The sequence below is a fragment of the Ruegeria sp. BC3 genome (genome assembly GCF_056539265.1).
Genome location: NZ_JBQFUP010000004.1, coordinates 1 through 110,503, shown reverse-complemented (window position 1 = coordinate 110,503; position 110,503 = coordinate 1). Strand labels below are relative to the sequence as shown.

General features: G+C 57.3%; 111 protein-coding genes, 2 tRNA genes and 1 pseudogene (1 of these 114 cut by a window edge). 63 read left to right on the top strand and 51 right to left on the bottom strand.

Annotated elements, in window-relative coordinates; genetic code table 11:
* The 4 genes in view from mrdA to ACR0MV_RS12430 are tightly spaced (at most 59 nt apart) and all read right to left on the bottom strand, a layout consistent with a single transcriptional unit that may run on beyond the window.
* Positions 1-183: the beginning of a penicillin-binding protein 2 gene (gene mrdA, locus ACR0MV_RS12445; protein ID WP_480702319.1), read on the bottom strand. 1,767 nt of this gene lie to the left of the window's left edge; 183 of the gene's 1,950 nt are visible here — the first part of the coding sequence; it begins with the start codon at positions 181-183; its stop codon lies beyond the left edge, outside the window.
* Complete coding sequence (locus ACR0MV_RS12440; protein WP_170427079.1) at positions 180-716, bottom strand: rod shape-determining protein MreD; 537 nt, start codon at positions 714-716, stop codon at positions 180-182. Before ACR0MV_RS12440 ends, mrdA begins: the two co-directional genes overlap by 4 nt.
* Positions 709-1,611: a rod shape-determining protein MreC gene (mreC, locus tag ACR0MV_RS12435; protein ID WP_170427080.1), complete on the bottom strand. Its 903-nt coding sequence runs from the start codon at positions 1,609-1,611 to the stop codon at positions 709-711. The genes ACR0MV_RS12440 and mreC overlap by 8 nt, the downstream gene beginning before the upstream one ends.
* Before the next feature lie 59 nt (positions 1,612-1,670).
* Positions 1,671-2,717, bottom strand: a complete 1,047-nt coding sequence (locus tag ACR0MV_RS12430; RefSeq protein ID WP_039523195.1) for a rod shape-determining protein — start codon at positions 2,715-2,717, stop codon at positions 1,671-1,673.
* 156 nt (positions 2,718-2,873) lie between these two features.
* Here ACR0MV_RS12430 and ACR0MV_RS12425 point away from each other — a divergent pair, with 156 nt between their 5' ends.
* The 3 genes from ACR0MV_RS12425 (at position 2,874) to ACR0MV_RS12415 (ending at position 5,273) form a co-directional block, all read left to right on the top strand.
* The gene (locus ACR0MV_RS12425; protein ID WP_480702318.1) at positions 2,874-3,665 is read left to right on the top strand and encodes a 23S rRNA (adenine(2030)-N(6))-methyltransferase RlmJ; all 792 of its coding nucleotides are present in this window, start codon (positions 2,874-2,876) and stop codon (positions 3,663-3,665) included.
* A gap of 195 nt (positions 3,666-3,860) precedes the next feature.
* Positions 3,861-4,760: a sterol desaturase family protein gene (locus ACR0MV_RS12420; RefSeq protein WP_480702317.1), complete on the top strand. Its 900-nt coding sequence runs from the start codon at positions 3,861-3,863 to the stop codon at positions 4,758-4,760.
* Positions 4,761-4,778: 18 nt separating this feature from the next.
* Positions 4,779-5,273, top strand: a complete 495-nt coding sequence (locus ACR0MV_RS12415; RefSeq protein WP_480702316.1) for a DUF2141 domain-containing protein — start codon at positions 4,779-4,781, stop codon at positions 5,271-5,273.
* Positions 5,274-5,314: 41 nt separating this feature from the next.
* Here the strand turns inward: ACR0MV_RS12415 and ACR0MV_RS12410 are convergent, their stop codons facing one another.
* Both ACR0MV_RS12410 and ACR0MV_RS12405 read right to left on the bottom strand, forming a co-directional pair.
* Positions 5,315-6,835: an ABC-F family ATP-binding cassette domain-containing protein gene (locus ACR0MV_RS12410; RefSeq protein ID WP_480702315.1), complete on the bottom strand. Its 1,521-nt coding sequence runs from the start codon at positions 6,833-6,835 to the stop codon at positions 5,315-5,317.
* A 274-nt stretch (positions 6,836-7,109) separates the two neighbouring features.
* Complete coding sequence (locus ACR0MV_RS12405) at positions 7,110-8,678, bottom strand: 2-isopropylmalate synthase (protein WP_480702314.1); 1,569 nt, start codon at positions 8,676-8,678, stop codon at positions 7,110-7,112.
* A 286-nt stretch (positions 8,679-8,964) separates the two neighbouring features.
* On the opposite strand from ACR0MV_RS12405, the gene ACR0MV_RS12400 reads away from it, so the two are divergent.
* Positions 8,965-9,630 (top strand): SDR family NAD(P)-dependent oxidoreductase, encoded by a 666-nt coding sequence (locus tag ACR0MV_RS12400; RefSeq protein WP_480702313.1) that lies wholly within the window; start codon positions 8,965-8,967, stop codon positions 9,628-9,630.
* A 4-nt stretch (positions 9,631-9,634) separates the two neighbouring features.
* Here the strand turns inward: ACR0MV_RS12400 and ACR0MV_RS12395 are convergent, their stop codons facing one another.
* Complete coding sequence (locus tag ACR0MV_RS12395; protein ID WP_480702312.1) at positions 9,635-11,092, bottom strand: MORN repeat-containing protein; 1,458 nt, start codon at positions 11,090-11,092, stop codon at positions 9,635-9,637.
* Positions 11,093-11,241: 149 nt separating this feature from the next.
* Here ACR0MV_RS12395 and ACR0MV_RS12390 point away from each other — a divergent pair, with 149 nt between their 5' ends.
* The 3 genes from ACR0MV_RS12390 to ACR0MV_RS12380 all read left to right on the top strand — a co-directional run bounded on the left by ACR0MV_RS12390 (position 11,242) and on the right by ACR0MV_RS12380 (position 14,950).
* Positions 11,242-12,900, top strand: coding sequence for an NAD+ synthase (locus ACR0MV_RS12390; RefSeq protein ID WP_480702310.1), 1,659 nt, complete (start codon positions 11,242-11,244; stop codon positions 12,898-12,900).
* A 334-nt stretch (positions 12,901-13,234) separates the two neighbouring features.
* On the top strand, positions 13,235-13,468 hold the full coding sequence (locus ACR0MV_RS12385) for a hypothetical protein (protein ID WP_480702309.1): 234 nt from the start codon (positions 13,235-13,237) through the stop codon (positions 13,466-13,468).
* 153 nt (positions 13,469-13,621) lie between these two features.
* On the top strand, positions 13,622-14,950 hold the full coding sequence (locus ACR0MV_RS12380; RefSeq protein WP_480702308.1) for an NAD(P)/FAD-dependent oxidoreductase: 1,329 nt from the start codon (positions 13,622-13,624) through the stop codon (positions 14,948-14,950).
* A gap of 4 nt (positions 14,951-14,954) precedes the next feature.
* Here the strand turns inward: ACR0MV_RS12380 and ACR0MV_RS12375 are convergent.
* Positions 14,955-15,059: pseudogene (locus ACR0MV_RS12375) on the bottom strand (MBL fold metallo-hydrolase); the annotation flags it as partial.
* Between the two features lie 159 nt (positions 15,060-15,218).
* Between ACR0MV_RS12375 and ACR0MV_RS12370 the strand changes: the two are divergent.
* The 8 genes from ACR0MV_RS12370 (at position 15,219) to ACR0MV_RS12335 (ending at position 22,998) form a co-directional block, all read left to right on the top strand.
* Positions 15,219-16,505: a site-specific integrase gene (locus ACR0MV_RS12370; protein ID WP_170756989.1), complete on the top strand. Its 1,287-nt coding sequence runs from the start codon at positions 15,219-15,221 to the stop codon at positions 16,503-16,505.
* Positions 16,502-17,020 (top strand): hypothetical protein, encoded by a 519-nt coding sequence (locus ACR0MV_RS12365; RefSeq protein ID WP_170756990.1) that lies wholly within the window; start codon positions 16,502-16,504, stop codon positions 17,018-17,020. Before ACR0MV_RS12370 ends, ACR0MV_RS12365 begins: the two co-directional genes overlap by 4 nt.
* Before the next feature lie 102 nt (positions 17,021-17,122).
* Positions 17,123-17,425 (top strand): helix-turn-helix domain-containing protein, encoded by a 303-nt coding sequence (locus ACR0MV_RS12360; RefSeq protein WP_170756991.1) that lies wholly within the window; start codon positions 17,123-17,125, stop codon positions 17,423-17,425.
* Positions 17,422-17,676 (top strand): hypothetical protein, encoded by a 255-nt coding sequence (locus tag ACR0MV_RS12355; protein ID WP_170756992.1) that lies wholly within the window; start codon positions 17,422-17,424, stop codon positions 17,674-17,676. Before ACR0MV_RS12360 ends, ACR0MV_RS12355 begins: the two co-directional genes overlap by 4 nt.
* Positions 17,666-17,860 (top strand): hypothetical protein, encoded by a 195-nt coding sequence (locus ACR0MV_RS12350; RefSeq protein WP_170756993.1) that lies wholly within the window; start codon positions 17,666-17,668, stop codon positions 17,858-17,860. Before ACR0MV_RS12355 ends, ACR0MV_RS12350 begins: the two co-directional genes overlap by 11 nt.
* A 106-nt stretch (positions 17,861-17,966) precedes the next feature.
* Positions 17,967-18,953: a hypothetical protein gene (locus ACR0MV_RS12345; protein ID WP_170756994.1), complete on the top strand. Its 987-nt coding sequence runs from the start codon at positions 17,967-17,969 to the stop codon at positions 18,951-18,953.
* Positions 18,943-20,556 (top strand): DUF5906 domain-containing protein, encoded by a 1,614-nt coding sequence (locus ACR0MV_RS12340; protein ID WP_170756995.1) that lies wholly within the window; start codon positions 18,943-18,945, stop codon positions 20,554-20,556. The genes ACR0MV_RS12345 and ACR0MV_RS12340 overlap by 11 nt, the downstream gene beginning before the upstream one ends.
* Before the next feature lie 1,158 nt (positions 20,557-21,714).
* Entirely contained in the window at positions 21,715-22,998 is a 1,284-nt protein-coding gene (locus ACR0MV_RS12335) for an adenylate/guanylate cyclase domain-containing protein (RefSeq protein ID WP_170756997.1), read from the top strand.
* A gap of 255 nt (positions 22,999-23,253) precedes the next feature.
* Here the strand turns inward: ACR0MV_RS12335 and ACR0MV_RS12330 are convergent, their stop codons facing one another.
* The gene (locus ACR0MV_RS12330) at positions 23,254-24,588 is read right to left on the bottom strand and encodes an adenylate/guanylate cyclase domain-containing protein (protein WP_171175851.1); all 1,335 of its coding nucleotides are present in this window, start codon (positions 24,586-24,588) and stop codon (positions 23,254-23,256) included.
* A gap of 212 nt (positions 24,589-24,800) precedes the next feature.
* Complete coding sequence (locus tag ACR0MV_RS12325; protein ID WP_170353204.1) at positions 24,801-25,823, bottom strand: AraC family transcriptional regulator; 1,023 nt, start codon at positions 25,821-25,823, stop codon at positions 24,801-24,803.
* A 92-nt stretch (positions 25,824-25,915) separates the two neighbouring features.
* Here ACR0MV_RS12325 and ACR0MV_RS12320 point away from each other — a divergent pair, with 92 nt between their 5' ends.
* Both ACR0MV_RS12320 and ACR0MV_RS12315 read left to right on the top strand, forming a co-directional pair.
* Positions 25,916-27,427: a DUF1214 domain-containing protein gene (locus ACR0MV_RS12320; protein WP_217354419.1), complete on the top strand. Its 1,512-nt coding sequence runs from the start codon at positions 25,916-25,918 to the stop codon at positions 27,425-27,427.
* Between the two features lie 53 nt (positions 27,428-27,480).
* Positions 27,481-29,583 carry a DUF1214 domain-containing protein gene (locus ACR0MV_RS12315; RefSeq protein WP_171121461.1) on the top strand — a complete coding sequence of 701 codons (2,103 nt, stop codon included), beginning with the start codon at positions 27,481-27,483 and terminating at the stop codon, positions 29,581-29,583.
* Between the two features lie 179 nt (positions 29,584-29,762).
* Here ACR0MV_RS12315 and ACR0MV_RS12310 read toward each other — a convergent pair whose 3' ends face one another.
* From ACR0MV_RS12310 to ACR0MV_RS12295, 4 genes are all read right to left on the bottom strand, one after another.
* Entirely contained in the window at positions 29,763-31,472 is a 1,710-nt protein-coding gene (locus ACR0MV_RS12310; RefSeq protein WP_170756999.1) for an adenylate/guanylate cyclase domain-containing protein, read from the bottom strand.
* 498 nt (positions 31,473-31,970) lie between these two features.
* Positions 31,971-32,435, bottom strand: coding sequence for a CoA-binding protein (locus ACR0MV_RS12305; protein ID WP_170754812.1), 465 nt, complete (start codon positions 32,433-32,435; stop codon positions 31,971-31,973).
* 3 nt (positions 32,436-32,438) lie between these two features.
* The gene (locus ACR0MV_RS12300) at positions 32,439-32,804 is read right to left on the bottom strand and encodes a 2Fe-2S iron-sulfur cluster-binding protein (protein ID WP_010437915.1); all 366 of its coding nucleotides are present in this window, start codon (positions 32,802-32,804) and stop codon (positions 32,439-32,441) included.
* On the bottom strand, positions 32,801-34,156 hold the full coding sequence (locus ACR0MV_RS12295; RefSeq protein ID WP_171181688.1) for a selenium-binding family protein: 1,356 nt from the start codon (positions 34,154-34,156) through the stop codon (positions 32,801-32,803). The genes ACR0MV_RS12300 and ACR0MV_RS12295 overlap by 4 nt, the downstream gene beginning before the upstream one ends.
* Before the next feature lie 70 nt (positions 34,157-34,226).
* Here ACR0MV_RS12295 and ACR0MV_RS12290 point away from each other — a divergent pair, with 70 nt between their 5' ends.
* Positions 34,227-34,988, top strand: coding sequence for an IclR family transcriptional regulator (locus ACR0MV_RS12290; protein WP_171181690.1), 762 nt, complete (start codon positions 34,227-34,229; stop codon positions 34,986-34,988).
* A 96-nt stretch (positions 34,989-35,084) separates the two neighbouring features.
* A complete protein-coding gene (locus ACR0MV_RS12285; protein WP_170789612.1) occupies positions 35,085-35,438 on the top strand; it encodes a putative quinol monooxygenase in 354 nt (117 codons plus the stop codon).
* Between the two features lie 162 nt (positions 35,439-35,600).
* Here ACR0MV_RS12285 and ACR0MV_RS12280 read toward each other — a convergent pair whose 3' ends face one another.
* Entirely contained in the window at positions 35,601-36,017 is a 417-nt protein-coding gene (locus tag ACR0MV_RS12280; RefSeq protein WP_170343053.1) for a MerR family transcriptional regulator, read from the bottom strand.
* Positions 36,018-36,090: 73 nt separating this feature from the next.
* Here ACR0MV_RS12280 and ACR0MV_RS12275 point away from each other — a divergent pair, with 73 nt between their 5' ends.
* From ACR0MV_RS12275 to ACR0MV_RS12265, 3 genes are all read left to right on the top strand, one after another.
* Positions 36,091-36,729 (top strand): cation efflux transmembrane domain-containing protein, encoded by a 639-nt coding sequence (locus ACR0MV_RS12275; protein WP_170343051.1) that lies wholly within the window; start codon positions 36,091-36,093, stop codon positions 36,727-36,729.
* Positions 36,730-36,794: 65 nt separating this feature from the next.
* Entirely contained in the window at positions 36,795-37,262 is a 468-nt protein-coding gene (locus ACR0MV_RS12270; RefSeq protein ID WP_170343049.1) for a DUF411 domain-containing protein, read from the top strand.
* Positions 37,263-37,303: 41 nt separating this feature from the next.
* Entirely contained in the window at positions 37,304-37,849 is a 546-nt protein-coding gene (locus ACR0MV_RS12265; protein WP_170650554.1) for a c-type cytochrome, read from the top strand.
* Between the two features lie 782 nt (positions 37,850-38,631).
* Here ACR0MV_RS12265 and ACR0MV_RS12260 read toward each other — a convergent pair.
* Positions 38,632-40,302 (bottom strand): adenylate/guanylate cyclase domain-containing protein, encoded by a 1,671-nt coding sequence (locus tag ACR0MV_RS12260; protein ID WP_170756998.1) that lies wholly within the window; start codon positions 40,300-40,302, stop codon positions 38,632-38,634.
* A 494-nt stretch (positions 40,303-40,796) separates the two neighbouring features.
* On the opposite strand from ACR0MV_RS12260, the gene ACR0MV_RS12255 reads away from it, so the two are divergent.
* Together ACR0MV_RS12255 and ACR0MV_RS12250 are read left to right on the top strand one after the other, a co-directional pair.
* Entirely contained in the window at positions 40,797-42,632 is a 1,836-nt protein-coding gene (locus ACR0MV_RS12255) for an amidohydrolase (RefSeq protein WP_170418661.1), read from the top strand.
* Positions 42,629-43,423, top strand: coding sequence for a DUF3299 domain-containing protein (locus tag ACR0MV_RS12250; protein ID WP_254439355.1), 795 nt, complete (start codon positions 42,629-42,631; stop codon positions 43,421-43,423). Before ACR0MV_RS12255 ends, ACR0MV_RS12250 begins: the two co-directional genes overlap by 4 nt.
* Before the next feature lie 228 nt (positions 43,424-43,651).
* On the opposite strand, the gene speB is transcribed toward ACR0MV_RS12250, so the two are convergent.
* The 3 genes from speB to ACR0MV_RS12235 all read right to left on the bottom strand — a co-directional run bounded on the left by speB (position 43,652) and on the right by ACR0MV_RS12235 (position 46,220).
* A complete protein-coding gene (speB, locus tag ACR0MV_RS12245; protein WP_170418658.1) occupies positions 43,652-44,632 on the bottom strand; it encodes an agmatinase in 981 nt (326 codons plus the stop codon).
* A 190-nt stretch (positions 44,633-44,822) separates the two neighbouring features.
* Entirely contained in the window at positions 44,823-45,185 is a 363-nt protein-coding gene (locus tag ACR0MV_RS12240) for a GNAT family N-acetyltransferase (protein ID WP_367648811.1), read from the bottom strand.
* A gap of 360 nt (positions 45,186-45,545) precedes the next feature.
* Positions 45,546-46,220, bottom strand: coding sequence for an SOS response-associated peptidase (locus tag ACR0MV_RS12235; protein ID WP_480702307.1), 675 nt, complete (start codon positions 46,218-46,220; stop codon positions 45,546-45,548).
* Between the two features lie 262 nt (positions 46,221-46,482).
* Here ACR0MV_RS12235 and ACR0MV_RS12230 point away from each other — a divergent pair, with 262 nt between their 5' ends.
* Both ACR0MV_RS12230 and ACR0MV_RS12225 read left to right on the top strand, forming a co-directional pair.
* Positions 46,483-46,878, top strand: a complete 396-nt coding sequence (locus ACR0MV_RS12230; RefSeq protein ID WP_480577845.1) for a hypothetical protein — start codon at positions 46,483-46,485, stop codon at positions 46,876-46,878.
* Positions 46,879-47,032: 154 nt separating this feature from the next.
* A complete protein-coding gene (locus ACR0MV_RS12225; RefSeq protein WP_170757166.1) occupies positions 47,033-47,410 on the top strand; it encodes a hypothetical protein in 378 nt (125 codons plus the stop codon).
* 90 nt (positions 47,411-47,500) lie between these two features.
* Here ACR0MV_RS12225 and ACR0MV_RS12220 read toward each other — a convergent pair whose 3' ends face one another.
* Complete coding sequence (locus ACR0MV_RS12220; RefSeq protein WP_480702306.1) at positions 47,501-48,433, bottom strand: MBL fold metallo-hydrolase; 933 nt, start codon at positions 48,431-48,433, stop codon at positions 47,501-47,503.
* Between the two features lie 240 nt (positions 48,434-48,673).
* Between ACR0MV_RS12220 and gltX the strand changes: the two genes are divergently transcribed.
* Positions 48,674-49,999, top strand: coding sequence for a glutamate--tRNA ligase (gene gltX / locus ACR0MV_RS12215; RefSeq protein WP_480702305.1), 1,326 nt, complete (start codon positions 48,674-48,676; stop codon positions 49,997-49,999).
* Positions 50,000-50,051: 52 nt separating this feature from the next.
* On the opposite strand, the gene ACR0MV_RS12210 is transcribed toward gltX, so the two are convergent.
* Positions 50,052-50,621 carry a gamma-glutamylcyclotransferase family protein gene (locus tag ACR0MV_RS12210; RefSeq protein WP_480702304.1) on the bottom strand — a complete coding sequence of 190 codons (570 nt, stop codon included), beginning with the start codon at positions 50,619-50,621 and terminating at the stop codon, positions 50,052-50,054.
* Positions 50,622-50,716: 95 nt separating this feature from the next.
* Between ACR0MV_RS12210 and ACR0MV_RS12205 the strand changes: the two genes are divergently transcribed.
* Positions 50,717-51,169, top strand: coding sequence for an RrF2 family transcriptional regulator (locus ACR0MV_RS12205; protein ID WP_480702303.1), 453 nt, complete (start codon positions 50,717-50,719; stop codon positions 51,167-51,169).
* On the opposite strand, the gene ACR0MV_RS12200 is transcribed toward ACR0MV_RS12205, so the two are convergent.
* Positions 51,166-53,694, bottom strand: a complete 2,529-nt coding sequence (locus ACR0MV_RS12200; protein WP_480702302.1) for an ABC transporter permease — start codon at positions 53,692-53,694, stop codon at positions 51,166-51,168. The genes ACR0MV_RS12205 and ACR0MV_RS12200 overlap by 4 nt on opposite strands.
* Positions 53,691-54,386 carry an ABC transporter ATP-binding protein gene (locus ACR0MV_RS12195; protein WP_170427095.1) on the bottom strand — a complete coding sequence of 232 codons (696 nt, stop codon included), beginning with the start codon at positions 54,384-54,386 and terminating at the stop codon, positions 53,691-53,693. Before ACR0MV_RS12195 ends, ACR0MV_RS12200 begins: the two co-directional genes overlap by 4 nt.
* A gap of 51 nt (positions 54,387-54,437) precedes the next feature.
* On the opposite strand from ACR0MV_RS12195, the gene ACR0MV_RS12190 reads away from it, so the two are divergent.
* Positions 54,438-55,079 carry an arylesterase gene (locus ACR0MV_RS12190; protein ID WP_170427096.1) on the top strand — a complete coding sequence of 214 codons (642 nt, stop codon included), beginning with the start codon at positions 54,438-54,440 and terminating at the stop codon, positions 55,077-55,079.
* Between the two features lie 3 nt (positions 55,080-55,082).
* A complete protein-coding gene (locus ACR0MV_RS12185; protein ID WP_170427097.1) occupies positions 55,083-55,697 on the top strand; it encodes an SOS response-associated peptidase in 615 nt (204 codons plus the stop codon).
* 5 nt (positions 55,698-55,702) lie between these two features.
* Here the strand turns inward: ACR0MV_RS12185 and ACR0MV_RS12180 are convergent, their stop codons facing one another.
* The 5 genes from ACR0MV_RS12180 to ettA form a co-directional block, all read right to left on the bottom strand.
* Complete coding sequence (locus ACR0MV_RS12180) at positions 55,703-56,263, bottom strand: L,D-transpeptidase family protein (protein ID WP_170427098.1); 561 nt, start codon at positions 56,261-56,263, stop codon at positions 55,703-55,705.
* 178 nt (positions 56,264-56,441) lie between these two features.
* Complete coding sequence (locus ACR0MV_RS12175) at positions 56,442-56,648, bottom strand: cold-shock protein (RefSeq protein ID WP_480702301.1); 207 nt, start codon at positions 56,646-56,648, stop codon at positions 56,442-56,444.
* 212 nt (positions 56,649-56,860) lie between these two features.
* Entirely contained in the window at positions 56,861-57,358 is a 498-nt protein-coding gene (locus ACR0MV_RS12170; protein WP_480702300.1) for a PIN domain-containing protein, read from the bottom strand.
* Complete coding sequence (locus ACR0MV_RS12165; RefSeq protein ID WP_480702299.1) at positions 57,355-58,086, bottom strand: hypothetical protein; 732 nt, start codon at positions 58,084-58,086, stop codon at positions 57,355-57,357. Before ACR0MV_RS12165 ends, ACR0MV_RS12170 begins: the two co-directional genes overlap by 4 nt.
* A 146-nt stretch (positions 58,087-58,232) precedes the next feature.
* A complete protein-coding gene (gene ettA, locus ACR0MV_RS12160; RefSeq protein ID WP_480702298.1) occupies positions 58,233-59,900 on the bottom strand; it encodes an energy-dependent translational throttle protein EttA in 1,668 nt (555 codons plus the stop codon).
* 225 nt (positions 59,901-60,125) lie between these two features.
* Between ettA and ACR0MV_RS12155 the strand changes: the two genes are divergently transcribed.
* The 3 genes from ACR0MV_RS12155 (at position 60,126) to dacB (ending at position 62,707) form a co-directional block, all read left to right on the top strand.
* Positions 60,126-60,509, top strand: a complete 384-nt coding sequence (locus ACR0MV_RS12155; RefSeq protein ID WP_480702297.1) for an MOSC domain-containing protein — start codon at positions 60,126-60,128, stop codon at positions 60,507-60,509.
* A gap of 32 nt (positions 60,510-60,541) precedes the next feature.
* Positions 60,542-61,162: a nicotinate-nucleotide adenylyltransferase gene (locus tag ACR0MV_RS12150; RefSeq protein WP_480702296.1), complete on the top strand. Its 621-nt coding sequence runs from the start codon at positions 60,542-60,544 to the stop codon at positions 61,160-61,162.
* A gap of 66 nt (positions 61,163-61,228) precedes the next feature.
* Positions 61,229-62,707, top strand: coding sequence for a D-alanyl-D-alanine carboxypeptidase/D-alanyl-D-alanine endopeptidase (gene dacB / locus ACR0MV_RS12145; RefSeq protein WP_480702295.1), 1,479 nt, complete (start codon positions 61,229-61,231; stop codon positions 62,705-62,707).
* A 2-nt stretch (positions 62,708-62,709) separates the two neighbouring features.
* Here the strand turns inward: dacB and ACR0MV_RS12140 are convergent, their stop codons facing one another.
* Both ACR0MV_RS12140 and ACR0MV_RS12135 read right to left on the bottom strand, forming a co-directional pair.
* The gene (locus ACR0MV_RS12140; protein WP_170427104.1) at positions 62,710-63,132 is read right to left on the bottom strand and encodes a tellurite resistance TerB family protein; all 423 of its coding nucleotides are present in this window, start codon (positions 63,130-63,132) and stop codon (positions 62,710-62,712) included.
* 81 nt (positions 63,133-63,213) lie between these two features.
* The gene (locus ACR0MV_RS12135; RefSeq protein ID WP_170427105.1) at positions 63,214-63,681 is read right to left on the bottom strand and encodes an Lrp/AsnC family transcriptional regulator; all 468 of its coding nucleotides are present in this window, start codon (positions 63,679-63,681) and stop codon (positions 63,214-63,216) included.
* Between the two features lie 108 nt (positions 63,682-63,789).
* On the opposite strand from ACR0MV_RS12135, the gene phhA reads away from it, so the two are divergent.
* The 5 genes from phhA (at position 63,790) to ACR0MV_RS12110 (ending at position 69,521) form a co-directional block, all read left to right on the top strand.
* On the top strand, positions 63,790-64,590 hold the full coding sequence (gene phhA, locus ACR0MV_RS12130; protein WP_480702294.1) for a phenylalanine 4-monooxygenase: 801 nt from the start codon (positions 63,790-63,792) through the stop codon (positions 64,588-64,590).
* A gap of 7 nt (positions 64,591-64,597) precedes the next feature.
* Entirely contained in the window at positions 64,598-64,951 is a 354-nt protein-coding gene (locus tag ACR0MV_RS12125) for a 4a-hydroxytetrahydrobiopterin dehydratase (protein ID WP_170466982.1), read from the top strand.
* 121 nt (positions 64,952-65,072) lie between these two features.
* On the top strand, positions 65,073-66,647 hold the full coding sequence (locus tag ACR0MV_RS12120; RefSeq protein ID WP_170466980.1) for a lysine--tRNA ligase: 1,575 nt from the start codon (positions 65,073-65,075) through the stop codon (positions 66,645-66,647).
* Positions 66,648-66,695: 48 nt separating this feature from the next.
* Positions 66,696-67,097 carry a DUF4864 domain-containing protein gene (locus tag ACR0MV_RS12115; protein ID WP_170427109.1) on the top strand — a complete coding sequence of 134 codons (402 nt, stop codon included), beginning with the start codon at positions 66,696-66,698 and terminating at the stop codon, positions 67,095-67,097.
* Between the two features lie 135 nt (positions 67,098-67,232).
* On the top strand, positions 67,233-69,521 hold the full coding sequence (locus ACR0MV_RS12110) for a glycosyl hydrolase family 28-related protein (RefSeq protein WP_170427110.1): 2,289 nt from the start codon (positions 67,233-67,235) through the stop codon (positions 69,519-69,521).
* 23 nt (positions 69,522-69,544) lie between these two features.
* Here the strand turns inward: ACR0MV_RS12110 and ACR0MV_RS12105 are convergent, their stop codons facing one another.
* Complete coding sequence (locus tag ACR0MV_RS12105; RefSeq protein ID WP_480702293.1) at positions 69,545-70,207, bottom strand: hypothetical protein; 663 nt, start codon at positions 70,205-70,207, stop codon at positions 69,545-69,547.
* Between the two features lie 134 nt (positions 70,208-70,341).
* On the opposite strand from ACR0MV_RS12105, the gene ACR0MV_RS12100 reads away from it, so the two are divergent.
* Together ACR0MV_RS12100 and ACR0MV_RS12095 are read left to right on the top strand one after the other, a co-directional pair.
* Positions 70,342-70,668 carry an antibiotic biosynthesis monooxygenase family protein gene (locus ACR0MV_RS12100; RefSeq protein WP_170427112.1) on the top strand — a complete coding sequence of 109 codons (327 nt, stop codon included), beginning with the start codon at positions 70,342-70,344 and terminating at the stop codon, positions 70,666-70,668.
* Between the two features lie 65 nt (positions 70,669-70,733).
* Positions 70,734-71,141 carry a universal stress protein gene (locus ACR0MV_RS12095; RefSeq protein WP_170427113.1) on the top strand — a complete coding sequence of 136 codons (408 nt, stop codon included), beginning with the start codon at positions 70,734-70,736 and terminating at the stop codon, positions 71,139-71,141.
* Here ACR0MV_RS12095 and ACR0MV_RS12090 read toward each other — a convergent pair.
* Positions 71,138-71,629, bottom strand: coding sequence for a HugZ family pyridoxamine 5'-phosphate oxidase (locus ACR0MV_RS12090; RefSeq protein WP_480702292.1), 492 nt, complete (start codon positions 71,627-71,629; stop codon positions 71,138-71,140). The genes ACR0MV_RS12095 and ACR0MV_RS12090 overlap by 4 nt on opposite strands.
* Positions 71,630-71,740: 111 nt before the next feature.
* Between ACR0MV_RS12090 and ACR0MV_RS12085 the strand changes: the two genes are divergently transcribed.
* The 3 genes from ACR0MV_RS12085 to ACR0MV_RS12075 all read left to right on the top strand — a co-directional run bounded on the left by ACR0MV_RS12085 (position 71,741) and on the right by ACR0MV_RS12075 (position 72,974).
* Positions 71,741-72,181 carry an excalibur calcium-binding domain-containing protein gene (locus ACR0MV_RS12085; protein ID WP_254445820.1) on the top strand — a complete coding sequence of 147 codons (441 nt, stop codon included), beginning with the start codon at positions 71,741-71,743 and terminating at the stop codon, positions 72,179-72,181.
* A 98-nt stretch (positions 72,182-72,279) separates the two neighbouring features.
* Positions 72,280-72,570, top strand: coding sequence for an antibiotic biosynthesis monooxygenase family protein (locus ACR0MV_RS12080; protein WP_170427115.1), 291 nt, complete (start codon positions 72,280-72,282; stop codon positions 72,568-72,570).
* A 50-nt stretch (positions 72,571-72,620) separates the two neighbouring features.
* Positions 72,621-72,974 (top strand): MmcQ/YjbR family DNA-binding protein, encoded by a 354-nt coding sequence (locus ACR0MV_RS12075; RefSeq protein ID WP_170427116.1) that lies wholly within the window; start codon positions 72,621-72,623, stop codon positions 72,972-72,974.
* Here the strand turns inward: ACR0MV_RS12075 and ACR0MV_RS12070 are convergent.
* The 4 genes from ACR0MV_RS12070 to ACR0MV_RS12055 all read right to left on the bottom strand — a co-directional run bounded on the left by ACR0MV_RS12070 (position 72,971) and on the right by ACR0MV_RS12055 (position 77,458).
* Entirely contained in the window at positions 72,971-73,678 is a 708-nt protein-coding gene (locus tag ACR0MV_RS12070) for an ORF6N domain-containing protein (protein WP_480702291.1), read from the bottom strand. The genes ACR0MV_RS12075 and ACR0MV_RS12070 overlap by 4 nt on opposite strands.
* 110 nt (positions 73,679-73,788) lie before the next feature.
* Positions 73,789-74,580 (bottom strand): formate/nitrite transporter family protein, encoded by a 792-nt coding sequence (locus ACR0MV_RS12065; RefSeq protein WP_480702290.1) that lies wholly within the window; start codon positions 74,578-74,580, stop codon positions 73,789-73,791.
* 131 nt (positions 74,581-74,711) lie between these two features.
* Complete coding sequence (gene uvrB, locus ACR0MV_RS12060) at positions 74,712-76,898, bottom strand: excinuclease ABC subunit UvrB (protein ID WP_480702289.1); 2,187 nt, start codon at positions 76,896-76,898, stop codon at positions 74,712-74,714.
* Between the two features lie 80 nt (positions 76,899-76,978).
* Positions 76,979-77,458 (bottom strand): SRPBCC family protein, encoded by a 480-nt coding sequence (locus ACR0MV_RS12055; protein ID WP_480702288.1) that lies wholly within the window; start codon positions 77,456-77,458, stop codon positions 76,979-76,981.
* A gap of 155 nt (positions 77,459-77,613) precedes the next feature.
* Between ACR0MV_RS12055 and ACR0MV_RS12050 the strand changes: the two genes are divergently transcribed.
* The 12 genes from ACR0MV_RS12050 to iolB all read left to right on the top strand — a co-directional run bounded on the left by ACR0MV_RS12050 (position 77,614) and on the right by iolB (position 89,415).
* On the top strand, positions 77,614-77,925 hold the full coding sequence (locus ACR0MV_RS12050; protein WP_480702287.1) for an ETC complex I subunit: 312 nt from the start codon (positions 77,614-77,616) through the stop codon (positions 77,923-77,925).
* Entirely contained in the window at positions 77,926-78,402 is a 477-nt protein-coding gene (locus ACR0MV_RS12045) for a GNAT family N-acetyltransferase (RefSeq protein WP_480702286.1), read from the top strand.
* Positions 78,403-78,423: 21 nt separating this feature from the next.
* Positions 78,424-78,500: transfer RNA gene (locus ACR0MV_RS12040), tRNA-Arg, on the top strand.
* 241 nt (positions 78,501-78,741) lie between these two features.
* A complete protein-coding gene (locus tag ACR0MV_RS12035; protein ID WP_170427123.1) occupies positions 78,742-80,160 on the top strand; it encodes a CAP domain-containing protein in 1,419 nt (472 codons plus the stop codon).
* Between the two features lie 250 nt (positions 80,161-80,410).
* Entirely contained in the window at positions 80,411-81,424 is a 1,014-nt protein-coding gene (gene iolG, locus ACR0MV_RS12030; RefSeq protein WP_480702285.1) for an inositol 2-dehydrogenase, read from the top strand.
* A gap of 124 nt (positions 81,425-81,548) precedes the next feature.
* Positions 81,549-82,490, top strand: a complete 942-nt coding sequence (locus tag ACR0MV_RS12025) for a sugar ABC transporter substrate-binding protein (RefSeq protein ID WP_170427125.1) — start codon at positions 81,549-81,551, stop codon at positions 82,488-82,490.
* Between the two features lie 81 nt (positions 82,491-82,571).
* On the top strand, positions 82,572-83,696 hold the full coding sequence (locus ACR0MV_RS12020) for an ABC transporter permease (protein ID WP_170427126.1): 1,125 nt from the start codon (positions 82,572-82,574) through the stop codon (positions 83,694-83,696).
* A 1-nt stretch (position 83,697) separates the two neighbouring features.
* Positions 83,698-84,516 carry an ATP-binding cassette domain-containing protein gene (locus tag ACR0MV_RS12015; protein WP_170466954.1) on the top strand — a complete coding sequence of 273 codons (819 nt, stop codon included), beginning with the start codon at positions 83,698-83,700 and terminating at the stop codon, positions 84,514-84,516.
* 84 nt (positions 84,517-84,600) lie between these two features.
* Entirely contained in the window at positions 84,601-86,433 is a 1,833-nt protein-coding gene (gene iolD, locus ACR0MV_RS12010) for a 3D-(3,5/4)-trihydroxycyclohexane-1,2-dione acylhydrolase (decyclizing) (protein WP_480702284.1), read from the top strand.
* The gene (gene iolE, locus ACR0MV_RS12005; protein ID WP_480702283.1) at positions 86,430-87,329 is read left to right on the top strand and encodes a myo-inosose-2 dehydratase; all 900 of its coding nucleotides are present in this window, start codon (positions 86,430-86,432) and stop codon (positions 87,327-87,329) included. The genes iolD and iolE overlap by 4 nt, the downstream gene beginning before the upstream one ends.
* Positions 87,330-87,379: 50 nt before the next feature.
* The gene (locus tag ACR0MV_RS12000; protein WP_480702282.1) at positions 87,380-88,561 is read left to right on the top strand and encodes a phytanoyl-CoA dioxygenase family protein; all 1,182 of its coding nucleotides are present in this window, start codon (positions 87,380-87,382) and stop codon (positions 88,559-88,561) included.
* A gap of 47 nt (positions 88,562-88,608) precedes the next feature.
* The gene (gene iolB / locus ACR0MV_RS11995) at positions 88,609-89,415 is read left to right on the top strand and encodes a 5-deoxy-glucuronate isomerase (RefSeq protein WP_480702281.1); all 807 of its coding nucleotides are present in this window, start codon (positions 88,609-88,611) and stop codon (positions 89,413-89,415) included.
* Between the two features lie 25 nt (positions 89,416-89,440).
* On the opposite strand, the gene ACR0MV_RS11990 is transcribed toward iolB, so the two are convergent.
* The 3 genes from ACR0MV_RS11990 to iolC are packed head-to-tail and all read right to left on the bottom strand — an operon-like array spanning position 89,441 to position 92,103.
* Positions 89,441-90,280, bottom strand: coding sequence for a class II fructose-bisphosphate aldolase (locus ACR0MV_RS11990; protein WP_480702280.1), 840 nt, complete (start codon positions 90,278-90,280; stop codon positions 89,441-89,443).
* Positions 90,277-91,113 carry a 5-deoxy-glucuronate isomerase gene (locus ACR0MV_RS11985; protein WP_480702279.1) on the bottom strand — a complete coding sequence of 279 codons (837 nt, stop codon included), beginning with the start codon at positions 91,111-91,113 and terminating at the stop codon, positions 90,277-90,279. Before ACR0MV_RS11985 ends, ACR0MV_RS11990 begins: the two co-directional genes overlap by 4 nt.
* Before the next feature lie 9 nt (positions 91,114-91,122).
* The gene (gene iolC / locus ACR0MV_RS11980; RefSeq protein ID WP_480702278.1) at positions 91,123-92,103 is read right to left on the bottom strand and encodes a 5-dehydro-2-deoxygluconokinase; all 981 of its coding nucleotides are present in this window, start codon (positions 92,101-92,103) and stop codon (positions 91,123-91,125) included.
* Between the two features lie 115 nt (positions 92,104-92,218).
* Between iolC and ACR0MV_RS11975 the strand changes: the two genes are divergently transcribed.
* Both ACR0MV_RS11975 and ACR0MV_RS11970 read left to right on the top strand, forming a co-directional pair.
* Positions 92,219-93,322 (top strand): Gfo/Idh/MocA family protein, encoded by a 1,104-nt coding sequence (locus ACR0MV_RS11975; RefSeq protein WP_170427135.1) that lies wholly within the window; start codon positions 92,219-92,221, stop codon positions 93,320-93,322.
* Positions 93,323-93,362: 40 nt separating this feature from the next.
* Positions 93,363-94,496, top strand: a complete 1,134-nt coding sequence (locus ACR0MV_RS11970) for a Gfo/Idh/MocA family protein (protein ID WP_480702277.1) — start codon at positions 93,363-93,365, stop codon at positions 94,494-94,496.
* Here the strand turns inward: ACR0MV_RS11970 and ACR0MV_RS11965 are convergent, their stop codons facing one another.
* Entirely contained in the window at positions 94,497-95,495 is a 999-nt protein-coding gene (locus tag ACR0MV_RS11965) for a LacI family DNA-binding transcriptional regulator (protein ID WP_170427137.1), read from the bottom strand.
* Between the two features lie 137 nt (positions 95,496-95,632).
* A tRNA-Val gene (locus ACR0MV_RS11960) sits at positions 95,633-95,708 on the bottom strand.
* Positions 95,709-95,945: 237 nt separating this feature from the next.
* Here ACR0MV_RS11960 and modA point away from each other — a divergent pair.
* Genes modA through modC form a run of 3 tightly spaced genes read left to right on the top strand, consistent with a single transcriptional unit; the run spans position 95,946 to position 98,462 of the window.
* Positions 95,946-96,671: a molybdate ABC transporter substrate-binding protein gene (modA, locus tag ACR0MV_RS11955; RefSeq protein WP_480702559.1), complete on the top strand. Its 726-nt coding sequence runs from the start codon at positions 95,946-95,948 to the stop codon at positions 96,669-96,671.
* A 4-nt stretch (positions 96,672-96,675) separates the two neighbouring features.
* Positions 96,676-97,368 (top strand): molybdate ABC transporter permease subunit, encoded by a 693-nt coding sequence (modB, locus tag ACR0MV_RS11950; RefSeq protein WP_480702276.1) that lies wholly within the window; start codon positions 96,676-96,678, stop codon positions 97,366-97,368.
* Positions 97,365-98,462 (top strand): molybdenum ABC transporter ATP-binding protein, encoded by a 1,098-nt coding sequence (modC, locus tag ACR0MV_RS11945; RefSeq protein ID WP_480702275.1) that lies wholly within the window; start codon positions 97,365-97,367, stop codon positions 98,460-98,462. The genes modB and modC overlap by 4 nt, the downstream gene beginning before the upstream one ends.
* On the opposite strand, the gene ACR0MV_RS11940 is transcribed toward modC, so the two are convergent.
* Both ACR0MV_RS11940 and ACR0MV_RS11935 read right to left on the bottom strand, forming a co-directional pair.
* Positions 98,459-99,364 carry a Hint domain-containing protein gene (locus tag ACR0MV_RS11940; RefSeq protein WP_480702274.1) on the bottom strand — a complete coding sequence of 302 codons (906 nt, stop codon included), beginning with the start codon at positions 99,362-99,364 and terminating at the stop codon, positions 98,459-98,461. The genes modC and ACR0MV_RS11940 overlap by 4 nt on opposite strands.
* 1 nt (position 99,365) lies before the next feature.
* Complete coding sequence (locus ACR0MV_RS11935; RefSeq protein ID WP_480702273.1) at positions 99,366-99,878, bottom strand: toxin-activating lysine-acyltransferase; 513 nt, start codon at positions 99,876-99,878, stop codon at positions 99,366-99,368.
* A 165-nt stretch (positions 99,879-100,043) separates the two neighbouring features.
* Between ACR0MV_RS11935 and ACR0MV_RS11930 the strand changes: the two genes are divergently transcribed.
* Positions 100,044-100,454 carry a hypothetical protein gene (locus ACR0MV_RS11930; RefSeq protein WP_480702272.1) on the top strand — a complete coding sequence of 137 codons (411 nt, stop codon included), beginning with the start codon at positions 100,044-100,046 and terminating at the stop codon, positions 100,452-100,454.
* 4 nt (positions 100,455-100,458) lie between these two features.
* Here ACR0MV_RS11930 and hemF read toward each other — a convergent pair whose 3' ends face one another.
* From hemF to clpS, 4 genes are read right to left on the bottom strand one after another with little or no spacing between them, the layout of a single operon-like run.
* Entirely contained in the window at positions 100,459-101,343 is an 885-nt protein-coding gene (hemF, locus tag ACR0MV_RS11925) for an oxygen-dependent coproporphyrinogen oxidase (RefSeq protein WP_480702271.1), read from the bottom strand.
* A 5-nt stretch (positions 101,344-101,348) separates the two neighbouring features.
* The gene (locus ACR0MV_RS11920; RefSeq protein ID WP_170427145.1) at positions 101,349-102,149 is read right to left on the bottom strand and encodes an SDR family NAD(P)-dependent oxidoreductase; all 801 of its coding nucleotides are present in this window, start codon (positions 102,147-102,149) and stop codon (positions 101,349-101,351) included.
* A gap of 37 nt (positions 102,150-102,186) precedes the next feature.
* Positions 102,187-103,152 (bottom strand): class I SAM-dependent methyltransferase, encoded by a 966-nt coding sequence (locus ACR0MV_RS11915; RefSeq protein ID WP_480702270.1) that lies wholly within the window; start codon positions 103,150-103,152, stop codon positions 102,187-102,189.
* Positions 103,153-103,183: 31 nt separating this feature from the next.
* The gene (gene clpS / locus ACR0MV_RS11910) at positions 103,184-103,525 is read right to left on the bottom strand and encodes an ATP-dependent Clp protease adapter ClpS (protein ID WP_170466914.1); all 342 of its coding nucleotides are present in this window, start codon (positions 103,523-103,525) and stop codon (positions 103,184-103,186) included.
* Between the two features lie 94 nt (positions 103,526-103,619).
* Between clpS and ACR0MV_RS11905 the strand changes: the two genes are divergently transcribed.
* Positions 103,620-104,321 carry an HAD family hydrolase gene (locus tag ACR0MV_RS11905; protein ID WP_480702269.1) on the top strand — a complete coding sequence of 234 codons (702 nt, stop codon included), beginning with the start codon at positions 103,620-103,622 and terminating at the stop codon, positions 104,319-104,321.
* Between the two features lie 282 nt (positions 104,322-104,603).
* Entirely contained in the window at positions 104,604-105,989 is a 1,386-nt protein-coding gene (locus ACR0MV_RS11900) for a D-alanyl-D-alanine carboxypeptidase family protein (protein WP_170427149.1), read from the top strand.
* A 61-nt stretch (positions 105,990-106,050) separates the two neighbouring features.
* Here ACR0MV_RS11900 and ACR0MV_RS11895 read toward each other — a convergent pair whose 3' ends face one another.
* From ACR0MV_RS11895 to ACR0MV_RS11880, 4 genes are all read right to left on the bottom strand, one after another.
* Complete coding sequence (locus ACR0MV_RS11895; protein WP_480702268.1) at positions 106,051-107,298, bottom strand: hypothetical protein; 1,248 nt, start codon at positions 107,296-107,298, stop codon at positions 106,051-106,053.
* Between the two features lie 144 nt (positions 107,299-107,442).
* A complete protein-coding gene (locus ACR0MV_RS11890) occupies positions 107,443-108,204 on the bottom strand; it encodes a LamB/YcsF family protein (protein WP_480702267.1) in 762 nt (253 codons plus the stop codon).
* A 12-nt stretch (positions 108,205-108,216) separates the two neighbouring features.
* Positions 108,217-109,215, bottom strand: a complete 999-nt coding sequence (locus ACR0MV_RS11885) for a 5-oxoprolinase subunit C family protein (RefSeq protein ID WP_480702266.1) — start codon at positions 109,213-109,215, stop codon at positions 108,217-108,219.
* Positions 109,212-109,967, bottom strand: coding sequence for a 5-oxoprolinase subunit B family protein (locus tag ACR0MV_RS11880; protein WP_480702265.1), 756 nt, complete (start codon positions 109,965-109,967; stop codon positions 109,212-109,214). Before ACR0MV_RS11880 ends, ACR0MV_RS11885 begins: the two co-directional genes overlap by 4 nt.
* Between the last annotated feature and the right edge of the window lie 536 nt (positions 109,968-110,503).

Sequence of the window (110,503 nt, the reverse complement as noted above, 5' to 3'; positions counted from 1 at the left end):
GCGAATGTTGATCCGGTTTTCTTCGGCCAGCAGGCGGTACTCGTCAGCCTGATCCACTTGCATGAAGCGCATTCGGGCCGCCAGACCACCGATGAACGCCGCCTGTAGCCCGCCCAGCACCAAAGCCCGGCGGGGCAGACGCTTATAGGCAAGGCCTTGGCTTTTGGGCTTACGCTGCTTCATGCCCGCACCCCTCCGGTGCCAGAGTCAGACACCGACACGCGCCGGACGCCAAAAACATTTTGGCTGAGAAGAACGAACAGAGGATAGACTGCAATTGTCAGAACCACTTGCACCACCACCGGGCCTAATGCCGCTTGTTGTACGGATAGAATAGCAAGAATGATGCGGTTCAAAAGAAAAACCCCCGTGATCACCACGGCTGCACTTGTCCATTCTGCGACAAATCCCGCGTCTCGCATCCCCGGCGCGGCCGAACGTAAGTAGCCGGTTCCCAACACTACAAGTGCTGCCAACAGCCCCGGGGGGCGCTGCAAAAGCAGATCTGCCATCAACATCACCGCCGCCACAAGCAGGATCGGAACATAGTCAGGTTGGCGCAAAACCCAAACAAATGTCATTGCGATCAGAAAATCAGGAAATGGCCAGCGATCGGGTTGAGTGTCCAGCGGCAGAAGATGCAGGAACATGATCAGAACCGCCAGAAACAGGTACAGCGCCCGCATGATCCAGATGTGCGAGGTCTGCCTATCCATCGCCGGTCTCCGGCGGGGTCAGGGCGGCCTCAGGTCGGCGGGGGCCGACAATGTCTCCGGGGTCGGTGATCACGGGGGCCGAATGAAAACGCAGTACTCTCAGGAATTCGAGCCGTTCGAAATCAGCCGACAGGCGTACGCGCAGGCGGCCTCCGGGGTCTTCGGTGATCTGGCCAATCAGCAGGCCGCCGGGGAACACGCCGCCATCGCCCGAGGTCACGACGCGGTCACCCGGGCGGACAAGCTCGCGGTTCTCGAGGAATTCGACGGATGGGGATTGCGTGTTATCGCCGGTGATCAAGGCAGTCTGGCCGGACGGTTGTATCGTCGCTGGAATCGCGCTGGAGGCGTCGGTCATCAGGATTACACGGGCAGTGTCGGGACCAACGCCCGAGATGCGCCCAACGACGCCGATACCGTCCATAGTGGCCCAGCCATCGCGGATACCGTCGCGCTCGCCTACGTTCAGCAGGACCGACTGCCGGAACGGCGAGCCGCTGTCTGCCATGACTACGCCGGTGATGTAGGTTAGGCGCGGGTCAAGACGGACGTTGTTCAGGTCCAGCAGTCGGGCGTTTTCCAGTTCCAGCTGCAGCGCCGCCTCTTTCCATGCGCGCATGATGCGCAATTCGCTGCGCAGCTCTTGGTTCTGGGCGCTGAGCCGTTGGTAGCTTTGGAAATCGCGCACCAGATTGACCGCAGCGGTGACCGGGACCATGGCCCATTCCATCGAGGGCACAACACGGTCTACGACTTGTGCGCGGAACCGTTCCACGCGTGGGCTGTCGATCCGCCAGATCAGAAAGATGCCAAGCAGGCACAGAACAACGATCCCCAGCAACAAGCGGCGCAAAGGGGTGGTGTATTCATCGCGCTGTGATCGGTCTTTTGCCACAGGTTACCTTCCCGTGCTGCTCGTGCCGAAATTACCCTATGTGCTAAAGGGTGCGCGCCTTAGCTTTCGTAGTCAATCGCGTGGCGCAGTTGTTTTTCGTATTCCAGCGCTTTGCCGGTGCCCAAAGCCACACAATTCAGGCTTTCATCGGCAATCGACACGGCCAGACCGGTCTGTTCGCGCAACGCCAGATCCAAATCGCCCAGCAGAGCACCGCCACCGGTCAGCATCACGCCACGGTCAACGATGTCCGCTGCCAGATCAGGCGGAGTGGTTTCGAGCGCGGTCATCACCGCCTCGCAGATCTGCTGGACAGGTTCGGACAGCGCTTCGGCCACCTGAGCCTGACTGATCTCGATTTCCTTGGGCACACCGTTCAGCAGGTCGCGGCCGCGGATATGCATCGACTGGCCACGGCCGTCGTCAGGCATTCGCGCTGTGCCGATAGTGGTCTTGATGCGTTCGGCGGTGGATTCACCAACCAGCAGGTTTTGCTGACGACGCAGGTACGAGATGATGGCCTCATCCATGCGGTCTCCACCAACGCGGACCGAACGGGCGTAAACGATGTCGCCCAGCGACAGGACGGCAACTTCGGTTGTACCACCGCCGATGTCGACGACCATGTTGCCGGTCGGATCGGTGATCGGCATGCCAGCGCCAATCGCGGCGGCAATCGGTTCGGCAATCAAGCCCGCGCGGCGCGCACCTGCTGACAGAACCGACTGGCGGATCGCTCTCTTTTCGACCGGAGTCGCGCCATGGGGGACGCAGACGATGATTTTGGGTTTCGAAAAGGTCGAACGTTTGTGCACCTTGCGAATGAAGTGCTTGATCATTTCCTCGGCAGTGTCGAAGTCCGCGATCACGCCTTCGCGCATCGGGCGGATGGCTTCGATCGAACCTGGCGTCCGACCCAGCATCAGCTTGGCGTCCTCGCCAACGGCCAGAACCTTTTTGACACCGTCCTTGACATGATAGGCGACAACCGAAGGTTCAGACAGGATCACACCGCGCCCCTTGACATAAACCAGCGTGTTCGCTGTCCCAAGGTCGATGGCCATGTCCGCTGTGAACAGGCCGCCCAGATTGCCAAAGATCCCCATGTTTCCCCTGATCCTGTATGTCGGTTTTTTCTACTGCCCGCGACTCGACGGTTCCGGGACGGATGACTTATAGGGTGCCAACTCGCTCGGTAAAAGGGCTGATTCCACGGCAATCAGCACCTTTCCGCCTTAATGGTTGGGACTTTAGAAGGCAAAATGCTCTCATATCAACATATTTACCACGCAGGTAACCTTGCTGACGTCCACAAGCACGCGATTTTGGCAGAAACGCTGGCGTATATGAGCCAAAAGGACAAACCGCTGAGCTATATTGAAACCCATTCGGGGCGCGGGCTGTATCATCTGGACTCAGATCAGGCTGTTCAGACCGGTGAGGCTGCGGCAGGCATTGAGCGTGCCCAGACCGAAGGCTGGTTCGATGCCGCTCATCCGCTGAGCCGGGCGATCGCGGCAGTGCAGGCTCAGCATGGCCCATCCGCATACCCGGGTTCACCGCTGATCGCGGCGAAGTTGCTGCGCCCGCAAGACAAGATGCACCTGACGGAGCTGCACCCGCAGGAATTCCGCGCCTTGTCGGCGGCTTTGGTGACGACCGACGCTAAAACCTATCGCCAGGACGGATTCGAGTTGGCGCAATCCCTGCTGCCGCCCACGCCCCGGCGCGGAGTGGTGCTGATTGACCCAAGCTACGAAATCAAATCCGACTACGAGCGACTGCCCGGCATAATCGCTTCGCTCAATCGCAAGTGGAATGTGGGCGTGATCGCATTGTGGTACCCGATCCTTGCGAATGGCCGCCAACGCGCGATGCGTGACGCCTTGGCAAAGCGGGATTTTCCGAAAGTGTTGCACCATGAGGTGCATTTTCCTGCCGCGCGGGAAGGGCACGGGATGATCGGGTCCGGCATGTTTGTCGTGAACGCGCCTTACGGCCTTGGTAATGCCGCGGACCGGTTGGATGAGCTGTTTGGCAAGCTGACGGCCTAGGCCTGTGTGGCAGTTACTCACTGTTCACGCGAACAGTCTTTGCTGAGCGGCAATACCGTCTGGCATAAATTCCCTTGTGACAACAATGACCTCGCGTGATGAACGCCTTTTTTCAAGGCGCACACCTTGATTTTTGGGGATCATTTCGCAATTAAGCTGTCACATGTGACAATTAATGGGAATCGGATTACTTCGATGGACTTCCTAAACCGCCATATCAGTGACTTTCACCTAAGTTACTGGGAAACCATGATCGACGACTGGTTCTTCGTCTTTGCTTTGGCCTTTCTGGCCTTTGAACTGATCCGTTACGCCGTCGTCAAAAAATTGAACTGGACGATGGTTGGTGACACGGTCACCAATTTTATCACTCTGGCCTTCTTCTTTGGTATCAGCTTTATCCTGCTGGCCAGCTTTTACATCGGTGCGTATGTCTGGGCCTCGCAATATGCAGTGTTCGATATCCCGACGACGTGGGCCTCGTTCATCATCGTGCTGATCCTGGCTGACCTTGCCTATTATTGGGAGCACCGGATTCTGCACCGGATCAACTTCCTTTGGGCAACGCATTCGGTCCACCATAGCTCGCCTTTCTTCAACATCTCGGTGGCGTATCGACACGGCCCTCTGGATGGGCTTTGGCCGCTGTTCTTTCACCTGCCGCTGGTTCTGCTGGGTTTCAACCCGTTCATGGTGTTGATCGTGGAACTGCTCGTGCAGCTGTATCAAACGGCCCTGCATACTGAAGTGATCAAAAAGCTTTGGCGCCCGATTGAATACATCTTCAACACGCCTTCGCATCACCGTGTCCACCACGGATCGAACCCGAAATATTTGGATAAGAATTATGCCGGTATTCTGATCATCTGGGACCGTATGTTCGGCACGTTCGAGGAAGAGAAGGAAGAGGTGGTTTATGGCCTCGTCAAGCCTATCGACTCGGTCAATCCGTTCGTCGCTTTCCTTCACGGCTTTGCCCGGCTGTTCAGGGATGTCTGGAATATGCCCGGATTCGGTAACAAGCTGGGCGTTTTCTTCGGCCCGCCGGGCTGGCAGCCAAAGCACGCTCGTAAACAACGCAAGCCCGCAGAATAAGCCGAAGGAACGCACAAGATGCCAAGCAACACACAACGCATCGTCGCGGCCATCGTAACGGCGGGGCTGTTCGTCGGAGGCGCCTGGGTCGCCTCGGGGTTCGGGACAAACGTCAGCGAAGCCGCAGCGCCGAATTCTGCAATCGCGCAGAATGGCGGGCTGAGCGTCAACCTGCACGGAGCACGCAGCACAAAGGGCAACGTGATCGTCATGGCCTTTGATCAGGCGACGGCCTTTGACAATATGGACCACACCAAGGCGGCTGGATACCTTGAGGTCCCTGCGTCGGAACAGACAATGCGGTTTGATTTTCCCGATCTGAAAAACGGGTATTACGCCGTCATCGCCTTCCATGACGAGAATGGTGACTACGATCTGAACTATGATGGAGACTACATCCCGACCGAAGGCTACGCGGTGTCAGGGATGAACGATCTCAATGACATGCCGGTCTTCGAGTATTCGCTGATTGAACCAGGCAAGGCGTCAGACGTGACCTTGTTCTACTGGTAATAACTTACCGGATGCCGGCCTTCCCGGCATCCGGCAAAGGTCTATGAACGCGGTTTCATTTCCGCGCTTAAAAACTCTTCGGGGGTGTCGACCTCTTCCAGCCTGCGACCCTTGATCTGCCAGAACCGGTTGCCAACGTTGCGCAGGAAACTTCGGTCGTGACTGACAAGCAGACACGAGACGTCATTGCGGATCAGTTCAGCTTCCAGCGCCTCTTGCCCGTCGATGTCCAGGTGGTTTGTCGGCTCATCCAGTAGGTAGAAATTTGGGTTGTGTAGCCTCAGCATGAGCATCGCCAGCCGTGCTTTTTGCCCGCCTGACAGCTCACCACTTCGAGTGTCCTGCATCCCAAAGGTGATACCGGCCCCCGCCAGCACGGTCCGCGCGCGCTGATCGCCGATGTCGAACTGGCGTGTCACCGTCTCCAGCGGCGTCCTTTCACTGTCCAACTGGTTCAGGTGCTGATCAGAGTAGGCCGGAACCAATGACGCTGCATTTTTGACCGGGCTGTTGCCATCGGTCAGAGCGTTTTGGATCATACGAACCAATTGGGTTTTGCCGGTGCCATTGGCCCCCAACAGAACAACGCGGTCGCCCTTGGTGATCCATTTCTGACCGGTCCTGTACAGCATCGTCCCGTCAGGGGTCTCAACAGTCAGATCCTCCAAAGTGATCAGTGCCTTGGCATGCGTACCGCTGTTGACCAGTCGAATATCCCCGGCCGAACGTTCGCGATGCGCAGGTTTGGCTGCCGATTCCAACTTGTCGGCCCGATCCGCCAGTTGCTTAGTCTTGGTCAGCAAAAGGTCAGAGCCCGAATTGATCCCGACATTTTTCAGCTTGGCCGCCTGACGCCGCAACTGACGTGCCTTGTTGAGGTCGTTGGCATGGCGACGTTCGTCCGACGCGTCAACCTCGGCCAGCGCTTCTCGGGCCGCCGAGTAGGGCAGCTGAAAGACCTGAGAGCTTTCGGGCCGCAGAAACAGGGTCCGGTTGGTCGTGGCATCCAGAAACGCGCGGTCATGCGAGGTGATGACAACCGGCGTATCCTTGGGCATCCCGGCCAGCCAGCTTTCGAGCAGCGCGATGCGATGCAGGTCCAGGTGGTTTGTCGGCTCATCCAGCAACAGCAGGTCCGGCCTTGTGATCCATACAGCGGCCAACAGCGCGGTGCGTTGCCAGCCTCCGCTGAGAGTGCTGAGTTTTTGGTGAAACAGATCGTAGGGAACGCTCAGTTCATCCAGCACGACATCAACCCGCCAGCTTTCGTATTCGGCCTGTTCGGCCGGAAGAGCAGCAAGGACGTGCTCGTGCAATGTCTGTGACAATGCCTCGGGCGGGATGTTCTGGCGGACGTGGCCTACCCGCAGACCGCGGGCATGTGTGATGTCGCCGGTGGTCTGTTCCACCTCACCCGCCAGACAGGCGAGTAACGTGGATTTGCCGCGGCCATTCGCGGCGACAAGACCAATACGGTCAGACTTCGAGATCGTCAGGCTCAGGTCTGAGAATAACGGGTCGCCAAGGGTCATCCCCAGCGCACGGATATTGATGATGGTCATAGGTATCTCGGGTCGTAAAAATAGGGCCGCAGCGCGGCTATGGGCAGACCGTCGATAAAAGTGGTGTTCTCGGGTCAGCCCTGCAAACGGATCTGCAGGGCAAAACGGGGACCATGCTGAAGTCGGCGGATGATACGCATGTTCAGCTTTTGCCCTCCCGTTGTTGAATGTGAACCTTGCGGAAGATTATGCAGGCAAGTCCGTTATGGCAACCCACAGTTCAGCGGGGTGCGGCTTTTAGGGACGGCATGCAGGGTGCCGCCCCCATCCGGTGTCAGGTCAGGTCCTTGTAGCTGATCTCGCGCGCGTCTGCGCCTGGGCCGGTTTTTTCGCGGCGTACCATCAGGCGGTTCAGTGCGTGGATATAGGCCTTGGCCGAAGCCACGACCGTATCGGTATTTGCGGACTGACCGGTTGCGATCATCCCGTCCTCTTCCAAACGCACTGAAACGGTGGCTTGTGCATCCGTGCCCGCAGTTACCGCATGTACCTGATACAGCTGAAGATGCGCCTTGTTGGGAAAGATCGCGCGGATGGCTTTGAAGGTCGCGTCAACCGGACCGTCGCCGTGTTCGGTAGCAATGATATCCTTGCCGTCCACTTCCAGCTCGACGGTCGATTCCGCCTGACCGCCTGTACCGCAGGTCACTTTCATCGACACCAGTTGCAGGTGGTCGTCCTCTTCATCCAACGTCATCAACGCTATGAGGTCGTCGTCGAACACCTCTTTCTTACGGTCGGCCAGATCCTTGAACCGCACGAAGATGTCCTTGAGCTGGTTGTCGCCGACCTCATAGCCCAGCGTTTCCAGCTTATCGCGCAGCGCCGCGCGGCCCGAGTGTTTGCCGAGCGGCAGGGATGTGCCCGAGAGGCCGATATCCTCGGGGCGCATGATCTCGAAGTTTTCGCGGTTCTTCAGCATCCCATCCTGGTGGATGCCGCTTTCGTGGGCAAAAGCGTTCTTGCCGACGATGGCCTTGTTGAACTGTACGTTGAAACCCGACACAGTCGCAACCCGGCGCGAGATATGCATGATCTTGGTGGTATCGATGCCAGTATGCCAGGGCATGATGTCATTGCGGGTGCGCAGCGCCATCACAACCTCTTCCAGCGCCGTATTGCCGGCACGTTCGCCCAGGCCGTTGATCGTGCATTCAATCTGGCGCGCGCCACCGGCGACAGCCGCCAGAGAGTTCGCGGTCGCCATACCAAGGTCGTTATGGCAGTGGGTGGCAAAGATGACGTCATCCGCGCCGGGGACCGTTTCGATCAGGCGTCTGATCAGGTCCGCAGATTCCATCGGAGCGGTATAGCCCACGGTATCCGGGATGTTGATCGTGGTCGCCCCGGCCTTGATCGCAATTTCGATCACCCGGCAAAGGTAGTCCCACTCGGTCCGCGTGGCATCCATCGGCGACCACTGCACGTTTTCGCACAGGTTGCGCGCATGGGTGACCGTTTCATGGATTTTGTCGGCCATCTCGTCCTGCGTCAGGTTCGGAATGGCGCGATGCAACGGAGAGGTGCCGATGAAGGTGTGAATACGGTTCTTCTTGGCGTGTTTCACCGCCTCCCAGCAGCGGTCGATATCTGCAAAGTTGGCGCGGGCCAGCCCGCATATGCGGCTGTTTTTTGACCGTTCGGCGATCTCGGAAACGGCCTTGAAGTCACCTTCGGAAGCGATCGGGAAACCGGCCTCGATAATGTCGACACCCATGTCGTCCAGCAGCTCGGCAATCTCAAGCTTTTCGGCGTGCGTCATGGTTGCGCCGGGGCTTTGCTCGCCGTCGCGCAAGGTGGTGTCAAAGATCAAGACGCGGTCTTGGTCGGTCACATTAGTCATGGGAATCTCTTTCTTGTCTGTCCTAAAGCCTTTTGGCGCGCGGGCGTCCTCCTCTGAGCGGGCGCGCCGGATGGCACGCTCAGAGGCGGATTAGGATCAGTAGGCCACGCAGAGACGCACCGCGAAGGGCGGCGTCGGTAATCAGGATATCTGCGCGGTTGATCATGGGATGAGGTTATACATTGCGCGACGGGAATGAAAAGAACCAATTTTCGCCATCTCTGCACGGCGAATTCTTTTTTGTTCCCGTGTTGATCGGTCGGATCAGGCGGCTAGGTCAGTCAGCATGGAAACGGCACTCATCATCGGCGCGTCAGGTGGCATCGGCAGCGCAATCGCCGCAAGGCTGAAACAGCAGTCAGTAACTGTCACCAGCCTGTCGCGGTCGCATGACGGTTTTGATCTGACCAATCCTGAGGTCGTTGATCAGGCCCTGTCGAACCTGTCCGGCCCGTTTGATCTGATCCTCGTTGCCTCCGGCGCGCTCGAGATTGATGGCGCAACACCCGAAAAAACCATCCGATCGGTGTCAGCGCAGGCGATGATGGATCAGTTTGCGCTGAACGCGGTCGGGCCAGCACTGGTATTGCGGCATGCCGCACGTCTGTTGCCACGCGACCGTCGAGCCGTTTTTGCGGTGCTGTCAGCGCGGGTGGGGTCGATTGGAGACAATCGTCTGGGAGGGTGGATCAGTTACCGGGCAGCAAAGGCGGCGGTAAACCAGATCGTCCACACATCCGCGATCGAGCTGGCCCGAACCCACAAACAGGCAATCTGCGTTGCGTTGCATCCGGGCACGGTGCAGACGGCCTTTACCCAGAAATATGTCGGACGACACCCCGCCGTTCTACCGGATGAGGCCGCCCGGAACCTGCTAGCTGTTACAGAAACACTTAGCCCCGAGGATACGGGCGGGTTTTTCGACTGGGCCGGAAAGCCAGTGCCTTGGTAGGCGATCAGTCGTCCGAAGGCGACGTATCAGGTGCGGCGTCGGTATCGCTTTCTTCAGGCGCACTTACGTTTTCGCGGGGCAGGACGCCATTTTCCCAAACACCGGTCTCTTCCTGACCATTGGCATAGCGCATCGTGCCGGTGCCGTGGCGCTTGTTGTCCAGAAATGTGCCTTCGTAGACATCGCCGGTGGCATAGGTTGCCACGCCTTGACCGCTGATTTTGCCCTCGACCCAACCGCCGGTATAGCTAAAGCCGCGCGGTGTGGTGATGGTGCCCTCGCCATGACGTTGGCCGTCGTTGAATGCACCCTCGTAGACGGTGTCGTCAGGAAAAGTCGCTTTGCCCTGACCCTGACGCGCGCCTTCAACCCAATCGCCCTCGTACCGGTATCCGTTGGCGAAGGTCAGGACGCCTTTTCCGTGGCTGAGGCCGTTTTTGAACTGGCCCTGATACACAACGCCGTTGGGGTAGGTGGCCTTGCCATTCCCCTCGAAGATGCCAGCTTGCCACTCACCGTCATAAACCGTTCCGTCTGGATAGGTTTGGACGCCCTTGCCGTGGGGCAGGTCTGCGCTGAAATCGCCGGTGTAGGTCGCTCCGTCGGGATAGGTCACCTCACCCAGCCCTTCGATCTGGCCGTCTACCCATTCACCGGTGTAATCGAACCCGTCGGTGCCCAGGAAACGCCCTTTGCCGTGGCGCCGGTCGTCGGCATATTCGCCCTCGTAGGTCGCGCCATTGGCGTATGTGGCCTTGCCCGTGCCCTGACGGCGGCCATCAACCAGGTCCCCTTCGTACAGATCGCCATTGGCTTGCAGCAAGCGGCCCTGGCCGGTCATACGGTCCTGAGACCAGGTGCCGGTATAGGTCATGCCATCCGGAACAGTCAGGGTGCCCTGACCATCGCGCAGGCCGTCCTTGATATCACCTTCATAAACACTGCCCTGCGCCGAGGTGATCTTGCCGGTGCCGTGCTTGACGCCATCCACCCAGTCGCCTTCATAGGTGTACCCGCTGGGATCGGTCAGAACGCCTTTGCCGTGATAGCGCGCATCCTTGAAGCCGCCCTCGTACCGGACGCCGTTCGTGTACTTCGCGACCCCGGTTCCGTTGATGGACCCGTCTGCCCATTCCCCTTCATAACTGCCGCCATCGGGATAGATGATCTTGCCCTGACCCTCGGGCTGGCCCTGAGCGAACATCCCTTCGTAGACCGAGCCGTTGACATACCGCGCGATGCCCTTGCCCTGAATCTCGCCCTCGACCCATTCGCCGACATATTCGAACCCGTTGGGCAGGCGGTAAGTGCCTTCGCCATGGCGCAGGCCGTTCAGGAAAGTGCCTTCGTACACGCCGCCGACGTCATCATCCGCAACGATCACCTGCCCGTCCTGGGCAAAGCCGGATGTGGCCAGCAATGCCAACGCCGTTGCGGCAAAAGAAATGCGGAATGCGTTCATGGTTGTTCCTGCTTTGCCCAGGTTTATGACTTGTTCGCGCAAAACTAAGATACCCGTGCGGACAGAGCAACGTGTTTTGCCGCATTTGCCTTTTACTCGCGGTGCGATCTGCTAAATGGCAATAGGACTGACGAGGGCAAGAGGGCAGCATGGCCGACCGTTTCCGCATTACTCTGGCGCAACTGAACCCCACCGTTGGGGACATCCAAGGCAACGCTGCCAAAGCGCGTGCAGCGTGGAAACAGGGGCAAGAGGCCGGCGCCGATCTGGTCGCCTTCCCGGAAATGTTTATCACCGGTTACAACACTCAGGACCTGATCATGAAGCCCGTGTTCCATCGGGCAGCGATGGCGGCGGTTCAGCAACTGGCCGAGGATTGCGCCGATGGACCAGCCATCGCAATTGGCGGGCCATGGGCCGAGGACGACAAGCTGTATAACGCTTATCTGATCCTCAAGGGAGGCCGTATCAGCAGCAAAGTGCTGAAGCATCATCTGCCGAACGAAACCGTGTTTGACGAAGTGCGCTTGTATGACGCCGGTCCGCTGGGCGGGCCCTATTCGGTCGGCAACTCCCGGATCGGCAGCCCGATCTGCGAAGACAGCTGGCACCCGGATGTCGCTGAAACTCTGGAAGAAACAGGCGCCGAGTTTCTGTTGATCCCGAATGGCTCGCCATACTTCCGCAACAAGTACGATGTGCGCCTGAACCACATGGTCGCCCGGGTGGTCGAGACGGGCCTGCCGCTGATCTATCTGAACATGGTGGGCGGGCAGGACGATCAGGTCTTTGATGGTGCCACCTTCGGTCTGAACCCCGGCGGAGAAATGGCGTTCCGCATGCCCGTCTTTGACGAGGCTGTCGCGCATGTAGACCTTGAGCGCGGAAATGACGGCTGGCGCATCGTACCGGCCGATATTGTACCGCAGCCCGACGAGTGGGAGCAGGACTATCGCGCCATGGTTCAATCCCTGCGAGACTATATCGGCAAAACCGGGTTCAAAAAGGCGCTGTTGGGGCTGTCCGGGGGCGTGGACTCGGCGCTGGTCGCAGCCATCGCGGTGGATGCAATCGGTGCGGAAAACGTACGGTGTGTCATGCTGCCCTCGGAATACACCAGCCAAGCCTCTCTGGACGACGCCGAAGCTGTCGCCAAGGCGCTCGGCGTGCATTACGACTATGTGCCGATCTCGGACAGCCGCGCGGCTGTATCTCAGACCCTTGCCCCTCTGTTCGCGGGGCGAGATGAGGATCTGACCGAAGAAAACATACAGTCGCGCCTGCGCGGTCTGCTGTTGATGGCTATGTCGAACAAGTTTGGCGAAATGCTGCTGACCACAGGTAACAAATCCGAGGTCGCAGTCGGGTACGCAACCATCTATGGCGACATGAATGGCGGCTATAATCCAATCAAGGACCTGTACAAAACGCGCGTGTTCGAGACCTGCCGCTGGCGCAATGCCAATCATCGCGACTGGATGATGGGACCAGAGGGTGAGGTGATCCGCCCTTCGGTCATCGACAAACCGCCAAGCGCCGAGCTGCGCGAAGACCAAAAAGACAGCGACAGCCTGCCGGACTATCCTGAACTGGATGCCATTCTGGAAATCTTGGTCGATCAGGAAGGCTCGATCGCCGATTGCGAGGCGGCCGGTTTCGATGCGGATGTGGCCCGCCGGGTCGAGCATCTGATCTACATCAGCGAGTACAAACGGTTTCAGTCCGCCCCGGGAACCCGATTGACCAGCCGCGCCTTCTGGCTGGACCGCAGATACCCGATTGTGAACCGTTGGCGCGATCGCACCTAAGTCGATTCCGCCCGAGTTTTTGGCGTCGCCACATAGTTTCTAAGATTCAGGAATTAACCTGACTGACCCCTTATTGGCTCCGCTGCGGGGACAATGATCGGTTTGATTCGCGCAGCGCTGCCCAATGGTCTTGAAATCACGACATTTTTCTGCCACATTTTAGCTTAATTGCCGCCTCAAGTGGGGCAGATGCGGCGCATTTTAGGTTAGCTCGTTATTTCGTTCGGGCTCTTTATGTGACGCGTCATTAGTTGGGTTTTTGTGTTAACGATTTGGTGTGAAAATGCGTGAGCAATACGACAGGTCTCTCCACTCGCCATTGCCGTGGAAAACCATGGAGTCTGAGGGACACGAACTGGACGAAGGCAAGCTTGATTCAGCAATTGCCGATCTGCTGGGGGCTGAACAGCCGACGAATCAGCCAAAGCCGCAGGAAGAACCTGCATCTGCAGCGGGTCTGCCTGAGCTGCCTTCCCAGGAAAGCATGAACGAAGATATCTCTGCTCAAGAGGCCGGTCTGGCAGCTACATTGCGCCAGAAATGGGCCGAGCTTTGCGGAGCTGCCTGACCTTCTGATCAGGGAAAATGAATGGTGCCAGGGATCAATCTGGCACTATGGACACATCTTTTGAAAATTGTGATCTGCGTGCCCTGCGACGTGTTGCTTAAGGGCGGATACCACGCATTCATTGCGGTCCAAGCAATGAAGTAAGAGCGGCAGATGCCCGGCCCCAAGCCAACCCCCGTAGAACCTGACCTGCATCTGCCCAAAGCCGTGGACGTCGTCGTCATTGGCGGGGGAATCATTGGTGCCTCGACGGCTTTGGAACTATCCGAACGCGGCGCATCGGTTCTGCTATGCGAAAAGGGGCAGATCGCAGGCGAGCAGAGTTCCAGAAATTGGGGTTGGGTGCGATTGGGGCTGCGGGACCCCCGTGAAATTCCGTTGATGGTGGAAGCGCATCGAGTCTGGCAGGACCTCGACCAGCGCATTGGCCGCAAAACCGGATTCACGCGGTCTGGTATTCTTTTCGGCGCATCAGGCGCGCGCGATCAGAACAATCTTGAGCGCTGGATGCGCAATGTCGAGGGCATGCAAACCGGCGCGCAGATGCTTTCGGGCGCCGCGCTGGACGATTTGTTACCAGGTAACCAGACCCGCTTGAAGACGGCATTGCACATGCCGAGGGACGGGCGGGCCGAGCCGCAATGGGCAGCTCCGGCTATAGCCGAAGCGGCGCGCGACAAAGGCGCGTGTGTAATGACCAACTGCGCTGTGCGCAGCGTCGATGTTCAAAACGGTCTTATCGCAGGAGTCTTTACCGAACGCGGCCGGGTCTCTTGCGCTCGTGTCGTGCTGGCGGGGGGCGCATGGTCCCGCTTGTTCGCCGGAAATGCAGGGATAGAGCTGCCGCAACTCAAGGTCCTGAACACAGTTCTGCGCACGTCGCCTGTGCAAGGACCGGAAACCGCTCTGTGGTCGGACGATTTTGCTATCCGAAAAAGGGCCGATGGCGGCTATACGATTGCATCCGGACATGAAAACACGGTCGACATTGTGCCGGATAGTTTCCGGCTTGCGCGGCAGTTTCTGCCCGCGTTTCGACAGGAATGGAGGTCTTTGCGGTTCCGCCTATCCAAGCGCTGGTCGATTGAGGCCGGGCAGGACCGGTCATGGCTGCCGACTGACGTCACGCCCTTCGAACATTGCCGCGTTTTGGACCCAGAACCATCCGCCAAAGCGCTAAGACGGGCTTGGGCCCACGCGCGAAAGGGTTTCCCGGCGCTGGATCAGGCCGAGATCGTGCAAAGCTGGGCTGGAATGATCGATGTCACACCGGACGCGGTCCCAGTCATTTCGGCGGTCGATGAGATTTCGGGGATGTTCATTGCAACCGGATTCTCGGGCCACGGCTTTGGTATCGGACCCGGGGCGGGGCGATTGATGGCCGATCTGGTGTGCGAGACCGCGCCGTGTGTCGATCCGACCGCCTTTCGCCTGTCCAGATTCTCGGACGGGTCGAAAGTGCGGCCGGACGCGGGTTACTGAGGCGTCAGCCCATCATCTGATAGCTGACCGGGACAAAGCGGAAACCATCGCCACGGGTCTCGACATACCCGGCTGCCGGGAACGGCATGTGATAGCCGATCATATGCACCACACCTCGTAAGCCCCTGCACCCAAAGTCGAAAAAGCCAACAATCAAAAGGTTCTAACAAGCCCATAACTTCCGCAGGCCGCGCGTTGATTTCCGCTAATGTCCGCATATATTGTCCGCATAGTGTCCGCACCTGAATGATGTACCGAGGATGACGCCATGACGATTAACAAGAAAACCTTTGCCGCCGCCGTGCGGAAACGTGAGGCTGGTGCGCCCACACCCATCATATTGAGAGACGCGCAGGTGGAGGGCCTTGCGCTGGCTGTGAACAAGCGCAGCGAGGCGTGGCGCTTTCAGTATAAGCCGCGCGGCACCCGCCCAGACGGCAAACGCTACCCCACCCGCACCCTCACCCTCGGCAACCATGCGGAACTGACCCTTGAGGAGGCCAGAGCCGCCGCCGTAACCGCCAAGGCTGCGGTGCGTGGTGGTGCGGACCCAGTTGAGGACCAACGCCGCGAGACCGCCCAGCGCGTGGCCGAACGACAGGCACAAAAGACGTGCCGCGCACTAATAGAACCGTTTATGGCCGATTTCGCCGAGCGCCGTTCCAAGGCCCGCAAGGGTCGAAAACTGGACGAGGCTTACGTGGGTTCAATCCGGCGCGGTGCCGAGCATGTCCTGAGCGCGCTGGGCGTGATGGACCTTACACCCGACTGCATCACCATCAAGCCGCTGCGCGCCCTATTCAGAAACCGTGTCGGGACGAACTGGAATATTCGCTACCTCGCCATCAAACGGTTCCTCGACTACGCCGTGGCCGAGGAGATGATCGACGGCAACATCGCCCTGATGGTGGAGCGTCCTGCCACGGGTGCGTCCCGCGCGCGTGTCCTGAGCGCCGAGGAACTGCACACGCTCTGGCACGAGGCTGAGAACCTCGACCCGGTGCGCCGTGACTTCCTGCGCTTCATGATCTGCGTCCCGTGCCGTATCAGCGAGGGGCTGGCCCTGACATGGGACCAGATGGACGCGGACCTGACCGAATGGACCCAGCCTGACACCTCGACCAAGAACGGGGTGGAACACCGCTTTGCGTTGCCACCACAGGCGTGCGAAATCCTCGAACGTCGCCGGGAGGCCAACCCCAAGGGGCCGGTGTTCCCAAACCGGTCGGGGCGCGTGTTTGCTAGCCAGTCGAACCTGAACCGCATCATCCACGAGGGAACGCCGAGCGTCACCGACTGGACCATTCATGACCTGCGCCGCACATTCGCCAGCCTGTTGGGCGAGAGTGGGGCCAGCTTCCCTGAGAGTGTTGTGGATGCGGTTCTGAACCACATGCAGAGCGGCACACGCGGCGGGGTTCTGGGCGTCTATCAGCGCGCGGAACGGCGCAGGGAACAAGCCGCCGTCATGATGGCCTGGGGTCGCCTCCTTGCCAGCATCATAGACCCACAGGCCGAGCGAAAGACGGTTGTCGGGCTGGGGGGCTGGTCATGACCAAGCCGAAACCCAACGCCCAGCGCGTCGACATCGCCGCCGAAATCATGAGCCGCCTGAAAGTGAGCCGCGAGGAAGCCGAACGGCTGGCGGCGCTGCCACCGGGTGAGGTGAGTGCGCTGGACTTCGCTGCGCTGCGTCTGCTGAACCTCGACGGGTCTGACCCCCGAGAGGATTACATCGAAGCGAATGCGGCCTATACGTTTGCGCGCAGCGCCCATGAGGAGGCGGCACCCATCGTCAGGCAGCGGATGCGCTCCACAGGGGCGCTAAAAAACAAACGTGAGGCCGCAGACAAGATAGAAAAAGCTTTCGCCATCGTTGACCAAACGTTCGACACGTTGAGTAGGGCTGACGCCACCAACAAGGCAGCGAGTGAGACGAATCTATCGGAACGCCAACGCGAACGTTTGGGGCATTATTATGACGCCCTCGCGCTGGGCGCATCGCCGGATGCAGCCCGAGCGGGTAGCGAAAAAGGTAAGTGGCGGGCATTTAAGCAGTCCCTCAAGTAGATTTCTTCGACGGGCCTAAGGCCTGTCGAAGTCAGCTGTATCTTTCTGCGAATATGTCCTTTTTATGGGGTGTCACCAATGTCTTGAACAAGGTGACACCCTATGCCCAAACGAACGTGGAGCGAGACCCGCAACAAGGTTCCTAGCCGGGACGCCTCCTATTCCTTTCATCCCATGGCGGACTGTACAGTGGTTGAGGCTGCGGCCCTGACCCGCTGTAATCCGTCCACGATTTACCGCCTCATCAATCGGGGCGAACTGCTGGCCTACAGCCGCAACGGCCTCACCCTGATAGAGGGCGAGAGCATCGTTGCGTTCAAAGAGCGGAACAGGATTCAACCGGGCGACATTCCCGAGAACAATGAGCCCAACGCCACACCGAAATCGAAAGGGGTGGCTGCATGAGCGCTTATATCCTGCCCCTCCCCGACCCATGCCCTGAGCGCGTATCCCGTAAGCGCGGGGCCAAACTGCTGGCCATGGCTGGGTTTGAAACCTCGCCCCGTTCCCTCGAGCGGTGGGACTTGCCTGTAATCCACCTGAATGGCCGAGCCACATACGACACACGCGCCCTGTTCGCCGAGGCCCAGCGCCGCGTTGATGTCGAGGGTGCGCGCTCACTCAACACGTTTGGGAGGGATGACCATGCCGCGTGATCTTGATCTCGCCGAACACATCAAGGCCGCGAACATGCTCAAGTGCGCGCTTGTCGTCCACAGCGATAGCGAGGCCGCAGGGCTGCGTGAAGTCGCGCGCCGCCTCAAACTGCCCATGCCTCGGCTCACCATCCGACCGCTCAAAGATGCGAAGGGGGTGCCACCGTGTCGCACGAACGAATAAGCGCCGCCCAAAAGGACGACGCCCACTCAATGTACCGTCGATCACGTAAGTGCCTCGACGGGTCCGAGTGAAGCGCGTCGCAACCCCGCGACAAAGGGGGTTTGTAATGCAGCGTTCTGAAATTCAGAAGTTCCTGAAAACCCTGTTCACACGGTCGGTCTACCCGATAGGGCCGACCGAGAGCGTGTGCATCGGCACGCAGTACGAGGGCGGCGCATATGTCGCCCGCCCATGGCCCTTCACCGAGGTGACCGAGGGTGAAACGCATTACGCGCTCCACCTGTTCGAGTTCAACACGCCAGCCACGGCGGGTGACTTCCGGCGGCGCAAGGAACGCTGGACTGGGACGACGCTGATCGGCCTGGACGACGTGGGCGAGGTGAAGAACGGCTTCCGGATCAAGGAGCCGCCCGTCAAGCCCACGTTCATCATGGAGACCAAACCCGGCTCCACCCAGTGGGTGTACGCCCTGAACCGGATTGAACGCGACCCGAGCCTTGTGGCGACGATATTGCATAGCGCGAAAGAGGGTGGGCTGACCGACCCCGCGGCGGTGGACCGCACCCGGATATTCCGGTTGCCGGGGTCCGTCCCGCCGAAAAAGACCCACGCGGCGCGCATCGTCTACGCGGATTTTTCCCGGCGTTTCAATCCGGACGTGCTGGTCGAGAAGGCATTCCAAGTGCCCGTGGTGGAAAAGACCGTCACGCGCTCCGTGTATGGGCGCAAGGGCGTCCCTGTGGACGTTCAGAGTGACGACCCCCTGCTGTTGTGGTTGGGCGCTCAGGGTCGCGTTCTGGGTGCTCCCTTGAGGGATGGCTGGGTGCCCATCGTGTGTCCGTTTGTTCACGAGCACACGGGGCAGGACGAGACCGGCACCTATTACCACCCCCCGAACAAGGCGGATGGGCTGCGGTCGTTCAAATGTTTTCATGGCCACTGCAAAAACCGCAGGAGCCGTGACTACCGCACGGAACTGGTGCGGCAGGGAGCCCCCGAGGTTCTGGTGCTTGGGGATATTCGGCGTCCGCGCCTCGCTCCCAGCGCCCTCTCCACGAAAGCAATGAGAAGGATTTTCGGTCATGCTGAATGACACCAACAACGCCGCATGGCTTGAAGCAGAAATCCTGCGGGTCGCCCGCATCGAACGCACGGTCGAAATCGAACCCGCGATCCAAAACCTGAGCCGGGAGTGCAAGGACCGGGGATATCCGCAGCGCGTGACAGACTTGCGCCAGCTGATCACCGACGCAAGACGCGCTGAGGCTGACGACGCCGCTGAGGCCGAGGCAGAGGCAACGCGCGAGAGCGGCGTCTGGCGCGGGCGCACGGTGCGCGTTGATACCGAGGACAAGGAGGCGACCGCCGAACAGTTCCTTGGCGCGATGTTCCAACACCCCAAGGGGTGGAAACTCGTGTTTTGGCGCGATGTTTTCTACGAGTGGCAAACCACGCATTGGACACCCACCGACACCAACGAACTGAAACATGACCTGCGGCTGTGGCTCGCCGAGGAGTGTTTCGAGGCCACCAACAAGGGTTTCGGCCCCGTCAAACCGACAATCAGGCTCGTGGAGGAGGTCATGGCCGCTCTGAAAGCCCTGACCCTTTACCAGGGGGCAAACAGCACCGGGTGGCTGACACGGACGAAACCTGCCGCGCACCCCCTGTCCGTCAAGAACGGCATTCTGGACCTCGGAACGCGGACACTACACCCGCATACGCCGACGCTGTTCAACCTGCAATATGTGGACGCGGATTGTGACCAGAACGCGCCCGACCTCATGGACACCCCGGCGGGGCCGTGGCTCATGGAGGCGTTCGGAGTGGATCAAATCCCGTTGTTGCAGGAGTTCACAGGATATTTCCTGACAGGCCGCACAGACGCACAGAAGGCGCTGATGATCATAGGCCCACCCCGCTCGGGTAAAGGCACCTACGGGCGTGTTCTGGCAGCACTGCTGGGGGGAAATATGGCGTCCATGAGTGCGCGGACGATGGGGGGCCAATTCGGGCGTGAGGGGCTACTGGATAAGCCGGTGTGCATCATGCCGGACATGAGGGTCGGCAAGAACACCGATAAAGCCGCCGTCGCGGAGACGCTGCTCAGCGTCATTGGCGAGGATTGGGTTGAGGTGCCACGGAAATACAAAACCCCGTGGCACGGGAAACTCGACACGAGGTTCCTCATCATGTCGAACTCGGTCCCATGGTTGGAGGACTTCGACGGCGCGCTCTACACGCGGTTTCACTTCATCGAAACGCTTGGGTCGTGGCTGGGGAAAGAGGACGCCAGACTGCTCGACAAAATATGGAGCCAACCCGCCGCGTGGTTGAATTGGGCGCTGGACGGCATGGACCGGCTTGGGGAGCAGGGAATGCACTTCACGCGGGTCGATACAAGCGTTGAGATTGGCAGACGCGCCACCATCCACCTCGACCCCATCGGCATGTGGGTGGCGGAGCGCGTCGAGATCACCGGCAACCCGGAGGACAAACTGGCCATGCACGAGATGTTCGAGGACTTCGAAGATTTCGCGGACGAAAACGATGTCGGGGAGTTCACACAGAAAACATTTGAGCGGCGGTTCTGGCGCAAAAACTACCGGAAGGTGACGAAAACGAAGGTCGGCAAACGCGCCCGAAATTTTGACGGGCGCGTCCGAGGTGCGGCAGGGGTGAAACTACGCAAATGAACATGTCGAATAAGGGGGTAGAGGTGCCTCGGGATGTCTCTCGGGGATGTGCGTGGGGACGGGTTTGCTTTACCCTTTATATACAGGTGTAAATTGTGCACATTTTACTGTTTCATGTGTTTAAAAACGCCCAAGGGCAAAGGGTAAAGGAAATCCGTCCCCGCCGTCCCCACATCCACACACCCGAGCGTGAAAACCGGGAAATTCGCCAAATCTGGGGAAAATCGGGTGAAAAAGTCGCCAAATCTGGGGAAAACCCCCAAAAAGCCTTTCTCGGCCAATAACAGGCCGTATTTCGGTTGAGGGCCGGAAACGCCCGCTATTTGAGGATCGTTTCCGGCCCGTACGGCTGGACACCCGCCCCGCGGGGGTTTCGTCATGAACCGCATGAGCGCAGGAAGCGCGCCGCACAGGCCTGCAAGCCCGGTGTCGTCACCATTGAAGCGACACCCCTCATACTCGATTTTCTGGATGGTGATCCCGCCGCCGTGGCAGTCACCACACTCGCGTTCAGTAGCCTCGGCAGGGACATCCATGCCTGAGCGGCCTGTGACATCCGCTGGCGTTAAGACCTGCAACCTGTTCTCCTAATCCGCATTCTAGAAGGCAAGCGCCGTGGCCGGAGATATGTCAGGGCAGACTACCATGAGTGTATCCAGCGAAATGGCGTAAAGTGCTACTGCGCCGCTGACGTATTGAGATTACTCGAGACGTGGCCTGCGTCATCCAACCCGCGAAACCCGAAACCAACGGCGATCAGGATACACAATGAGATAGACTTGGTACCAGCATGCAGTGAGGCTTCGTTGATCGAAATGTAGGCGTCGGGGTGGATTTTGTCAGGCCGGGCATAATCCCGAAAATACCCCCCCCCACCCCGACAAAAACACGGGGGGCGAGTGGAGCTTGGCACCCCCACAGCCCGTCAATCCTCCGAAAAAAAATTTGATTTTCCCCGAATACAAAACCTCGGACAGTGGCAAGGTAATCGTTCATCCGTGTCCGTTTTGAGCTTGATGCAGACGTTCGCTGAAAAGTCATGAACGACCACTATGCGGACAAACCTGCCTCCGCCTGGCGTCCGCTCTGCAATTCTCTGGTCTCGCAAGCCTTGTGTGATATCCATGTTGAAATGTGATCAGGAACCGAGGGCAAATTGTGCCGGACTCACAGGACAACGCTTATGAACAAACCCTTCGAGCCGAACTTGTTCGAGCGCGTGACCGTGAGGCCGCGACGCGGGAAATCCTGACTGTCATAAGCCAAAGCCGCGACGATGAGACGCCAGTTTTTCAGACAATCGTAGAAAACGCAGCGCGGTTGTGTAGTGCTCCGATGACCTTTGTGGTTTTGATCAATGAGGACCATACCGAATGGAAAATTGCTGCTGCCACGGGGGAAGCGACTACTATGATGAAGGTCGGCAACGTCTTTCAAGTCGGCCGAGAATTTGCACCTTACAAAAGCGTCAAAACGCGTCGGATCGTCGAAGAACCTGATATACGCGAGACGGAGTTCTACAAATCCAGGCATGCGGATGCGATAAAATTGGTGGACGTCGATGGTATCCTGTCGCGTGTGTTCGTCCCGCTTGTTTCGCAGGGGAAATCTCTTGGCAATCTGGTTCTGCTGCGACGAGAGGTCGGCAAATTCGCACCTGACGACCTGCTTTTGGTCGATAACTTTGCCACCGAAGCCGTCATCGCCATCGAAAACGCGCGACAGTTTAGAGCCTTGGAAAAGCTGAATGCAGAACTTGGAGACCGCGTCGAGGAACAGGTAGGCGAGATTGAGCGAATGAGCCGTCTTAAACGCTTTCTTCCAAACGCTGTCGCCGACACGGTGATCTCCTCAGGCTCTGAGGCCTTGTTGAAAAGCCATCGCTCCCTTTTGGGTGTTATTTTTTGTGACATTCGTGGGTTCACGGCATTTTGCGAAACTGCGGAACCCGAAGAAACCATCGAGGTGTTGCAGACCTATCACGAGGAAATGGGGAAGCTGATCAACGCGCATGGAGCGGGCGTCGACCACCGCATGGGCGACGGGATTATGGTGCTGTTTAACGACCCGTTGCCCTGCGAGGACCCTGCCGGTGACGCGGTTAGGCTCGCGGTCGCGATGCGCGCTAAAATGGTTGAGTTGTCCAAGCAATGGAAGCGGCTTGGTCATAGACTTGGGTTTGGCGTGGGCGTATCGCTCGGATATGCAACTGTAGGCATGGTCGGGTATGAAGATCGATCAGACTACACCGCCTCGGGCACTGCGATCAACGTGGCGGCACGTCTCTGCGATATGGCCGAGGACGGTGAGATACTGCTCAGCACCCGCGCGGCGATCGCCGTGGAAGAGGAATTCCCGTCGGTTTCAGCAGGAGAGGTCACGCTCAAAGGTATCCGCGAACCAGTTGAGGTTTTCCGGATGACTTTCGACAATGCAGAGTAGAATAGCAGGCATTGGCGACGGTTGCTCTGAAGGCCGCTTTGGGCCTCAAGGCAGTCATCCGAGTCATTTTGTCAGATGACTGCTGTCGCGCGCTAAGCGGCCGTTGCTTGTCTGAAATTTCCGATTTTTGATTTGGGCGACCGCTTTCATGAAAACCAGACGCTAGCCAGAAATTGGCGAATGACTGAGTTGCGGGACGAAGGCGGCGTTCGCTGCGGCTCTGAATACTTCGAAAGTTTGCAAAAAACCGTATGTCTAGAGATGAACCGAATAGATCGACCACTTCTCCGAAAACCCCTTAAGCAGATGTTCGCCCTCATCCCTCAGGTTATGGCCTGAGCCGGCAACCAAGTCTCGCACGGTTCTGGAGACGAGCAATTGATCGGCTTCTGCTAGTGCTGATACGCGGGCGGCTAGATGGACAGCCACACCTGCTATTTCGTCGCCGCGAAGCTCACATTCCCCTGTATGCAAGCCACAGCGGACAGAAAGCCCCAAATCACGAGCGATGGAAACGATTTTCTTTCCGCATGATATGCCCCTGCCAGGACCATCAAAGGTTGCAAGCAGTCCGTCACCGGTTCCTTTTACCAGTCGCCCATTATGCTCAGTGATGGCTTGAGCACACAGTTGGTCATGTTGGTTAAGCAGGTCTTTCCACGCAGCATCACCCAATTGATGGGCAAGATCCGTAGATCCAACAATATCGGTAAACAAAATAGTCGCCAAAACTCGTTCGCTCGGAAGGAGGGGTTTCTCACCGGTGACGTAGGCCTGAATTTCTTCAATGATCCTTTCGGAGTCTCCAACCCAGGGAAAATGATCTTCCCCGGGCAGCTCCTTGAACTGGGCGCCTGAAATCCGATCTGCAATCCAACGCCCTTCTTCTATATGCGCGTCTCGATCACCAGTGCGGTGCAACACGAGAGTTGGCACGTGGACGGCGGGGAGAACATTGGTCAAATCTATCTCGGTATTCATCTTAAGAAGAGTCACAGCCGCACCGGGACTGGCGCTTCTCCTTAGGTATGCGCATGTCCGTCGCATAAATGCCTCATCATTGGCCTTGCTGGGCGCATAGTGCTCCAAGTCCATCAAGTTACCCCACTCTCGTTCGACGAACTCATAGTCCTTTTGACGTTCTTCAGGAGTGGGCGCCCAGGGATATTCCGGGCTCCATATGCGCTTGCCGAATGCGCCAAACATAACAAGCGCAGATGTTCGTTCAGGGTGTGATGCGGCAAAGAAAGCGGCTAGGTTGCCACCTTCTGAAAAACCGATCAGTGCCGCGCGCGACGAGTTTGCAGCATCCATAACCGCAAGCAAATCGTCAGCGCGTTCTTCAAGCGTAGGCAGTTGATCGTTTGAAACCCTGTCTGAAAGGCCAGTTCCACGCTTGTCAAAAAGGATCAATCTCGCAAACGACGCAATTCTGGACAAGAAACGGTTTAGCGTCGGTTCCTCCCAGCAAAGCTCCACATGAGAAACCCAACCAGGCACATAAACTACATCTAAGTCACCTTCACCGACCACCTGGTAAGCGATGTGAGTATCCCCGCTTTTGGCGTACTTGGTTTCAACTGGGTTCATCTCAGACTAGCGTTCTGCAGTTGGAAAAGTTGATCCAACATATCATACAGATATTGCGTAAGAGAGGTTGAGTTTCTTGTCAGCGAATTTGAGGGAATAGCCAGGGTCGCCAAAACTTCCGTTCTGGGCTCGATGCGGACATTCAGTTAATAACGCCCAATGTATGCAATGCGGACGAAGCAGTCGGTGGTACTGGAGCGGTTTCAGAAGGTTTAGAACCTATCGCGCCCAAGAATTCGGTGCTCAGATGGCGAGACACCAGTGGCGGTCTTAAATGCACGGCTGAAGTTGTTGGCTGTCTCGTATCCAAGCGCAGTAGCAATATCGGCGATGGTGCCAGACTGCAATGAAAGTAACTCTTTCGCCCGGCTTACGCGAACATCGGTTACTATGCGACGGAATTGCGCGCCTTCTTCCTCGAGCTTCCTTTGAAGAGCGCGAACACCAAGCCCGAGTGCGCGAGCGGTTGCATCAACCGAGATTTCTTTGTGGTGGAGTTGCTGTCGGGCTATTGCGGCAACCCGACCAGCCATTGTTTCAGGTGGTCCGCCGACGCGTTCCCTCGCAACATCGTCAACCGTCACAAAACCGCGAACGCGATATTGCCTTCTGTTCTCGACCAAAAGCAATGAGCTTTCGAATTCCACACCCAACCTTGGTGCGTTCCAAACTATGGGACACCCATATGTGTCTTCGACTTCGACCGAGTTCGGTACTTTTGCAAAATCCAAGAGAACTGCCGTAGGCGTCCATTCCTTACCTAGGTACTCGCGAAAAATACTTAGGAAAACGCCGATCGCGGAAAAAGCTATATCGGCGTAAGCGGGGTGCTCCGGCATTCCGAATTTGTAGCAATAGCGCGAACGTCGGCCAGAGGCTTCCAGCCATGCACGATCAACTGATGAGTGCAAAGGCATAACCGATGTTGCGCGACGTAGCGCGTTACCCAACGTAGGCGCGGACAGGACATACTCTCCCCAAAGCCCGTAGTCTGCGACCGTTAGGTAAGGAGACCAAAGCAAGCCAATGTTTTGATGGCCCGCCAATCGAACCGCCTCCTCGACGAATGTCGCCAGCGAATGCTCGGAAATGTATCCCGACCGTTCTTCGATAAAGTGATGTGGAAGGTCAGCGACATCCATGGCCTTCGCTAATCTTTTTTCTCCAGCGACCTCATGGACAAACTGCGGCATCGCACCAAGCGCCTTCGCTGAAATCATCGGTGGCAGTGCCATTGAGTTCTCCGGAAATGCGCCTGTCGTGAAATGATACGCATCTGCGTTTCGGATGTGCAAGTCTCGCGAAAACCTCAAGGGAGTAGTCACGAATGAAACAGATGGGCACATTGTTCACAGACTTATCGACCAAGTGTTTAGTTGCGGCCATTTGCGTCGGCGGCGCCGCTGCTCAGGTCGAGGCGCAGGAATTTAACGACACGGGCGACATTCTCGCGCGCTCGGCGCAGGTTGAAGACATCGAATACAAAATAATGGTGCAGCGCGCGACGCAAACCGCGATTTGGGGCATGCCTGCTGCAGGCATGATCGACTTCCTGAAAGGTATTCGCCGAGATCTGGGCGGGGATTACAACGACATTGTGTATCTCAACAAACCGTTCGACTCCAAACACGGGTTTCTGACGGCCAATGATGTAACAGCTTACGCATGGGCGTCCATGACATCTGAGCCCGGGCCTTTGGTGATCGAAGTTCCGGCAGCAACAGACAAGGTCAATTACTTCGGTACGATTGTAAACGCCTGGGATGTCCCGATTGCCGATGTTGGTCCGGACGGGTTCGACGAAGGAGAAGGTGGTAAATATCTCATGCTGCCACCCGACTATGATGGCGACATGTCAATCGAGGAACTGACTGACGCGGGATACTTGCCGTTCGAGACAGACACTTACGAATACGGGTTTTCATTCCGCCCAAAGCTGACCAACGGCGCGACTGATGCGGACGCGGCTGAATACGCACAGACGATAAAAGTCTACTACCTGTCAGAAGCCGACAACCCACCACCGAACACCTATCATGAAGCCTCTGAGGTTCCCTACGACTCCCTGCCGTACTACAACGAAACCTTCTTTCAGGACCTAAACGACTACGTCCAGAACAACCCAATCCGTCCTCAAGACAAAGTCATGGTGAACTTTCTGAAGGATCTCGGGATTGAGAAGGGTAAGCCGTTCGAGCCAACCGAACTTCAGGTGAAGGCAATGGAGGAAGGTCTGTTGCTGGCTTATGCATCCATGCAGCATTATTTTGTGACGCCAGGCAAAGCGATGTTGCCGCTATGGGTGGACGAAAACGGCGACATGAAAAGCCAATGGCTTATCTGGGACTTTGCAGAGGGTCAGGCCGAGCTTGGGTTTCCTTACGAAACTGAAACCGAAGTGCTTGTCGATGCCCGTGCCGGCGGCAGCTACTTCTGGATTACCTATTTGCCGAAACAACTTGGCGGCGGGACGTTCTACCTAACTGGTCTGCGCGACAGCGAAGGCGAGATGTATGACCACAATCAGACTTACAAGCTGAACGTGCCAGCGGACACACCCGCCGAGGATTTCTGGTCAGTCATTGTCTATTCGATGGAGACCAAGAGTTTCATCCGCGACGTCGATCCTGTGGGACTTTCCGAGCGCGACACCGACACGATGCAAGCAAACGAAGATGGTTCTTACGACATCTACTTCGGGCCTGAAGCGCCAGAGGGCATGGAAAGCAACTGGATCCCAACCACCGAGCCCTACTTCCTCCTGTTCCGCCTCTACGGCCCTGAAGAGGGCTGGCTGGAAAGCGGCTGGATGCTCGGAGATCTCAAGAAGGTCGAGTAGCTGAAACTTTTCGCAATTGAATTCGGACACTGACCGGTATTGGCACAAACCAATTGGTCAGTAATTGGAGAGGCGGTGTATGCCTCGGGACACCGTCTCTCCACAACAAACACCAAAGTGCCAAGTCGCGACAAGCGCATAAAGGCAATGAAAATGGGAGTTTCAAAATGAGAAACATTAAGACTTGTATGACAGCGATTGCGATTGCACTCGCAGTCAACACGGGACCGCTTAAGGCGCAACAATTTGGCCAAGAAAGAGCACGAGCGGTCGGTGAACTAACAGATGAAGCGGTTGTGTCCGCTCTGCGCGAAGATGGTCGCGTCTCAATGAGCGGCGGTTTTTTTGAGACCGACAGTGACGCGCTAACCGGCACGTCACCCGAGGTGTTGTTCAAAGTTGCCAGCGCGATGGCGACGCTGCCTGAAATGCGACTGGCGATCGTGGGCCATACGGACTCGGTGGGTGACTTTGCATACAACATTGACCTCGCTGAGCGCCGTGCTGCGGCCGTACGCAATGCACTGATGGGCGAACCCTACAACGTCGCGGCGGAACGTCTGGTCGCCATGGGAGCAGGTCCAATCGCGCCTGTTGCCTCGAACTTGTCCGAGGAAGGACGCGCGCTGAACCGGCGCGTGGAGTTCGTTTTGCTGAACGAAGATATGATTCAACAAAACGAGGGCGCAAACGAACAAGTTGCATTGCCTCCACAATCAGACAGAGAGTTCGCCGCAATCGTACCGCAAAACGTTTTGACACCGGACAGAGTGAAAACAGAGACACTTGGCACACTTGAGTTTTTCGATGGCATGCCTTCACCAGATACGGTTGAGAAAGTCTTCGACAATCTGGACTTGATGCGCGCAACGACTGCTTTTCTTGATGGCATGAAAATCGCGTCTCTGCGTGGAATGTTTCAAGGCTATGAAGATGTAGGCGCACAACCCAATGATGTCGTCATTGCAGAAAATCTTCTGGATGCCAGATCAATCTGGCTGACGCCTAATACAACGACTATTTACGTTGGTTCCAACGTTGATATCTCCGAAGGTCCTATGGTCATAGAGGTGCCCGCTGGCATGTTGGGCCTGTTGGACGACGCAGGGTTCGACTACGTCGCAGACATTGGCGCGCTTGGTGCAGACAAAGGCGAAGGCGGGAAATACCTGTTGATGCATCACGACGATGAAACTGCAGTGCCAGAAGGATATTTTGAACTTCGTACAAGAACAAATGAACACTGGTTGCTGCTGCGTCGCTCCCCCGGGGCAGATGGTGACACAACAGGACCAGTTGCAGAGATCAAGGCAGGGCTGAACATCTATCCGCTCAGCGCAGCCGACAATCCGCCATCGGAGAACTTCATCAATATCTCCGGCGTTCAGCACAACACAGTCCATGCCAACAACGAAGACTTCTTCGAGGAGATTCATGTAGCCTTGGATAACAATCCGGTCGGCGCTTTTGATCCAGAAATTGTTGGGACATTTGCTTCCATTGGCATCAAAAAAGGCGAACCGTTCGAACCGGACGCCAGAATGAAGGGAATCTTCAAAGAAGCAGCAGCCATCGCAAACGCGACAGCGCGTGCGATCACATATGCCTCACGGGATCCGGGGGTGTACTTCTATGAAGATCGTCAATGGAACTCGCCGTTCCAACGCCAGAGCTATCTGTTCCTTGAGGATGGCGCGCGTATTCTGGATGATCGGACATACTTCTTTTACATGGCGACAGGTATCACACCTGCAATGACTGCGCCGCCGGTTGGCACCGGGTCGGTGTATGCAATGACGGCCCGCGACAAAGATGGGGAGTATCTGGATGGTTCAAAGACCTATAAGGTAACGCTTCCCGCGCCGGTCCCTGCCAAGAACTTTGCGTCATTCATGCTCTATAGTGGGCAGACTCGTTCGATCTTGGAAACAGACCAACAATCCGGAGGGATCGACTCCAACCGGCCCGGAATAAAGCCGAACGACGATGGTAGCTTCAGCATCTATTTTGGACCGGAAGCGCCGGAAGGTTGGGAAAACAACTGGGCGCAAACAGTTCCCGGTCGAAGCTTCAATGTTATGATGCGCCTTTACGGGCCGCTTGAACCATGGTTCGACAAAAGCTGGCGGCCCGGTGATTTGGAACTCGTGGAGTAGTCTTGGAAGTTTAGGCTAGACGAGCAAATGTCTTATGGCGAACATGGACGCTCCAAGAAATTGGGGCGTCTCCAAAACCGGCCGCTTTGGGCTCGAAGCAGTCGTTCGCCGTGCGGTACAGCAATGACCGCTCTGCGGACGAAGCCGCCGGACTGCATAGCCTGCTTGATTTTGTTTTCTCAGATTGGAAGGCCTGCTCTTAGCCATCCATCCCTCCATTGCTCCGAGCATTCGGGAACGCTGAAAATGGGGAGTCTCGTTTGTTCTTTAATGTCTAGATCCGGACGAAGCTCCTTCAGTTCAGATACCGCAGCCCTCGCTGACTCTAGGTCTCCGTTTTGAGCCAAGGATGCGATGAGCATGAGATGCGTAATCACGAATTTCGCCCTAATGGCCAAGGCGTTTCGATTGGCCTCAACGGCTTCAGCATAGCGGCCAAGTTGGAAAAATGCGGAGGCCTGCCCGACATAGGCTGCGTGCCGCATCGGATCTTTCGGACTGAGATTGATTGAGTGTGTCGCGTGTTCCAGGGCTTCTTCGGGTCTGTCGAGAAAACTCAGATTGATGCTAGCGAGCATGTGAACGGTCGCAGCGTTTGGATTTTCGGCCAATGCTTGTTTGAAAACTGCGCGAGCTCGCGGCAAGTCTTGTGCAAGCATAGAGATCGAGTGTGCGGCGTAGGCCAACGCAATTCCATCTGCGCGATCGCTCAACAATACACGTTCTGCTGCAGCAACAGCTGCCTTCGGCCCTTCGTCAATCGGTTTCAGTCCTTGCACCATCCTTTGGATATGCAACCACGCAAGTAATCCAGCTGCCGACGAATAATCAGGATCGCGCTCCAACGCCAGACGCGTAAGGCGAATGGCCTCACGGTTGTCTTCGTCCGTCAGCAGGTGAAAATGTGACTGGGCCCGAAGATAAAGTTCATAAGCGTCGAGATTTTCTGTCGGTTTCGCCCGAGCGCGAACTGTCTCGGCACGGCGAACGGACGGTTCGATCGCCGTAACAACTTCCTGCGTGACCTGATCTTGAAGGTCAAAAACATCGTCCAGCATCCCATCGAAACGATCGGCCCAAAGATGACTGCCATTCTCTGCATCAATTAGCTGTCCTGTTATCCGAAGACGCTGGCCTGCGCGCCTTACCGAACCCTCAAGCACATACCTCACGCCGAGCGCCTGCCCAACTTCGCGAATGTCGGTGCTCTTACCTTTAAAAGTAAAAGATGAGTTTCGCGCTACGACCATCAACCAACGAAAACGAGACAACTCTGTTATGATGTCCTCGGTAATTCCATCAGCGAAAAACTCTTGTTCCGGGTCGCCTGACATATTGTCAAACGGCAGCACAGCAATACCGGGTTTCTCAGATTTGACAGTTGCACTTGTAGCCGTCGAACCGACAGGCCACCGCCACACGCCAACTGGGCGTGCAATGTTCTTCAACTCAGTCTTCCGACCGCCAGAGAACGAGGCGGCGGCTTTCCGGTCTAGGCTGTTGTGTGCTGTGTCTGAAAGCAATATCTGCCCCGGTTCCGCTAATGCCTCGAGACGTGCAGCTATGTTGATACCGTCACCGAATATGTCATCGCCTTCCGAAACTACTTCCCCTGTATGTATGCCGATGCGGACTTGAATCTCCTGTGGTCGGTCAGCCGTCTGAACAGCAATCGCGCATTCTGTCGCAGCCGATGCGGAGCGAAACTCAGCAATCCAGCCGTCACCCATGCTTTTGATCAATCGCCCTTCATGAATAGCCAAAGCGGGCATTAGATGATCCTCACGGAAAGCCTTAAGCGCTTTGAGTGTTCTGTCCCTATCCTGATCCATCAACGCCGAGTATCCAGCGACATCAGCCGCCAGCACAGCCGCAAGCCTCTTTTCCATGTTTCTCTCCCCGCTTGTTGGAAGCTAGCCTGCAGAGAGAGCACTGTCAGCCCGGTATTTAGAGCAAAGTGGTCCCATCAAGAAAGCGCGATCGCTTTGGGCTCCCAACAGACACGGGAGCCCGTGCAGCATGTGTGATCACAAGGCGCCCTGCCCTTCGAGGACGACCAAAAGCGGCCGTTTGACCTTGACCTCTGTCGCCGCGGTGCGGCCCGTCAAAGGAGATACTCGTTGCACGAGTGAGGCTGGAAGAGGGACGGAGGTCCGAAGAGCGCACAAAGCTGCCGTTCGCCGCTGCGCGGCGCTGGGATGTAACCTGAATATCTGGTTCGTGGACAAGGTGGCCGTTGGTTCTATATACAAAACGGCCATTCTTGGGTTTAGAGTATGCGGATTTCGTAAAGCGGGCAGGATTATTTGTCTTCTCTTCCGTAAGCACAATATCTCAATTGGCACCCTTATTGGATGTTGAGGAGGCAGCTACCAATCGAATTTCCATCATATCTTTAGGTCCAGGCGCGGCTTCCAAAACGGGCGGAAGAGTTCAATCTTGGGGCATCGGTTCATCACGACTTTAAGGCCCGCCGCTTCAGCGAGTTGCGCTGCTTTGTCGTCGTACACACCGATTTGACCCCAAAGAACTTTTGCCCCGATTGCGATAGCCTTCTCGGCAAAGGCATAAAACTCTTCCTTCGGGCGAAAAACGTCTACCATATCAACATGTTTGTCGATCTCTTCCAGCGAGTGGTAGACCTTGAGCCCTCTAATTTCCGAAACATTCGGGTTAGGATTCACCGGTAGAATATCATAGCCGATTTCACTCAGCTGTCGCAGAACGCCATAGCTGAATTTCGTTTTGTCCGCGCTAGCCCCCACCATTGCAATGGTTTTAACCGACTGCAGGATGTCGGCGAGGTATTTGGGGTCGTAATCGTAGATGCGGTCGATATCTGCTTCGGGCATCGGTTAACCTTCCTTCGGCGTCGCAATGTCAGCCTTGAGTTCGTGGGGTTTGAGAGGGTCGAGAAACGGATTGCGGTACAGCTTGTCATGGCTCTCGACCCCGATCTCAAGCGTGATGTCGGATGTCGGACGTGCCACGCAAAGGATCACATAGCCGTTCGCGATTTGCCGATTATTCAGCGCAACCTGTCGGCGTTGATCGATCGCGCCAGTCTGTAGTTTTGCCGCGCAGGTAATGCAGCCGCCATACTTGCACCCAAAAGGCAAGTCGACGCCCTGTTCTCTCAGCGTTTCCAGAAGTGGCCGCCGCGCATCCACACAGTATTGCGCGCCATCTCTGTTCGCGATCGTCACGGTATACATAGTCATAGCCAGATGTCGCTTGTGCAATCACCGCCCGGATACCGGCTCTCGTGACAGCGCGATGGACCATTCGGTTCTTTGCCAAAGTCCACAATGAAATCCTCGTTGATCTTCATACCACCGTTTTCAGGGTCGCAATCGATCATCACCATAACCCCGCCTTTTTCGCGGATATCGGGATAGAACTGGTTATCCCAAGTCGAGAACAGCGAGGTCGTGACATAAAGCCTTCGTCCGTCGAGAGAGAGCTGGAACATTTGCGGGCCACCCGCGACCTCGACCCCGTTAACGATCGGAGCTTTACCCAAAAGGCCCCCCATAAACACTTGGCCTGTCAGCTTGGGATTATGCGGGTCGGTGATGTCATACTGGCGCATATCTCCATGCAGCCAATTGTTCAGGTACAAGTATTTGTCGTCCATCGAGACCAGGATCGCCGACATAACCCCCGGCAACGGGATCGGCCATTCGGGGTGCATCTCGTTTTCCACGTCGATGATCTTTTCCCACCGCCACTTTTTAGCATCGTCTTGCCACCAATGGATCACATTGGTCGAAAGAGCTGCGCCACAGAACCCATGCGTGCTGTCGGGGTCATGGTGGAACTTGACTTCCAGTGGCAACAGCCCGTCTTCACCCAAATAGAAGCTTTCGACCGGTTCGCGCTTTTCAAAATCCCAAAAATGCAGCTCCCGCCCATATTTCAGATGGCCCACTTCTTCCAGATCGAAGCCTGGCATGAAGGTATTGGGCGCAGCCCATTCGGAACTGACCATCACGTTGTGGCGTGGTTGGTACCAGAAGTCATAGCCGAATTTGATTTCGCCCATCGAGGTTTCCCAGCGACCGACGATGTTGAACTCTTTGTCGAGATGCAGATAGCCTCCAGGAGCCTCACCCTTGGCATTTCCAAGGAAGGAAATGATGATTTCCGAGCCCAAACAATGCACCGTATGCGGGCCCGATAAATCTGCCTTGGCCTTGATTTCGGCCCCGTCGATGACCTTATGCAACCGCGGCGCACGCGGGTCAGTGGCTGTATCAACGATGTGAAGGTTGTTAGAGCGTACACCCGGCAGGATCAGGTATTTGCGGGACATCGAGCCGTCGTCGTGACAGGACGAACAGGCGTTCCACCCCATGTGGTGAAGCTCGTCCCCAATCCCCGGCATTTCCAGCCTATGGATTACCTGAGAATAGGTCGGGCTGTCAGGGTCGACATCCACTGTAGCAAGGTAATCAGGTTTCTGGATCCCTGTCCCGGTGTAGATGGCGATCGTGTAGAGTAGCTTTTCGCGGGGGGCTTTGATGGCTTCTTGCGGACTCTTGAAGCCCGGTCCACAGCATTGTCCATCCATCGTATGCTCCTCCCTTGATTCCCCAAATTGTATCGTATATCGAAAACTTAGTTATCATAAAGTGAGAAAAATGCATCTCGAACGATTAGCGCTGGTTTTGGAAATCGTGGGTCAAAAAGGACGTGCGTCCGTAGCGGATATCTGTGCTCAGTCCGATATACCTAAACCGACGGCCTACAGGCTGGTTCAAGACCTTGTTTCGTCCGGCCTCCTTGAATCACCAACCCGCGGAGAGTTCGCGATTGGGAATAGGCTAAAGCGTATCACGTTGAGCGATCACTCTGATCCCGCTCTTTTGCAAGTGATTGCGCCTGTCCTATCTAGCGCCGCGAATGACTATGGCGCTGCGTTTTTCTTGTCTCGGCTACGGGGCCATTGGGTCGAGATTATTCATGTGGAGACACCGCAGACGGGCGTGTCTTTTCTTCATCCAGGTATGGGCAAACGACCAATGCACGCGTGCTCTTGCGCCAAGGCAATCGCCGCCGTTTCGCCTGAACTGCTGTCTCAAGACCGATTGGATGGGCAGCTTAAGCAGTACACAGATCGCACGATTGCAGACCCCAAGGATCTGGCCGCGGAACTCGATGTCATTCGAGCCAAAGGGTATGCCGAATGTGTTGAAGAGCTCGAGCGCGGAATCAGTTCTGTCGCTACAACGCTGACCAAGACAGGTGTTGGTGCGACGCTTTCAATCGGCGCTACGGCGTCTCTTCGGGTGTTTACACCTTCCGAGCGAGAAAAGATTGGCCATACACTTATCACAATGTCACACGAACTTGCTCGCGCGCTAGGATGGGGTGAAGCAGATAAAGAAAGGATACCCGCTTAGGTTCATGGGTATCGCAGTGCTGTAGATTAACACCATCCAGCAGGACAGGTGTGATTTGCGACATTCGCCGCTTTTAGATCAATGAAGGAGACAAATATGGAAGATGCAATGTTTGGTGGGTTCTTCGTGATCAACGTAAAACCTGAGTATCGGCAGCCCTTTTTGGACGCCAGCATCTTCCAAGCGCAAAATGTTGTCAGTGAAGAACCTGAAGTCTTTCAGTTTCATATTATGGTGGATGAAACAAACCCAAATCGTTTCTATTTCTACGAAGTGTTCAGGAACGAAGCCGCGGTCCAGGATCATTGGGAATCTGAAACTTTCAATAACTGGTTAAACACCGTCCGAAAGATGCTGGATGGTGAGATCGAACTTGTTGCCAGGATGCGCTCGCTTTTTCCGACGCCAAAAGGTTTCGAGGCGCAAAAAACAAGCCTGCTACTATGGTAAAATTAACCGACGTTTGAAGCTATCGCCGGTGCGAGAAAATTATGAGATTTGGTGCTTGTCCGCTTTGAGCTCGATGCGGACCTTCGCTGCAGTAGATCTGAACGACTGCTCAGCGGACGAAGCTGCCGATTATGATCACTTAATTGATGTCCGCTTTTGGGATCAGTGATCTTGATCACACAGGTCGTGGTCTGCAAGCGAAGCCAAGACATAACAGTCTTCTACTACGCCACGACCGTCGCATCCTTGAGCAATACGCTTCAGTTCATTCTCCAGCGCCTTTAGCCTTTTGATCTTCGCTCGCACTTCGGACAACTGACCTTCGGCAATCTTGGTGGCGGCTTCGCATGACCGGTCCGGATGATTTTGCAACTCGATCAGCGAAGAAATCGCTTCTATGGAGAAGCCAAGATCACGCGCATGACGGATGAAGCTCAGGCGTTCCAGACCCTCATTTGTGTAACGCCTCTGGTTGCCAGCTGTACGTTCCGGCTCTGCCAGCAGCCCCATTTCTTCGTAGTAGCGGATGGTCGGAACTTTGACTTTCGTGCGCTTTGAAAGCTCTCCGATGGAAAACATGAAAATACCTCTTGAACCTCTAGTCACTAGAGGCACTACACTATGATCAAGACAGATTCAAAAAGGCTTTCCAATGTCAGGATGTTGTGGGCATGACGCCAAGTTCGATGGCGTGTCAGATGATTACAAAAGGCGGCTATGGATCGTCATTGCGTTGAACGCGACGATGTTCGTAGTCGAGATGACCGCTGGTCACTACGCAAAGTCACAGGCGCTTCAGGCTGATGCTCTCGACTTCCTCGGCGACGCACTGACCTATGGTATCTCGCTCGCTGTGATCGGTGCCTCAGTTCGCGCCCGCACCAATGCAGCTTTGGCCAAAGGGGTAAGCTTGCTTTTGATGGGCCTTTGGGTATTCGGATCGACCGTATACCGCGTCTTCTATGTCGGCGTCCCTGAAGCTGAGATCATGGGCATAATCGGAGCTCTTGCACTGGCTACAAACCTTGCCAGTGTGTTGTTGCTTGTCAGCTACAAAGACGGCGATGCCAATGTCCGCTCTGTCTGGCTCTGTTCGCGGAACGATGCCATCGGCAATGTGGCCGTTATGTTTGCGGCCTTGGGCGTCTGGGGAACGGCAAGCGGTTGGCCAGATCTGATTGTCGCAGCGATCATGGCAACGCTGTTTCTTTCTTCTGCTTTCCAGATCGTGCGCCAAGCGCTCGCCGAGCGCCGGGAAGTTGGAGAACATCAGCATGCTTACCGGGGATGAAGACAACCTATCACGAATGATGCGAAATTTGCTCAATTGAGTCGCAAGTAAAGAGGACTCTCACTATGCACCTGAAACGCCGCCAAATACTGACTTACGCCGCAGGCTTCGCCAGCACAGCACCATTTGCCACGTTTGCGCAAAACACACCTTCCATCCATGTTCTCAAGGATCCGAATTGCGGCTGTTGCAGTGCTTGGATCGATATCCTTCGGCAGGAAGGCTTTCGCGTTACCGAGGAGCGCAGCTTTGGAACACTGCTCGTCCGCCACAAATTGGACAACGGCATTCCCGAAAAAATGATCTCCTGCCATACAGGCGAGATCGATGGCTACATGATCGAGGGGCACGTACCGGTTGCCGACATTCGTCGTCTGTTGGAGGAGCGACCTAGCGCCATTGGACTTGCTGTTCCTGGGATGCCTTTCGGTTCGCCTGGGATGGGGCCGGAAGATCGTCGTGAGGCTTACGATGTGTTTTTGTTCCGTCGGGACGGCGCTACCGAGGTATTCACGAGTTACGAAGCGGCCTGAGGCGACAGTCATCGAGCGGAAACAGTACGAAGGAGGAGAAGATGACACGGAGTCGATTACGCATTCTTGCCTTAGGCGTTTTGTCTATCACTATCGCCGGAGTGGCCATTGCCCAACAGCATCGAGGAGACTGGTGGGGTCATGGGCCAATGGGACCGGGCCACATGTGGTCTGAACGCATGGATGGCTGGGGACATGGCAACATGGGACCGGGCCAGCAGCAACGCATGCAGCGACACTGGACATACATGAACGAGGGTGTGCCCGCAGCCTATCGCGGGGCTCGGAGCACCATTCGTGCAACGCCCAGCAATGTTTCGGAGGGCAGGACGCTATACACGGAAAACTGCGCAAGCTGTCATGGAGCAGAGGGCTTGGGCGACGGTGAAGCCGGACGTTCGCTCGTGCCCTCTCCCGCCCTCCTTCGATGGTTCGTTCAGATGCCTATGTCGGGGGACGAGTATCTTCTTTGGACAATTTCCGAGGGCGGCGAACGCTTCGGAACAGACATGCCAGCCTTCAAGGAAGTGCTGAGTGAAGAAGACATCTGGAAGATCATCGCCTACATGCGCGCGGGGTTCCCTTGAACTGTCATCAATCTGCTGGTCGTCAAAGAGATTTTTTGCTGTCGATACGCCACGACAATTCTCAGCGGACATAAATCTATCAACGCGCCATTCTGATAAGTTTCACGGAAGCAGACCTTTAAGTAAGTCGCAGCACTAGCAGGTTAGGGCTCGAAGCCGTCATTGACGCAATCCCAACAAGTGTCTGCTCTGCGGACAAAGCAGACGGTTTGAGTGAAAGTACGCTCCAATTGTCCAGATCGCGACAAGTCTTTCCTAAGTTTGGAAGTTTGAGGAGTGGTGTCCCAAATGGTCTAAAAACACCAAACATTCCCGCAAAGGTTAAAAATGCGTGTTGTTGGATCGTGAATGTGCACTCATCTTGCCATCTGGGCCGTACAATCTCTGAAAAACACGATATCCTTATGCGATCAGGGCTACGAGTGCTAATTTTTAACCGTTGTTTTTGTGCGAGTTGAATATGGTAAACCTGAGTAAATGGAAGCTATTCCAAACAGAAAGTAATCTCTCCCAATATGTCTCAGTTGGGAAAAGCTCTCAAACACCTGTACGAGCTTTCTTTGAAATTGCTGGACCAGTTTTCGTTCTTTTAGTTTTGATTGCCTACGCCCTTTATAGTGCTTCTGCAGCAAACTATGCATCGGCCCTTATCTGAAGCCAGTTAGCTTCGTCTGAAATGCGAGGGCTCTGGGCGTTTGAAGAGGTTCCAGCGTCAACGGCTGCTTTGACTAGGGCAGACGTGGGCGGAAAACATGGCAGTGACCGTTTTGCGAACTAAGCTGTCATTCAACAAACCGCAGCACATCACCAGAACCAGGGGCCAACGCTTCTCTTAACCACAAGTGAGTGTCAGGCAGTATTGGTTCTTGGACGAAAAAGTTCTCACCGTCTTCTAGTTGAGCCGCCAAAGCTTTTTCTTTTCGGGCTTCATCGTGGTGTCCGAGTTGCCAAAGCGATAGGATAAGCAGCTTACGAAAGCCTCGAACGCTTGGCTTGAGGTCAATCATCTCGCGCAGAGTGGATACTGCTTCTTCGTAATCCGCACCACAATACTCTGCTACAGCCATTTGCAGTCTGCGGTACGTCCAGAACGGGTCATTTCGAAGTTCGGTACCCTTACGTATTGCGGCGGCTGCTTTCTGATACTCTTGAGCCAGAGTATATGCGTAACCCAGCCCTATATGCGCTTGCGGATAATTCGGACTGAGATTGTAACACGCCTTCGCGTCTGACATCACTTTAGTGGGGTCACGCTCGGTCAGGCTTCGAAACATGCATCTTGCAAAGAACGCGAAGTCGCTTTGCGGCAATAACTCGACGGCAAGATCAAGCGCACGCGAAAGCTCGTCCAAAGTTTCGCCTTCAACAGCTTCGAACCTCACTTTGTATCGCTGGAGCACTCCAATGGCCCACATACATTGGCTCATACCGTCCCTAGGGCTCAGGCGTCTGGCGCGGTCCATCACAGATACGCACCGTTCAAGATCCGGTATCGTGCATTCATAAAAGAGGCCTGCCGCACGGGTGCGCAGTTCTGAAACGCTTAGATTTTCATCTGGGATTTCACCAATACGGTTGTTGTCCAGTGAGTTGACGAACAACCGCAACTTTGCGTCAACTTCCCCAGCCACTTCATCCGTGAATGCAAAAAGATCAGTGGCTTCATCCTCAAAAACATCTGCCCAAACCGTTGCGGCGTCGTCAAGAAGCACCAGCGAGAGATTGACCCTTGCCCGGTTACCCGACCGGCGGAACCTGCCGCGAAGGTTGTAAGTTGTTCTTCCTGTCGTGCCGATGGACATGTCGCGCACCTTGATCCCCGTACGCCGGGACAATCCGTAGACAATCTGCTCGTGCAAATCCTCAGCGGCAGCCTTGGTTTCTTCGTCAGGCGGTGCGGCAACAAGCCTTTCAACTCCTATAGTAGGCACCTCGTTGGAGCGGCTGCTGACGGTTAATTTATCTGGCCGCCACTGGAAGCACTGAATTGGGCGAGGGATATTCTTTAGCTTGAAACTGCCCGCATCCGAGAAACCCGCGCATTGTTTTTCTGATAGCTGATTGTAGACATCGGCGGAAATTAGAACGCCCCCAGGCGGCGCCTCGGTCTGCAGACGACAAGCAATGTTTATGCCTGTTCCGTACAAGTCGGTTTCATCTTTTACGATATCACCCATATGGATGCCCATGCGCAGTCGAGTGTTCGGGTGTTCCGCAAGGCCGCTCTGCACTTCCAGAGCCGCAAGAACGGTCGACGCGGCATTTGGATAGGCCACAATCCAGCCGTCACCCATCCGTTTTAGAACTTCACCTTCATGCTTTGCGACAATTGGCTCGAAGAGTTTGTCACGCAATTCATGGACCAAGTCGATTGCAGCGCTTTCGTCCTGCGCCATCATTAATGAGTAATCCACCAGATCGGCTGCCTGAATGAACGCAAAACGGCGTGACATGTTGTTTCTGTTTCTCCCCAAATACTCTCAGGATGCCAATTTTGGGTCTCGCAGAATGGCGGGTCTCAACTCTTCGAGACTTACTGGTCATAGGGGCGTTGTCAAACCAAATGGCTTTAACGAGTGCGGCCGCTCTGGGCTCGAGGCAGACGTTCGCTCACCTACGCTCAATGACTGCATTGCGGACAAAACGGCCGTAGATTTTACAGCCGGAAAGCCGCTTGTCTCGGGTTGCGAGCAAGATTGGAAGAGACCGGGCTTTCCGGTCAATGACTTTCTAACTGCAGCCCCTAAGCGCAAGCTGTTTGCATCCAACGGTACCGGTGTCGTTCTGGCCATGCGAGCAATTTGTCCGGTGCGCCGGGGATACGCTGCATCAGATTGCCAAAGTTATTGAGTGAGATCCTGCGTCTTTTTGGCCAAACAATTGATTTGACGCAAAATCAAATCTTTTGCCATTCTCAAATCAGTCAACTCAGAGGGAACCCTTGAGAATGAAAGCTGCATACAGTGCACTGGCGTTAGCCATCGGCGTGACCGGGTCGCCGTTACTTGCTCAACAAGCCGACATCGTTTTTCTGAGTGAAAACATCATCACGTCCAACACGGAGATGCCACTGGCAAGATCGGTTGCGGTTGCGGGCGACAAGATCGTTTGTGTGCTCGTCGATGACAGTTGCCGCGAGCTTGCCGGCGATGGCACCCAGATCGTCGACGCGGGCACAAATACCGTCATGGCTGGTATCATCGACACGCATTTGCACACACGCATCTTTGGACAGACACATTTCGTCATGCTCAACCTTTTTGGTTACAACGATGCGTCGCGTGAAGAGGTTGTCGAAGTCATCCGGGAATACGCGGCCACCCTGGGCCCGGATGAATGGGTGATTGGCGGCGGTTGGTCAGACGCGCATTTCCAGAACCCGACCAAGGAAGAACTGGACGAAATTGTCGGGGGGCGCCCTGCATTGATCTCCGACAACACCCAACATAACGGTTGGTATTCGACAAAAGCCTTGGAATACCTTGGGATCACTGCTGATTGGGAGCCACCCAAAGGCGGGTACATGCCACTGAACGAAGCAGGCGATGAACCCTCCGGACTTTTGCAGGAGAAAGCGCATCTTTCGACGGGGTTTGTGGAACAGCACAAACTCTATTCCTTTGAGAAACAGGAAGAAGCGATCGTTGGAGCCGCCCGCGTGCTCAACGCAGTTGGGGTCACCGGTGCAACTGAGGCCGCCGCCGGTTCCAAGGAGGGTGCAGATGACGTCTATGTCCGTCTGGCGAAAAAAGGTGAATTAACGCTCAGGCACGAGTTGGCCATGGTCTTCTGGGGCACCGGCACGCCCGAGGGCGATACTGCAATGATCGAACAATTAGAGATGCGGCGGGCCGCGGTAGAGGATGCGGGCGTTGATCCCAGTATTCTCCATGCAAACACTGTGAAGTTCGCGATCGACGGCACGCCGGGGCGCTTTGCCTACATGGAGGGTCCGTATCTGGACGGCACACGGCCGGATATGAACTTCCGTCCAGACAATCTGGCGGAGATCTTTGACGCGCTTACTGAGCGCGATTTTACCCTGATGCTACACGTTGAAGGGAACGCCGGGATCCGCCGCTCGCTCGACGCACTGGAATATGCCCATGAAACCGGCGAGCCCGTGCGCGAAGATATTCCGCAGATTTTTACGCACGTGGACCATCTCTCGATCGACAATGCACGGCGCATGGCCCGGCTCGGGGTTTCCGGACAGCTTCAACTTCACTGGGCTGATCCCACCGAGGAATACTTTCGCAATGTGACCAGTCAGAACCTGCCGAAGGAGGTTCTGGAGCGCATGTACCAGTTCAAGCTCGTGACTGAGTTCATGGAGTATGGATTTGGGCCTGACGCGCCGACGTCTCCGGTGTTTTCGCCGTGGGAAGGTATGGAGATCGGCATGACACGGCAGGCCATGGGAACACCCGGTGGTCTTGTCATGCCAGGCGAGCCATTGACGTTCGACGAGGTTATCCACGGCTCAACACTGGGCAGTGCGCGCCTTCAGGATCGAGGCGATGTGTTGGGGAGCCTTGAAGAGGGTAAGCTCGCAGACATCATCGTACTCGACCGCGATATCCGCATGCAGGCCGAAGAGAACATCTTTGACTTTCACAAGATCGAAGTCTTGCAAACCTATCTGGGCGGCGAGTTAGTCTATGACATTGATCGCGACGGCGAACCGGACAAGCTGCTGACGGAACCCGTGTGGGAAGAAGGCGACGATGAGAAACTGCGCCGCGGCGTGGCGGTCACAAGCGTGAAGGTGCCAGAGGGATGAACAAGCCGCTGTCAGTTTTTGCGATTGGCGCTCTGCTCGCTCTGATATCTCTCCCGGTAGCGGCGCAAAGTGTCGAGCAGGCATGGCAGAGCGCGATTGCAGGCCAGCAACACGGCGGCGTGCCGATTGATCCGCTTGCAACACCGCTTGATTTAACGCGCACGCCTGTGAGCGCCTCTCCACCAAATCTATCGACAGGCGTCCGCGTGATCGGCTGGCCGGACTTGCGACCCGCGCATGTCCCGAGCGAAACGCCTTTCGACGACCTGCGCCCATTCTTGCGCGATGCCATGCGCATACATGTTGAATGGCGCACGTCCACACCACGCGAGCGAGAAGACACGGTATTTATCGAACGGCACGAAGCAGCACTTACGCTCCTTTCCATGCATCAGGTTGACGTTGAAGGTCTGATGAAAGAGCGGCGAAAGATCATCGCTCAAAATGGCAAAGCCGGTCGCGGTCCAAATCTCGAGCTTCTGGGACAATCCATTCGACTGCCCGGCTACGTCGTCCCGCTTGCCTTTGATGAAACAAAAGTAACCGAGTTCCTGTTCGTGCCTGTCGCAGGGGCCTGCGTTCACACGCCAACCCCGCCCGCAAACCAGATTGTGCACGTGACCTACCCGCAGGGTGTCGCGTTCAGCTCGATCTTTGAAGCCTTCTGGATCGAGGGGGAATTGGTTGCCGAGGATACCAGAAGCGATGTGCTTTTTTACGATGGAGCCTCAAATGTCGAGGCGCGGTACCGTTTGACCGCCAAAGCTGTAGAGGTCTACAAAACATGGTGACGGTGGCTATTAGCCTCGATCCACCGCGTGTGCGCCGCCCAATAAAGAGTAAGCCCGAACGACCCTTCCAAAACCATCGAGTTCAAGGCGCAATCGATCTTCGGAACACAGAACTACCGGACGTTTGAATTTGAATAGGCAGAACGGTGCAATCTGCAGACGGCTTGATAGCACGTAGCCGTCTGCGATGCCCCTCGGCCTCTGAGCCAAGCGGCCGACGACTATCCGCTATTCTGACGCGGCCCGTGCGCCTCTGGCCCAGGCTTTGAGGCAAAGCAGCTCGGCGGAGATCATTGCTGCTGCGTTTGAGGTCATCTCCGCGTGATCAAATGGCGGAGAGACTTCAACCACATCCATGCCGACAGGATCGAGCCCCTTCAGGGCACGGATTATCGCGAGGGCCTGATAGCTGGTAAGCCCACCGGGGACAGGTGTGCCCGTGCCCGGTGCAGTGGACGGATCGAGGCAGTCTATGTCGAAGGTCAGATAGGTCGGAGCATCCCCAACGATGGACAAGATGGTTGCTGCAATCTCTTCGACGGGCGCAGTATGCACGTTGTCCGCATATAGGATCTTCATGCCGTAGGTCTCTTCGCCTTCGAAACAGGTGCGGATGCCCACCTGAACCGTTCGCTGCGGGTCTATTATTCCTTCTCGCACCGCAAGGTTGAACATGGTCCCGTGATCCATACGTCCACCTTCGTCCGGCTCGACGTCCCGATGGGCATCAAACTGGATCAGGCCAATCGGTCCGTACTTCTCCGCATAGGCTTTAAGTACCGGATAAGTGACGTAGTGATCGCCGCCAAGAACGAGGCTGGCGACTCCACTCGAGATTATCCCCGATATATGGCGCTCGATCGCCAACGGTGCTTCCTGAGGCACGCCCCAGTCAAAAACACAATCACCGTAGTCAATAGTCGCGAGCGTATCGAAGGGATCAAACCGCCATGGCCAGACGGGGCCCCAGGCATGTTGCGCGCTTGCTTTGCGAATGGCCTCCGGGCCAAAGCGGGTGCCGGGACGGTTGCTCACGGACAGATCGAACGGAACTCCGGTGACTGCAACATCCACCCCCTCGAGATCCTTTGTGTATTTGCGGCGCATAAAACTCAGAGCACCAGAATAACTCGGTTCAATCTTTGAGCCTTTGAGTGCACTGCGGTTAAAAGCGGCGTCGATGCTGTGAGATTTGGGTTTTGTGATCATGGTGTCTTGGCCAGTTTTTTGTTGTCGTCGATCGCATGTGACCGGTACTTCACCTGCATAAATCGTTTCGCGATAGGAGCAAAAGGACTTCTGGGCGCCGTCAGTCGTCTTTGTGGTAGACGAGGAAGGGTGTTTTTGTGGCAACCTTGTCGTACAGCATGCGGCCTTTGTAATTGAATTCCTGGGTCATCTAGTAGGTGGTGGGCACACCGTCCGCTTTAGCCCGAGCGTGAACTCCTTCTATCAGCGCGCGGGCCACGCCTCGGCCCCTGACGTCCTCGTCGCAGAAGAGATCCATCAGGTAGCAGGTATCCTCAACAGTCCACATGGAACGATGATACAGAAAATGAGCAAGTCCCACGGGACGGCCGGACATCTCTGCGAACAGGCCGCGGTATTCCCCTGTATTCCCGGACAACAGGCGCGCAAAGGAAGTGGCATAGACCTCTTCACTGACGCTGGTTTCATAGAAATCTAGATAGGCAGTCCACAACCGGCGCCAGTCCGACGCATCTGTTTCTTTTAGGGGGCGAACGGTCAGGTCATGGGTCATTGCGCGTGTCCTTGTCTGTGACGTGTCTCACTTAGCGAACAACGCGGGCTTCGATGGTGTCAACGTGCAGGTCTACCGGACGCTCGACGATAGAAACATGTTTTCGTGCACATTAAGAACAACGTAGGTTGCTACGCGATTTACTGTTCCGCGACATTCGATCGCATTCGTTCCATATCTAGTTTCGACACTTCATGCGTCTCCGCTCAGCGCGGATGTTTTTGATATTTTTGATTGAGTCTCTAATTCCGTCCGGCTCCTTTGGGCTCGCTGCAGACATCCGACAAATTTGGTCAGATGTCCAAGGCGAGATGTTAAGCAGACATTCATTGATCGAAACTCTCTCCATCACCGTGCCGTTCAAAGACTAGTGTCAGACTTTTCTCCTATGCCTGATCTGACGATATCCATCTCATCTGAGGGATAGGGCTTTAGCAGTTCAAAGGCCTGCGCTGCGCTGCCATCCAACCAGACCTCATAGTCACTAGGACGGAGTATGACTGGCATTCTCTGCGGATGTATCGGACGCACAAGGTCATTCGCTGAGGTGGTTATCACAGTATACGCAGGAACCTCTTTTGGGCCCTCTTTGCCTTCGTATCGCGATACTTGCCACATCCCGGCAAACGCAAATGGTGGGCGAGCCCCGGAGCCCTTGAGCGCGAACCAATGGTATGTCGCAGGATTGCGCCCTTGCGCCTCGCAGAACGAACTTGCAGGTACGAGACAACGGCGCTCTTCGAAGCTGTTCTTCCACAGCCCTCTCTTTAGGACCTTGTCGTCCCGCGCATTGTTCCAGGCATGAGGTTGCAGGATGGCGCCAGTCTTTTTTGATTTCTTGGTCGTTCGAAACCCCCAGGACAAAGACACGAGTTCACGCGCCCCGTCTTCGTCTTTCCTGACGATGGGCGCCATGTGCTTTGGGTAGATTGCTGGAAGCGGTTCCGCGTTTCCGAGCCTGTCTTTTTCTACAGCGACGTCGAATAGTTGCCGCATCGCATCTGCCGGGGTCGTATTCGAATAGAGGTTACACATTAATCTGCCTCACTTACCTCAGCCTCTCGGATAAATAGGTGGCGAACAACAGTTCAGCCCACGATGCCGGAAGCCACGGCTACGCTAATCCTGAATGCATTTGTACAGCATCCCTAGGAAATTTGAGAGAGAGACAAAAATGCGGCCCTACCTGGTGCGTCTATAGAGTGCGCAAATGATCGCAATTTGGTATCCAGTATGCTATACAAAAGATATACTTATCTCTTGGTGCCTTCACCTTCTGAGAACAGAGGAGTCCACTGTGCCAACACCTCTCTTCAAGCCCGGTCATTCTGGTAATCCGGGTGGGAGACCCAAGCTGGATCCCGAGACAAGAAAGTTGATCCAGTCGAACGGCGAGATCGCAGTGAAACGCATGAATGATCTTTTGTCGATGGACGAACTCTTCAATCGCATAGATGGGAACGGCGAATTTGTATCGGGAAAATTCTCTGGCAAAGAACAAATCGCTTTGTTGGCCCTAGCTCAGGACCGAGCCTTCGGACGCGCTGATGGCGTTAGCATCACGCACACCCACAGCGGAACTGTAGGCATGAGCGTCAATCCAACACAGCGGCTCAAAGACATCAGCGACCGCCTTCCAGAGAGATTGGCTCAACAGAAGGTGATTGAGTCAAAACTGGATGACGACGAATAGTCTCCAACCATCACGTAGCTACTGCCGGGTTTAGAGGTTTGGGTTTGTGCCTACAGGCCATGCGCCCGCGCACGTAAGCCGCCTCGAGTTGACGACCCTATATTGTATTTGATATCGAAGGCGCCCTTTTCCAAAAAATTAGGAGGACCTGCATATGTGGGTAGCATTCTCGACGCCCGAGGGTTCGGGCTTTTTCTCTGCCGTTGCAAAGGATGAGTACGGCAAAACCAGCGGGCCGAACATCGGTTCTCGCGTCTGTCTGCGGTTCCGCCGCGCGCAGGATGCCGAACTTCTGCGCGACTACGGCATGGACGGCGAGGTAATCGAAACGCCGGGAGGCGACTATCGCTACCGGGCATTCATCCCGCGCAACCATTTCGCAATGATGATTGAGAAACTGGCACGGGCCATGGACTACCCCAATTTCAAGGACAGTATCCCCGAGGACGATGTGGTGTTCGAGGGCGCATGCCACAAAGCGTGGGGGGTGTTCGGTGATCTGCAACCGGGTGGGCCGTATGGAATGGGGTAAACCAAAGCCACGGTCCGCACGATGTCCGCATGAAGCGGATTATAGATCTAGAAAACGCCCCGACGCCCAGCGCGTCAGGGCGCCTTCTTTTCAGCCCATTAATTGATAAGAAACAGGCACATACCGAAACCCCTCGCCTCGTGTTTCGACAAAACCAGCGCCTGGAAATGGCATGTGATAGCCGATCATCGGAACCTTGTCGGCAGCCAGCATACCCAGCACATTGCGGCGCGATGCTGTTGCGGCGGCCTTGTCCATGTCAAAGCGCACCTCCCATTCGGGATGGGCGAAGGACCAGACATAGTGGTTGGCCAAATCGGCGGTCAGGACCAGTCGCTGACCGTTGCTTTCCAGATGATAGACCGTGTGGCCCGGCGTATGGCCATAGGCTGCGACGGCCGTGATGCCGGACGCAACTTCACCGCCGTCTTCAAGGAAGGTCATTTTCTCGGCCAGTGGCGTCACCTTGGCGGCGACCAGATCGCCGACACGGTTGCCGGCATCCTGCGCTGACCAGAAGTCGTATTCAGGCGATGCAGTGACATAACGCGCGTTCGCGAATGTTGGCGCATCATTGGTTGTCATGCCGCCGATATGGTCGGGGTGCATGTGCGTGATGACCACAACGTCGATCTGGTCCGGTGTGACACCTGCATCCGCAAGCGCGGCCTGAATGCCGCCCTGGCCGAGGCCCGTGTCAAACAGAACCAGTTCCGACCCGGTATTGACCAGCGTTGGGGTAAAGAAAAATTGCGCAATGTCGGGCGAAATGAAGTTGTCTGCCGAAACTTTGGCAAAGTCTTCGTCCGAAGCTCCGCCGCCAAAGATTTCCTGCGCACCGTCGCGCGGCAGACTTCCATCCAGCAGAGTGGTGACGGTGAAATCACCCAGCGAGAAGGATTTGGCGATGGTCGAATTTGCCTTGGTCTCAGCACCGGCTGCCAGAACCGGTGTTGCTGCTGCGGCGAAAGGCAAGGCGGCTGCACTTCCAAGTGCTGCGCGGCGTGTCATTTTGATGGTCATTTTGGTTCTCCCTGTCAGAACACCATTGGATAAGTCTAGGTCTGCGCGAGTCTGTTGCCAGTTTATACACTTGTAAGATGGGCTGCGTGGATGAACATTACGTGTTAATTTTTGTTTAGGTCGCGATCAGCGGTCCGGGTAGCTGGAAAAATGCGCTCGATCCGGCCCTTTCCATCCAAAACGCCTTTGCTGGACAATTGCGCCATCCTGTGACAAGAGCCGCGCCAACAGGAGACACCTATGACCACCACCCGTTTTGCCCCGTCGCCCACCGGTTACATCCATGTGGGCAACCTGCGCACCGCCCTGATGAACTATCTGATCGCCCGCAAGGCTGGCGGCACGTTCATCCTGCGTATTGACGACACCGACCCCGAGCGTTCGAAGGAAGAATATGTTGATGCCATCAAGCAGGACATGGAATGGCTGGGACTGCACTGGGATCGGATCGAGCGTCAGTCGGATCGTCTGGACCGATACGCCGAGGCAGCCGATAAGCTGCGCGAAATGGGTCGGTTCTATGAGGCGTTCGAGACGCCGACCGAGCTGGACCTGAAGCGCAAGAAACAACTGAACATGGGCAAGCCGCCGGTCTATGACCGCGCCGCGCTGAACCTCAGCGATGCCGAGAAGGAAGCGCTGCGCGCGGAACGTGGCAACGGCGTCTGGCGTTTCAAGCTGGATCACGAGCGGATCGAGTGGAATGACGGCATTCTGGGCGATATCTCGATTGACGCGTCATCGGTTTCGGACCCGGTGCTGATCCGTGGTGACGGTCAGGTTCTTTATACAATTGCGTCGGTTGTCGATGACACCGAGATGGGTGTGACGGACGTGGTGCGCGGCTCGGATCACGTGACCAACACGGCTACCCAGATTCAGATTATCGAGGCGCTGGGCGGCACATGTCCGCGCTTTGCCCACCATTCGTTGCTGACCGGCCCGCAAGGCGAGGCGCTGTCGAAACGTCTGGGTACGCTCGCCCTGCGTGATCTGCGCGAGCAAGGCGTCCAACCGATGGCTCTGCTGAGCCTAATGGCGCGTTTGGGCTCGTCTGATCCGGTCGAACTGCGCTCGGAAATGGCCGAGTTGATTGACGGGTTCGATATTGGCCGGTTCGGTGCTGCACCTACAAAGTTCGACGTGCAGGATCTGTTCCCGCTGACCGCAAAGCACCTGCAGTCGCTGCCGCTGGCCGATGTAGCTGATGCCGTGGCAGAAGCAGGCGTGCCCGCTGATCTGGCCGAGCCGTTCTGGGCAATGGCCCGCGAGAACATCACCACTCTGGCCGACCTCAAAGGTTGGTGGGAGCTGTGCCGCGATGGCGCCGAGCCGCTTATTGCGGATGAGGATCGCGACTTTATTGCCGAAGCCATCGCTCTTCTGCCCGAAGGCCCCTTTGACGGGGATACATGGGGCAAATGGACCAGCGCGGTCAAGGAAGCCACGGGCCGTAAAGGCAAGGGTCTGTTCATGCCGTTGCGCAAGGCGCTGACTGGGATGGAGCGTGGGCCCGAGATGGCCGCCCTGCTGCCGCTGTTGCAGGTGATCCGCGCCAAGGCCTGATCGTTTCAGGACATGCATTCGGAAAGGCGGGGTCTAGCGGTCCCGCCTTTTTCTATGCGGTCTGCACGATCCGCGCCGCGATCCGGTTGAGCCGGTCATCTACGAATTCCGTCTCGGTGCGTTTCAATTGTTGGTGACGCGGATACCGAGGCTCGGCCCGGTCGTTCAGGATCGGTGCGTCCCAACCGTCGGTGGTCTCAAAGAAACGATCCGCGCCCTCTTCCCCAAACGCGCGCAAATACCCCTGAACCACAACGTCAATGTAACTGAGCAGCAAGGGGTGATGATTGCTCGGCGCATTGTGCTTGTCGTGCGGCACGGCGTAGACGGCAATCTCGACCTCATGTTTCAGTGGATGCGTAATAGACTGTGTCGCGGGCACCCGGTCATAGGCCCACTCCCGTTCGTCCAAGGCGACCCAATCGTTTTTGGGGACATGCGCGATCATGCCTTCGATTTCGGATGCAGCATCGGGCACCGCGGTCAGAAAGGCGACCGGACGTAGATCGGTGTGCCTCCAGGCGCGTCGCCACCCCTTCAGCAGGGCCGGTCGCGGGTCGGGAAAGTCGTGCGTCGACAGGTTCACAAGGCTGCCATAGCCAAAGAAATAGGGGTCTGCCATTTGCCTCAGCGTCCTTTCGTGACGATTGATGTATGTCAAACCGGTTTTTTGCCGAACATGCAATAAGGTCGCATCTGGAATTTTGGGAGGTCACGATGCGGATAACCAAACGGACGAACATAGCGGTGCGCCTGCTGATGTATTGTGCGGCTCATCAGGACAGGCTGGTCACCAAGTCAGAGATCGCCGAAGTGTGCAATATCTCGGAAAATCACTTGGCGCAGGTGATCAATCAACTGAGCCAGCTGGACTATCTCAGCACCCAGCGCGGTCGCAACGGCGGGATGATGCTGGCGCGGCCTGCCGGCCAAATTCGCATCGGGTCGGTGTTCCGCGATGTCGAAGGAAATCTGCCGCTGGCCGAGTGTTTTGCGGATGCCGATAACACTTGCCCGTTGACCGACGCCTGCCGGTTACGTCTTGCGCTGCAGGACGCGGCCGAGTTGTTTTATGCCTCGCTGGACGATATCACCTTGGATGCTCTTGTATGTAACAACGATCAGTTGCTTCAGATCTTGCAACCTGTGGCCTGCGCGCGCGTGGGTTAATCGCTGGCGCGCAGGATGCGGGCCGGACGAACGGCCAAGGGGCGTAAGGCGAAGATCAACCCGGCGCCAAGCGTCACGATGATGCCGGCCACAACGATGCCAATGGCTGACGGCCAGATGACCGAGAAACTGGTGTCGAAGATGTATTTGGCCACGGCCCAGCCGCCCAAGATGCCGGTCAACAAGGCCACGCCACCAGCGGCCGCGCCCAACAGGATGGCGCGCAAGGCAAAGCTGAACAGGATGCGCCGCCGGTCAGCCCCGAGCGTTTTGAGAACCGCAGCCTCATAGCGGCGGGCTGGTTCTCCGGCTGCTGCAGCACCGATCAGAACCAGGAAACCTGTCAAAAGGGAAATCCCCGCTCCATAAGATGTGGCGGCGGCGATGCCCGCCAACAGGCCCGAGACACGGTCTATCGCGTCGCGAACCCGGATCCCGGTGATGTTGGGAAACTGCCCCGCCAGATCGCGAAGGATCGCGGTTTCAGCTTCTTCTTCGGCATAGACCGTCGCGATAAAGCTGTGCGGTGCACCGGCAAGGGCAGACGGGTTCATGGACATGATGAAGCCCATTCCCGCATTTGAAAAGTCGACCTCGCGTGTCGATGTAAGCTCTGCAGTGATGTCCCGGCCCAAAATGTTCACCGTCAACTGATCGCCCAGTTTGAGGCCCATTTCTTCGGCTTCTTCGGCGGCGAAACTCACTTGGGGCTTACCGGAATAATCTTCAGCCCACCATTCGCCCGACGTGATACGCGCATTTTCTGGCGGCAACACAGAATAGGTCACACCGCGGTCGCCATCCAGAACCCAGTGGTCACCTGCCACCTCGCGCGCGGGCTGACCGTTGATCTGCGTGATGATCCCGCGCAGCATTGGCGCGCTTTCGATCCGGCTGACGGCTGGGTCCGAGGTCAGCCGCTCGGAAAATCCCGGCATCTGGTCCTTTTGAATGTCGACAAAGAAATAAGATGGCGCGACATCCGGCAGGTTCCCGGAAATTGCGTTGCGCAAGGTGCCGTCGATTTGTCCGACGGCAGCCAAGACTGAAAGCCCCAGCCCCAGAGATAACACCACGGATGCAGCGCCCTCGCGCGGGTCGGAAATGGCGGATAAGGCCCAGCGTAAGGCCGGGCGCCCACGCGCCGATGGGGCACTGACGCGGGCCAGCTTTCGCACAGCGAACGCGGCGAGCGAAAGAAGGAGGAGCGCGCCCACCAACCCTCCGGCAGTCCAGAGTGTCAGCCGGGCCGAGCCGCTGAACCAGGCCGCCGACGCGATCAGCAAAGCCAGTCCAAGGCCGGTGGCTGCCAGGTAAACGCCTCGGGGAAGTGCTTGGGCCGAGGTCAGCGCGTCGCGAAACAAGGTCGCTGCGCGCACGTCTTCGGTGCGTGCAAGGGGCCAAAGCGTAAACAGGAATGCTGTCAGCAAGCCATATAGGGCGGCTTCGGCCAGCGGAGCGGTATAAAGCGAGAATACGGCAGGGACCGGTAGGCTGGCCTCAATCACCGGGGCCAAAAGCAACGGGAGTAGCCCACCTAGAGCCAGGCCCAGCAGGATACCGACTGCGGACAAGACGCCGATCTGGATCATGTAGGTTTGAAATATCGTCGCTCTGTCTGCACCCAGCGTGCGCAGTGTTGCAATGGTCTCGGTCTTTTGGGACAGATAGGCGCGTACCGCTGCCGAAACGCCGATGCCACCGACCGCAAGGCCAGACAAACCCACCAGCACCAGAAACGCGCTGAGCCGCCCGACAAATTCGGCAATACCGGGTGCGCCATTACGCGCATCGGTCCAACGCATGCCGGTGCCCTCGAAATTCTCGCGGGCTTCCATAGACAGGCCTGCCAAATTGGTGCCTTGGGGCAGGGCCAGGCGGTACTTGGTTGAAAACAAGGTGCCGGGGGCCAACAGTCCCGAGGCTTGCAAATCCTCGGTCCGAACAAGTGTGCGGGGGCCCAGACCAAAGCCATCAGCGGCCCCGTCGGGTTCATGGATCAGTGCAGCTGTCAGAACGAAGTCCTGCGTTCCTAGCGCAAACTGATTTCCGACGGATAAGCCCAACCTGTCAATCAGTGCAGGGTCCATAACCGCGCCGGGTAGACCTTGCTGCGCGCCAAGGGCCGTCGACAGAGGCATCTGAGGGTCCAGAACCGGTGTGCCCAGCAGCGGATAAGCGTCATCGACCGACTTGACCTGCGTCAGCGCGCGCTGCGTCTGGTCGCCCTGACCGGCCACGGCCATAGATCTGAAATCAACCACCTCCGAGACATCAATCCCGGTTTGGTCCATCCAGCTGCGCTCTTCATCAGTTGCAAAGCGATAGGTGAATTCCAACTGGGCGTCCCCGCCCAGCAGCGCCGCGCCCTCTTCGGTCAGGCCGGCCTGTATCGCGTGGCGGACCGAGCCGACAGCCGCGATCGCCGCGACCCCAAGCGCGAGACAGGCGAGAAAAACGCGAAACCCGCGCAGACCGCCCCGAAGTTCCCGGCGTGCCAGCCGCCCGGCCAGCCGAAGGCTCATTCTGCCGCCTCTTGCTGACTGTCTTCCGAGATACGCCCGTCACGCAAACGAACAACCCTGTCGCATCTGCGCGCTAGGCTATGGCTGTGCGTCACCAGCACCAAAGTCGCTCCGTGTCGGTCCCGCAGGCCAAACAGTAAGTCCACAATGGCCGCGCCGTTCGTTTCATCAAGGTTTCCGGTGGGTTCATCCGCAAGCAATATCTGCGGACGCGGAGCCGCCGCCCTTGCAAGTGCTACACGCTGTTGTTCACCGCCTGACAATTGCGCCGGGTAGTGGTCACGCCGGTGGGACAGCCCGACTGCATCCAATTCTGCCTCGGCCCGTTGAAACGCATCTTTCTGACCTGCCAACTCCAAAGGCGTCGCCACGTTTTCCAGCGCCGTCATGGTCGGGATCAGGTGGAAGTTCTGAAACACAACGCCCATGGCATTGCGTCGAAAACGGGCCAGAGCGTCCTCGTCCATATCGGTCAGGTTCTGGCCGAGCGCCGTTATCGTTCCGCCGGTCGCCTGTTCCAGACCGCCCATTAGCATCAAGAGCGAGGATTTGCCCGACCCGGACGGTCCAACCAGCCCCAGCGTTTCACCTTTTTGGACGGTCAGGTTAACCTCATGCAGGATATCGACCCGTCCAGCATTGCCATCCAGCGACAAAGCGGCATTTTTAAGCGAAAGAACAGGTGTCGTCATGGGTCTTTCCAGAAAGGGGGCGGTCAATTGGGATATGGAGCGGTTCAAAAAATGCGCAAGGCCTTGATGTCGGTGCTGTTTGTGTTCTGCGGCTTTGCCGCCACAGCCGAGCCGGTGGTGATCGCGGCATTGGGGGACTCGCTCACGCAAGGATATGGTTTGCCGGAACAGGATGGGTTTGTACCTCAGCTGGATCAATGGCTAAAGAGCCAGGGCGCGGACGTTCGGTTGATCAACGCGGGCGTGTCCGGTGATACCACAGCTGGAGGCGCGGCGCGCGTGGATTGGACCCTGACGCCGGAGGTTGATGGGATGATCGTGGCACTGGGTGGCAATGACCTACTGCGTGGGATTGATCCTGCGGTGTCGCGCGCGAACCTTGAAACAATTGTTCAATCCGCACGGGGTTCTAATGTCGACGTTCTGCTGATTGGCATGCAGGCACCGGGAAACTACGGGGACGACTACAAGCAGGCTTTTGATGCGATGTACCCGGATCTGGCGCGTGAGTATCAGTTGCTGTTTGCAGAAAGCTTCTTTGAGGGGCTGCAACCAAATGGCGACCCCAACGCGGTTCGGCAGTACATGCAGCCCGATGGAATTCACCCCAACAAAGAGGGCGTGGCCCGGATTGTCGAAGCGCTTGGGCCGTCCGTGCTTGAACTGGTCAATCTGTCAGCTGGGCAGGACTGAACCATGCCTGGGCGCTTTTTCCTGACACGTTCAATGTCCGAAATTGCCCAGGCTCTGAATGTTCCTGACAAGATCGCTACGCAAACGCCACGCCGCAACATCCAACCGGGGCAGGAGGTGATTGTGCTGACCTCGAATGGGCTTGGACCGATGCGTTGGGGAATGATCCCGGTAGGCCGGGTCAACGCCCGTGGCAGGCCCGTAATGGAGACCATCATCAACGCTCGCTCCGAAACCGTCTTTGATAAGACAGCCTTCGAAGGAGTGGGCAGAGCTGTGGTCCCGGTGGACGGGTGGTATGAATGGACCGGCGAAAAGCGCCGCAAAACCGCTTGGCGTATAGCTTCAGCCGATGGAAAGTTGCTGTTCTTCGCAGCCATAACCGACACGTGGCAAGCGCCCGGAGGCTTGCGCGTGGACCAGTTTGCTGCGGTGACGTGTCCGCCCAATAATGATCTTGAGCCGATACATCATCGTATGGGCGTGTTGCTGAACCCTGGTGACGTTCAGACATGGCTTAATGGTACAGAAGACGAGGCCAAGGCGCTGACCCGGCCGTGGCCGGACGGGTTACTGCAGATCGAAGAGGCGACAGATGTCGATTGGTCCGGGCCCTAAGCGTCTCAGACAACTGTAACGACGGTGCCGATCGGGACACGTTCGTACAGGTCGATCACGTGCGAATTCAACATCCGGATGCACCCGTTCGAAGCAGCCCGACCGATGGTCTGTGGCTGCGTGGTGCCGTGAATGCGGAAATACGTATCTACACCGTTCTGGAACAGGTACAGCGCGCGTGCACCCAGCGGATTGTCCCCGCCGCCGGGCTGGACATAGTCGTTGTCCTTGAACTTGGCGTAAGTGGTCGGTTCACGCTCGATCATCTCGTCTGTGGGGCGCCAGGTCGGCCACTCTTTCTTGACGTCGATGGTGGCTGTGCCGGTGAATTCCAGCCCCGCCTTACCAACGCCGCAGCCATAGCGGATCGCTTTGCGCGGTTCGGTGATGAAATACAGATAATACGACCGTGGCGCGACAAGCAGCTGGCCCGGCAGGAACTGTTTCTTGACCCGAACGAACTGAGGTGTGGGGTCGTATTCAACGGCCTTTTTCTTGGCCGACGCAAGACCGGGCGTCAGGCCCGCGGCTGCGGAAGCTGCAAGGAATGTGCGACGTGTGAACATATCGGCTCTCTTCAGGACAACAGAAAAATCGTAAACCAGTGTCGGAATGATAGCCGATCTGGTCAATCATTGGTGAAGAGTAAACGAAATGTGATGTCATCGCAGAGCCACACTTGTGTTGCGACCTTGCCCCGCAAAAAGTCAAAAGGGCAGAGGAAACCTCTGCCCTTTCATGGCTTTAGGTCAGCGCGATGTCGTCGGCGCTTTCGCGGCCATCACGACCCGAGCGCAGCTCGTACGTGACTTTCTGGTTGTCGGCCAGGCCGGTCAGGCCTGAACGCTCAACTGCCGAGATGTGAACGAAGATGTCTTTGCCGCCATCTTCGGGTGCGATAAAGCCGTAGCCTTTGGTGGTGTTGAACCATTTTACGGTGCCTGTGGGCATATCCGTTGTCTCCTGTTTAGTGCTGCCCACGTGGATGCGGCAGCCTGGCGTCGTCGGTCTGGATCGAATGACTGAGCGCCGAAAATGGAGACAGTAGGTCGAAATAGAAAAACGTTAGCCCTTTGGATATGGCATCGGGGTGGCGGTGAGGCAAGGGTGGAATGCGTTTTGTCGAAAGCGAGTACGCCGATGCAGGAAACTTACCGACTTAACTACCCAAATAAATCCGATGGCGGATCCGGCGGTTCCGGTAGATCGTCAATAGAAATCGCATTGAGGCCAATCTTCTTAGCAAAAGTTCGAAGACCGCGGTCCTGCGAATAAATTACCTCACAACCGCGAACCTTCGCGATAGCACAAATTTGGCGGTCAAATTTCAGCTTTTGGTAGGGCTCGGATGATCCGGCCCTTTTGTCTCCCGTTGAACGGATTGCAGCTTCTATCGCTGCTAACTCGCATGCCTCGCGTGTTCCAAAAGAGGCAATTTCAAAAACGCGGCTCCTATCAAGCTTCTCAACGACTTCCTGAGCTCTGCGAGGTTCTTTGATAAGCAATTCCGCCAGCGCAGGCGTTGGCACAACAATTGTGGATTTGTCATCCGTCAGCTTTTCGTGCAACTGGTTTACCTTTTCCACATCAACCGCGCTTCCGGCTGGCGATGGATCAAAAAGGAAGAACAAAAAGCGGGCGTCAAATGCGACGAGATTCAATGGTAGTTTTCCTCGCCGTTATCAGAATCCAAGGAATCATATGCATTCTTGCCAGTCAAACCCTTTAGACGCATGTTTCGAAGCTCTTTTATGCTCGAAAGCAGATCACCATCATCGGAAACTTGAAAATTCACTGTGTCGAATTGAACCATCTTCCATTCACCGCTTTGCTCTCGTTTGAAGCGGCCGCTTCCAGTAAATTTGAGGACTTCCCCAAACAAGTAAGCGGCCACTTCTCTGGCCATGTCGCGGTTCATTGTGACATTGTATTCCCTGCTACCGTCCACCAACTTTGCGTGGACGGTTTCATCTGTGCCGCCAATACGTACAAGCTGTCCGTATACAGATACTTGCTCACGGAACGTGGGCGACTTGAAAGCCTCGGGTGTATTGATGCCGGGAAAACTGATAACTTCAGCTCCTTTGTAATCCAGTAGCCTACCGTCTGTTTTGTCGCGTTTTAACAGGTCGTTTATGTTGCGGATAGCGCTACTATTTGCCGGATTTTTGGACTGTTCGCGAACGTTCCTGTCGACTTCTTCAGATGAGTCCCAATCTACCTTCGCAACAACAATAGTTGATCCGTTTTCAAGCCCACCGAACACAACCCCCGCTTTAACATTCAGGAGTTTTGAAAGCGCATCCGCATAGTCCGCCAAGCGATCTAGAGGGATCGTGTCGGGGCTAAACTTACGCACATAGAGCTTATATTCACGGTTTTTATGCACAGCTCAGACAATCAAAAGGATGCTTTTTGTTCTGCTTACAACATATTAACAATTTCTGAACAACCAACACCGTTAAAAGTGAAGTTTTTTCGAGGGCGTGGTTCTTAGGTGCACCCTCGATTCAACCTGTTGACTTAGCTACATTTTTACCGTGCAAACTTCTTGTGCTTCAACCGCTTGGGCTCCAGCGCATCCGGGCCTAGACGGCGCTTTTTGTCCTCTTCGTAATCCTCGAAGTTGCCCTCAAACCACTCCACATGGGCATCACCCTCAAACGCCAGAATATGCGTGCAGATCCGGTCAAGGAAGAAACGGTCGTGCGAGATGACCACGGCGCAGCCGGCGAAATCGACCAGAGCGTCTTCCAGCGCGCGCAGGGTTTCGACGTCGAGGTCGTTGGTTGGTTCGTCGAGCAGCAGGACGTTGCCGCCCTCTTTCAACAGGCGGGCCATGTGGACGCGATTGCGCTCACCACCTGACAGCAGCGAGACCTTTTTCTGTTGATCGCCGCCCTTGAAGTTGAAGGACGAGCAATAGGCGCGGGAATTGACCTGCGCGTCGCCCAACTGGATGATCTCGGCGCCGCCGGTGATCGCCTCCCACACGGTGTCATTGTCGGCAAGGTCGTCGCGGGACTGGTCGACGTAAGACAGTTCGACCGTGTCGCCCAGCGTGATGGTGCCGCTGTCGGGCTGTTCCTGACCGGTGAGCATCTTGAACAGGGTCGATTTACCGGCACCGTTGGGGCCGATGACGCCGACGATGCCGCCGGGAGGCAGAGCGAAGTCCAGCCCTTCGATCAGTTGCTTGTCGCCCAAATGTTTCGACAGGCCTTCGACCTCGATCACCTTGCCGCCAAGGCGCTGGCCGTTGGGGATGACGATCTGGGCACGGGTCAGCTTTTCGCGTTCGGACTGTTCGGCCAGTTCGTTATAGGCGTTGATCCGGGCCTTGGATTTGGCCTGACGCGCCTTTTGACCCTGACGCATCCATTCCAGTTCGCGCTGCAGGGTCTTCTGCTTGGACTTGTCCTCGCGGGCTTCCTGCTCCAGCCGTTTGGCCTTTTGTTCCAGCCATGCGGAGTAGTTGCCCTCGTACGGAATGCCGCGGCCACGGTCGAGTTCCAGAATCCAGCCGGTGATGTCATCCAGGAAATAACGGTCGTGGGTGACGATCAGGATGGTGCCCTTGTAGTCGATCAGGTGCTGTTGCAGCCAGGCGATGGTCTCGGCATCCAGGTGGTTGGTCGGTTCGTCCAGCAGCAGCATGTCGGGTGCTTCGAGCAGCAGCTTGCACAGCGCTACGCGGCGTTTCTCACCACCCGAGAGGTTGGCGATGTTGGCATCGTCCGGCGGACAGCGCAGCGCCTCCATCGAGACGTCGATCTGGCTGTCGAGATCCCACAGGTTTTCCGCGTCGATCGCGTCCTGCAGGGTGGTCATCTCTTCCATCAGTTCGTCCGAGTAGTTCTCGGCGATTTCCATGGCGATCTCGTTGAAACGGTCGACCTTGGCCTTCTTCGCGGCCACGCCCAGCATGACGTTTTCACGCACCGACAGCGATTCATCGAGCTGCGGTTCCTGCGGCAGATAGCCGACCTTGGCACCCTCGGCGGCCCATGCCTCACCGGTGAAGTCGGTATCGAGGCCCGCCATGATCTTCATCAGCGTCGACTTACCCGCGCCGTTGACGCCGACAACACCGATTTTCACGCCGGGCAGAAAGCTTAGATGGATGTTTTCAAAGCACTTCTTGCCACCGGGATAGGTCTTTGAGACACCCTGCATGTGGTAGACATATTGATAGGCGGCCATGTCGCGTCCTCTGGGTCGGGGAAATTGGGTTGAAACGCTGGATATCCGAGCCGGGCGAGCGGGGCAAGTTGGTGGTTTTGGGAATTTAGTATGGATTCGCGTTCAGCTAAGTTGAGTCCGCTAGAGGGGAGGGGTGTTTTGTCGGAACTAGCCAAATTGATAGCGGGTTGGGCCCAGCCAGGGCGGGTGGATTGGATTGGGATGCGGCCCTCGCGACGGGACGTAATGGAAACTGTTGACGTGGCCGGAATTTCAGCGGACGGGCTGGACGGCGATAGAAGTCGAGCAGGCAAGCGGGCAGTGACTTTGATTCAGCGGGAGCACCTTAAAGCAATCGGCTCTTTCCTCGGTCAGGAACCAGTTTCCCCAGAAATCCTGCGGCGCAATCTGGTGGTTTCCGGGATAAATCTCACGGCGCTCAAGGGGCGTGAGGTGCAGGTAGGCGAGGCCATTCTGCGCTTTACCGTGATATGCGCGCCGTGCAGCCGGATGGAGGAGGCGCTGGGCAAGGGTGGATACTCTGCCGTTCGCGGGCATGGCGGGTGGTGCGCCGAAGTGGTGCGGCCCGGGCGGGTTGCGCTGGGTGATCTGGTGCAACCTGTTGATTGACAACGCCCCGCAGTTCTGAACATCAGCAAGGCATGGATCGGTACAGCATTCCATACGCACGCCCCGGGCAGGTCATCGGGCTGTTTGGCGGGTCTTTTGATCCGCCGCACCAGGGGCATGTGCATGTAACGCTTGAGGCGATGAAAGCGTTTGGGCTGGATCGGGTTTGGTGGCTGGTGTCCCCCGGCAATCCCTTGAAAGCACACGGGCCTGCACCTTTGGCGCAACGGGTAGAGGCGGCGCGGGCGGTCATCAATCATCCAAGGGTCGAGATCACGGACATCGAAGCATTGACCAAAACGCGGGCCACGGCGGATACGCTTATGGCGCTGCGACGGCTTTATCCCGAGGTGCGGTTCGTCTGGCTGATGGGCGCGGACAATCTGGCGCAATTCCACAAATGGAAGAACTGGCCGCTGATCATGGACAGCGTGCCGGTGGGGGTGATTGCGCGTCCCGGTGATCGGATTTCGGCGCGCATGTCGCCTGCTGCGCGGCTCTATGCCAAATACCGGATCGATGGCCAGGCGCGGCATCTGCTGGGACGGGCCGAAGCGCCCGCGTGGTGTTTCGTGAATGTGCCGATGGTCGATGTCAGCTCGAGCCAGATCCGGGCGCGCGGCGAATGGGATGGCAGGGTGTTGCCGGAATAGCCCCTATGCGCGCATAATCTACATCAATGGTTGTGCGTATTTGTTCCGTGAGATTTTATCTGACCCATGGCTGATCGGTTTTCACGACGTGGATTTCTAGCAGGGCTGGGCGCGGCTTTGGCCCCTGGTATAGCTTTGGCCGAGGCTCCTTTGGTCTCGCTGCGCCCGCAATTGCGCGGCGACCTGCCCTCGGGGGCCGAGCGTTTGGTTCAGGCGGCCGGACTGCGAGGCGAGGTTGTGTTCGCGGTAGCCGACGCCTCAACAGGTGCGGCGCTTGAGGCATACGGAGGCGATCAGGGGTTGCCTCCGGCGAGCGTCGGAAAGGCTTTGACGGCGCTTTACGCGCTTGACGTTCTGGGCGCGGATCACCGGTTCGAGACGGTTCTCATGGCGGATGGCCCGATCGAAAACGGGATTATCAAAGGAGATCTGATCCTTGTGGGCGGAGGCGACCCCTTGCTGGATACGGACGCTCTGGCGACGATGGCGTCGAACCTGCGCGAGGCCGGGATTGCCGAAGTTCAGGGTGCGTTTAAGGTCTACGAAGGCGCTTTGCCTTATGTGTTCAGTATAGACCCCGGGCAGCCGGATCATCTGGGCTACAGCCCTTCGATCAGTGGAATATCCTTAAACTTCAACCGGGTGCATTTCGAGTGGAAGCGCGACGGCACCAGTTATGACGTGACAATGGATGCGCGCAGTGCGCGCTACCAACCTTCGGTCGAAATGGCCTCGATGCGGGTCGAGAACCGCAAGCTGCCAATTTACACTTATGAATCCAGCGCGCGGCAGGATCGCTGGACCGTGGCCAAGGGCGCGCTTGGCAATGGCGGCGCGCGGTGGTTGCCGGTACGCAAACCCGCGCTGTACGCGGGCGATGTTTTCCAGACACTTGCGCGCGCAAATGGGATTGTGCTGGGCCGGGTACAGGTCACACGCGAAGCACCGCAAGGTACAGTGCTGGTGGTTCACCAAAGCGACCCATTGGATAGCATTCTGCGCGGTATGCTGAAGTACTCGACCAATCTGACGGCTGAAATGGTCGGCATGGCAGCCTCGAAAGCAAGGGGCGCACAGTTGGAGACGCTGCAAGACTCGGCCGCCGAGATGAATCGTTGGGCGGCTGAAACTTATGGCGTGACGGGGATCGCAATGGTGGATCACTCGGGGCTCGGTGATGCCTCGCGCATGGCGCCGGGCGATTTGGTGACTGCTCTGGTCGCTGCGAAACAGGCGGGTGCCTTGCGGCCGCTGTTGAAGAAATTCACCCTTGCGGACAGTCAGGGGCGACCGGTCAAGAACCACCCGATCAAAGTGGATGCCAAGACCGGGACGCTGAATTTCGTATCCGGTCTGGGTGGTTTCATCACAACACCGGGTGGTGCGGATTTGGCCTTTGCCATCTTTACCGCTGATGTCGATCACCGGGCGACGATCCCGCGTGCAAATCGTGAGCGGCCTCAAGGCGCGCGCAGTTGGAATAGTCGCTCGCGCAAACTGCAACGCGCTCTGATCGAGCGTTGGGGGTCAATGGCCGGAAGCTGAGGTCAGGTGGTGTGGCGCGCCCGCGCGCCGCGTTCGATGGCCGCAGCGTGAAGGCGGTCGATGTTCAACTCGTACCGGATTTCTTCCAACAGCCGCAGCTCGGTCTCGGCCAGCGATCCATCTGCCGCGGCCACATCGCAGGCAAGGGCATAGGCGGTTTCGTGCAGCCGCTCTGGCAGGTTGTCGCGGATCAGGCCGAACAGAGCATCCAACCCATCCTCTTGTTCGAACAGGTCAAACACGATCTGCGACACGCGGCGGGTGCGGTCGATATCATATTCCGCAAACACCGGCAGCATGTTTACCGCACCTTCGATCTTGACCAGTTCGGCCGTCCGGATGGTTTCGTCAGAGGCAGAGATCGCAACCATGATCGCAACAAGGCAATCCTGAGGGGACATAGGGTGAGGTACTTGATCGGTCATGGTGTCGTCCTGATTGGGCTTTCTGCGCCCGCACGATAGGTGGGCTGGCGCGCGGGTTCAACGGATTTCGCGTCGCCGATGCTAGAGAATGGGCAACGGTCCGCGGGTTTTGGTTTGGCGCAGCACGAAATTGCTGCGCGTGTCGCGGACCAGGCCGGATTTCAAAAGGCGCTGCATGATGAAGTGCTCAAGCTCTTCGGGGGTTTTGGCATAGACCTTTAGGATGAAGTCGTGATCCCCGGTTATTGACGCACATTCGACGATCTGTGGTTCAGTTTCGATCAGGCGCAGGAATGCGTTGATGCTGTCCTCCTGATGTTCCCGCAGGGCCACATGGACGTAGGCGATTGCGTTCAACCCAACGGATTTTGCGCGGACCTGTGCGGCATAGCCCGCAATGATGTCGGCGGCCTCAAGATCGCGCACGCGCCGCCAGCATTGGGAGGCGGACAGCCCGGTGCGATCAGCAAGGTCCTGCATGGAGAGGCGACCATCGGCTTGAAGCTCTTGCAGAATGGCAATGTCGGCAGGTTGGAGGGTTTGTTTCATAAATTGTGACTCTGTGAGATGTATTTGCCAAAATACCGACGAAGGTACGTTATTCCAAACCAAATTTTCCGACCAGTGGCGTTAAACTTTTCCCAAGGAGGGAACGTGATGCCCAAGTCGACGAAATATGTGGCCAAAGTCGCCGACGCGCGCGGCCATATTGCCTACACACCGGAAGAGGACGCTGTTTGGGCGGATCTCTATGCTGCGCAAGAGGAAAACATTCAACGTTACATGGCTCAGGATTACCTGGACGGGCTGGCCCGTCTGGATTTGCCAAAAACATCTGTGCCTTCTTGTGCTGCCATATCAGAGCGGCTGTTGGATCTGACCGGTTGGAGGGTGCAGCCGGTGCCCGCCCTAATTGGTTTCAAAACCTTCTTCGGAATGCTGGCCGACCGGGTTTTTCCAGCGGCATCCTTCATCCGGTCGCGTGAGGATTTCGACTACATTGAAGAGCCCGATATCTTTCACGAGATTTTCGGCCATACACCCTTGCTAAGTGATCCGCGCTTCGCTGCCTTCAGCCATGCAATCGGGAAGGCTGGCGTTCAGGCGAGTGACAAGGATTATTCTTGGTTGATCCGACTGTATTGGTTCTCGATCGAGTTTGGTCTGCGCCGTCAGAATGGTCAGATCAAGGCACTTGGGTCAGGGCTTGCTTCGTCGCCGACCGAGTTGGTCTACGCCGTCGAGAGCGATCTTCCTGACCGCGATCCCTTCGACATCATGACGATCCTGCGCACACCTTACCGGATCGACATGCATCAGATGGGCTATTTCGTGCTAGAGTCGCCCGAGGAACTGTTTGCAGCCGCCGAACGTGACCTGCTGGCCGATGTGCGGCACGCTCAATCTCTTGGATTGTTGCCAAACAAGTTCCCTGAAAAAGCAACCGCAGCGGAGTGAACGGATCATGACACTAACCGGAGAAACTTGCAGCCTGTCGGACAAAACCTGCGTGCCCTGTTCTGGTGGCGTACCTGCGCTGACACGTGATGAGGCCAACACTCACTTGGCCGAGCTATCATCGGAATGGCAGCTGGATACGGATGCAAAGTTGCTAAGCCGTCATTTCAAATTCAAAGGGTTCGCCAAGGCGACTTATCTGGCCAATCTCTGCGCGTGGCTTGCCGATCAGCAGGGGCATCACCCGGATGTCTGTTTCGGTTGGGGCTACGTGGACGTCAAACTGACCACCCATGAGATTGGCGGGCTCAGCGAGAATGACTTTATCTGGGCGGCCAAGCTGGATCAGTTGACCGCTTAGAACGGCCTTTCCATCAGGAAAAACAGCCCTCTTTATTGACTCATGCTGCACCGGCACAATAGGAGGGGCCGGTCGGTTGCATGGGGCGACTGGCAATGTTTTTCCCGATGGAGCAAATCTGATGTCTGAACTGCGCGAAACCGCGATGTCGTCCAAGGCCTGGCCTTTTGAAGAGGCGCGCCGGTTGCTCAAACGCTATCAGAAAGCCGCCCCGGAAAAGGGATACGTCCTGTTTCAAACCGGCTATGGTCCGTCGGGCCTGCCGCATATCGGCACGTTTGGCGAGGTCGCCCGGACCTCGATGGTACGGCATGCGTTTGAGCAGATTAGCGACATCCCGACCAAGCTGATCTGCTTCTCGGACGATATGGATGGCTTCCGCAAGGTGCCGACCAACGTGCCAATGCAGGAAGAGTTGAAGGAAGACCTGCATCTGCCGCTGACCAAGGTGCGCGATCCGTTCGGCACGCACGCGGGGTTTGCGCAGCACAATAACGCGATGCTGTGTGACTTTTTGGACAGTTTCGGGTTCGAATACGAATTCGCCTCGGCCACCGATTACTATACCAGCGGCAAGTTTGACGAGACGTTGCTGATTGCGCTGGAGCGGTTTGACAAGATTCAGGAGATCATGCTGCCGACCCTTGGGCCCGAGCGGCGCGAGACCTATTCGTGCTTCCTGCCGATCAGTCCAAAGACCGGCCACGTGCTGCAGGTACCGACGCTGGAACGCAACGTGGCCAAAGGTACGATCGTCTATCAGGAGCCCGATGGCGAAAAGGTCGAGATCCCGGTCACCGGCGGCAACGTCAAAATGCAGTGGAAGCCGGACTGGGCCATGCGCTGGGCGGCGCTGGGCGTCGATTACGAGATGTCGGGCAAGGACCTGATCGACTCGGTCACGCAGTCTTCGAAAATCTGTCGGGCGCTGGGCAAACAGCCGCCCGAGGCGCTGAGCTATGAGCTGTTCAATGATGAGCAGGGCCAGAAAATCTCGAAGTCGAAAGGCAACGGGTTGTCGATGGAGGAGTGGCTGACCTATGCCGCACCGGAAAGCCTGTCATACTTCATGTATCAGAAGCCCAAAACTGCCAAGCGTCTGTACTTTGATGTAATCCCGAAGGCTGTGGATGAGTACCACCAGCAATTGCGTGCCTATCCGGGGCAGGATCTGAAGGCTCAGCTGAACAACCCTGTCTGGCACATCCACGGTGGTGATGTACCGGAATCCACCCTGATGGTGCACTTCGCAATGTTGCTGAACCTCGCGTCCGTGTCGGGTGCCGAAGACAAAGAGGCGCTGTGGGGTTTTATCCGCCGGTATGCGCCCGAAGCTACGGCCGAAACGCATCCCGATCTGGATCAGGCGGCCGGCTTTGCCGTGCGGTACTTCAACGACTTCGTGAAACCCACCCGCCAGCACCGCGCACCGACCGATCAGGAACGCGAAGCGCTGGAGGCGCTGAAAGGCGCGCTTGAATCCTACGATGGACCGATCGAGGACGAGGCACTGCAATCGGTGGTCTATTCCATCGGTCGCGAGCGGTTCGATCCGATGCGTGGGTGGTTCACTGCACTCTACGAGGTGCTGCTGGGCGCGTCGCAGGGCCCGCGTTTTGGCGGGTTCATCGCGCTTTATGGCGTGCCGGAAACCATCGCGCTGATCGACAAGGCGCTGGCCGGAGAGCTGGTCTGATTTGACCTGACATTGCATGGGGCTACCCTTTCGTCAGGAGGTGGCCCTATGCGTCGTTTATTGCTTGCCCTATCACTCAGTGCCGGACTGGCCTCGGGTGCGTTTGCCCAGAGTGATGAGATCGAAGCCAACATCGCGGCGCAAATTAAGGCGTTTGAGGCGGACGATTTTGTCACCGCCTTTACCTTTGCCAGCCCCAACATCCAAAACCTGTTTCGGACGCCCGAGAATTTCGGAGCTATGGTCCGCAATGGCTATCCCATGGTCTGGCGACCCGCCGAGGTGAGGTTCTTGGAACTTCGCGAAATCGCTGGCGCCTTGTGGCAGAAGGTCATGATTACAGATGGCGACGGGCGAGTGCACATTCTGGACTATCAAATGGTGCAGCGGGAAAACGGCTGGAAGATCAACGGTGTGCAGCTTTTGGGCAATTCCGACCCAGCCGCCTAGCGCAACACCACCGTCACGGTGATATGAGCGGCGGTTAATCCCTTTTCTTTACTCAGGCCTCTGCGTTCGGGCAGCCCCGGACACTGGGTTTGTGCGCGTGGCGATCTGCGGCGCGCGATTGGGAAAGGGATTTCTATGAACAAGGCAATCACCGACGGAATCGTCTTTATGCCAGCTGCTTTTGCAAATGGTCTGAACGTCTGGTCCAGAGGCGACGGTACTCCGGGTTCGCCGATTTACGAAGGCTCTGGCGTTGGGGCATTTGTTCCTGCAGACCCGGATTTCGGCGGTTGTCTGGAAATTCTGAAGGTGCAGGCCACGCAAAAGCTGCGCTACATGGGCCAAACGCCTCTGATCCCCGGCTGCTACCTGCAGATCAAGGCTCGGGTCAAGGCGATCAGTGGACCCTTGCCGCAGGTGCGTATTGCCGCCTGGGCTGGTGGTGCGGGCGATCAGCAGGTCACGGGTGTGATCGATCAGGGCCCGGCGACCCAATTGTCAGGTTACGGCAAAGTGCACGAAATCACGGCGATTGTTGGCACTGGCAAGCGATCCGGCGTGGATATGCCGTGGGGCGTCGCTGCGCTTTATGGTCATTTTGGGCTGAACATCGATGGTGCGAATGGCGCGGTCATACGCGTGGACGATATCCAGATCACAGACGCGACCAGTATCTTCCTGCGCGAAATGATCAGCACAGTCGATGTGCGGGACTATGGGGCGATTGGCGATGGCGTTGCGGACGACTCCGCCGCTTTCGAAGCAGCTGATCAGGCAGCCAGCGGACGTCGGATCTATGTTCCAAAAGGAACATACCTTCTGGCGCAAAACACTTCGATGGCGTCTGAGATGGATTTTGAGGGCACGATCACCATGCCCGACGACAAGATGCTATTGCTGACCAAGAATTTCGACCTGCCAGCCTATATCTCGGCGTTTGGAGACGAAGAGTTGGCGTTCAAAAAAGCGTTTCAAGCGCTGTTGAACAACTCTGATCATGAATCACTGGATATGGGTGGTCGGAAAATCTCGGTCACGGCACCGATTGACATGGCGGCTGCGGTTCCGAACCGGCAAGGCGGTTTTTCAACCCGGCGCGTGATCCGCAACGGGCAGTTTGATGTCAAAAGCAGCGCGGCCTGGGATACCGAGACTTTCACCTCGGTCGCGACGTACAACCCGTCTGACGCCACCAAGCTGACCAATGTCGAAAACATTGCCAACATCCCGGTTGGCGCGCTGGTCCAGGGCAACGGTGTGGGACGCGAGATCTACGTCCGGTCCAAGGATGTCGGGGCGGGTGAAATCACGCTGAACGATCCGATTTTTGATGCGTCGGGTACGCAGACCTTCACCTTTCAGTCTTTCAAATACCTTCTTGATTTCAGCGGGTTCAGCACGCTGCGCAAATTCGGCATGGAAGAGATCGAGTTCCAGTGCAACGGTCGATGCAGCGCAATCCGGCTTGCACCTTCTGGCAGCACGTTCGCGGTGACGAATTGCTTTATCAGCCGTCCCAAGGACCGCGGCATCACCTCGCATGGAACCGGGTGTCAGGGCATGTTGATCGATAATTGCCAGTTCCTGTCGACCGAAGAATCCCTGAACGTGCCTGATCGTAAGTCCATCGCGTTGAACGCCAATGCCAACGATATCAAGCTGCGCCACAATCGCGCGGTGCGGTTCCTTCATTTTGCTGTACTGGCGGGGACAAACAACCTGGTGCTTGGCAACCACTTCTTTCAGGGCGACCGCATCCCGCAGGGTGTCCGCAGTGCCGGACTGATCATGATCGGGACCTACAACAGTTCGACTATTTCCGAGAATTACGTCGATAACTGTTTTGTAGAGTGGACGAACGAACGCGACGCGAATCCCGTCTATACCAGCGGCTATTCGTTCAGCTCGATGACGATCTCGGACAACATTTTCTATGCAAATGAAGTCGCACCTTGGTTCAGTCAGATCGTTATTCGACCTCATGGTGCGGGGCATTACCTGAACGGAGTCGTTGTGACGGGGAACAAATTCCGTTCTAGCAGTGGCCGTATCGACCGGGCCGAACGTGTCGACACCAGCTTTGCCGATCTGAACCATTCGGCGCATCTGAACGTGATTTTCGAGGACAATACGTTCAACGGTATCAACGCAAAGGTCGAAAACCCGCTGCGGATCCGAAGCTCGCAAAACTCGGCATCATCGGTTTGGTCAATCTCTGCTGGCGGCCGTCTGCCCTTTGGCGGTAAAGCGCGGGGCTGTGATGCGGTTACCGTCTTGGGTCCGTTGAAAAACGCAGGCGCGCAGATCGTACATGCTACGCCCTATGTCGAGTTGGAGCAGGGGGCAAACCGGGACAACATTCAGTTGCGCTGGCCCTTGCCCCTAAGCGGTTCGGTTTCGACCATGATGCGTATGGATTACTGAGCGGGGCTACCCCTGCCAGTGATTCAGAACGTGTTCCAAAGCGCCAGCCTGATGCCCGTGTTCTTGCGGGCATCATTGCGCTCCACACCCAGAACCCAAGTCCTCGGGCTGTCCTTTGCACGGATCATGATCGAGGGTCTGATCCTCCAGTGTAAAGGGCGGTCGCTGCGGTAGGCCGTTTCAATCTGCAAAAGCGGGTTGATCAACCGTGCAGAAGACAAACCAGCCGTCAGGTCCAGCTTGCGATACAGGGCGTCATGCGTTCGGTACTCTAGCGCGGCGTCAATTGCGACCCAGCCACTGGCCCAACCGGTTTGAAACCCTTTCCCATAGGACAGGGTGGCCTTGTACACCGCCCAGGCACGGATCTGTTGGTGATGGGCGCCAACCGCTAATTCAGCAGCAAAGCGGCCAGCGTTTTCGAAATCTGCAACGGGCAGACGTGCAAAAATCAGCGCGTGGCCGTAAATGTCGCGGTTCTGCTCCACATCTAGCCCGAGGGTCAGGTTTTCCCGCAACCCATATTCGGCATAAAGCGATCCCTTGTAGTCGTAGCCGTGGCTCTGGTCTGCAAAGGCGGTTACGGCCGCCGACACAAAGGCGCTGCCGTTGTCGCGCAACCACGCACCAGACCAGGCGGGTGAGGCCGCCAGCAGCCATACAAGGATGAAAGAAACCCATCGCATGCGCGCAGCATCCGCGAGCATGGTTAACGGATCGTTAGGATTTTGCCGTCCTTCGCAATACGTGGCCGGGGAAAGGAAAGGCGAGACCTTTGGGCAACCTATGTTAAGCTTAGGCGAGACAAAGGAGAATCCAGATGCCGAACATTGCCAAAGACGCAAGCGTACAGACTGTCATCACAACCTTTGAAATGACGCCCGGCACCTGTCAGGACTTGTTGGAGGCGCTGACGGATGCCTATGCCGAGTTTATCTCGAAACAACCCGGTTTTGTGTCTGCAGGTCTTCATGTGAACGACGCCCAGACCCGGATCGCCAATTATTCGCAGTGGCAAAGCCGTGAAGATTTTCTGGCCATGTTGCGAACGCCAGAGATGCGGGACCGCAATCGCAAGATCAACGAGCTGTGCAAAAGCTTTGAGCCCGTCATGTATGACGTGGCCGAGACATTTGGCGCAGCGTGATCTGGATCAATGCCTAACTGTCTGACCTGGTGCAGGTTTTAGGTGTGAAAACGGAGGTGCGCGTCATGTATCACAACATTCTTGTCCCAATTTCCTTTGATGCCGAACGAGACATCTCTGGACCGTTGAAACTGGCTCAAGTGCTTTCGACGCCAGATGCGCAGGTCACACTGCTGCACGTTGTCGAGCACATTCCGAACTATGCCATTTCCTACATGCCGCCTGAATATCTGTCCGAGGCGCGTAAGGCCCTTCAGACCGAGTTGGACGCTCTGGCGGAAAAGCTGCCCAACGCCAAAGGTGTGTTGGTGGAGGGTCATTCGGGCCGAACCATTCTGGATTGGGCTGATGAGCACAAGCCTGACCTGATCATTCTGGCATCTCACCGCCCGGGGATGCAGGATTTGCTGCTGGGCTCAACAGCAAACCATGTGGTGCGCCATGCGGCCTGCGCTGTTCACGTCGTGCGTTAAGCGGGCCATATATCAGTTGGGGCAAGGCGCCATGCTTTGCCAAATCCGCCATTCAGTACGGCATCGGATACGGAAAACAGGACAAAACTGAAATCGGTGAAATCCGCGTAGAGCTTTGCCTTCGGACGCAAGCTCAGATAGCGCGTGCGCAGTGCATCGTGCTCGCTGGTCCCGCGCGCAACGAACCGGGCGGTGGCGTGCAGTGTCAGTCGCGGATGCGTCAGCGGATCGCCGCCTTCACCGGGTTCTCCGACCAAAAGGGCACAGTCCGGATTGGCCTGCAATGCCCGTGTGTGATCGGCAAGGGTTGAGATCAACGTGATCGGCAGGCCGTCATCGTCCGTCGCCAGAGCCACGCGTGAAACGGACGGCAACGCAGTGTCCGGGCGCAATACGGCGAGTGCACCATAGCTTGCCCCCTTGATCAGATTTCGGGCCATTTGTCTGGCTGTTTCGTCAACGGGACGATAGGGGGCGGTCTTTGTCATCTGTGTGTTAGCCGTCGCAACTGATTTCTGGCCTGACCCTATATGCCTCTTGGCCAAGGTACGAGGGGGCGGGTCTCGGTTTTGCCATAAATTCGATCTAAGGCTTCATGAATGGAACATAGTGATCCCGATCTGGACAAACCGCTAAATACCTCAAGAACTTCAGCACGTCATCGCCGTGCGGACGCCTTGCGTAGGCGGGCGCTGTCGCCCGTGCGCATTATCCTGATGGTTCTCATGCTGCCGGCGACCACTGCTGCGATTACGGTCGCTGTGTACCTGCGGACCTCTGAGTTCGAGAGCCACGAGGCGCTGCTCCACCTTATCGCGATGGTGAGTTGCGACACGGCTGGTTCATTGATACCGGGCCCGTACCGAAAGGGCGAGCCGGGCTATCACGCGCGCAACGATGCGGATGGGGATGGGGTTGCCTGCGGCACGTTAGCCCCCATCGCCGCGACGCCCCAATCAACCGAGGCTCTGCAATCGCCCCTACTACCCCAGGGTCCACAATCGCGGCAGCTTGGTACGGCCAAATTCGTGCGGCCCTGAACAGGCTGATCCGGGAATCTGACAGAGTGTGGTAGACTGCGCCCGTCACGCCGGTCCGGCGGTCATCGGGGATTTCGCCCAGCGAGGGAGGAGAAGTCATGTTCGCACGTATCACACAGTTCAAAATGAAGCCCGGCATGCGCGATGCGGCCGAGGCCAGGATGAATGAGCTGAAAGACCAGATCATGGGCATGGAGGGCATGCACAGCTTTACCAATGTCATGAACGAAGATGGCAGTGGCTTTGTTGTTGCGGTGGTTCAAAGCGAAGAGCTTTCCAACGCCAACGCCCCCAAAGTGACCGAGCTTTGGGGCCAGTTTGCTGAATTCCTCGAAGGCCCGCCCGCGCCGGCAGGGTTCGACGTGGTGGTGCACTGGGACAAAGGATAAAGCGCCGCCCAGCGCTTGCCAAACCCCGGCCAATCGCCAAAGTTGGGGCGATGACCCGTGATGAGTTCAACAGCTTCTGCGCCAGTCTCAAAGCCACCAGTCATGTTGTGCAGTGGGGCAATGCGGACGTGTGGAAAGTGGGTGGCAAGGTCTTTGCGATTTGTGGCTGGAACGATGGTGCGGATGCATTCACCTTCAAGGCCACCGATCTGGCTTTTGAGGTGCTGGGCGATGAACCCGGCATCCGCCCAGCTCCGTACCTGGCGTCGCGCGGGATGAAATGGCTGCAGGTCTATGAAGAACGCGGGATGAGCGACGCCTCGCTGCGCGAGCATATCGTAACGTCCTATGATCTGGTCGTGACCAAGCTGACCAAAAAGCTACGGGCTGAGTTGGGCGTTTAACTCTTCATTGCCTGCAAAAGTTCCAACAAGCCTTTCCGGTCGTCATCGTCGGTATAGTCGCCCGTGGCCAAACGCTCGGCGATGCGCAGGCGCAGACGCTCTTGCTGGGTGCGGACCTCTTCGCCTGCGGTTTCTGCCAGTGTTTTCATAATCATCGCCACCACCTGTTGCCGCTTGGTGGTGGGGTTGGCGATGTAATCGACAAGGCTCTGCTGCCCGGAATCGAGGATGTTTTCGGCCAAAGCCCGCAACTGCTCGCCATTGGGCAGCAGCGGGGCGGGGGTACCTTCGGGTGGCAGGATTTCCGGCACGCTGCGCGGCGTTTCGGCCAGAGCATTCGCGCCGTCGACAAAGGCTTCGGTGATCATCCGGGTGATCCTGATCGCGCGCGGGTCCTTGAACAGGGCCGAGGCGATGGCCACGCCGTAATCCGTATAGACCCACGGATTGACCCGCCGCCCGCCGCGGCCCTTGGGTTTTGAGATCACATTCTGTGATTGCAAATCGGCGACCTCGGCATCGGTCAGCTGAAAGCGGTAGCCTTCGAACAGGTCCTTATTGCGCGAGACAGCCTGATTGAAGGCGCTGACGGACTTTCCGTAGAACTGCGCCAGATCCTCGGCCAGTACCACGCGGGTACCACGCACCCGGTGAATGGCGCTTTGGACCTCATGCGTGCTGGGCAGGGTGTTGGGTTTCGTCATATCAGCCGTTTGGAATCACAATCTGTGATTGCGAACGTGGAGGAGAGAGGGCTGCGCTGCAACCTTGTAGTGTATGGATATTGTCGATCGAGACAGGACTTGAGGTAGTGTCAGCCGCTTGCCTTGCCCAAATAGGCAAGTCGATAGGCGAGGGCGACACCGCCCGCGCCTCCGACTACATTGCCGACTGTCACCCAAAAAAGGTTGCTGATGGTGGCGCCCCAACCGAGTTCGGCACCTGCTAGTGCACCCTGAGGCAGCAGGTACATATTTGCGATCGAGTGTTCGAGACCCAACAGAACAAACGCCGCAATTGGCCAGAGTATTGCCATGACCTTTCCCACGACCGATCTGGCGGCGAAGCTCAGCCAGACGGCAAGGCACACTAAGGCGTTGCACAGAATGCCTCGTATAAAGGCTTGCGTTGGAGAGAGATCAATCTTGCCATTTGCGATCGCTGCAGCAGTGGCCCCCATTGGTCCTTCCAGCAAACCGCTTGCAGCGCAAGCCAGGACTAGTGCGACGGCTCCGACTAAATTCCCAAGATACACGAATCCCCAGTTCCTCAACAGGTCACGCATCGAGATTTTTCGGTCCACCGCCGCGATGGTCATCAGCGCGTTTCCAGTGAACAGTTCCGCCCCACCAACGACCACAAGGATCAGGCCCAGAGAAAACACCACCCCACCAAGAAACCGGGCTGGCCCAAATCCGGGATCTACGCCGGTCATAACCATAGTGTAGGCGGCCCCGCCGAAGCCGATGAAGACACCTGCGAGTATTGCAAGTGTCAGCGTTTGAACGATGGAAAGATGTGCCTTTGCGACACCAGATGTTTCAACCAGTTCTGCAATCTGTGCAGGTTTGTAAGCGTCTACGCCGGTTGGATTGTGAGCCTTCATGCGTCGCACACTGCCAACATATTCATGTTTCGACATTGATCCGGATCAAGGCCACACGACGAAGTACAGAGGTTCAGCCCAAGGCTTGTGCCAACTATACTGCTAACTCGATCTCGACAGCCACTTTTGTCCTATCGCTTCCTTCTCTTCACATTCCCACCCCGCTGCCCCGGCCTGCCAGCCGTTGACCGCCCGCGTGATTTCACCGCGTCTTCCGAGGCTTTCTCGACCGCCCATTGGCGCGCCATGGGGTCATCGGCAACGGCCAGATCGACCGCTTCCAGACGTTTGATCTCGTCCCGGATGTTGGCGGCCTCTTCGAATTCCAGGTTCTCGGCGGCTTTGCGCATCTGGTCGCGCAACCCGTCCAGATGGGCCTCAAGGTTGGCGCCGTGCATCGGTTTGTCGATGGTGGCGGTGACTCGGTTCATGTCGACATCGCCTTCGTAGAGACCGGCCAGAACGTCCTCGACATTCTTTTTCACCGTCTCGGGCGTGATGCCGTGTTCTTCGTTATAGGCGATCTGTCTGGAGCGGCGACGGTTGGTTTCGTTCAGCGCGCGTTCCATCGAGCCGGTGATCTTGTCGGCATACATGATCACCCGGCCATCCGCGTTCCGCGCAGCACGGCCGATGGTCTGAATCAGCGAGGTCTCGGATCGCAGGAAGCCTTCTTTATCCGCGTCCAGAATGGCGACCAGCCCGCATTCGGGAATGTCGAGGCCTTCGCGCAGCAGGTTGATGCCGACCAGCACGTCGAACGCCCCCAGCCGCAGGTCGCGCAGGATTTCGATGCGTTCCAGCGTGTCGATATCCGAGTGCATATAGCGGACCTTGATGCCTTGTTCGTGCAGGTATTCGGTCAGATCCTCAGCCATGCGTTTGGTGAGCGTGGTGACCAGCGTGCGATATCCATCGGCCGCCACTTTGCGCACCTCGTCCAGCAGGTCGTCCACCTGCATTGAAACAGGGCGGATTTCGACCTCGGGGTCCAAGAGGCCGGTGGGGCGGATCACCTGTTCGGTGAAGACGCCGCCGGTCTGCTCGATCTCCCACTTCGCGGGGGTGGCAGAGACAAACACCGATTGCGGGCGCATGGCGTCCCATTCTTCGAACTTCAGGGGGCGGTTGTCCATGCAGGAGGGCAGGCGGAAGCCGTGTTCGGCCAGCGTGAATTTGCGCCGATAGTCGCCCCGGTACATGCCGCCGATCTGCGGGACCGAGACGTGGGACTCGTCGGCAAATACGATGGCGTTGTCGGGGATGAATTCGAACAGGGTCGGGGGCGGTTCACCCGGTGCGCGGCCCGTCAGATAGCGCGAGTAGTTCTCGATCCCGTTGCAGACGCCGGTGGCCTCGAGCATCTCAAGGTCAAAGTTGGTGCGTTGTTCAAGACGTTGCGCTTCCAGCAGTTTGCCTTCGCCGACCAGTTGGTCGAGCCGAATGCGCAGTTCCTTTTTGATCCCGATGATCGCCTGCTGCATCGTGGGTTTCGGCGTCACGTAGTGCGAGTTCGCATAGACGCGAACCTGCTCCATCGTCGCGGCGCGTTCGCCGGTCAGGGGGTCGAATTCGGTGATCTGTTCCAGCTCTTCTCCGAAGAACGAGAATTTCCACGCGCGGTCCTCAAGGTGCGCGGGCCAGATTTCCAGTGAATCGCCCCGTACCCGGAACGAGCCCCGCTGAAACGCCTGATCGTTGCGACGGTATTGCTGGGCGACCAGATCGGCCATTACCTGCCGCTGATCGTATTCGTTGCCGACCTTCAGGTCCTGCGTCATCGCCCCGTAGGTTTCGACCGAACCGATACCGTAGATGCAGGATACCGAGGCCACGATGATTACGTCATCGCGCTCCAGCAACGCCCGCGTGGCCGAGTGGCGCATCCGGTCGATCTGTTCGTTAATCTGGGATTCTTTCTCGATATAGGTGTCGGACCGAGGCACATAGGCCTCGGGCTGATAGTAGTCGTAATAGGATACGAAATATTCGACCGAGTTTTCGGGGAAGAAGCCCTTGAACTCGCCGTAGAGCTGCGCCGCCAGCGTTTTGTTTGGGGCAAGGATGATGGCGGGGCGCTGCGTTTCTTCGATGACCTTGGCCATGGTGAAGGTCTTGCCCGTGCCGGTCGCGCCCAGCAGAACCTGATCGCGTTCCCCATCCATAACTCCGCCAGCCAGTTCCTTGATCGCTGTCGGCTGGTCCCCTGCGGGTGCAAATTCAGTGTGCATGACGAACTGCTTGCCGCCCTCAAGTTTCAGGCGTGCGCGGACGTCTTCGGCGGTCAGTTGGGTCTTGTCGGAATGGGCGTATGGCATGGACAGGCTCCGGGTCAGGCCCTTACATTTGTTCTTATTTTGTCCAACTGCAAGGCCTGATCCGGTCTGGAAACTCAGTTTCAGTAATAGGCAAACTGCATGTACGGAACTTCGTCTGCCTGTGCCTTGTCGGCAAGAGCTTGCAGGTTGCCATCCAGTACGCGGCTTATCATGGCTTTCATGAGCGTTTGACCAATCAGCCAGCCCAAGGGACCGTATTTCATCTGGTAGTCCATGCTCCAAATCACACGCGAGCGGCCGCTTGCCAAAGGTTCGATTGTAATCGCAGCATGCGCGTCGGTCAGCGGCATGGCCGCCATTTCAGACAGGCGCACCCGGTACCCCTTGTTGATGTGCCACTCGGTGACTTCTTCGACCAGCGAGGTTCCGTTTGCGAAGCGACAGCGCCGTTTTGATCCGACGCCGATTTCGCCTTTGGTCAAAGCATCGACCGAAGTGACCTGCGGTGCGAAGTCATCGATATGCATGAAGCGGCTGAGGATGGCCCAAACGGCATAGGGCTGGGCGTCAATGCTAAGGCTTCTTTCGTGGTGGATCATGTCGGTGTCCTTTTCATGGGGTGTCACGATTCATAAACGGGTCTGGTGCCAGTTTCTGTCATCAGGCGCCTGAGCGACCGCGACAATTGCCACCTTGTCCCGGCCTGCGCTCTGACGCATAAACATTGCCAGCCAAGTGAGGACGGAGAGGCGACATGCGCGCACGGATTTACAAGCCTGCAAGGAATGCGATGACTTCGGGTATGGCCAAGACCCACAAGTGGGTTCTGGAATATGCCCCTGCGTCCGCGCGGGAGGTCGATCCGCTGATGGGTTGGACGTCGTCTGATGACACGCAAACTCAGGTACGGCTGAAGTTCGATACCAAGGAAGAGGCGTTGGATTACGCCAAAGACAATGGGATCGAGGTTCAGGTCAGTGAGCCGCACAAGCGCAAACCCAACCTGCGCGCGCGTGGCTATGGCGAAAACTTCGCCACTGATCGGCGCGCACCCTGGACCCACTGAATGATCGAAATCCGTGAAGCCGACCCGACTGCGTACGCGCTGCGCCCGGTCATAGAGGCTCATTTTGCGCATAGTGAAACAGCCGGGCCCGCAGAAAGTAACCATACCATGGATGCTGATGCGTTGGCCGGGAACGGGATTCGGTTCTGGGCCATGTTCGATGGCGATCAGGCGGTTGGTTGTGGCGCTCTGAAAGCTCTGCCTGATGGCACGGTCGAGGTGAAATCGGTGCACATCGTGGCGCAGGCACGCGGGCGTGGTCTGGCGCGCAAAATGATGAATCACCTGTCTGATGTTGCCCGCGCTGAAGGCGCGACGGCCCTGGTTCTCGAGACCGGTGCCGCGCACCTGCCGGACTACACGGCGGCTCGTAAACTCTATGAACGGCTTGGCTATTCCTATTGCGGGCCAATTTTTGGGTATGAAGATGATCCGAACAGCGCCTTTATGCGCTTGGCTCTTGAACCCCGGAACTAAAAACCGCAAGAAGGGCCCAGCGGTCCCGTAGCTCAACTGGATAGAGCAGCTGACTTCTAATCAGCAGGTTGAGGGTTCGAGTCCTTCCGGGATCGCCATTTTCGCCAATTTTTGGATGCGCTTACCGCGATATCAGCGAGGCGGCCGATGGAAATATTACGTATTCCAATGCGTAGATATTGCCCTAACTGATCCCGATATACGCAAGATATTGCCATCGCGACTACGCGTGCGGGCAAGACTTTGCCGATTGAGGCAGGCCCAGTCTTTTGCACTGCTATCTGCCCGTTTATTGCCCAACGTGGCTTCGACAGATGCGCAAAAAATGGAGAGTTGGGGATGACTCAGGCCAGCACACTTGAGCGGGAAATGCTAGAACTGATCAACGCCGAGCGTACGTCGCGCGGTCTTGAACCACTTGCGCTTGAACTTCGTCTGAATGCGTCGGCGGAAGAGCACAGCCAATGGATGCTGGCGACCGGAAATTTCTCTCACACCGGCGAGGGTGGCAGTTCGGCCACCCAACGTATGCGCGACGCAGGCTTTGTTTTGTCTGGTTCATGGGGGACCGCAGAAAACATTGCCTGGCAAAGTCAACGTGGAGAGCCCGGGTTCTCGGACGACGTCGTGGGGCTGCACAACTCGCTCATGAACAGCCCCGATCACCGCGCCAATATTCTTGATCCGAACCTGAGGTATATCGGCATCGGGATTGAAGTCGGTTCATTCGGCGGCGTTCCTGCCATCATCGTCACTCAGAATTTTGCGCGTACCTCGGCTGCGGTGCAGCTTGATACGGGCGGTGCATCAGAGACGCCTTCAGAACCAGTTGTCGTCGCACCTGAACCGACAGAACCTGCGGATGGTCCTGGGTCTACATCGTCTCTAGAGACGGTGTCCTTTGGCGACTCGGATACAGTCAGCGGGACCCCGGAAGAGTTGGATCGGGATGTCGTCACAGGGTTTGAGGCTGGCAAATCGCTTGTCATCGAAGGGGTCGAGGTCAGCCGCTCGAATATCCGGTTTAATAGCAACTCGGACTTGGAAGTTGACACAGACGGCGATGGCGATACGGATTTGACGATCCTGCTGGGTGACGGTCGGGCGGACGGTGACGTTTTTGTCTTTACCAAGGATGGAAACACAGTCGTCAGCTACGCGAACTTCCTGCCGGGCCTTGCGCCCGGAGTCCGCGTTGCGGACAGCGCGGTCAACGGGATCGTCAGTAAGGACTTTCTTGAAGGTGACGGCACCGCGGATTTCCGCGTTGAGATGGTCAATCTGGGAACCGCAGATTTCAACAATGTTCTGGGCGTCTATGACATCCTGGAAAATGGCCAAATTGCAAACGTCCGCCTTATCTTTGCCAACACCAAAGAAGCTAACGGAGCGGTAGAGCTCAGCAATCTTGCGGACGGAAATCGTCTTGGGTTCTTCGTTGTTCAGGATGGGGCCGCGTGGGCGGCAGGTTTGTCTGAGTCCGATGATCTTGGTTTTGTCGCCAGCAACGGCGGTTTGGCGGATGTGGATGATGAATTCGACTTTGTTCTGACGGTGAACGGGGATTCGGCTGGCGTTACCACTTTCCACTCGGAAAAAGCGACATTGAACGCCGATGATCAGCAACACGCGCTGTCCGGAATCGCCAGAGGCGGTGAGGCGATGATCATTGGATTTGAAGATCTGACCGGTGGCGGAGATTTTGATTTCGAAGATGTCGTCTTTTCCGTTACCCGTGTTGAGGCGGACGCCGTTTGATCTGGTGTATAGCGGGCGCAAGTAAATCAATGACAGGACGATAAAGCCGAAGGAGACTTCGGCTTTGTTCTGCGTTCAAATTCCCTAAGACACAACTAAACCAAGCGCAGACTGCGTGCCTGTAGGGCTGTCCGAAGGGTGCTGACGACAAGGCGATCCCTCGCAACTTTCCCAGGTTGATGAAAAAAAACTTGCAACCGGTTGCAAAGAGAAACATGCTGCGCGCGAAGACTGGATTCGGAGAAGCCGCATGCTCAAGATCGGATTGTTAGGGGCCGGACGTATTGGCCGCGTACATGCGCAAGCCATCAGTGAGCATCCTAAGAGCGTATTGGCTGCGGTGTCAGATGCTGTTCCCGAAGCGGCAGAAAGTCTGGCGGGAGAATATCAGGCCGAAACACGCAGTTCAAATGACATCATCGCGGATGCGTCCATTGATGCGGTTCTGATTGCCACGCCCACCGACACACATTCCGACCTCATCGAGGCAGCGACTCGCTCGGGAAAAGCCGTACTTTGCGAAAAACCCGTCGATCTGGACCTGGATCGGGCTATCACATGTCAGACAAACGCATCGGAAACCGGTCAGCCGGTCATGGTCGGGTTCAACCGCCGGTTTGATCCCAATTTCTCGGCGCTAAAAGCCTCGTTCGAGGCAGGAGAGATCGGCAAGGCGGAACTTCTATCGATCACATCTTTTGACCCGGCCCCGCCACCTATCAGCTACGTCAAAGTCTCGGGCGGTTTGTTCCGGGACATGATGATTCACGATTTCGACATGGCGAACTATCTGATGGGGCAGTTGCCAACAGTGATTTCAGCTGTCGGAACATCAGTTGTCGACCCTGAGATCGGTCAGGCGGGGGACTATGATACCGCCGTTGTTACAATGACTTACGCAGATGGCCGGGTCGCTGCAATCAAGAATTCCAGACGCGCCGTGTATGGTTATGACCAGCGGGTTGAGCTGTTAGGGTCAAAGGGGCTGCTTCAGGCGCACAACATCCTGGAAAACTCGGTGGTGAAGTCGACGGCGGATGGTGTTGTCGGTGCCAAGCCGACCTACTTTTTCCTGGAACGTTACATGACTGCTTACCGGACAGAATGGAGTGCATTTGTTGACGCCGTACAAGCCGGGGCGGATATGCCGGTCACTTTGGAAGACGGCGTCGCAGCACTGGCGATGGCTGAGGCTGCGACCCGTTCGGCGCGCTCCAGAACACCGGTGATGATGAGTGATGTTTTGAAACCGGTTGCAAAATGATCGGATTTCCGGAAACTGGACAAAGCCCCGGTTCACTTGGGGGCGGAGGAGATTCGGCCAAGGCCGAATGACTGGGGCTGAAGCCCAGACAATACGATTGACAGTTCTATTGGGAGGAATGGAAATGAAAACGTTCGTAAAAGGGGTTCTGATGGCCAGCGCCGTCGCATTCGCCGGTGCCACTGGCGCGGCAGCGGAGGGCGAGAAGTACATTCTGATCAGCCACGCCCCGGACAGTGACAGCTGGTGGAACACCATCAAAAACGGCATCGCCTTGGCGGGCGAGCAAATGGGCGTTGAGGTTGAATACCGCAACCCGCCCACCGGTGACCTTGCTGATATGGCGCGGATCATCGATCAGGCCGCGGCCTCGGGTCCGAACGGGATCATCACCACTTTGGCCGACCCGGACATTCTGGAGGGCCCGATCAAGGCGGCCGTGGATTCTGGCATCGACGTCATCATCATGAACACCGGGACACCGGAAAAGGCGCGTGAGGTTGGCGCGCTGATGTATGTGGGTCAGCCGGAATATGACGCGGGATTCGCCGCAGGCCAGCGTGCCAAGGACGATGGCATCGGGTCCTTCCTGTGTGTGAACCACTACATCGTTCAGCCGTCCAGCCAGGAACGTTGCCAAGGCTTTGCTGACGGTCTGGGTATCGAGTTGGGCGAGCAGATGATCGACGCGGGTCAGGACCCGGCCGAGATCAAGAACCGAGTTCTGGCGTATCTGTCGGCCAACCCTGAAACGGAAGCGGTTCTGACGCTTGGCCCGACCTCGGCTGACCCGACCATTCTGGCGCTCGAAGAAAACGGCATGGCCGGTGACATCTACTTTGGCACCTTTGACCTGGGTGGAGAGATCGTCAAAGGCATCAAAAGCGGCGTGATCCAGTGGGGCATCGACCAGCAGCCTTTCCTGCAGGCCTATCTGCCGGTTGTTGTGATGGCCAACTACCACCGTTACGGCGTTCTACCTGGTAACAACATCAACTCGGGCCCCGGTTTCGTGACCGCAGACGGGTTGGAAAAGATCGAAGAATTCGCGGGCGAATACCGCTGATCTTCAAATCGGTGCGGACGCCGGTCGTGTGTCCGCACCCCCTTATTCAAGCATTCAGAACGACGCGCGAAGGAGGCAACAATGGCTGAGTCAGCGCAAACCGCAAGCGGCGGCGACGAACGGATCAAAGAGATCTCACCCCTGCGCCGAGCCCTGATCCGCCCGGAATTGGGTGGCATGGTCGGCACGGTGGCAGTGTTTACGTTTTTCCTGCTGTTCGCCTTTGACAGCGGCATGTTCACAGCTCAGGGCGTGATGAACTGGTCCGTGGTTTCTGCTCAGTTCATGATTATTGCCGTTGGTGCCTGTTTGCTGATGATCGCGGGCGAGTTCGACTTGTCCGTAGGTTCGATGATCGGCTTTGCAGGCATGATGATCGCGATCTTTTCCGTCACGCTCAGCTGGCCGGTCTGGATGGCCATCATCGTAACCTTCGTGCTTTGCGTTTCAATCGGGGCGGTCAACGGGTACATCGTCGTGCGTACCGGCCTGCCCAGCTTTATCGTGACGTTGGCATTTCTGTTCATTCTGCGCGGCTTTACCATCTACCTGCCTCAGACCATCGAGCGGAAAACCATCATCGGCGGCATCCGCGACGTGGCCGAAGGCGACTGGCTGGCGTCGGTGTTCGGCGGCAAGATCGGGCAGGGCTTTTTCGTCTGGCTCGGTGACAACGGCCTGATCGAAACCTTCGAACGCGGTACGCGTCAGGGTCAGCCTGTGGTCGACGGTATTCCGATGCTGCTGATCTGGGCACTGGTGATCATCATCTTTGGCCACGTGCTGCTGACCAAGACCAAGTTCGGAAACTGGATCTTTGCCTCGGGCGGAGACGCCGAGGCCGCAAGGAACTCGGGTGTTCCTGTGAACCGCGTCAAAGTTCTGATGTTCATGTTCACCGCCTTCTGCGCGACCGTCTTTGCGACCTGTCAGGTGATGGAATTCGGCTCGGCCGGTGCGGACCGGGGCCTGCTCAAAGAGTTCGAGGCCATTATCGCGGTGGTGATCGGTGGCGCGTTGCTGACCGGCGGCTATGGCTCGGTGCTCGGTGCGGCTCTCGGGGCGCTGATCTTTGGCGTGGTTCAGCAGGGGCTGTTCTTTGCAGGGGTCGAAAGCTCGTTGTTCCGGGTGTTCCTCGGCGTGATCCTACTGGGAGCCGTAATTCTGAATACCTACATCCGTCGTATCATCACAGGAGAACGCTGAGATGACCGAAGATACCAAATTCCATCACGGCGACGCGCAGGACCAGAAACCGATCATTCGGATGGTCGACATCCAGAAGCACTTTGGCTCTGTGATCGCCCTTGCGGGTGTCAGCTTTGATCTGAAACCGGGGGAGTGTCACTGTCTGCTGGGGGACAATGGTGCGGGCAAATCGACCTTCATCAAGACCATGTCCGGGGTCCACAAGCCAACGGCCGGTGAGATCTTCTTCGAAGACAAGCCCATGCATTTCGAGGACCCGCGTGACGCCATTGCAGCCGGGATCGCGACGGTGCACCAGCACCTTGCGATGATCCCGCTGATGAGTGTCAGCCGGAATTTCTTCATGGGCAACGAACCCACGCGCAAGGTCGCCGGGATCAACTTCTTCGACAAGAAACTGGCCGATGAAATCACCATGGAAGAAATGCGCAAGATGGGCATCAACCTGCGTGGACCGGATCAGGCCGTAGGTACCTTGTCCGGTGGTGAGCGTCAGACGGTTGCAATTGCTCGTGCGGTGCACTTCGGCGCCAAGATTTTGATCCTGGACGAGCCGACCTCAGCGTTGGGCGTGCGTCAGACATCAAACGTTCTGGCGACCATCGACAAAGTACGCAGCCAGGGTGTGGGCGTGGTTTTCATCAGCCACAACGTGCGCCACGCATTGGCTGTCGGCGATCGCTTTACCGTGCTGAACCGGGGTCAAACTCTGGGCACGGCCAAACGCGGCGAAATCTCGCCCGAAGAACTGCAGGACTTGATGGCAGGTGGTCAGGAACTGGCCGAGCTGGAAGGGTCCTTGGGCGGCACGGTCTGACGCGTTCCCGCGCGGACCGGACATATTGCAGAAACTGGAATTCAACCGACTGGCCGGGGTGGCCTTAAGTTGAAAGGGATCACAATGGGCAAAACTATCAGACTGACCGCAGCACAAGCTCTGGTCCGCTATCTGGGCGCGCAAATGAACGAGGCCGGAGAGCCATTCATCGCGGGCGTCTGGGCTATTTTCGGCCACGGCAATGTGGCCGGTTTGGGTGAGGCGCTGCACGCTGTGAAAGACAGCCTGCCGACCTATCGCGGCCACAACGAACAGACAATGGCGCATTGTGCCATTGCCTATGCCAAGCAAATGCGGCGCACGCGCGCAATGGCGGTGACCTCATCCATTGGGCCGGGCGCGACCAACATGGTGACAGCCGCCGCGCTGGCGCATGTGAACCGCTTGCCGGTTCTGATCATTCCCGGCGACGTATTTGCAACGCGTGGCCCCGACCCGGTGTTGCAGCAAATCGAGAGTTTTGGCGACGGAACAGTCAGCGCCAATGATTGCTTTAAACCCGTAAGCAGGTATTTCGACCGGATCAGCCGACCGGAACATCTGCTGACCGCATTGCCGCGGGCGTTCCGCACCATGACGGATCCTGCCGATTGTGGCCCGGCGACTCTGGCCTTTTGTCAGGATGTGCAGGCTGAAGCCTATGACTATCCCGAAAGCTTTTTTGAGCCGCGCGTCTGGTATCAGCGCCGCATTCGCCCTGACGAAGGTGAACTGTCCCGTGCGGTGGCGGCCATTAAGGCGGCAAAGCGCCCGGTCATCGTGGCGGGTGGCGGCGTTCACTACTCTGGTGCTACGGACGCGCTGCAGAGTTTCGTGGAAACGCACAATATCCCGATCACCGAGACACAGGCAGGCAAGTCTGCGCTTGCATGGGATCACCCGTTGAACCTCGGGCCCGTAGGGGTGACTGGCGGCGAACCGGCCAATTCTGTTTGCGCCGAGGCTGATCTGGTGCTGGCCGTTGGCTCGCGCCTGCAGGATTTCACAACCGGATCGTGGGGCCTGTTCTCAAACCCTCAGCGCGAGATGATCTGCCTGAATACTGCGGCTTATGACGCGGAAAAGCACGGTGCGATGCCATTGCAATCCGATGCGCGCGTTGGGCTAGAGGAGCTGGGAGCGGCCTTGCAGGGATACCGGGCCGACCCTGTGGCGGACGCTCTCAAGGCCGAATGGTACGGCAAGGTCGACAAGCTGACGGTTGCGCCCGGCGATGGAAACGCGCTGCCAACGGACATGCAGGTTATTGGCGCGGTCCAACGGGCCTCAAATGACGATACGGTCGTTATGTGCGCCGCAGGAACCATGCCGGGAGAACTCCACAAACTTTGGAAAGCGCCGCGCCCTGGCGCCTATCACATGGAGTACGGCTTTAGCTGTATGGGCTATGAGATTGCCGGTGCGATGGGCATCAAGATGGCACAGCCGGATCGCGATGTGATCTGCTTTACCGGCGACGGCACTTATATGATGGCGAATTCGGAAATGGCGACGGCGGCGATGATGGGTGTTTCGTTCACCGTCGTCATTACCGACAACCGTGGCTTTGGTTGCATCAACCGTCTTCAGATGGGCACTGGCGGGGCCGAGTTTAACAACCTGCTGGACCATGCGGTGCATGAGAACCCCTCGGCCATTGATTTCGCGGCCCACGCGGCGGCAATGGGGGCAACCTCGGTCAAGGTCAGCTCGGTTGCCGAGCTTGAAGACGCGCTTGCCAAACGGGGCGACGTCAAAGGGCCTTATGTGGTTGTCATCGACACTGATCCCTACCCCTCGACCGAATACGGCGGCACGTGGTGGGAAGTGGCGGTTCCCGAAGTCAGCATCCGTCCCGAAGTGAACGAAAAACGCGCAGCCTATGAGTTGGCGATTAAGGAAAGAAACACGAAATGAGCGTGAAAATCGGGATTTCGCCGATCGCCTGGCAGAATGATGATTTGCCGGACCTGACGGCGGCTTACACGATGGAGCAAGCACTGAAGGAAGCGCGTGAGATCGGCTATGTCGGTGTCGAACGCGGCCAGCGTATGCCCAGCGATACCGAAGGGTTACGCGCCTATCTCGAAGGCAATGACATCGCGCTGTGCGGTGGGTGGTGCTCGGGCGCGTCGCTGGTCAATGATTTCGCGACAGAACGCGAAGCGGTGCGCGAGCAGGTCGAGCAGTTCGTGGCCCTGAATAGCCCGTGCATTGTTTACGCCGAATGCTCGAACACCGTTCAGGGGCAGGCCGGTACCCCGGTCAATAACCGACCCAAACTGTCCAGGGATGAGGTCTTGGCCTATGCCACCAAGATCACCGAGTTGGCCAAATGGATGGGCGATCAGGGCATGCCGATGGCTTACCACCACCACATGGGCACGATCATCGAAACCGAAGACGATGTGAACTGGCTGATGGAAGGATCGGGGCCCGAGGTAAAGCTGTGCTTTGACACCGGTCACCTGCTGTTCGGCGGTGGCGATGTCATGGCGACCCTGAACCGTTGGGGGGACCGGGTCCATCATGTTCATTTCAAGGACATCCGTCCGACGGTTGTTCAGGATGTGCGCGAAAACGACCGCAGTTTCCTGGACGCCGTTGTCGCGGGCGCGTTCACAGTACCGGGTGAAGGGTGCATCGATTTTCAGGCGGTGGCGAAAGCTTTGAAATCCATGGATTACGACGGCTGGATCGTCGTCGAGGCCGAGCAAGACCCGGCCAAGGCACCGCCCTACGAGTATTCCAAGAAGGGCTACGAGCATATTCTCAACGTCTGTGCGCAAGCAGGATTGGAGGTCCAAGCGTAACAACCAGCCCTGCGGGGCGACACCGAAGCCATGAAAAAAGGAGACAAATCATGGTAAATCAGGAACTGGGTTTTGTTGGTTACTTCGACCGTAAATCCTGTGATCTGGATGAATTCAAGGTGTTGACCTCACAGAGCCTGGCAACCGAGGCGGTGCCCCATGCCGCCTCGATCGAAAAGAATGTTCCGATCTACGACATGCGGGCATTGCGCCCGTTGCTGGCGGACGCAGGCAAGCGCAAAGCTCTGTTGGCAGAGTGGGGCCAAGTCTTGGGTAAATCGGCCGGAGTGATCGCTCTGAAGGGAGCGTTCGCAGATACATCCGTCATCGACCGTGCCAGCGATGTTTTTCGCCAGATCATCGTAGAGGAACGTGAAAGCGGTGCCGGCGAAGGCGATCACTTCGCCGCTTCTGGCGCGAACGATCGGATCTGGAATGCGCTGCAAAAGCAGTGCCTGCGTGACCCTGAAGGTTTTGCACTCTATTTCGGGAACACCGCTATTGCGGCGGCGTGTGAGGCGTGGTTAGGGCCAAATTATCAGGTCACCGCTCAGATCAACCAAGTGCGTCCGGGCGGTAAGGCGCAACAGGCGCATAGGGATTACCACCTGGGGTTTCAGAGCGCGGACAGCGCGGCGTGTTATCCCGCGCACGCTCATCTGGTTACGGCATCGCTGACGCTGCAGGGTGCAGTCGCCCATTGCGACATGCCGGTGGAAAGCGGACCAACCAAGCTGTTGCCCTTTTCCCAGTTGTATCCGCCGGGCTACCTTGCGTTCCACGACGAGAGTCATCGGGCCCATTTCGAGGAAACCTGCATTCAGTTGCCGCTGGACAAGGGGGATGCCGTTTTCTTCAACCCCGCGCTGTTCCATGCGGCGGGTGAAAACCGCAGCGCAGATATCAACCGGATGGCCAACCTGTTGCAAATCTCATCCGCTTTTGGACGCGCGATGGAAGCCATTGATCGGCGATCCATGTCCCAGGCGGTGTTCACCTCTCTCGTTGCCTTGAAACAACGTGGTGAACTGAGTGTGGCCGAACTGGATGCCGCTATTGCGGCCACGGCGGAGGGTTATCCATTCCCGACCAATCTGGACACAGATCCACCCGTCAATGGCAACGCTCCGGAAAGTCAGGCCGATATTCTGCGCTGTGCGGTGGCCGAAGGATGGAGCGAAGGACAACTAGCCGAGGCGTTCTCGGCCCTGCAAACAAGGCAAGCTGCCTGAGGAACAAAAGGCGGGCCTGTCAAGCCCGCCTCATACGGAGAGAACACATGTCGGATCTGCTCAAAAAGCCCTTTGGGCGCAGAGGAAAAGTACATGACATAACTCCGGCCAGTGCCGGGTGGCGCTATGTCGGGTTTGGCCTTTACCACATGCGGGCTGGGGATAGGGTCAGCGATGCAACCGGCGATCGTGAGGTTATTCTAGTCATGGTCGAGGGCAAGGCCAGCATTACCGGGGCAGGGCAGGATTGGGGTGTGCTGGGCGATCGGATGAACGTGTTCGAGAAAACGCCGCCGCATTGCCTGTACCTTCCGAATGGTACTGATTGGACGGCTGTGGCTGAAACCGATTGCGTAATCGCCGTGTGTTCCGCGCCGGGCAAAGGTGGTCACGAAGCGCGCCGGATCGGCCCAGACGGTATCACCCTGACGGAACGGGGGAAGGGCGTGAACACGCGCTATATCAACAACATCGCGATGGAAAATGAAGACTACGCCGACAGTCTGTTGGTGACCGAAGTTTTCACACCCAACGGCCACTGGTCGTCCTACCCCAGTCACCGCCATGACGAAGACGACTATCCCCGGATCACCTATTTGGAAGAGACCTATTATCACCGTCTGAATCCAGCCAACGGTTTTGGCATCCAGCGGGTCTATACCGATGATGGCCAGTTGGATGAAACCATGGCCGTTTCGGACGGAGATGTCGTGACTGTCCCGCGCGGTCATCATCCCTGCGGCGCCCCTTATGGGTTCGAGATGTACTATCTGAACGTCATGGCGGGACCGTTGCGGAAATGGCGGTTCGTCCCGGCCCCCGAGGTCGAATGGATCATGGAGCGGGACGGCTGATCTGAACCGACCCCGCCGTCGGGCTTTACCCTTGCGGCGGGGCTCCGAAGGCGCGGATCACCATTCTTGCCGCGGCCTCGACCGGGTCATGGGTTTCTTTCAGGATCGTCACGCGATCGAATCGTTCCGGGTCGCGATCAACCGCCTCGCGCAGGGCGTGGCCGAATGCCATGCGCAGCTCGGTTCCGATGTTGAACTTGCAGATCGAAGTCTCACGCGCCAACCGGCTGCGTTGTTCGACCGGCACCCCCGAGCCGCCGTGAATGACCAGCGGTACACTGGTCGCGGCGTCGATTTCCGCAATGCGAGCATCGTCCAGCCCGCCCTCTTTGTTTTGCTGCAGGTGGACGTTACCCACTGAGATGGCCATCGCATCGACGCCACTTTCGCGAGCGAATTGGGCAGCTTCGGACGGATCTGTACCGTTCGACCCTTCGCCACCGGAATAGCCAACGAACCCAATCTCGCCTTCGCAAGATATTCCGGCCGCATGCGCCATCTCGGCAATAGCGGCGGTTTCGTCGATGTTCTGCTGCAGCGGCTTGCGCGAGCCGTCGAACATCAGCGAGGTGAACCCGCTGTCCAACGCGATCTTGCAGTCCTCGAACGTATAACCATGATCCAGATGCGCCACGACCGGGACCGAGGTGTTCTCGGCCAAGTGGCGGAACATCTTACCCAGAATGGGCAGCGGAGTATGCTCGCGGCAGCTTGGGCCCGCTTGCAAGATCACTGGAGCATTTTCGGCTTCGGCTGCGGCCACATAGGCGCGCATGTCTTCCCACCCAAGGGTGACAAGGCCACCTACGGCATAGCCTTGTTCATACGCCGGGGTCAGGACGTCTTTCAGGGTGACCAGTGTCATTTGAACTTGGCAATCATGTCTTTGATGCCCGGGATCGTTTCGACCTGATAGGCATGGGTGGGCTGGAAAAACTGGACCAGAGAGCGCTGTGTCAGGCCGCCTAGGATCGTGAAGTAATACATCTCGTATCCGGGCAGCACACAGCAGGGGTGATAACCCTTGTCGATGCAGATCGTTGAGCCGTCGACGATGTGATAGGCGTCACCGGGCTCGTTGTCTTCGCGCTGCAACATTTGCAGGCCCGAGCCCCAGTTGGGTTTGAAGCGAAAGTTATAGGTCTCGTCATGCCGCGTCTCGTCCGGCAGGCGGTTGGTGTCGTGCTTGTGGCTGGGGAAGCCGGACCAGCCGCCCTGACCAACGGTGAACAGCTCACTGACCAGCAGGCGACCGACCTTGTCGTGCTGTTTCTGGCCGAGGATATGCTTGATCTTGCGATGAGTTTTAGTGTCGTCGCTGCCGTATTGAACTAAGTCATGTTCGCGCACGTCGAAGGGGTCCAGCACCTTATCGTACTTGGCTCCCGCGATAAAAACTTCCGTTTCGTCTGAAACGCAGACCAGCCGAACTTTTGCGCCGACGGGAACGTAAACGCCTTCCGGGTCGCCGTCCCATACGTCTTCGCCGCGGTTGCCGAGCTTGGCGAATTGTACGCCCTCAACGTCAACGTCGACACTGCCGGTGGCAGGAACGATGCAGGTCTCATAACCCGGCACCTGATACTCGAACGCTTCGCCGTTTTTCAGTTTGACGATGTTGAAGTAATTCAGCGGGACTGTGGGGTCATCGGCATCGACGATGGGCTTGTTCTGATTGTCATAGGGCGCGATATGCATGGAAGTCTCCTATGTCGTAGGGCCGGGATGAGAGGCGAGAAACGCGTCCAGTTCCGGCAATGTTGGCATGGCCGGGGCGCACCCGGGTTTTGAAACGACGATCGATGCGCAGGCTGAACCGCGCATAACGGCTTCTTTCAGCTCGCTGCCTGCTGCAATTGAGGCCAACAGACCAGCCATAAAGCTGTCACCTGCGCCATTGGGTTTAACGGCAGTTACCGGATAGATGCCGGTTTCGATTTCCTGCCCGTCGGCAAACGTGACCGCGCCTTTTTCGCCCATCTTGTAGATGACGATGCGCCCCGGTTTTGCGGCCAGTTCCTTTGCCTTGTCCAAGCCCTTTTCGATGCCTCCGGCCATGAACCCGAACTCTTCGTCATTGCCGACGATCAGATCGCTGGCCTCGCCTGCGCGCGACAGGACCTCAGCGGCGACTTCGGGGGATGGCCAGCTGTACGGGCGGTAGTCAATGTCGAATATGACTGGCAATCCCGCCTTGCGGGCGTTGTCGAACGCGCGAAACGTGGCGCTGCGCGAAGGTTCCGAGGCGAAAACCGTTCCGGCAGAGATCACCGCCGAGAACTTACCGTAGTCGACCTTGTCCATATCATCTTCGGTCACCTGAAAGTCGACGGCACCGTTCCGGTAGATGACATTCTGAAAATTCTCGATCCGACTTTCGTAGACGGCCAGCGACATTCGGTATTCGCCACCGACGACCCGGATGTAGGACGTATCAACGCCGTAATGCGCCAGCTTGTTCAAACAGAACCGGCCTACGGCATCATCTGAGACCGAAGTGATCAGCGACGCCTGGCTGCCCAGTTTGACCAGCCCGGCACAGATGTTTGCCGATGACCCGCCCAGATCCGCGTGAAACGTGTCGGCGTCTTCGCTTTTGACGCCAACAGGATCGGCATAAAGGTCCATGCCAGCACGGCCAAAGACCGCAAACCGGTTTCCTTTGATACCGTCTATCAAAGCGTTCACGTCGTTACCTCCGGCAAAAAGGGGCTGGCGAGGATCGTTGGTCCTTGCGTTGAATCGATTCACACGATACTGATTTTGCAACCGGTTGCAAATACATTGTTCGGAGCCGTGACAGATGCCTGAAATCGGAATTGGAATCGTTGGTGGCGGCTATATGGGCAAGGCTCATTCGGTCGCGATGTCTGCCGTCGGGGCGGTATTCAACACTGCGCTTCGACCGCGTCTTGAGATGATTTGCGCGTCCAGTCCGGAAAGCGCTGAGCGGTATCGTGCAGCCTACGGCTTCCGACGGTCGACCGAGGATTGGCGCGCGCTGGTCAATGACCCGGCGGTCGAGGCCGTCGTGATAGCCTCGCCGCAAACGACGCATCGTCAGATTGCCGAGGCCGCGTTCGCATTGGGTAAGCCGGTTCTGTGTGAAAAACCACTCGGTTCTTCGCTTGGGGATGGTCAAGCCATGGTCGCAGCGGCCGAGGCAGCAGGTGTCACCAACATGGTCGGGTTCAACTATGTCCGGACCCCGGCAACCCAGTTCGCACGCCAGCTGATCGCGAAGGGAGAGCTGGGTGACATCACCTGGTTCCGCGGCGAGCATACCGAGGATTTTTATGCCGACCCCGACGCACCGGCGACGTGGCGCACGACCGGAATGGCCAACGGTACAATCGGCGATCTGGCCCCTCATATGGTCAACGGCGCCATGGCCCTGATCGGGCCGATTATCGAGGTTATGGCTGAGGTCGAAACCGTTCACCACGAGCGTCCCGGTGGGCCGGTGACAAATGATGACCACGCCCAGATCATGTGCCGCTTTGCCAATGGCGCGATGGGGAACATCTATGTCAGCCGAATATCGACGGGTCGAAAGATGGGCTATGCTTATGAAATATCGGGCACAAAAGGTGCCATCAGGTTCGATCAGGAAGATCAGAACGCTCTGTGGTTCTATCGTCGAGAAGGGCCTGAGGCGCAAAGAGGTTTTACCAAGATCCTGACAGGCCCCGCCCATCCGGACTATGAGCCATTCTGCCAGGGACCTGGACACGGAACCGGGTATCAGGACCAGATCATCATCGAAGCCAAGGATTTCCTTGAGGCAATTCATACCGGAAAAGCGATCTGGCCCACGTTCCGTGACGGGCATGAGGTCAACCGAGTTCTGGCCGCGGCTTTGGCATCATCCGAGCGGCGGCAATGGCAACAAATCGGCGACTTCTGAGCGCTGAAAACAACAAAAACACCAAAGAGAGACGAGAACCATGGCAAAGCTGAAATGGGGAATGATTGGTGGTGGCGAGGGCAGCCAGATCGGACCTGCGCACCGTCTGGGCGCACTGGCCGATGGGATGTTCGAATTCGCTGCTGGCGCGCTGGATCATCGGCCCGATGTCGGTCGCGAATACGCCCAAAGGCTGGGCGTTGCTGCGGATCGTGCCTATGGCGACTGGCAAGAGATGCTGGCGAGTGAAAAGGATCGGGCGGACCGAATTGATCTGGTGACGATTGCAACGCCGAATTCGACCCATTTCGAAATCACCAAGGCGTTTCTTGAAGCCGGGTTCAACGTCCTGTGCGAAAAACCCATGACCATGACGGTGGAAGAGGGGGAAGAAATCGTGCGCGTGGCCGAAGCCTCGGGCAAGATTTGCGCGGTGAACTACTGTTACTCCGCTTATCCGATGGTCCGACAGGCCCGCGCAATGGTGCGTGCAGGGGATATCGGTAAAGTCCGACTGGTCGTGACCAGTTTCAGCCATGGCCACCACGGCGATGCCACCGACGCGGACAATCCTCGTGTCCGTTGGCGTTACGATCCGGCGATGGCCGGCGTGTCGGGGCAGTTCGCCGATTGCGGTATTCATGCACTGCACATGGCCAGCTTTATCAGTGATGACGAAGTCAAAAGCCTGTCCGCCGACATGGCTTCGACAATCGCAAGCCGCGAGCTGGAAGATGACGCGATGGTCAACTTCCGCACCGAAGGCGGCGCGGTTGGACGGTTGTGGACTTCGTCAGTGGCTATTGGCCGCCAGCACGGCTTTGACATACAGGTGTTTGGCGAAACCGGTGGCCTTCGCTGGGCATCCGAGCAGCCCAATCAGTTGATCTATACCCCGGTGGGTGGGCGTACCCAGATCATCGAAAAAGGCGAAGGCGGGCTGCATGACGAAGCGCAGCGCCTGTCCCGGGTCGCCATCGCGCATCCCGAAGGTTTCCCTCTGGCGGTTGCAAACATCTATTGCGATCTGGCCGACGCGATTGTGGGAAAGGTCCGGGACGGTCTGCCCACGCCGTCTGATGGGGTTCGTTCCATTGCGGCGGTCCATGCCGCGGTCGCCTCGTCCAAGGCAGACGGAGCCTGGACGGACGCCCGCCCGCCGATGTTCCGTTGATCAGAGGCGGGGCCGCAGAGTGCCCCGCTCGATCACACGACAGGGAAAGATTCGCGCCTCGGGATAGCGGTCCGGGTCTTTCAGCATCTCTTCGACCAGATCGACCGACGATGTGATGATTTGTTTGATCGGCTGGTGAATCGTGGTCAGGTTCACGCTCTCCCAGCGGGACATCTCCATGTCGTTCAAGCCGATTATTCCGATGTCCTTGCCGGGCTTCAGGCCATGATCCGACAATGCGGACAAGGCACCGATGGACAGAATGTCGTCGCCGCAGAAGTACCCGTCCGCTGGTTTATTTTTCAACAGCGCCAGCATTTCCTCGCGTCCGGCCTCAAACGAATATGCGCCTGCGAACGAGTGAGATACTTCCAGATCGGGGTGTTTCTCGACCTCTTCCATGAAGCCGCGATATCGGTCCATCGCCGAGGTCGCATCTTTGGGGCCACCCAGATATCCGATTCGCTTGTAGCCGCGCGCCCGCAGTTCCCGGGCCGCCATACGACCGCATTCGACGTTGTCAATCCCGACCACATGCACCTCGGGTGAGGTTGCCGAGCGTCCAAATGTGTGAACCACAGGAACCCCTGCGTCGTGAAAGGCTTTGGCAAAACTGGGCGGCAAAGTGGACGAAGCGACGATCGCCGCATCGACCGAATATTGCCGCAGCATCCGGACCGAATTGGCCGGTTCTGTTTCGTCGGTCAAATTCACGATGAGGGGGCGCAGACCTCGTTCCTGCAAAGCCCGCGTGAACTGGTCGAACACCTCAAGGAAGATCGGGTTGTGAAAGTTGTTGGAAATCAAACCGATCAGCTTGGTGCGCCCAGTCGTGAGCGAGGAGGCCAGCGCATTTGGGCTGTACCCCAGCTCTTTCGCGGCCTTTTCAACCTTGCTGCGTGTCTTGGCAGAAACGGACGCACCTTCAGTGAATGTCCTGGAAACGGCAGACCGCGAAACACCGGCCAATGCGGCCACGTCCTTTAGGGTCACACCCATGATTGGCACCCTCGGTTCAGGGTAAGGCTAACTCGTGAATTCATGGTGAAAACACTATGCACTAATGCATCAGACTTGCAATCGGTTGCAATGCGCTCGCGTATTTGACGCCGGGTACTGTGCTTCATTGGGGAGAATGGTGGGTGATGAGAGACTCGAACTCCCGACATCTTCGGTGTAAACGAAGCGCTCTACCAACTGAGCTAATCACCCGTGACGGTGCATGTAGCCAAGCCTGCGTCCGGGCGCAAGAGGGTCCGGCGGAATTTCTTTACTCAAAATCGATTTGTGTTGAACTGAGGGGCCGAACCCGGTGAGGCGCGTGCAAAGGCGCTTGCGTGTCACCTGTCGCCTCAGATATTCCGATAGGAACTGCAATTTCCAGGCGGGGGAAACAGGATCCTGTCCAACGCGCGCCGAGTTTTGATCGCGGCCCTGGTTCTGGGCGCAATGGTGCTGGCTCCGCTTCGTGCAGGGGCTGAGGGGATTTTGGTATTCGCCGCAGCAAGCCTCAAGACAGCGTTGGATGAGGTTGCGACAGGGTACCAGCAGGAGACTGGTCAGAACATCACCGTTTCCTATGCGGCCTCGTCAGTGCTTGCGCGACAAATTCAGCTTGGGGCACCGGCCGACCTGTTTATCTCGGCCAATGTGGATTGGATGAATGAGTTGCAGGACCAGGGGTTGGTGGATTCCGCGTCGCGGGTCGATCTTTTGGGGAACGGGTTGGTTCTGATCGGTGGTGCGGATCAATCTGACCTCGGCGCAATGCAGGCGGATGTTGACCTGTCGTCGGTCCTGAACGGTGGTTTTCTAGCGATGGCACTGGTGGATGCGGTGCCCGCAGGGATCTACGGCAAAGCCGCATTGCAGAGCCTTGGGTTATGGCAGGACGTCCAGGGCCAGATTGCGCAGACCGACAATGTGCGTGCGGCGCTTGCGCTTGTAGCGACGGGTGCTGCGCCTTTGGGGATCGTTTACCGCTCGGATGCGCAGGTCGAAGACAGGGTTCGCGTCGTTGCCGAGTTTTCATCCCAGCTGCATCCTCCAATCATCTATCCGGCGGCTGTGACGACAGGAGCTTCTGAAAACGCGCGTGCGTTCCTGGCGCATCTCCAGTCTGAGGCCGCGGGTGCCGTGTTTGAAAAGCAGGGTTTTGCCCTGCCAAACGGATAAGCGCATGGGGTGGCTGGGACCGGCAGAGCTGGAGGCGCTCAAACTGTCTTTGCGCGTATCCTTTTGGGCGACGCTGGTGACTTTGCCTTTGGGTATTTTTGTTGCCTACGCGTTGGCGCGCTGGCGGTTTCCGGGTCGGCAGGTGTTGAACGGGCTGGTGCATCTGCCTTTGATCCTGCCGCCGGTGGTGACCGGGTATCTGCTGCTTCTGACCTTTGGCATTCAGGGGCCGCTGGGCAAGCTGCTGGCGGAATTCGGGATCGTTGTGGCCTTTCGCTGGACCGGGGCTGCGCTGGCTGCGGGTATCATGGCTTTTCCGCTCATGGTGCGCGCCATCCGGCTGTCGATTGAGGCCGTAGACCCTAAGCTTGAACAAGCTGGCGCGACGCTGGGGGCCTCGCGTCTTTTTGTGTTTGCCACAGTGACTTTACCGATGATCCTGCCAGGCGTAATCGCGGGCGCGATCCTGGCCTTTGCCAAAGCGATGGGAGAGTTCGGGGCAACGATCACCTTTGTCTCGAACATCCCGGGGCAAACACAAACTCTGCCATCGGCGGTTTACGCCTTCCTTCAGGTTCCAGGGGGCGAATCCGCGGCGACACGGTTGGTCGTGATTTCAATCGTGATCGCCATGGGGGCGTTGTTGCTGTCCGAATTTGTTGGCCGCCGCGTTGCCGCAAGGGTGGCCGGATCATGAGCCTGTCCGTCCGCCTTCAGCACAATCTGAATGACCTTAGGCTGGACCTGAGCTTTGATGCTCCGCCGGGGGTGACGGTTCTGTTCGGGCGGTCGGGGTCCGGGAAGACGACGATCGTCAATGCCGTGGCAGGGTTGCTGAAACCTATGGCCGGGCGCGTTAGTATTGATGGCTGGGATTTGTTCGATACCGCGCAGGGCCTGTGGTTGCCGCCGCACAAAAGGCGGTTGGGCTACATCTTTCAGGAAGGTCGCCTTTTCCCGCACCTGACTGTGCGCCAGAACCTTTTTTATGGGACATGGTTTGCCCCCAAAGGGGCCCGTCGAGAAGACCCGGACAAAGTGATCGAGATGCTGGGAATCGGGCAGCTTTTGAATCGCAGGCCCGCAGGTTTGTCTGGTGGTGAAAAGCAACGAGTGGCCATTGGTCGTGCCTTGCTTGCCAGCCCGCGTTTGATCCTGGCGGATGAACCGCTGGCAGCCCTGGACGATGCGCGCAAGGCTGAGATTCTTCCGTATTTTGAACGTCTGCGGGATGAGGTCTCGGTCCCAATTCTTTACGTCACCCACTCGGCGGCCGAGGTCGCGCGGCTGGCCACATCCGTGGTGGCGCTGCAGGAGGGGCAGGTTTTGCGGCACGGTCCTGCGTCAGAGGTTCTGGCCGATCCGTCGGTTGCACCCGCGGGTGTGCGGGCCGTGGGCGCGGTATTGCAGGTGCGGGTCGTTCGACATCATTCAGATGGGCTGACAGAATTGGACGCGGGCGGTACGCCCCTGTTCCTGCCCCGTATACCGCATCAGGTTGCGGAAGAACTGCGTATTCGCATCCCCGCGCAAGAAGTCATCCTGTCCAGCAAACCGCCCGAAGGCTTGTCAGCTTTGAACGTGCTGCAAGGCGCGGTTGATACGATCCGTGCGGGCGAGGGGCCGGGGGCAATCGTGTCCGTAAAGACACCTGCGGGCACAGTTCTGGCACGTGTCACACGCCGCTCGGTCGAGGCGCTTGGGTTGCAACCAGGCAAGCCCTGTTACGCGGTGATCAAAACGGTTGCCCTTGCACCGCAGGATGTCGGTGGACATCTGGGCGGGCACTAGGCCAAAGCACGCGCCTCAAATTCGCGCAGGATCCGGCGAGCGGCCCGACCAAAACCCATTCCGTTCGGTGCAGGGGCGTCCGGGAAAATGGTAGCCAGTTCCTGAAGGGCGTCAGAAGACAAGGTGTAGAGGGACTCCTCACCCAAAAACAGGCTTTCGGCCAGTGCACCCTCGGCCGTCAGGATTTCGTGATTGTCCAGTAGGATATGATAGTACTGGACCGGGTCATCTGAGGCCTCAATTTCGATCTCTGGCCAAGAACACAGATGCTTGGCCGCAATCAGAACTTCAGGCGCACCAAAGAGCAATTCGACCTTTGGCCCGCTGACCAGAATGCGGTGTTGTTGCGAGACCAGCAGATCGCGCTTGGGTTGCCCCTGACCCAAACTGCCCGCCCTAATCCGAACCGGACGCATGGCAGGGTTTTCATGCAGTCTTTCAGGTGGCAGCGCGCTGCTTTCGATCCACCGGATCGGTTGCAAACCATGATCAGCAGTCATCACCCTGTCGCCCACGTCCAGCGTTTCGATGTGCCGATGGCCCCCTTCGGCCAAAATCAGAGTGCCGGATGTAAAACAAACACCTTCTATGGAGATCGTGATCTCTTGAGTCAGATCGTAAGGGGCTATTTCGAGTTCATCGTTGATTTCGAACCCGGTGACCCGAACGGTGAATGTGTCCGTGACGGTCGTCCCGAATGGGATGTCATCGTAGTCGCTTGGATTGACCGTATAGGTCCATTCCCCGGTGTTTGGATCGATTGAGGCCACGCCTAGAGACGGTTGCTCAGAAATCGACCAGTTCTGCGACAAGGGGAAGCCGCTCAGCCCAAGATCCCCGGTGGCCTCATTCGGAGGATCCCCGGTTACAGTACCGGTTGTCGTCCCTACGATGGATACCATCTCATGACCCTCCTTTCTCAAGGATCTCACGAAACTCCTTTTTTCGATAGAGTTTCATGTGAACCTCACCGGCGTCGTCACGGGTCCATTCCACGATCCGGTTGCGGGTCAGGTCGCTGTCCATTCGATTGGTGCGAACCCGCGGGTGCGGGATTTCCTTTTTCAGAATATCCACGATCTGATTGGTTTGTCCAAACGGGGCCACAAGGTCGATGATCCAAAAAGAGGTCCCGCTGGCAAAATCGGTGTCCTTCAGTGGCTTTTCCTGAATGGCATAGCGACGCTCGGCATCAGGGCTGAGGCCTGCAAAGGTCACAAAGCCCCTGGGAAAACTGTTCTGGCGAAAGATGTGATATTGATTCAGCCGGAAGGGTGTTTCAAAGGCAAAAAGAACCTGCCCAAGATTGCGAGACCGATGTGTTTTGGTCAGCGACGCAAGATAGAACATGGCGCCAAAATCCGCGTATTTCTCGGGCGGAATGTCAAACCAACCTTCTGGAAACGCTTTGCTCAAAACAAACCTCGGTCCAAAACTGACTTGATACTAATTGGTTACGGCGTGAATTGATACAGTTTTGCCCCGGGCGTCAGGTCCGGAGAACTCGTGCCGCAGCTTTACTCGGTGCACGGGTTTACTATGATCTTGGGAAAATTCTGTTTCGAAATGGGAATTGCAGTTATGCGCGTATTTAAAATAACGGCGGTGACCGCGATTATGCTGTTACCAGCATTGGCCGAGGCGGTGGGGTTTCGGTTTGGAGTGTACCGAGGGTTTCAGACCAATGTGACGCCTTTGGAAAACGGCACCTACCGTGTTGCTGTCAGCGGGTCGTCCGCTCCGGTGACGTATTGGTGCGGGATCGGTGATTACGCAATCACCAAGCTCAGAACCAAGGCGACGCAAAGGATTTACATCTCACGCGCATACGAAAAGGGAAACCGTACGGTCGAGTTTTCGCTGACCCCGCCTGACGGGGTGGATACGACTCCGGGCTATTCGATCACTGTCAAACGAGTGGGCGAAAACATGTCCGCTGGATCCGCGCAAGGCTACTGTTGGGACAACGTACTGGACCTTGGGTTTAGGTAAGGCCTCAGACCCATTTCGCCAGCGGCGGCAGGCTCATCAGCACTGCATCCGGGTCGTGACCGGTTTCCAGGCCAAATTTCGTGCCCCGGTCATAAACCAGGTTGTATTCGGCATAGAGGCCACGGTGCACCAGTTGTGTGTTCTTGTCGGCATCGTCAAAACCCTGCACACGGCGCTTTTCGACCAAGGGCAGGAATGCGGGCAGGAAGGCGCGACCAATGTCCTGCGTCAGCGCGAAGTCTGCGGTCCAATCGCCAGTACAGTAATCATCCATGAAAATCCCGCCCACGCCGCGGGCGCGTTTGCGGTGGGGGATATAGAAATACTCATCCGCCCACTCTTTGAGACGGGGATAATGGCCGGGGCCATGCGGGTCCAGATACTGTTTCTGAGTGGCGTGGAAATGCGCGGTATCGTCATCATACTCGATACAGGGGTTCAAATCCGATCCACCGCCGAACCACCATGCGTGGGGCGTCCAGAACATGCGGGTGTTCATGTGAACAGCAGGCGCATGAGGGTTCTGCATATGGGCCACCAATGAGATGCCGGAGGCCCAGAAACGCGGATCGTCGGCCATTCCGGGAATGCCCTTGCGCGCAGCCATTGCCTGCTGCGCACGCTCGCCCAGTGTTCCGTAGACGGTCGAGACATTGACGCCGACCTTTTCAAAGACCCGCCCGCCGCGCATCACCGACATCAATCCACCGCCGGCGTCCGATCCGTCCGCAGATTGACGTTTGGTTTCCTTGACCTCAAACCGCCCGGCTTGGGCGTCGGACAGGGGGCCGGCGTCGTGGCCGTCTTCCAATGCCTCGAACGCGGTGACGATCTCATCGCGCAGTTCACGAAACCAGGCGGCGGCGGTTGCTTTTTCTGTGTCGAACATTGGGCTTAATGTGCTGGGGCTGCGACGGGGTCCAGCAACGTGCGGCCGCCGTCAATTGTCAGGATTTGTCCGGTGATGAACCCGGCCGCGTCCGAGGCCAGAAACTGTGCGGTTTCGGTCAGCTCGTTCGGGGCCGCGATCCGGGCCAACGGCGTGTGTTTTTCGATGTCGTTCCGGAAATCCCGGTTCTCTTTCAATGTAGATTGCAGCGATGCACTCATCACCGATCCAAGAGCAATCGAGTTAACGCGTATCCGGTTGGGTGCCAGAGCAACCGCCAGCGAGCGGGTCATCTGGTCCAGCGCAGCCGTGGAAACGGAATAGGCCATCAGGTCCGGGTGCGTGCGCCGCGCCGCGATCGAAGACAGGTTGATGATCGATCCCGCGGGACCTTCGTCCTCGTCACCTGCTTGTTTGATCATGCGTTTGGCCACCGCTTGGCTGAGGCGCAGCGCAGGCATCAGGTTCTGATTGAGAAGGGTCCGTACAGAATCATCGTCCGTGTCCAGCGGGTCTGACGTGATCACTTGTCGCGAGCCGTTGATCAGGATGTCCACCTGGTCAAAGGCATCCAGCGTTGCGGACAGCAGGTTTGCGATGGTCAGTTTTTCCCGAAGGTCTCCGGCAAAGAACCGGATGTTGCTGTCGTCTGCCTGTTCACCCAACTCTTCAGACAACCGCTTTTCGTCCATGTCCGCGAACATGACATTGGCACCTGCATCCGCAAAGTGGCGCCCGATGGCCAGCCCGACGCCGTTGGCGCTGCCTGTGACGATGGCTGTCTTGCCGGCTATGGAAAAGGACATGCGTTGACTCCTGAGTTGCGGCGCAGGTTAACCGGGATTAGACCCTAGGGCGAGAGGCGTGAAACACCTTGAACCGATTGTCACCGGCCACTTCCTGAACCTGGGCAAAACTGTCAGCCAGCGTGACCTCGTAAGGTAAGTGGCGGTTGGCAACCATCCAAAGGCTGCCATTGCGGGTCAGGTTGCGCGCCGCGGATTTGATAAAGCCTTGCCCCAGTTCGGGATCGGCTGCGCGGGACGTATGGAAGGGCGGGTTCATGACCACCGTGTCCAAAGGCTCTGGCGCTTTCCAGGAAACGGCATCGGCCCAATGGAACTGCGCATTGCTGTCTGCCAGATTGGTGCGCGCGCATGCCAAGGCGATGTAATCAGCCTCAACCAGGTGGAGAGCGCGAGGATTGGTCAGCTTGAGCACTTCAGCAGACAGATAGCCCCAGCCTGCGCCCAGATCCGCGATCCGCGCACCCAGCTTTTGAGGCAGAGACTTCAGCAACAGCGCCGAAGCCGGGTCGATCCCATCAGCGGAAAACACGCCGGGTGCGGTGCGAAACCCGTCGACCATCTGCGCCAGCGGCGCGGCCCAGTCGGCAAACGCTTCGGGTTTGGATTGGAACCAGAAGATTTTTCCATGCGCCTTGGCAATCGGGCCTTCGACATCAACGCGCTTTTGGATGTCTTTCAGCAAACTGTCCACGCCATTGGTCTTGGCACCGTCAATCACGATCAGCCTGCTGGCACGCTGACAGGCCTGATGTACCATGCTGCGCGCCAGTGCCTTGGCGCGGGGCAGAATGACGATGGCATCCTGACATGGCTCGCTGGTCTCGGGCGTTGTGTTGAAGCCTTGCGCCGCAAAATGGTCGTGAAACGGTTTGAACGGCTGCACCACTTGTGTTTCGCGCGGCAAATTCGACAGATCGTTGTCCATTGTCGGGCCAAGCACGCTGAGTGGTTGCGACAGGTCGAGGCCGCTTTGCAGGGCGAGGTCTAGGCGAGGGGACATCGGCAATTTTGGAAGAGGGGCCGGGACAGGCTTACTCTTCGCGTTCCATTGTGCATTGCAGGGGGTGTTGGTGCCTGCGGGCGAAATCCATGACCTGGCCCACTTTGGTCTCGGCGATTTCATGGCTGAAGACACCAACAACCGCGACGCCCTTTTTGTGGACGGTCAGCATGATCTCGAACGCCTCGGCGTGGGTCATGCCAAAGAACCGCTCGAGCACGTGGACCACGAATTCCATCGGGGTGTAGTCGTCGTTCAGCAGCAGCACTTTGTACAGGGGCGGGCGCTTGGTTTTGGGGCGCGTCTGAACCAACAGCGACGGATCACCGTCGTCGTCCGGTCTGTCAGACATCATCCATATGTGTTTAGTCATCACGCGCCTTTTGTCCGATTCAGGCTTCGGTTTGTCTGCAGCGTTATATAACGTTCAAGGGGTCAGAGAAAAGAGCCAGCAGGACGTAATCGAAATGGAAAAAGCGCTGACCACTATCGGGTTCGACGCCGACGACACCCTTTGGCACAACGAACGGTTTTTCCAACTGACCCAAGCCCATTTCGCAGAGTTGCTGGCAGATCATGCGGATCGCGATCACCTGCTGGACCGCTTGCTTGCAGCTGAAAAACGCAACATCCGCCACTATGGATACGGAATCAAAGGGTTCATCCTGTCGATGATCGAAACCGCAATCGAGGTGACCGAAGACCGTGTGCCAGCCTCGGTCATCCGGCAATTGGTCGAGGCGGGACAAGACATGCTGGCGCACCCGATTGAGCTGTTGCCCCACGCGCGCGAGGCGATCGAAGCGGTGGCAGATACTCATCGGGTGATTCTGATCACAAAGGGCGGTCTGATCGATCAGGAGCGTAAGCTTGCACAATCCGGGTTGGGAGAACTGTTCGACGAGGTCGAAATCGTGTCCGAGAAAGCGCCGCAGACTTATCGCGAGATCTTTGCCCGTCACGGCGAAGGGACGGATGCCGCGATGATGGTGGGCAATTCGATGCGCTCTGACGTGGTGGCCCCGATTGAGGCCGGATGTTGGGGGGTGTATGTGCCCCATGGGCTGGTGTGGGAGATCGAGAAGGCGGAAACTCCAACAGATAACCCGCGGTACAAAGAATTGCAGAATTTAGGCGGACTGGCCGATCTTGTTCGGCAATTAAGTTGATGTTGCCAATTCGCCGCAGTTTCCGAAAAACGGTGCTCTGTGCGTGTTCAGAAAACGTCGCCCGTGCCGATGTAGTGTGTTTGGTCGCATCCAGCGCCATATATAGTGCCTCGTCGCAGCGATAACGAAACGGCGAATTTGCACGCTTTCGGTTTATTTCATGGGGTCTCTGTGTTAGCCTTGGTCCCAATAAAATAAAATTCGCGCTGACCGGGAAAACCCGGCGGCCAGAGGTAGACAGAGGCAAAGATCGTGCAGGTTCGGCGGACAGTTCCGGCCCGAATGGGCTTATTTCTTATAGCATTCTTGTGGCTGCTCTCTTTCGCGCCGTTGCAAGGTTGGGCGGCACCTTATGCGGCGATGGTCATCGACGCGCGAACCGGAGAGGTTCTGCATTCGCGCAACGCTGACACCCGGCTGCATCCGGCCTCTCTGACAAAGATGATGACACTCTACATCGCGTTCGAAGCGGTGCGGAATGGCGAGATCACACTGGACACTCCGGTGCGGATCACCAAAAAGGCAGCGGCTGAACCCCCCTCGAAGCTGGGCCTGCGGAGCGGGCAGACGATCGCATTCCGGTATCTGATCCGGGCGGCTGCGGTGAAATCCGCCAACGATGCGGCCACTGCGATCGGTATCGCGATCAGCGGGTCTGAGGCCGCGTTTGCGCGCCGTATGACGCGCACGGCCAAAGCCATGGGGATGAGCCGGACGACATTCAAGAATGCACACGGCCTGACGGAATCGGGTCATTTGTCGACGGCGCGTGACATGACCACACTGGGTCGTCACCTGCTTTATGATTATCCGCAGTACTACAACTTGTTCTCGCGCCAATCCACGCATGCGGGGATCAAAACGGTTCCCAATACGAACCGTCGCCTGTTGGCCGCCTATAAGGGCGCAGACGGAATCAAAACCGGGTACACGCGGGCAGCGGGTTTCAACCTAGTGGCATCGGCCAAGCGCAAGGACGAACGCATCATCGCGACCGTTTTCGGCGGTAAATCTGGTGCGTCGCGGAATGCCAAAGTGGCCGAGTTGCTGGACATGGGTTTCCGTCGTGCACCTTCGCGCGCGCCCATCCGGAAACCGGCCCGCCCCGCCTATGCTGGAAATGCCGGTTTGGGGGCAACTGTTGCAGCCCTGACCGGTGCGCCGAAATCGAGCCTGCGTCCTGTTCTGCGTCCCGGACCGGGTGTGGCCGTACAGGTTGCAGGCACCGTGGTTGAAACGGCTGCGAAGAACCGCGCACGGATCCAGGACGGCATTGCTGCGGCGATTGCTGCGGCAGACATCGAGCCTTCGGCTGGTACCGATACACCGCGGCCCTCCGCACGACCCGAAGATCTGGTTCTGGCCTCAACCGATCCGGCGGTCCAACCAGAGCCTGAGCAAGAGATTGTCACGCGCCTGTCCACATCGGGCGGACGTTTGTGGGGCGTGAATGTTGGCCGCTATACCACCCGATATGAGGCGGAGAAGATTCTTCTGAAAACCGCGCTATCGGAAATGACCACTCTGGAAGGCACGCTGCGCAAGGTAAACCAAAGCTCGCGCGGCTTTGACGCGACATTCCAGGGCATGACCCGCGAACAGGCTGATCTGGCCTGCCGCAGGCTGCAGGCCCGCAATGTCACCTGTTTCATGATCGGGCCGTCATAAGACCCGACATATTCTCTCCTGAATGGGTATTGGCTGCGAGGAAACTCGCAGCCTTTTTTTGTCAGTCGAAGACGTGACCGTGCTGGTATTGTTCGTCCTGACCAGCGGCTGCGGTCAGAGCTGCCACATTGTCCTTGGTAAAGAACCCGTCATAGTGATGGCAGCGCTCGATATACTCGGTGATCAGCAGCGTATATTTTGAGTGTTTTGAGAAGATCTGTTTAAGGTTCGGATCGTCCTTACATTCACCGACCACATGGGCCAGGAACGGCACGCCCTTGTCCTTTAGCGTGTTGACCACGAAGTCGACGTTTTTTTCACCGGCTCCATGATCACCGTCCTGAATCTCAACGGCCATGTGATGTAGCCGGCGGCCAAAGTTCCGCACGAAGTCCTCGGTCGGCATCGGCAGCTGTTCGAACGAATTCACAAAGGACGGGGTGTTGTTGGCGGTAAAGACCTTGGCGGGGGATTTCTTGTCGTCATCCACATTTGCGTTCCGGTTCACATTCGTCGACGAGTTCATGTCAAAGATGTTGTACGCCCCCCAAAAGTAATAGGGGACCATGGTCAGGAACTCGAGGATCGCGTCCTCACGCTCGCCCGCCAGAATGCGTGTGGCCAGATGGTCGATCCCCAGCATCAGGGGCGCAATGTTGCTGTCCGCCCCAAACGTAGCGGCCTGATCCAGCCGGGCCTGTTCGTCATCACTCAGCAAGATGCGGTCGCCTAGGCCCAGACTGTCGGTGTCATTGAAGTCCAGCGATGAGTAGCCGACCCTGTTGCAGGTGAAATCCGAAGGAGTCGTAAAGCGAAAGCCGTCCAGGGTGTAGAACGGGTTTTCGGTGTCACCCTTGTACTCGAACCGAATGTTCTGATCCTCAAGCGTTTTGGTCAGAGACTTTAGGTCCGATGCGCCAAATACCTCTCCGACGTAACGAGTCTGAGGCGTATTTCGGGCCAGCGGGTACATGCGGTTGATGCGGGGGATGAAGTCTTCGAACGATGGGCTGAGAGGGGCCATCACGATCATCGCGGGATAGTCGGTATGCGAATGAAGCACTGCGAACTTGTGTGTCTGTCCCAGATAACTGGCCGTGTGCCGGTACGGGGTCATGACGTAGAGTTCCAGCAGCGTGTCGAACAATGCGTCCGGCTCGACCTGAATGACGATCGCCCGCATCGCCCCGACCTGATCCGCCACGCCCGAGCTTTGGCGGCGTTCGTAAATCATCGGCAGATACTGGTGAAAGAACTCTGAGTTCTTTTTGTCGCCGCGCGGTTCGTAAGTCATCAGATCAAAAGACATTGGCCAATCTCCTTGCCCATACCAGTCCGGCATAGCGTTGCTTGGAATTGTGGTATTCAGAACATGCACTTGCAGGCATGCTAGGGGCTGAATCCCCTCCGAGCAACAGTCAGAGAATAGATCGTCAGTCTAACGACCAGATTTCTATCGCATGAATTTTGTCACCTCGACACCGCCGTCGATCAGGGTTTTGCGGACAGAGCGGGCAATCTGTAGGGCCGTCGGACCATCGCCATGCAGGCAGATCGTATCGATTGAGGTCTCAAGCCGCTGCCCGCTTTCGGTGATGATGGCGCCCTCACGGACCATGTTGAGAATGCGGGGGCCGGCAACGTCCGGGTCGTGGATGACAGCGCCGGGCAGGCTGCGGTCTACAAGAGTGCCATCATCGTTGTAGGCGCGGTCCGCAAAGATCTCGCCAACCCATTTGCAACCCAGATCGCGCGCCGCCTCTTCCTGTTTGGTAACGGCCAGCACCATGACGATGATATCCGGGTCTACATCCAGCGCGCCCTGATAGCAGGCTCGTGCCATGTCCAGATCAACCGAACACATATTGGCCAGCGCGCCATGCAGTTTCAGATGCCGGACTTTGGTACCAACCGCCTTGGCGATACCCATCGCCGCGCCCAGTTGATACCGCACCATATTGCGCAGGCTGTCATGAGGCACTTTCATATTGCGGCGGCCAAAGCCCTGCAGGTCAGGGAAGCCGGGATGGGCACCGATGCCGACACCATTCTCGGCGGCCAGTTTCATCGTCTTGGCCATCACGTCGGGGTCACCGGCATGAAAGCCGCAGGCGATATTGGCCGACGTGATGATCTTCAACAGGTTTTCGTCATCGCCCATCTTCCATGGGCCAAAGCTTTCGCCCATGTCGGCATTTAGATCGACGCTTGGCATCCAAAATCCTCTCTAGTCGGTGGCCGAGATCATCCCGCTGATCAATTGGTAGGACAACAGGTCCGGTATGTCATGCGGATCGCGAACCAGTGGCTCGATTTGAGCAGGCAGTTTGGCCAGCCCGGCGTGATAGGCGGCTTGCAGGACAGTTGCCTCCTCCAGTGACACAAACTGGAACCTGATCGACCCACCCGCCGGGGTTTGTGCGGCGCGCGGCAGGTCGCACGGCAGAACTGTTGCGATGCGGGGATATCCTCCGGTCGTTTGGCATTCGGGCAGCAGGATGAATGGGTTTCCAGTGCCCGTCATCTGTATGTCGCCCGGCGTGATGACTTCGGATAGGATATTCAGCTGACCCTTGGCGGCGAACCCTTCCCCCGCACTGTCGAGTTGCATTCCCATCCGGTTGGCCCGACTTCCCCGGCGAAACTCGGTCTGGGCAAAGCGATCCAACGTGGCCTGATCGAACAGCGGGGTTTGAAAGCTGGCGACCACGCGCAGCACGCCACCAGAAAAGCGGTCATCGTGCCCCAGCTTCATGCCCGTCACCCCGGGTCCGCTGCCGACGGGCAGCGTGTCTCCAACCTGGATCGTGAGCCCGATCTTGGCCGTCAGATGCGCCGCGCGCGATCCCAGAAAGGCCTTGGACGCAATACCACCGCTGACGTGCAGGTAACCATATGTGCCGCGCGTCGCAGCGCCGATTACCAGTCTTTGTCCCGCTTCCATATGATGAGACGCATTCCAAACGACTGGGGCACCATCGATGCTGGCCTGCATCGGGGCTCCGGTCAGCGCGATGGCCAGAGGTTTCGTTGCCTCAAACTCGCCGCCAATGCCCGCCATTTCCAACGCGGCAAGGCCTGGGTTTTGACCCAACAAGGCCGCCCCCTCATGTAGTGCCGTCAGATCTGCGGCACCGGATCGGGATAAGCCCTGATCCAGATATCCGACGCGGCCCTGATCCTGAACGGTGCACGCGGGACCGATGCGATGGACAATCAAGCTCATCCCGCGATCTCCTGACATGTTGCGCCGCCGGTACCGTTCGCGTTGTCGGCGCGGGCGGCGTCAAGCTTGTCACGGGTGACAGAAACGAACTGCATTTCGTCCCCGGGCTTCAACGCAAAGCTCTCAGGCGCTTCTGGCCGAAAGCAGCGGAATGCTGTCTGACCCACGTGCCGCCACCCGGTGGGCGTCGGCCCCGAAAACAAAACGAATTGCGAGATCGCCAGAACCAACGCACCTTCAGGTACCATGGGTGTCAGTTCCTTGAGGCGCGGAATGTCGAATTCCGACCCAAGCGGACCCAGATAGGGCTGACCTGGCGCAAAGCCGATCGTCAGAACACGCACCCGGCTGTTGCTAAGCCGCCGGATCGCCTCAGCCGGATCCAGCCCGGCTGCTGCAGCAGCCTCATCCAGTTGTGGGGCCAACTCGCCTCCATACACTGTGGGTACACGCCAAAGGCGACGGCCGGCTGGCAAAGGGGCCTCATACCAGTTGCGGAGCGCCAGAAGTCGCCGAACCCTTTCCTGAAAATCTGCATGGGGCAGTCTTTCCGGGTCGAACCTTATATAGGCCGACGCGAGGGAGGCCGATGTTTCAATGATGCCATCCCAGGCCCGGCGCATGACCTCGCTGCGAAACGCCAGCGCCGCGCGGTTCGATGGTTCGGCCATTACATCGGAGAAGGAAACCAGAAGGCCGTCGAAACCAACCGTGCGGATGCGGGGAAAGGCCTTGTCTTCAGTGGTCGTCATTTCACAGCAAACCCGAGCGTATTCTACAGGCGACCACACAGCATCCGGTTCAAATACGCAAGCCCGTCGTTATGAGGGCTCATTTTCGGGCATCCGAGTCACTTCATTTGTCCAGTTTCGACTCGGTGACTCGCTGCCGAGTCGCTTGAGTCTTGTGCTCGACGTTAGCTGTTGGGCTATATGTAGGGGTGGTGATCGGCTGAAAGGTTCTGCGTCTTTTAGGTTTTTGGCGACAAGGTAGGTTAGTTGGTGTAAATGATGGCCGAGGGCGTCTTTTAACTATCTGTTTTTATTTAACTTTCAGGCATTTTGGAAAAAAATTGCCAAAAGCTGCATTTTTCGGTTGCGGAGGTTTGTTGTAATACTTAGAACCCCCTTCACCGGCGCTGCTGAGGCGGTGCTGACGGGTCGGAGAGACGGCCTGACGGACTGGAAAGACGGTTGAGACGCTCAGGAGAGACTGGGGGCATCTTGGGGAATGAGTTAGGCGGGCGCGCTGATTTTTTGGCGCAACGGTCTGGTTTTTGGCTCTGGGT

What these genes read in the sequence shown, in the direction of transcription:
- ACR0MV_RS12220 (WP_480702306.1), bottom strand. Translation starts at nt 48,433, where the DNA reads ATGACCATCAAAATGACACGCCGCGCAGCACTTGGAAGTGCAGCCGCC.
- ACR0MV_RS12085 (WP_254445820.1), top strand. Translation starts at nt 71,741, where the DNA reads ATGGAACATAGTGATCCCGATCTGGACAAACCGCTAAATACCTCAAGA.
- iolB (WP_480702281.1), top strand. Translation starts at nt 88,609, where the DNA reads ATGTCGGATCTGCTCAAAAAGCCCTTTGGGCGCAGAGGAAAAGTACAT.
- ACR0MV_RS11890 (WP_480702267.1), bottom strand. Translation starts at nt 108,204, where the DNA reads ATGCCAAGCGTCGATCTAAATGCCGACATGGGCGAAAGCTTTGGCCCA.
- ACR0MV_RS12270 (WP_170343049.1), top strand. Translation starts at nt 36,795, where the DNA reads ATGCACCTGAAACGCCGCCAAATACTGACTTACGCCGCAGGCTTCGCC.
- ACR0MV_RS12250 (WP_254439355.1), top strand. Translation starts at nt 42,629, where the DNA reads ATGAACAAGCCGCTGTCAGTTTTTGCGATTGGCGCTCTGCTCGCTCTG.
- ACR0MV_RS11985 (WP_480702279.1), bottom strand. Translation starts at nt 91,113, where the DNA reads ATGCATATCGCGCCCTATGACAATCAGAACAAGCCCATCGTCGATGCC.
- ACR0MV_RS12365 (WP_170756990.1), top strand. Translation starts at nt 16,502, where the DNA reads ATGACCAAGCCGAAACCCAACGCCCAGCGCGTCGACATCGCCGCCGAA.
- ACR0MV_RS12045 (WP_480702286.1), top strand. Translation starts at nt 77,926, where the DNA reads ATGATCGAAATCCGTGAAGCCGACCCGACTGCGTACGCGCTGCGCCCG.
- ACR0MV_RS11920 (WP_170427145.1), bottom strand. Translation starts at nt 102,149, where the DNA reads ATGTCCTTTTCCATAGCCGGCAAGACAGCCATCGTCACAGGCAGCGCC.
- ACR0MV_RS12355 (WP_170756992.1), top strand. Translation starts at nt 17,422, where the DNA reads ATGAGCGCTTATATCCTGCCCCTCCCCGACCCATGCCCTGAGCGCGTA.
- ACR0MV_RS12390 (WP_480702310.1), top strand. Translation starts at nt 11,242, where the DNA reads ATGGCCGACCGTTTCCGCATTACTCTGGCGCAACTGAACCCCACCGTT.
- ACR0MV_RS12155 (WP_480702297.1), top strand. Translation starts at nt 60,126, where the DNA reads ATGGAAACTGTTGACGTGGCCGGAATTTCAGCGGACGGGCTGGACGGC.
- ACR0MV_RS12410 (WP_480702315.1), bottom strand. Translation starts at nt 6,835, where the DNA reads ATGACCATCATCAATATCCGTGCGCTGGGGATGACCCTTGGCGACCCG.
- uvrB (WP_480702289.1), bottom strand. Translation starts at nt 76,898, where the DNA reads ATGCCATACGCCCATTCCGACAAGACCCAACTGACCGCCGAAGACGTC.
- ACR0MV_RS12195 (WP_170427095.1), bottom strand. Translation starts at nt 54,386, where the DNA reads ATGACGACACCTGTTCTTTCGCTTAAAAATGCCGCTTTGTCGCTGGAT.
- ACR0MV_RS12205 (WP_480702303.1), top strand. Translation starts at nt 50,717, where the DNA reads ATGCGGATAACCAAACGGACGAACATAGCGGTGCGCCTGCTGATGTAT.
- ACR0MV_RS12380 (WP_480702308.1), top strand. Translation starts at nt 13,622, where the DNA reads ATGCCCGGCCCCAAGCCAACCCCCGTAGAACCTGACCTGCATCTGCCC.
- ACR0MV_RS12200 (WP_480702302.1), bottom strand. Translation starts at nt 53,694, where the DNA reads ATGAGCCTTCGGCTGGCCGGGCGGCTGGCACGCCGGGAACTTCGGGGC.
- ACR0MV_RS12325 (WP_170353204.1), bottom strand. Translation starts at nt 25,823, where the DNA reads ATGGCACTGCCACCGATGATTTCAGCGAAGGCGCTTGGTGCGATGCCG.
- ACR0MV_RS12295 (WP_171181688.1), bottom strand. Translation starts at nt 34,156, where the DNA reads ATGGATGGACAATGCTGTGGACCGGGCTTCAAGAGTCCGCAAGAAGCC.
- ACR0MV_RS12100 (WP_170427112.1), top strand. Translation starts at nt 70,342, where the DNA reads ATGCCGAACATTGCCAAAGACGCAAGCGTACAGACTGTCATCACAACC.
- phhA (WP_480702294.1), top strand. Translation starts at nt 63,790, where the DNA reads ATGCCCAAGTCGACGAAATATGTGGCCAAAGTCGCCGACGCGCGCGGC.
- ACR0MV_RS12180 (WP_170427098.1), bottom strand. Translation starts at nt 56,263, where the DNA reads ATGTTCACACGTCGCACATTCCTTGCAGCTTCCGCAGCCGCGGGCCTG.
- ACR0MV_RS12125 (WP_170466982.1), top strand. Translation starts at nt 64,598, where the DNA reads ATGACACTAACCGGAGAAACTTGCAGCCTGTCGGACAAAACCTGCGTG.
- ACR0MV_RS12385 (WP_480702309.1), top strand. Translation starts at nt 13,235, where the DNA reads ATGGAGTCTGAGGGACACGAACTGGACGAAGGCAAGCTTGATTCAGCA.
- ACR0MV_RS12190 (WP_170427096.1), top strand. Translation starts at nt 54,438, where the DNA reads ATGCGCAAGGCCTTGATGTCGGTGCTGTTTGTGTTCTGCGGCTTTGCC.
- ACR0MV_RS12065 (WP_480702290.1), bottom strand. Translation starts at nt 74,580, where the DNA reads ATGAAGGCTCACAATCCAACCGGCGTAGACGCTTACAAACCTGCACAG.
- ACR0MV_RS12255 (WP_170418661.1), top strand. Translation starts at nt 40,797, where the DNA reads ATGAAAGCTGCATACAGTGCACTGGCGTTAGCCATCGGCGTGACCGGG.
- ACR0MV_RS12185 (WP_170427097.1), top strand. Translation starts at nt 55,083, where the DNA reads ATGCCTGGGCGCTTTTTCCTGACACGTTCAATGTCCGAAATTGCCCAG.
- ACR0MV_RS12235 (WP_480702307.1), bottom strand. Translation starts at nt 46,220, where the DNA reads ATGTGTAACCTCTATTCGAATACGACCCCGGCAGATGCGATGCGGCAA.
- ACR0MV_RS12320 (WP_217354419.1), top strand. Translation starts at nt 25,916, where the DNA reads ATGAAACAGATGGGCACATTGTTCACAGACTTATCGACCAAGTGTTTA.
- ACR0MV_RS12400 (WP_480702313.1), top strand. Translation starts at nt 8,965, where the DNA reads ATGGAAACGGCACTCATCATCGGCGCGTCAGGTGGCATCGGCAGCGCA.
- ACR0MV_RS12175 (WP_480702301.1), bottom strand. Translation starts at nt 56,648, where the DNA reads ATGCCCACAGGCACCGTAAAATGGTTCAACACCACCAAAGGCTACGGC.
- ACR0MV_RS12025 (WP_170427125.1), top strand. Translation starts at nt 81,549, where the DNA reads ATGAAAACGTTCGTAAAAGGGGTTCTGATGGCCAGCGCCGTCGCATTC.
- ACR0MV_RS12150 (WP_480702296.1), top strand. Translation starts at nt 60,542, where the DNA reads ATGGATCGGTACAGCATTCCATACGCACGCCCCGGGCAGGTCATCGGG.
- ACR0MV_RS11895 (WP_480702268.1), bottom strand. Translation starts at nt 107,298, where the DNA reads ATGTCTTTTGATCTGATGACTTACGAACCGCGCGGCGACAAAAAGAAC.
- ACR0MV_RS12095 (WP_170427113.1), top strand. Translation starts at nt 70,734, where the DNA reads ATGTATCACAACATTCTTGTCCCAATTTCCTTTGATGCCGAACGAGAC.
- ACR0MV_RS12020 (WP_170427126.1), top strand. Translation starts at nt 82,572, where the DNA reads ATGGCTGAGTCAGCGCAAACCGCAAGCGGCGGCGACGAACGGATCAAA.
- ACR0MV_RS12425 (WP_480702318.1), top strand. Translation starts at nt 2,874, where the DNA reads ATGCTCTCATATCAACATATTTACCACGCAGGTAACCTTGCTGACGTC.
- ACR0MV_RS12350 (WP_170756993.1), top strand. Translation starts at nt 17,666, where the DNA reads ATGCCGCGTGATCTTGATCTCGCCGAACACATCAAGGCCGCGAACATG.
- dacB (WP_480702295.1), top strand. Translation starts at nt 61,229, where the DNA reads ATGGCTGATCGGTTTTCACGACGTGGATTTCTAGCAGGGCTGGGCGCG.
- ACR0MV_RS12210 (WP_480702304.1), bottom strand. Translation starts at nt 50,621, where the DNA reads ATGGCAGACCCCTATTTCTTTGGCTATGGCAGCCTTGTGAACCTGTCG.
- ACR0MV_RS11905 (WP_480702269.1), top strand. Translation starts at nt 103,620, where the DNA reads ATGGAAAAAGCGCTGACCACTATCGGGTTCGACGCCGACGACACCCTT.
- ACR0MV_RS12310 (WP_170756999.1), bottom strand. Translation starts at nt 31,472, where the DNA reads ATGGAAAAGAGGCTTGCGGCTGTGCTGGCGGCTGATGTCGCTGGATAC.
- ACR0MV_RS12120 (WP_170466980.1), top strand. Translation starts at nt 65,073, where the DNA reads ATGTCTGAACTGCGCGAAACCGCGATGTCGTCCAAGGCCTGGCCTTTT.
- ACR0MV_RS12395 (WP_480702312.1), bottom strand. Translation starts at nt 11,092, where the DNA reads ATGAACGCATTCCGCATTTCTTTTGCCGCAACGGCGTTGGCATTGCTG.
- ACR0MV_RS11970 (WP_480702277.1), top strand. Translation starts at nt 93,363, where the DNA reads ATGGCAAAGCTGAAATGGGGAATGATTGGTGGTGGCGAGGGCAGCCAG.
- ACR0MV_RS12080 (WP_170427115.1), top strand. Translation starts at nt 72,280, where the DNA reads ATGTTCGCACGTATCACACAGTTCAAAATGAAGCCCGGCATGCGCGAT.
- gltX (WP_480702305.1), top strand. Translation starts at nt 48,674, where the DNA reads ATGACCACCACCCGTTTTGCCCCGTCGCCCACCGGTTACATCCATGTG.
- ACR0MV_RS12035 (WP_170427123.1), top strand. Translation starts at nt 78,742, where the DNA reads ATGACTCAGGCCAGCACACTTGAGCGGGAAATGCTAGAACTGATCAAC.
- ACR0MV_RS11965 (WP_170427137.1), bottom strand. Translation starts at nt 95,495, where the DNA reads ATGGGTGTGACCCTAAAGGACGTGGCCGCATTGGCCGGTGTTTCGCGG.
- ACR0MV_RS12225 (WP_170757166.1), top strand. Translation starts at nt 47,033, where the DNA reads ATGTGGGTAGCATTCTCGACGCCCGAGGGTTCGGGCTTTTTCTCTGCC.
- ACR0MV_RS12140 (WP_170427104.1), bottom strand. Translation starts at nt 63,132, where the DNA reads ATGACCGATCAAGTACCTCACCCTATGTCCCCTCAGGATTGCCTTGTT.
- ACR0MV_RS12415 (WP_480702316.1), top strand. Translation starts at nt 4,779, where the DNA reads ATGCCAAGCAACACACAACGCATCGTCGCGGCCATCGTAACGGCGGGG.
- ACR0MV_RS12420 (WP_480702317.1), top strand. Translation starts at nt 3,861, where the DNA reads ATGGACTTCCTAAACCGCCATATCAGTGACTTTCACCTAAGTTACTGG.
- ACR0MV_RS12105 (WP_480702293.1), bottom strand. Translation starts at nt 70,207, where the DNA reads ATGCGATGGGTTTCTTTCATCCTTGTATGGCTGCTGGCGGCCTCACCC.
- ACR0MV_RS11885 (WP_480702266.1), bottom strand. Translation starts at nt 109,215, where the DNA reads ATGAGCTTGATTGTCCATCGCATCGGTCCCGCGTGCACCGTTCAGGAT.
- ACR0MV_RS12110 (WP_170427110.1), top strand. Translation starts at nt 67,233, where the DNA reads ATGAACAAGGCAATCACCGACGGAATCGTCTTTATGCCAGCTGCTTTT.
- ACR0MV_RS12345 (WP_170756994.1), top strand. Translation starts at nt 17,967, where the DNA reads ATGCAGCGTTCTGAAATTCAGAAGTTCCTGAAAACCCTGTTCACACGG.
- ACR0MV_RS12360 (WP_170756991.1), top strand. Translation starts at nt 17,123, where the DNA reads ATGCCCAAACGAACGTGGAGCGAGACCCGCAACAAGGTTCCTAGCCGG.
- ACR0MV_RS12260 (WP_170756998.1), bottom strand. Translation starts at nt 40,302, where the DNA reads ATGTCACGCCGTTTTGCGTTCATTCAGGCAGCCGATCTGGTGGATTAC.
- ACR0MV_RS12115 (WP_170427109.1), top strand. Translation starts at nt 66,696, where the DNA reads ATGCGTCGTTTATTGCTTGCCCTATCACTCAGTGCCGGACTGGCCTCG.
- ACR0MV_RS11880 (WP_480702265.1), bottom strand. Translation starts at nt 109,967, where the DNA reads ATGACGACCACTGAAGACAAGGCCTTTCCCCGCATCCGCACGGTTGGT.
- ACR0MV_RS12075 (WP_170427116.1), top strand. Translation starts at nt 72,621, where the DNA reads ATGACCCGTGATGAGTTCAACAGCTTCTGCGCCAGTCTCAAAGCCACC.
- ACR0MV_RS12430 (WP_039523195.1), bottom strand. Translation starts at nt 2,717, where the DNA reads ATGGGGATCTTTGGCAATCTGGGCGGCCTGTTCACAGCGGACATGGCC.
- ACR0MV_RS12050 (WP_480702287.1), top strand. Translation starts at nt 77,614, where the DNA reads ATGCGCGCACGGATTTACAAGCCTGCAAGGAATGCGATGACTTCGGGT.
- ACR0MV_RS12240 (WP_367648811.1), bottom strand. Translation starts at nt 45,185, where the DNA reads ATGACCCATGACCTGACCGTTCGCCCCCTAAAAGAAACAGATGCGTCG.
- clpS (WP_170466914.1), bottom strand. Translation starts at nt 103,525, where the DNA reads ATGACTAAACACATATGGATGATGTCTGACAGACCGGACGACGACGGT.
- ACR0MV_RS12135 (WP_170427105.1), bottom strand. Translation starts at nt 63,681, where the DNA reads ATGAAACAAACCCTCCAACCTGCCGACATTGCCATTCTGCAAGAGCTT.
- modB (WP_480702276.1), top strand. Translation starts at nt 96,676, where the DNA reads ATGGGGTGGCTGGGACCGGCAGAGCTGGAGGCGCTCAAACTGTCTTTG.
- iolG (WP_480702285.1), top strand. Translation starts at nt 80,411, where the DNA reads ATGCTCAAGATCGGATTGTTAGGGGCCGGACGTATTGGCCGCGTACAT.
- ACR0MV_RS12070 (WP_480702291.1), bottom strand. Translation starts at nt 73,678, where the DNA reads ATGACGAAACCCAACACCCTGCCCAGCACGCATGAGGTCCAAAGCGCC.
- ACR0MV_RS12440 (WP_170427079.1), bottom strand. Translation starts at nt 716, where the DNA reads ATGGATAGGCAGACCTCGCACATCTGGATCATGCGGGCGCTGTACCTG.
- ACR0MV_RS12285 (WP_170789612.1), top strand. Translation starts at nt 35,085, where the DNA reads ATGGAAGATGCAATGTTTGGTGGGTTCTTCGTGATCAACGTAAAACCT.
- ACR0MV_RS12300 (WP_010437915.1), bottom strand. Translation starts at nt 32,804, where the DNA reads ATGACTATGTATACCGTGACGATCGCGAACAGAGATGGCGCGCAATAC.
- hemF (WP_480702271.1), bottom strand. Translation starts at nt 101,343, where the DNA reads ATGTTCGACACAGAAAAAGCAACCGCCGCCGCCTGGTTTCGTGAACTG.
- modC (WP_480702275.1), top strand. Translation starts at nt 97,365, where the DNA reads ATGAGCCTGTCCGTCCGCCTTCAGCACAATCTGAATGACCTTAGGCTG.
- ACR0MV_RS11940 (WP_480702274.1), bottom strand. Translation starts at nt 99,364, where the DNA reads ATGGTATCCATCGTAGGGACGACAACCGGTACTGTAACCGGGGATCCT.
- ettA (WP_480702298.1), bottom strand. Translation starts at nt 59,900, where the DNA reads ATGGCCGCCTATCAATATGTCTACCACATGCAGGGTGTCTCAAAGACC.
- ACR0MV_RS12305 (WP_170754812.1), bottom strand. Translation starts at nt 32,435, where the DNA reads ATGCCCGAAGCAGATATCGACCGCATCTACGATTACGACCCCAAATAC.
- ACR0MV_RS12000 (WP_480702282.1), top strand. Translation starts at nt 87,380, where the DNA reads ATGGTAAATCAGGAACTGGGTTTTGTTGGTTACTTCGACCGTAAATCC.
- ACR0MV_RS12370 (WP_170756989.1), top strand. Translation starts at nt 15,219, where the DNA reads ATGACGATTAACAAGAAAACCTTTGCCGCCGCCGTGCGGAAACGTGAG.
- iolD (WP_480702284.1), top strand. Translation starts at nt 84,601, where the DNA reads ATGGGCAAAACTATCAGACTGACCGCAGCACAAGCTCTGGTCCGCTAT.
- ACR0MV_RS12275 (WP_170343051.1), top strand. Translation starts at nt 36,091, where the DNA reads ATGTCAGGATGTTGTGGGCATGACGCCAAGTTCGATGGCGTGTCAGAT.
- ACR0MV_RS12265 (WP_170650554.1), top strand. Translation starts at nt 37,304, where the DNA reads ATGACACGGAGTCGATTACGCATTCTTGCCTTAGGCGTTTTGTCTATC.
- ACR0MV_RS11975 (WP_170427135.1), top strand. Translation starts at nt 92,219, where the DNA reads ATGCCTGAAATCGGAATTGGAATCGTTGGTGGCGGCTATATGGGCAAG.
- ACR0MV_RS12015 (WP_170466954.1), top strand. Translation starts at nt 83,698, where the DNA reads ATGACCGAAGATACCAAATTCCATCACGGCGACGCGCAGGACCAGAAA.
- ACR0MV_RS11990 (WP_480702280.1), bottom strand. Translation starts at nt 90,280, where the DNA reads ATGACACTGGTCACCCTGAAAGACGTCCTGACCCCGGCGTATGAACAA.
- iolE (WP_480702283.1), top strand. Translation starts at nt 86,430, where the DNA reads ATGAGCGTGAAAATCGGGATTTCGCCGATCGCCTGGCAGAATGATGAT.
- ACR0MV_RS12280 (WP_170343053.1), bottom strand. Translation starts at nt 36,017, where the DNA reads ATGTTTTCCATCGGAGAGCTTTCAAAGCGCACGAAAGTCAAAGTTCCG.
- ACR0MV_RS11915 (WP_480702270.1), bottom strand. Translation starts at nt 103,152, where the DNA reads ATGTCCCCTCGCCTAGACCTCGCCCTGCAAAGCGGCCTCGACCTGTCG.
- ACR0MV_RS12290 (WP_171181690.1), top strand. Translation starts at nt 34,227, where the DNA reads ATGCATCTCGAACGATTAGCGCTGGTTTTGGAAATCGTGGGTCAAAAA.
- ACR0MV_RS12405 (WP_480702314.1), bottom strand. Translation starts at nt 8,678, where the DNA reads ATGACTAATGTGACCGACCAAGACCGCGTCTTGATCTTTGACACCACC.
- ACR0MV_RS12330 (WP_171175851.1), bottom strand. Translation starts at nt 24,588, where the DNA reads ATGAACCCAGTTGAAACCAAGTACGCCAAAAGCGGGGATACTCACATC.
- ACR0MV_RS11900 (WP_170427149.1), top strand. Translation starts at nt 104,604, where the DNA reads ATGGGCTTATTTCTTATAGCATTCTTGTGGCTGCTCTCTTTCGCGCCG.
- ACR0MV_RS12055 (WP_480702288.1), bottom strand. Translation starts at nt 77,458, where the DNA reads ATGATCCACCACGAAAGAAGCCTTAGCATTGACGCCCAGCCCTATGCC.
- speB (WP_170418658.1), bottom strand. Translation starts at nt 44,632, where the DNA reads ATGATCACAAAACCCAAATCTCACAGCATCGACGCCGCTTTTAACCGC.
- ACR0MV_RS12340 (WP_170756995.1), top strand. Translation starts at nt 18,943, where the DNA reads ATGCTGAATGACACCAACAACGCCGCATGGCTTGAAGCAGAAATCCTG.
- modA (WP_480702559.1), top strand. Translation starts at nt 95,946, where the DNA reads ATGGTGCTGGCTCCGCTTCGTGCAGGGGCTGAGGGGATTTTGGTATTC.
- ACR0MV_RS11930 (WP_480702272.1), top strand. Translation starts at nt 100,044, where the DNA reads ATGCGCGTATTTAAAATAACGGCGGTGACCGCGATTATGCTGTTACCA.
- ACR0MV_RS12090 (WP_480702292.1), bottom strand. Translation starts at nt 71,629, where the DNA reads ATGACAAAGACCGCCCCCTATCGTCCCGTTGACGAAACAGCCAGACAA.